Source organism: Proteiniphilum acetatigenes DSM 18083 (genome assembly GCF_000380985.1).
Classification (GTDB): Bacteria; Bacteroidota; Bacteroidia; order Bacteroidales; family Dysgonomonadaceae; genus Proteiniphilum; species Proteiniphilum acetatigenes.
Genome location: NZ_KB905696.1, coordinates 57,672 through 173,014, shown reverse-complemented (window position 1 = coordinate 173,014; position 115,343 = coordinate 57,672). Strand labels below are relative to the sequence as shown.

Genomic DNA, 115,343 nt, shown 5'->3' with positions numbered 1-115,343 from the left:
TGAGAAATTGTCATTAACTCGATAATAAGGTGAAAGAAAAAATTGATACGCACTGGCATTGTCTTTGTTGCTTATTATTCCATATCCTGCTTCCAGTTGCAATCCTATTTTTTTGTCCTGTGCCATTATGGCGGGGGAAGAAAATAGGAATAAAACAGATAAACTTAGTAAAATTGTTTCCCTCATAATTTATTCTTCATTATTAATATATCAATAAAACATACCTTAATTTTTACTTTTGTAATTACCACCATCTGAAAAATCTATAATGCAATGGCACTATAAAAGTATATGCTCTCAAAGCATCGTAATAAATCTGGGCCTCTCCATAAACATCTTTCTGATAATAGCCTGGTGTAGTAGTTGGGGTGGATATTTCCGTGCCGTTTACTAAGAAAAATGAGTGATCATGCGAGGAATAACCGTCTATCGTTTTATTGTCGACAACCCTCAGTCCCTGAGGACCAATATGGGCATAAGTTTTTGTAAGCGCCCAATGGTTATACCACGCTCCAAGAAATCCTTTTTTCCTGAAACAGATATCAAAACCAGCTTTCGTTCTAGCATTATTATCTACAGTCACATCATCCAGAGTAACCCATATGCGCCTATTGTTCATTTGAAATGTTTTGTCTGGTAACAACTGAAATGGTGCACCAGGGAAGAAAACATCTCCTGCTCGAGTATTTGAAGGGGAACCCTCGTCTGATATAATCACGACTTCCTCTGGTGGTGTTAGACCAAGCTCTCTTAACTGTTCATAAGTAGAAATGTTTTTCATGTTGACTGTTTCTCCATCTATAATTATTTCTCCATCACTATTAAGGAATTTAGATAAAGCTGGATCGCTTACGGGAAGGTAAGCAGAATAGTCATCCCCATATTCAGGGAAATAAAGAGAAGCATATTTCTTCTTAAATTCCTCGTAGCCGCCTTCTCTATCATAGTATGACTCTGCATCTCTCATCGCATCTACAAAAATATCATAAAGCGATTTAAAACCATCAATACATAATGTCTTATTTACGTCATTATTGAAAACTTCATCACTACCCTGTCTTGTTGAAACAGATTGATAGGCTTTCAACTTAATACTAAGTCTTGCAATTCACTCTCGCTATTCAGTGTTAATGTATTATTTTTCAATTCTACACTCACACCCATAATCTCCACAAGCCCTTCATTACCGGCTTGTTCCACAATAGCTTCATCTCTATTGCAACTTGTAATAACAAATGCAAATGCTAACCCAATACAAAGGGTACTAGTTAATAAGAGATACTTTTTTGTTTTCATAATCTTAATTTTTTGTTTCCCTCATGCCTTTTTTAGTCAGGAATTCGGGTAAATAAATATTAAAGTAGTATTCTTATTATATGATGCACGAAAGCTAAAAATCCCTCACTCGAAAGTGAAGAATTTTACGCAAAAAAGAAAAGATACGCATTGAAGTCTTTGTTCCGGAGCGATTGCATGGCGCGAAATACGTGGTTCTCCACGGTTTTTACCGATAATCCGGTTTGTTCGGCAATCTCTTTGTAGCTTATTCCGTCGCGTTTTGCCATCAGGAAGATCTCGCGACGGCGCTCCGGTAGTTCGTCTATCATTTTCCAGATACGGGCTTCCATTTCGGCACGTTTCATCTGATCTTCTTCAGCAAACTGTTCGTCGGGGAGTATATCGAGTGAAGTAGTAGGCTTCGCATCACGGATACGGGTCAGGCAGTTATTTCTAACGGCTGTGTACAGATACGATTTCACTGACTGGATCGTTTCTATCTGTTCTTTTTTATCCCAGAGACTCATAAATGTTTCTTGTACCACATCCTCTGCTTCTTCAGGGTTACCCATAAAATGCAAGGCGTGCAGACAAAGCTGACGGTAATAAGTGCAGAAATATCCGGAAAACTTTTTTTCTAAAATCCGCATCGGCAATCAATAATAGAATGAATTGCAAAAGTAGTGAAAATTAAATAACATCTGAAAGCGTAATGCTCAAAATGTAGCCGCTTTTGTGACCGTTTTCGAAAATAAGGACTATCTTTGTAACAAGAAATAATTTGTAAAAAAAGAATAAAAATATGGCAACCATTATCAGCAGCAGACAATTCCGGGACAAGCAAGGCTATTATTTCGGCCTCATAGAAAAAGGAGAGCAGGTTATCCTACGCCGTAAAGGGGTGTCCTACAAACTGACACCAATTGAAAAAGACGACACATTAATGACGGAAGAGGAATTTTACGCCAAAATAGACCGTTCTATTCAACAGGCGAAAGAGGGAAAAACAAAAACAATACACAATAAAGAAGAATTACAGGCCTTTCTGCATTCGTTATGAACTATTTGATTAGCTTTACTGACGAAGCCACCTATGATATCAAGCGGTTGAAACGCAGTGAGCCAAAAGCATACAAAAAAGTGGTGAAGCTGCTTGAAGAGCTGGAGCATCATCCCTATTCCGGAACCGGGCATGTGGAAAGGATGAAACATTACGGAGAAGAAACGTGGTCACGCAGGATTTCCGATAAACATCGGTTGGTTTATCGGGTTTACGATGAAGTGGTACTGGTGCTTGTCCTTTCCGCCTACGGACATTACGGGGATAAATAAAACGAAAAGCTCAGTGCAGAGTATATTCAGGGATCACAATCTCCCATGGCTGTTTTTTAGCTAATTATTATCATTATTTATAAAGACAATTTTTCAAGTTTCACTATAAATTTCTAATTATGAAGAAAGCTTTAATTCTATTGATGGGGATAGGTCTATTCTTTTCCTGTAGTAAAGACACACCAGTTATCGATGAACCTGTAACATCTAAAGAGTACATTGTGTCATTGGGTTTTTCCGGTGAAATAACAGAAATTTCCGAATCACCTTTAAGGTCAACGGAAAGCAATGATTTATACGGCATACAAGTCTATGCTGCACCTACACAGGGCAGTACTGACTACAAGCCTTATGCGTATGGGTTATTTGATAACAAAGCTTCAATGACGGTAAAATTATTGGAGGGATACAAGTATAAATTCGTATGTTCAATGGTTGTAGATGGGAAAAACAGATTGCTTTTTAGCGGTGGTGGTTATTATTTACCATTTTACACAAATGAGGTTACTCCACTAAACAATGCATTTACCTATTCTTCCTCTAAGGAAATGACGTCATTGTCAAGAGGATCGACATTTTTAATAAATCCCCGGTCGATTTTTGATCGTCCAAATCTTGATAGATACCATGGGCAGATTGAAGGCTATACTCCATCTAACAATGGTTCCGTATCTATTAACATGAAGCGTGTAGTATTTGGAGTAAAAGTGGAAGTAGAAGGAGTTACGGATGGACAAGTAAAAATAAGTATCTCTGAAGCACCTGATTTGTATATTGAGTATCCTGCGACTGAAATACAACAGATTTTCACTTTTCAAAACACTTATCCTTATGCTAGCTGGACGAACGATAATTATTCGGAAACCATCACTCTTTCCGTCAATTGGTTAAAAGCTGATGGAGCCGAAGTCCCTATAGCTACACAAGACATAGCTTTTAAACGAAATATGCTTACGACAATACGGGTTAAAGTAAATGACGCACTGGTGGATAACAATTTAACCATAACTACTGAAAGTACTGAAATGGGAGATGGGGGAACGATCGATCTTGAAGGAGATGGGGGAACAGAAACGCCTGTTGACCCTAATCCATAAGACTCAAATATACAGAATAAATTGAGGTGGCGCTGCTTTTTGAGCAGCGCCACCTTTTGTACGTGTAAAATCCGGAGCATGTATAAGTTTACAGGATAAAACTCACTCGGCAAGAGAGGATATTTATTTAATTCGTGCGATATTTTGTTTATTATCAAAAATGTACGCAATGAGGATATTATTATTTTTCACTTCGTAGAAAATTGTAGTTTGTTTGCTCAATACCGCTTTTCGAAGTCTTTTTTGATATTCCGACCGAGGAAAGATAAACGGAAACCGACAAATCAGATCAAGTTGTTTATTTAAATTTTCCTTGAAATCAGTGATTACTTTTTCTGACCAATTCTCATGGAGATAATCGAGAATATCTTCTAAATTACGAATTGATTCTTCCGACCAACGAAGTTTATAAGAGCCCATACCGTTGTTTTACCTCCTCGTGCGGAACGGTTCTTCCTTCGTCAATATCTTTCAATCCCCTTTCGATCCCTGCCTTTTGTTCATCGCTCAGATCATTCCACCAATCATGATCACGTTCGCTATCTTTTACTATTTTTAGATAGCGAATTACCTCTTCATCTTCAAGACGGGCAAGCCATTCGATGAGTTCCAATTTGATCGCGTCGTGTCCCATAGTCAGCGTCTTTAGTTATAAACAATTACTTAACCTCGATGGTTCGATTTCATCAGACTATTTCTGCGCTCGACAATGTTCAAGCGAGCTTGACATTGTTCTCGCTTAACGAAATAGTTCTTTTTTCGCGGCTACTTTGGAAAGCGAGTTCAATGATCCGCATCACATTGAGGGCTTCTTCCGGTTTGACGGCAAGAGGTACTTTACCGTTGATGGCGTCACGCAGGTTGATGAAATAATCGCGGTAATCGCCATGTTCACTTTCCAGTTTTCCCTGTATCTTCACTCCTTTATACTCGGCATTGATAGTACCCCAGATGTTTTCGGGTTCGCGTCCCCAGTCTTTTCCTTCGGGTTTGGCGCCTCCGTCGAGTGTCGCCTCCTGCACGTCAAGTCCATATTTCACAAATGAGCCATTGGTGCCGTGAAGCATGTAGGTAGCTCCGGGAATACGGCAGATCATTCCCGATTTCAGCGTGGCTGTAAAAGTGGGATAGTGGAGGCGTACATCGAAATGGTCGTCGGCTTTTGCCCAGGGGCGCTGCGCATTGATCTCGGCCGTTACCGCTTCCGGCATACCGAAAAACCAGAGTGCCTGATCTATAAGGTGCGAACCCAGATCATAGAAAATCCCTGATCCGGGTAGTGGTTCTTCCCGCCATGCACCTCTCGGGCGGGGTTCGGTACGGTAGCGGTCGAAGTGAGTTTCATAATCAACAATTTCTCCGAGAAGACCGCTATCGAGCAGTTTTTTCACCGTTTTGGTATCACTTGTGAAACGACGGTTGTGATAGACGGTGAGGATTTTTTGCTGCCGCTTGGAGATCTCGATCAGTTCGGCAGCTTCCTTTACATCTACAGTGAATGGTTTTTCCACCACTACATGCTTACCTGCCAGCAGGGCTTCCCGTGCCCAGCGGAAATGGTCGGTATTGGGTGAAGTAACAATAACGAGGTCAATCTCGGGATCGTCGATGATCCCTTTTCCGTCGGGAACCACTGCGGTAATAGGGTATCGTTCTTCAATAAGCGCTTCTCTTTCGGGATCGGATGTGCTGATCTTCGTGAGTTCAAATCCTTCTACTACATCGATAAAAGGAGCATGAAATACCCGGCCGGAAAGTCCGTAACCGATAATACCTGTGCGAATGTTGGTTGACATAGGTTGTTAAGTTAAAAGTTAAAAGTGAAAAATTTGACAATTTAATAATTTAACGATCCCGACAAGTCGGGACAAGTGGTGACAATTTGATGATGAAGCCAATTCAAATTTTTAGCAGAAAACCGACCAGTTTCTCCATAGCCAATGCCCGGTGGCTAATACTGTTCTTTACTTCGTTGCCCAATTCGGCAAAGGTTTTATCATACCCGTCAGGCATGAAAATGGGATCGTATCCGAAACCGGTCGTACCCCGTTTTTCTTCGATGATCTTCCCTTTGATCACTCCATCAAAAAGATGCTCTTTTCCGTCGATGACTAATGCAATCACGGTACGGAATTGTGCTGCCCGATTTTCTGCCCCCTTTAAAACCGAAAGTAACTTATCCATATTATCCGTCGGGTTGCAACCGTTTCCCGCATACCGTGACGAGTAGACACCGGGTGCGCCATCCAGTGCCTCCACTTCCAGGCCGGTATCGTCGGCAAAGCAGTCGTAACCATATTTCTCCCTGACAAATCCGGCCTTGATCAGTGCGTTTTCCTCCAGGGTGCTGCCTGTTTCTTCGATCTCTTCATGGCAGTCGATATCGGCGAGGCTGAGGATACGTAACCGTCCTCCTGTAATTTTCCGGATCTCGTCGAGTTTATGTTGGTTGTTGGTGGCAAAAACTATTTCCCTCATTGTTACTTTCTTATTTTTTGAGCCCTTTCCCTCTCGCGTTGTTTCAGCGCTGCTTCACGCTTCCGCTGTCTCTCTTTTAATTCCTGTTCTCTTTGCCGGATCCTGGCTTCACGTTGCCGCTCCCGCTCTTTTATCAATTGTTCCCTGTTTTTGCGGGACGCCGTTCCCTGCTGTTGCTGTAATGCTTTGGCAGCATTTTCCTCGAGTTTTCGCTTCAGCGATTCGGGTGTTTCCCGTTCAATCTGACGGGCCGGTTCTGTCCGAACAGTTTTCTCCCCGGATGTTATCCGTTCAGTCTGATACACCGGTTGCGGTTGAGAGGATATCTCTTTTTGTTCCGGAATAGTGACCGGAGATGTCTCCAAAGATACAATCTTTTCCGATTCTTTATCCCTTTTTTCTTCAATTTCTACCCTTTCATCTTTTATTATTGATTGGAAAGTCACAGTGGCCGTTGCCATATTTTCTTTATAGAAAGCATTGTATTCATTCAATTTTTTCCCTGATTGTATGAGTCTCGTGTTCTCTTCGGAGATGATGACGGGAGTAGTTTCCATAATGGCAGATAGGAAAAGAGAGTCGGAAAGTATTATCTCTGTGTATCGGGATACCTCTTCAAAAGACTGGAAAGGTTCGATCTGAAGTGCTTCTACCCCCGGCAGATATATATAGGAGAAGTTGAACCTGCGGAGTTTGAAATGAGAAAAATTGAAATCGGCTATTGTGAAGAGAAGTTGGTTTTTATCGACCGAACCAGATGCAAAGGTAAGCAAAAGGTAATGCAGCCCGTTTTTATCGGGACTGAAAGGGATGACTTGCCCGTTCCTACTCTCAGCGGAGCCGATTGGGCGTGATTGCCATAATCCGTTTCGGGATCGCCATTGCCTGTGCAAGGAAGCATTTTCCGCTAAAGTTCTACCTTCTGACAACCGCCCGTGGGTATTTTGGCTGTGCTGTATATTTCCGGCAATTGAATCAGTTGCAACCATAACCGTAGTCATCACCTTTTGTACTGCTTTATTATCGGGTTCGGAAGGGCGAAAAATCTGTGCCAGTGAGTCATTTGCTATAGCTGATTGCCAACGGACAGCGTTTAATGTAAGTTCGGAGGGGGTGCGAAGCCCTTTCACCTCTTCAAAGGCACGGTGGGCTTTGTCCTTTTCCCCGGTCACTGCATAGATTTGCCCAAGCAGGAATTGTAATCTTTTTCTCCTGAGATGGTCGGATTCCTGCGCTATGGTTTTTTGTAATTGAGGGATCGCTTCAGGAAACTCCTTTTTCCGTATCAAAAAATAAGTGTAATGTTCGGCAAACAATCTGTCCAGATCCACGGATAATTTTTTATTTCTTAATGCATAGATTGTTTGTTCTGCTTCGTATGTCCTTTCCGTTTCCGTATATATCCGAAGCATCCATATCTCCGTTTCATCCACCACGTCGGGATCGTGACCGAACTGGCGCAGCATCCCGGAGAAGACCGTCAGTGCCTCGTCATAATCACCATTCTGCAAAAGGGCTTTTCCCCGTAGCATCCATACATTTTTCAGGAATGGATTGAATTCCTCCTGCCGTAGCCATTGCCGGTATTCCTGAGAGTGGGCTTTAGCAGGATCGCGACGCGGCTTTGCCGTGATGGAGTGTTCACGGATGGCTTTTTCGGTTTTTTCGATCACCGGATCGAAAATCCCTCCGGAGGACGATTTTTCTGCATTAGGGAGTGAAGGGTAGAAGGGAAGCAATTCCCCATAGTTTTCATGAAAATTCTCCGTTCTCTCTTTTAAAATCTCGTGGTAAGCCTCTTCGGCATTGAAATAGATATTGTAACGTGTGGTGAGTTCATGATAGGCGCGTGTGGCTGTCGTATTTCTTCTGGTGGTACATCCTGTAAAAAGAGTGATACAGGCCAATATCCATAGTATATGCCCTGTTTTTTCTTTCCTCCTTATTCTTTCTGTTGATAACACTGGTGATCTCCTTTCCGGGTAATTATCTCTTTTAATTAACTCGAAAAATAGAATTTTATTGTCCTACCGTGTGTTTGAAACTAAATGGAATACCAATCCTATTGGAGTAAACAGAATTTTTGTCTCTACGGTATCTCTTGTGGCGCAGTCTTTAATGTTTTACCGGTAATAACTTTTATTGCCTTGGCAATAAAAAACATCATGATAAGCACAAAAATGATAAACGCGCCGGAAGGTACATTCAGATAATAGGAGAGTAACAATCCTGTTACACAACCTGTAAAGCTTAACAGGATTGAGAGAGAAATTATTTTTGAATAGTTCACCGTGAAGAGGTTGGCTGTCATCTGCGGCACTGTGATCAGGGACATCAGCAGTACGATTCCCACCAACCGGATGCTTAATACGATGGTAACGGCAATGAAAAGCATCATCGCATATTCGATAAACTGTGTGGGTAAGCGTCGGGTTTGTGCAAATTCGGTATCGAACGATACCGAAACAATAGCATGATAGAACAGGATAAAGAAAAGCAGGAGGATCAACGATAGGACGAGCAGGGCGGTGATATCACTACGAGTGATGGTAAGGATATTCCCGAAGAGGTACTCCGACAGGTTGGGCGCATAGCCGGGTGTGAGGAAGGTGAGCACTATCCCGATGGCCATCCCCAATGACCAGAAGACGGCAATGGCCGAATCTTCACGTACACCCTGTTTCTGTGATAACCATTGGATGCCGAATGCCGAGAATATGGAGAAAACCATAGCCGACAAAATGGGAGAGAGGCTGAAATAGAACCCTATCCCCAATCCTCCTAACGAGGCGTGGGTTATACCGCCGCTGATGAATACCAATCTTTTGGTGACTACGTAAGTGCCTATGATACCACAGGCAATACTTGCAAAAAAACTGCCTAGCAGAGCATTGCGAAAGAAAGCATAATCCAGGAGTTCAATGATATTCATCCGGTCAGCAGGCGTGCATTTTTTGTGCCCTCAATTCATTGACGAACATCAGCACTTCGTCTTTCAACTGGTCAGGAAGGGAAATATCCCTCATTTGGAGACTCCTGATCCAGCGTGGCTTTTCTTCGTCGAGTACGGAATAAAAGACTTCCCGGAATTCATCTATTTCATTGGCTGCATAGCCGTCAGAATCGCGGTGAGCATACCGGTCGAGCTCTTCATCGTCGAAATATTCCGGTTTCTCTGCAAAAGCAGCTATCAGGCTATCCCGCTCACATGTTTCATGTGCACCGCAACAGCCGCTATCTCCCAGATTTATGGAAGGGGGAGTTGCCTCACGCTCCTTATTGTTCCCTTTCCTGCGTTGCAGGTAGTTGGAGATTGTGAGTGCCACAACGAAAAAGAGTATAATGCCTGTGAAAAGGAGTAAACTTTGCATAATAATTACCTTTCTTCAATTGTAAATCCCGCCTGTTTCAGGTCGTTCCAAAAATCAGGGTAGGATTTGGATACTACTTTAGGATCATTGATAATGAGTGATCCGGACACAATGGCTCCGGGAGCCAGTGACATGGCCATCCGGTGATCGTCATAAGTGTCGATGGCCGGTTCTTTTTCCGGCAGACACCGTTCTCCGTCCCATTCCAGCATCCCGATCCCATTTTCCTTAAGCAGGTAGCCCGACTTCTTCAATTCGTTGATCAGTGCGGCCACCCTGTCAGTTTCCTTTATCTTCAGGCTTTGAATCCCGGAGAAAAGAAACGGTATGCCTTTAAAACAACAAGTGGCGGCAAAAGTTTGTGCCAGATCCGGCTCATTTACAAAATCGTGGAAAAATTTTTTGGTTCCCTTTTTTGTATTTCGGATGATAATGCCTTCCGGGACGAATTCTGTTGTAACCCCCAAATCGCTGAACAGGTTGGTCACGTTGGAATCGCCCTGAAGGCTGTTTCTTCCTAAGCCTTTTAACGTTACTTCCGCCCCGGGGATAAGGGATACCATCTCATACCAGTAAGAGGCGGCAGTCCAGTCCGGTTCCACCACAAACTCTACAGGGTTGTACACCTGCGGTTTCACGACGATGTCGTTACCGTCCCACTTAGTCTGTACCCCGCATTTCTCCATCATGCTGACAGTGAGGTGTATATAGGGCTTCGATACGATTTCATTTTCGATATGCATCACCAGTCCGTTTTCCATTCCGGGTGCTATCATCAGTAAGGCAGATATAAATTGCGAGCTGATATTGCCCGACAGGTAGACTTCGCCTCCTTTTAGCCTTTTACCTTTTATTTTCAAGGGTGGATATCCCTCTTTTTCCAAATAATCAATTTCGGCTCCTAAGGCTATAAGTGTCTCCACCAGCGGATAAATGGGCCTTTCATGCATCCGCTTCGAGCCTTTGATGATCCATTCGCCTTCCATTCCTGCCAGAAAAGCTGTCAGAAAACGCATGGCGGTACCGGCAGCCTTTATATCGAACTGGTTGGATTTGGAATTGAATGCGTCTATGAGCACTTGTGTATCTTCACAGTCCGACAGATTCCTGATCGGGTAAGGACTCAAACTCAAGGCATTCAGAATAAGTGCCCTATTGCTCATACTCTTGGATGCGGGAAGCTGCACGGTTGTGCGCAGGGCATCAGGTGGGTATATTTTATATTGTAACGGCATTTGCGGGTGAAATATTGATACAAAAATAATACTTTAAACCGAAGGTTGAGCGGTTTATTTCCGCTTTTACTTTGTTTTAATTGATTTAAACTTTTTTCTCTTTCAACTACCGCGTTATGCGGCCAACCCGTAGATAAAGATAGCCAGCATGGCAGTAGGGACTACATAGCGTAAAAGGAATATATAGGTTCTGAGAAATCCTATGCCAAATTTGAGCGTCCTTTCATTGGTGAGTTGTGCATATACAAGTCTGCGGTTGAGATGCCATCCTACGAAAAGAGAAATGAAGAAACCGCCTATCGGCAGCATGAATTTGGCAGAAGCAACATCGAGGAAATTGAAAAATGATGAGGAGAACGAGGCGAAGATGCCTAAAATGATTACACCTGCAGTGACCAATAGTGTACTTTTTCTACGTGAAATGTGATATTCTTCGTGGATATATACCGTGACTACCTCCATCAGGGAAATAGTGGATGTAAGGGCTGCGAGTGCCAACAGGCAAAAGAAAAGGGTGCTCCAAATCATAGAACCCGCCATCTGGTTGAACAATTCGGGTAATGTGATAAAGAGTAATCCCGGACCGCCGGCTACCAGTTCGTCGACAATGGTGCCGGGATTGGTTGTCAAAGCGAATGCCGCGGGAAAGATGACCACACCGGCGAGAATAGCCACCAGTGAGTCGAGAACGGAAACCTGTACCGCTGTTTTTACAAGTGGAGTCTTATCATTGAAGTAGGATCCGTAAGTGATCATACAACCCATGCCGAGGGAGAGGGAGAAGAAAGCCTGTCCCATGGCATCGAGGAAGACGGTCGATTTTACATGCGCCAGGTCGGGCTTGAAAAGGAAATTGAGTCCTGCTATAGCACCGTCAAGGGTAACCGAACGGATGGCCAGTATAATAAGTAACAGGAAGAGTAATGGCATTAAAATCTTGGCAGATTGCTCAATCCCTTTCTTCACGCCGGAAAGGATAAAGAATGCAGTGAGAAGTGTAAAGATAATCATCCAGATGATTTGTTTGGCAGGATTACTTTGCAATTCTATGAAGTTGGCCGAAAGATTATCCACCCCAAAGAGATATCCCGAGACCGATTGGAAGATATAGACAAGTGTCCAGCCGCACACTACCATATAAAATCCCATGATGACAAATCCGGTGAGTACACCCAGCCTGCCGACCCATTTCCATTGGGTACCGGGAGCCAGTTTGTGATAAGCACCGGCGGTATTGGCCCGGGAGGCCCTGCCGACCATGAATTCGCTTACCATAAGCGGTATGCCGAAAAACAAGATACAACCAATGTATACCAGGATAAAAATGGCCCCTCCACCATCAGCCGTCTGGCTGGGAAAACGCCAGATATTACCTAAACCTACGGCTGATCCTGCGGCTGCGGCGATTACTCCGATTTTTGATACAAATGTTGCTCGTTTATCAGACATAATATAGTTGTTTTCGTTAATTCTGATGATGGTCTTTTAAATTCTCCATTCTACCCCCTCTTTGGTGTCTTTTATCTCTACACCAATCGCTTTCAGTTCATCGCGGATTTTATCTGATGTACTCCAGTCTTTGTTTTCCCGTGCCGTTTTACGGATGTCGATAATTAAATTCATCAATCCCTCTATCACGTCACTGCCGCCCATGCTTTTTGACTCGTCAAGCAGTCCCAATACCTCGAAAATAAAGGTATGCATTAGTTTTCTCAAAGCCTCCAGGTCGGCCGTGGTGAGGGTTTCTTTTTTGTCGTTAGCCGAATTGATGATACGTACCCCTTCAAACAGATTTGCGATCAGTACAGGACTGTTAAAATCATCGTTCATGGCGGCATAACATTTTTCCTCCAGTGCAGCGATATCTACCGAAGAGGAAGCGGACGGAGATAATTTCTCTAATACCGACAGGCTTTCCATCAGTTTTTTGTATCCTTTTTCTGCTGCTTGCAGTGCTTCGTTGGAGAAATCGAGCGTGCTTCTGTAGTGTGATTGCGCCATGAAGAAGCGTACTGTCATTGGAGAGTATCCTCTTTCCAATAAGGGATGGTCTCCTGTGAACAGTTCTTTGGGTAAGAAGCCGTTCCCGGCTGTTTTGGACATGCGGGCACCGTTCACAGTGAGCATATTGGTGTGCAACCAGTATTTGGCGGGTGCGGTGTGGTTACAAGCTTCTGATTGGGCGATCTCGTTGGTGTGGTGGGTTGCCTGGAGATCCATCCCTCCCCCATGTATATCGAAAGTAGTGCCCAGATACTTTGTACTCATTGCCGAACACTCTATATGCCAGCCGGGGAATCCCCATCCCCAGGGGGAGGGCCACTGCATCAGGGTCTCCGGTTTTGCCTTGATCCAAAGGGCAAAGTCGAGCCTGCCCCGCTTCTCGTCCTGTCCGCCCAGTTCCCGTGTCCCTTCCAGCAGGTCTTCCATCTTTCGGTTAGTGAGTTGGCCGTAATCATGCTCTTTGCTGTATTTCTCCACATCGAAATAGACAGAACCGTTTACCTCATAAGCGAACCCCGCGGCCATGATCTTTTTGATCATCTCTATCTGCTCTATTATATGCCCGGTGGCAGCCGGCTCTATGCTGGGAGGAAGTGTGTTGAAGAGTGCCATTACGTCATGGAAGCCAATAGTGTATTTCTGTACTATCTCCATCGGTTCCAACTGCTCCAGTTTGGCCCTTTTGGCAAATTTATCATCACCCTCATCCCGGTCGCCCTCCAAATGGCCGGCATCGGTGATGTTACGCACATAGCGTACCTTGTATCCGAGATGGAGCAGATACCTGTATATCATATCAAAAGAGATGAAAGTGCGGCAATTCCCGAGATGTATATCGCTGTAGACAGTAGGTCCGCAAACATACATACCCACAAGAGGGGGATGCAGCGGTTCAAATGGTTCTTTTGTCCTACTGAGTGTGTTGTAGATTATCAACCTCTTTTCCTTTTCTTCGCTCATAATGAATGATGTTTTTTTAAGAGAGGCAAAAATACAAATTATAATAGAATAATATGTAAAAGTAAAGTGGGAATGTGGAAAAGAGGAAAAGCGGAAAGGTGCCTGAGTGGTTAGGCGGCTAAGTGGATGAGTGGACTGAAATGAATTGGAAATAGAGAATTGAAAATGGAAAATCGACGGAGTCAAATCTTGAAAAAGAGTCACATTTATGAGGCTGTTTTGTATATTTTTAATATTTTTGCGGCTTCTTTGGATTCACTTGAATTATTAAAACAAAAAGTCTTTATGGTACGAAACATTGTTCTATCCCTTGTTATTTTATGTGCGGCAGGGACTATTCAAGCGCAGAACCTGCAACTGCACTTCGATCCCCGTCATTCATTGTATGGAGATAAGATAGGTGCTCCTGTCAATTATCTTACCGCTACCTTTGAGATGTTTAAACCCGACCAGTGGGGAAGTACTTTCATGTTCGTGGATTTCGATTTCAATTTCGATAAACGTAATCCCGGACTTGCTTATGCTGAGATAGCCCGCGAATTTAAGATTGGTGATTTTCCTTTACTGCCCCATATTGAATACAATGGCGGATTGGGATTAGTAAGAGGGCTGGATGGCGTTGGTTTTTCCATTCCAAGTTCTTATCTGGGTGGATTTGGTTATCCGTTCCAACTGGGTAATTTTTTCATGAGTACTTACGTGGCTTATAAACTGAATGCTTTCCAAGAGTTAAGTCATGATGCACAGTGGACACTTACATGGAACTCTACCCTTGCCGGTGGCAAGCTTTCACTGGCCGGTTTCCTGGATATCTGGAGTGAAAACAAGAATCGTACCGGAGAAGGAGACGAAAAGGGGAAGAAGATGGTTTTGCTAAGCGAACCCCAGATATGGTACAATATTACACCCCAATTTGCTATTGGAAGTGAGGTAGAGGTGAGTTATAATTTTGTTATCGGGGCAAATAGCTTTTATGCTATCCCTACGATAGCTACCAAATGGAATTTTTAATCTAAATCCCATAAAATCATGCTGGAAAAATTATTTAAACTGAAGCAACATAAGACAACTGTACGGACGGAACTCGTGGCGGGAGTCATTACTTTTCTTACCATGTCCTATATCCTGGTGGTGAACCCCAATATCCTAGGAGCGACGGGAATGGACAGGTCAGCACTTTTTACCGCAACAGCACTTGCAACTGTATTAGGTACACTTTTTATGGCGTTTATCCCTAATCTGCCGGTGGCACAGGCACCGGGCATGGGGTTGAACTCCTTTTTCGCATTTTCGGTGGTGATAGGATTGGGATACTCCTGGCAGATGGCCTTGACAGCGGTCTTTATTCAGGGTATTATCTTCGTACTTCTCACCCTGTTCAATATCCGTGAACTGATAGTGAAGAGTATTCCGGGCACTATTAAAAATGCTATCCCTGTGGGTATCGGGCTCTTTATCACTTTGCTCGGCCTGCAAAATGCGGGATTGATTGTGAAGGATGAAAATACTATGGTCACGCTGGGCGTCATGTCTAATCCTCACGTATGGGTAGCTTTGTTAGGACTTATCCTTACTGCGGTACTCTTTTACAAAAAGGTGCACGGAGCTTTTCTTATCGGAATTGCGGCAGCTACTATCTTCGCAGTTGTCCTCGGGCTGGTACACTTTCCTGAAGGAAGCGTGGTTGCGCTTCCACCCGATATTTCGCCCATTTTTGTACAATTCGAATGGACGAATATTTTTACTTTCGATATGCTAATCGTGGTATTCACTTTCCTGTTCGTGAACCTTTTTGATACTATCGGAACATTGTTAGGGGTGGCTTCTAAAATAGGCATTACCGATGAGAACGGCGACTTTCCTCAGCTTAAACGTGCTCTCTTTGCCGATGCACTCGGTACTACCTTTGGCGCTGTACTGGGGACCAGCACAGTTACTTCTTATGTGGAAAGTGCTTCGGGAGTGGCTGTAGGTGGTCGCACGGGGCTGACCGCTCTTTCTACGGCGGCCATGTTTGCCCTGGCGCTATTCTTTGCTCCGCTCTTCCTGATGGTACCGGCTGCAGCTACTGCCCCCGCCTTGATTCTGGTAGGACTGTTTATGATCACTTCCGTAGTGAAGATCAATTTCGACGATATGACCGAAGCATTACCCGCATTTCTCACCATTGTGATGATGCCGTTTGCTTTCAGTATTGCTCAGGGAATTGTCTTCGGTATGCTCTCTTTTGTCTTCCTGAAAGCATTGAGTGGAAAGTTCAGACATATATCAGTCACCATGTGGGTAATCTTCGTGCTGTTTATTGCGAAGATGGTACTCGATGGAATGAACGTGCTTTAACCGGGATCGTTTGTGTATGTCGACTGAAATGACTACTTTTGCGGCCTAAATCAATATAAAATAGTAACAATAAATATCTTATGGCAACAACTGCTGATTTCAGGAACGGAATGTGCATCGATCTGGATGGCCAGTATTATTTTATCGTAGAGTTTCTTCATGTGAAACCGGGTAAGGGTGCAGCTTTTGTCCGTACTAAACTGAAAAATGTAACTACGGGACGAGTGCTCGAAAAGACATTCAACTCAGGTGTAAAGGTGGATGAGGTGCGTATTGAACGTCGCCCGTTCCAGTATCTTTACCGCGATGATATGGGGTATAACTTTATGAATACCGAAACTTTCGAACAGATCCCCATTCCGGAAGAGCAGATCGAAGGAGTGCGGTTCCTGAAAGAGGGTGATGTGGTGGATGTGCAGATCCATGCCGAAAGCGGTACAATCCTTACCGCCGAAATGCCGGTACATGTGGTGCTCGAGGTGACCTATACCGAACCGGGTATCAAGGGTGATACCGCTACAAACACGCTTAAACCCGCCACTGTGGAGACAGGCGCCGAAGTGCGTGTACCTCTGTTTATCGATGCGGGTGAAAAGATCAAAGTAGATACACGCGATGGATCATATGTCGAGCGTGTAAGAGGATAGTTGCAAATAGCATTTAGACGTATGGACTTCGACCGCATATTCGATTTTCTTGTTCGGTTGCAGATAAATAACGACCGCAACTGGTTCCATGAGCATAAATTCGAGTATGATCAAATCCGGGCCGATTTTGAAAACTTTATTAACAGGCTCATTGTGCCGCTTGCTCAACTCGATCCGGATATCGGATCGGTTACGGCCAATGAGTCTGTTTTTCGTATTTATCGCGATACCCGTTTCTCTCACGATAAAACACCTTATAAAACCCATCTCAGTGCCTTTATAGCAAACGGGGGAAAGAAAACCCGGTTTGCAGGCTACTATATCCATATTCAACCGGACGAATCATTCTTTGCCGGTGGTATTTATAGTCCCGACCCGGCTGCTTTGGAATCCATCAGAAACGAGATTTATCATCAGCCCGAGGAGATACGGAGTATTCTTGATAATAGGAAGTTCAAAAAAACTTTCCCCGAACTGTCTGCTGAAGATAGGCTTAAAAATCCGCCCAAGGGTTATCCGAAAGATTTTAAGGAAATCGAACTATTGAAAAATAAACACTTTATTACCCATTATCCTCTTGAAAATGAGTTTTTCCAACAAGAAGGGGGGATTGACCGGCTTGTGGAACTCTGCAAAATACAATATCCCCTTAATGCGTTTTTGAACAGGGCTGTGAAAGGCTGATGAAGCTCTGAAAAATCCAGAATAAGTTGACTTCTCTTCCAATTTGATGGGATCCCACAATATATCCTGTTTGCCTATTCATTTGTTATGAGTATATTAATAAATTATATGTGCGGGATAATTTTGTAACAAAGTTGTTTGTAACAAAGTTGTTTGTAACAAAGTTGTTTGTAGTTATTTTTTACCTATCTTTGTGACAGAAAGGAGATAACTGTATGGGAAATCCGTTTGTTTTTGGTTCGGCTACATCGGGCGAATGGTTTACTGACCGCGAAGCAGATGCTAAGCGCCTGTTGGCGAATTTCACACATGGTGTGAATACGATACTCATTTCACCACGTCGTTGGGGTAAGACCTCACTTGTGAGAAAGGTGAGCGAAGAAGCCTGTTCATCGGATCTGAAAGTTGTCAATATGGATGTGTTCTCCTGTCGCAACGCGGAGGAGTTCTACACCCTTTATGCTACAGAGCTGATCAAGCAAACAGCAAGCAGGTGGGAAGAATGGGTAGAAAACGCGAAACGCTTTTTGTCGGGACTGGTGCCGAAGATCAGTATTGGCGTTGATCCGATGACCGATTTCGCTCTTTCGTTCGATTTCTCCAATCAGCAGCAGAACGAAGAGGTACTGAATCTCCCCCAAAAAATCACAAAAGAGAAAGGCATCCGTATCGTGGTATGCCTGGATGAATTTCAGCAAATCGCCGAATTTGACAATGCGCTTTATTTTCAGCGGAAATTGCGGTCGGCATGGCAGTTGCACCAGGATGTAACCTATTGTCTTTACGGGAGCAAACAGCACTTAATGACTAAACTGTTCTCGAAACAGAGTATGCCGTTTTATAAGTTCGGTGATGTAATCTATCTCCAGAAAATTAATACGTCTGACTGGATATCATTTATCTGTCGCCGGTTTGAAGTTACCGGAAAGCAAATATCGCCCGAACTTGCTGAAAAAGTTTGCCTTACGGTAGAAAACCACTCCTCATATGTGCAGCAGTTGGCTTGGCTTTTATGGGTGCAAACGGATGTGAAGGCATCCGAAACCGGCTTTCAGGCAGCATATGCCGATTTACTGAATCAAAATTCGATGCTTTATTATAAGTATATCGATGGCCTGACCACCTACCAGCTTAATTTTTTGTATGCTGTGGCGGAGGGTGTAACGTCTGAATTTACCAGGAAGGAGAATCTGAAGCGTTACCAGTTAGGGACATCAGCCAATATAAGACGATTGAAAACATCTCTTGAAAACAAGGAGTTGATCTATATTTCGGGTAAAATCGTCAGTTTTAATGATCCTGTTTTTAAGCTGTGGTTCAAAAAAAATGTGAGAAGATTCTGATAAAAATAGTAATATGCAAATTATCCTGTCACCTGCCAAGTTAATGGACTTTTCCGGTAAAGGGGGAGACATAAAATCGTCAAGACCGTTATTCCCGGAAAAGACTAAAGAGTTGATAACTGTATGCCGGCAACTCTCGGAAAGGGAGATCGCGACGGAGATGGAGATCAATGCCAAAATGGCGCATGAAGTATATGAATATTTCCAGACGTTTGATCTCCGGCCTACTCCGAAACAATCGGCCGCACTCGCGTATAACGGTATTGCTTATAAGGGTTTGAATGCCCATGATTTTTCTGTGGAAGATTTCGATTTCGCGCAGCGGCATCTCAATATCATCTCCGGGTTATACGGTATTGTTCGTCCGCTGGATGCAATTAAGCCTTACCGGCTCGAGATGCAGAGAAAAATTATGCCGCGAGGATATAAGACACTCTACGATTTCTGGGAAGATACGGTCAATGGCCATCTCTCGAAAAAACTCCGGAAAGGAGATAAAACCATCATCAATGTAGCATCCAAAGAGTACGCAAAGGTAGTCAGGAAAAACAAGTTGCCGAAAGGTGTGAAAATCATCGACATCCAGTTTCTGCAGCAAGAAAATGATAAATTGAAACAGATTGTGGTGCATTCCAAGAAAGCGCGCGGCCTGATGTCCCGTTTTATCATTAAAAACAGGTTGACAGATCCGGAGGAAGTGAAAGGGTTTGATTACGAAGGTTATTTTTACTATCCGGTCCTTTCGAAAGAGGATACCTGGGTATTCGTACGGTAAGGAATTTAGTAAACTAAAAATGAATTTTTTCAGAAACGATGACAGAGTACAGGTTTATTTGTATTATACCGAGTGACGACAGAAAATCTACAGAGTGAAAAATAAAATTTCAATCTTGAATTTTTATTCAGACTTGCTTTATACGTAAATGACAGACGCCGGATAACAAAAACTATTTGAAGCAGAGGATGGTATTTTCGGAATTTTTCGTATATTTGCTTTGCCGAACACAGAACTATTTCGTTAAGCCGAATGCGCCGAACATGAGTTCACTTATCCTTACGCTACGGCGAGAAGTAGTCTGATTTTTGTGGACCGTTATGAGCAAGTTAAGTATCAAGCAGTGGGCGGAGGAAGATCGTCCCCGTGAAAAATTACTACTGAAAGGTGTTTCAGTACTTTCCGATTCGGAGCTTCTCGCTATCCTTATCGGTTCGGGCAACGATAAGCAAAGTGCAGTAGAACTGGCCCAACATATTTTGTCGAAGGCCGGTAACGATCTGAACAAATTGGCCCGGATGAGCGTATCCGATCTGGTAAATAATTTTCACGGCATTGGAAAAGCAAAAGCAGTAACTGTTTTTGCTGCGCTTGAGTTGGGCAGACGCAGGAAAGCGGTGGAAACTCCACGTCGGAAAAAGATTACTTCCTCGAGGATTGCTTATGAGTACTTTTTTCCTCTGATTTCTGATTTGAATCATGAGGAGACATGGGCATTGCTGACCGACCGTTCCAACAAGGTGCTTAGTACTATTCAGGTGAGCCGCGGCGGTATATCGGGTACGGTAGTAGATATCCGGTTGATCCTGCGGGAGGCGCTGGGGCAGTATGCGTCAGGAATCATTCTCGGGCACAACCATCCCTCGGGGCAATGCAGACCAAGTCCACAGGATACCCTCCTTACCAAAAAACTGAAAGAGGCTGCCCAGTGGATGGATATCTCTCTGCTCGACCATATTATCGTCTGTGGTGATAGTTATTTCAGTTTTGCAGATGAAGGAATTATCTGATGCAATTAAACAATATGCCGGGCAATCGGTTTAATCAAAAAACGAGATTATGAACGAAGAATTACAAGCTTTACAAGATAAAATAGTGGTCATGCTCCGTACGGTATACGACCCTGAGATTCCCGTGAATATTTATGACCTGGGAATGATCTATGATGTGGATATAGATGAGGAGAATAATGTGACCATTGAGATGACCTTCACTTCTCCCAGTTGTCCCGCAGCCGATTTCATACTGATGGATGTGCAATTAAAGGTAGAATCAATCCCTGAAGTGAATAAAGTGGAAATCGACCTCACTTTCGATCCCCCATGGGACCGGTCTATGATGAGTGAAGAAGCATTGTTGGAGCTGGGAATGATGTAATCAGGGTAAAGAGGCTAGTTGAATAAATTGATTGTGAGAAATAAAATCTATTTTCTTGCCGACGCCCATTTAGGCTCCAAATCACATGCCGATTCCATTGAAACGGAACGTAAACTGTGCCGATGGCTCGATCAGGTGAAGCGCGATGCCGCTGTGATCTTTTTGATGGGAGATATCTTCGATTATTGGTATGAGTACCGGTATGTGGTACCCAGAGGGTTTACACGTGTTCTTGGAAAGTTGGCCGAATTGACTGATGACGGAGTGGAAATTCATTTCTTTGTAGGAAATCATGATCTTTGGGTGACTGATTACCTCTCTGAAGAGTGCGGGATGATCCTCCACCTGGAGCCATATATCACGGATATTGAGGGCAGAAAATTTTTCCTTGCCCATGGCGACGGGCTGGGTGATGACTCCCGTTCGTTTCACCTTCTTCGGAAACTGTTTCGCAGTAAATTCCTGCAAAGATGCTTTTCAACCATTCATCCGCGATGGACGATACCACTGGCGCATTCCTGGTCGAACAGCAGTCGCGAGAATGGGGGTGTAGTTCCTTATCTGGGGGAAGACCAGGAGCATCTGATCCGTTTCGCGAAAAATAAGTTGAAAGAGATCCCTGATATCAACTACTTTATATTTGGACACCGTCACGTTTTACTCGACCTACCCATCGCTGAGCAGAGTCGAGTGATCATGCTGGGCGACTGGATCACTCTTTTTTCCTATGCGGAATTCGACGGGGAAAGTGTACAGTTAAAGCAATGGACATAGAGATATATGCGGGTTCCTTTAGAGTTATCGATTTTTCGTTTGGAAATTTCCCTAGCCTCTAAGTTGTTGGAAGAAATCCCATATTACAATACCTGCTGTCACTGATACGTTGAGAGAATGCTTGGTCCCATACTGAGGAATTTCGATGCATCCGTCTGATGCGTCTATTACCTGTTGTGCTACGCCATGTACTTCATGCCCGAAGATCACGGCATATTTTTTTTTGTTATCCAATTCAATTTCTTCCAGTGAGATACTGTGTTCAGCCTGCTCAATGGAGAAGACTGCATATCCCTCTGATTTTAATGTTTCTACAGCCGAAAGAGTTTCTTCGAAATAACGCCATTTTACAGAATCTTCGGCGCCAAGGGCTGTTTTGTGAATCTCTACGTCGGGCGGTGTACCTGTGATGCCGCAGAGCAATATCTCCTCTACCCGGAAGGCGTCCCCCGTACGGAATGCCGACCCTATATTATGCCGGCTGCGTACGTTGTCGAGCACCATTGCCAACGGTATTTTTTTTGCTTCCCGGAACTCCTCGACCGAGATGCGGTTCAGTTCTTCAATCTTTAGTTTTCGTCGTTGCATGTGTATACTTTGTTTTCCCTTAATTTTTGAGAGAAGCTATCTTAACATTTTTGATTGTAGATTGTTCCGACCTGAATAATAAATTTTCTACTTTCAAGCCGGGACGGAAAGAGATCATGGTGCGTTGACCTGCAATCTCCGTGTCGATTTGTGAACCGCCATATTTTTCTTCATATTTGACAATTATACGAACCGTAAACGGTTTATCGGTGCCAATCAGATTTTCGATCGCATAATCGCGCGCATGATTGGGATAGCCTCCTTCACGTAATGTTTTCTCCTCTTCGGAATAGTGGGTGGTATTTCCTTTTCCGTACTGTGCTCTTTTTGCCCGGGGGGTGATTTGTAATTCACAAGTCTTGTCTTCATCGGATCCCGACAATAGCAATCCCATTTTTTCTGATATTGCCTCTCCCGGATTTACATCGAATGTAAGCATGAAAGAAGAGTTGTCGACGGTAAAGGATGATGTTTCTTTCACCTCCCGGGTCAGTGTTTTGGCTTTTTGGGTTGTGGGAATGATTTCTTCCATCCATTTGGTGCCGATTCTTCCGTCAGGATATTGGATCATTTCATGAATATTGAGGGTTCCTCCCCAGTTTACCATAGGAATCCATCCGGCCATCAGGAAACGTCCGTCTGATATCTCCGTAATAGCCGGTACGCACATCCCGTTATAGAAATCCAACCCTTTCTCAACTATACTTTCATAATTGTCTTCCGGTGCACTGGCCGGTTTCGACCATAATCCCGTAAAACCACCGATTATATAATCGAAGTTGCCCCAGCGAAAGAAGAATGTACAATCACCGCCCGGAGGAAATCCGGGATTGACACTCCACCAGCCCCCATCGATAGATTCTGACTCCCATGTGCCTTTGGCTCCATAGTTGGCTAACATACGCAACCGCCCTTCGGGATCGGTATAAACGCTTGGATTTTCACAAGGGTGAAACAATATGTGAGTTTTTTTAAAGTTACTGATACCATCCTCACTGATAGAGTAAGTAGATCCGGCCGGATAACCGGGGATTGTATCATAGAGGAAAGAACCTGTAACGTTATGTGTATTGTAGAAATCCCACAGCAAAGGCAATGTTGTTTGTTCTCGTGGATAAATGCGTGTGGTATGGAGCCCATAGCTGATGCATAACTGGTCGTTGAAAATAAAGGGCGTCCCTGTTCCGAATGTTTCCCATTGTTCCTCAATAGGAGTTGCGGCAAGATGTTCTGTCCATGTCTTGAAATCGGCTGTGGAGATGTGTTCAAAGTAATGAGCTCCTCGTCCGAATTTACTGGCATGTCCACGCCTGTCGTAAAGATAGAATATATGATAGCGTCCTTTATGGTAGAAAGTGGCTACATCGCCTACCCAGGTATTATGTCCGGGAGGAGTCCAGTATTGTATCTCCTGTGAAATGCGGGGACTGTTTAATGCAACTTTCTGAGGTTCGATTCCCGGAAAGAATATTTCCGCTTTGGATACAACAGACGGATCTATCTGCCATGAGTTTGACGTTCCCCATTTGGGATAACCCAATGGGAAATCGTTATCCATTAGTTCGTTGTCGATATAAATAGTCCACTGAGTTCCTGAAAAATGAAGAATAACTTCATGATCGCCTGCCGGCTTTTTCAGCATGGCAAGAGGAAGACCTACCTGCATGTATCGGGCTTCGGTGGGTTCGACCGGTAAATGGAGCAGAAGAGATGCTTCCAGTACAGGAACCGAACCGTCGGGCATTGGATAGGCCGGGTAGTTCTGCTGTTTTCTGTCATTGACATCATGTTGATAAACGGTTAGCTCCAATACGTCAGGAATAGTGAGAATCGATTTTTTCGGGTTTACAAAGGGAAGATTTACCTGCAATTTGATAGTGAAACTGGAACTGTCGTTCGGGACGGTAAGATCTGCTCTGCTATTTTGTACCGAGAGAGTGCTTAATGGCGTATCCTCTGTTATAAAATTCCAGGGAGAAGAGTATAGTTCAAGCTGTACCGATCTCTTTTTCTCCATACAGCTAACTAATAAAATGCTGCTGATAATCATAAGAATAATTACGGGCAGTGTGTGTTGTTTTTTATTCATTATTGTAGGTATATAAATAATTGTTATTGCAATGAATGACAGGCGTAGTGAGAAGCAATTGGCTGGATCTGTTATCAGAGAAACTGACTTGAATTACGGACAACTATTTCTCCTGTCAGCGTTACTGTGATGGGAATTCGGTCATTGTCCTTTAACCTGCGCATGAGTAATTCAATACTGATATTGGCGATCTCTTCACACGGCTGCCTGTATGATGTCAGGGAATGTTTGAGGTGTTTAGAATATTTCATATCATCATAGCCACACATTAATACGTCTGATGATATCTTAATGTCCAGTGCGTCTAATGATGACATTAATACTGCAGCAGTAGAATCATTAGCACATACAATCCCTGTTTTTCCGGGAATAATCTCCATTTGTTTTACGAAATCCAGATCTTCGGGGTTGCCGTTAAATATATTGTGGCTATTAAATTGGTAACCATTCTTTAAAACGACATCTCTTACACCGGACAGGCGAAGAGCGACGGAGTTCGCCGAATCGGGGCGGTGAAAGAAGTGAATTATCTCACATCCTTGTTCTATCAGGTGTTGAGCCATAACACAGCCCGCATTGAAGTTATCAATGCATACCAGGTCGAATTCACTCCGCTCGGGAAACGCCAGAACATCTCTATCGATAAGTATGAGTGGGATATTGGCCTCTTTCACAGCCTTGCAAATCCTGAGGTTTATTTCGTAAGAATCCGGAACCCGTTCTAATGGGGAAAAGAAAATTCCATCTACCTTCTTATTTATATAGCTTTCACAGCATGTTTCAATAAGTGTTTTTCTGATTTCTGCACTACTTGCAGTTGCTCCTTCCCAAAGACAATTGAATCGACCGATATCCGATTGTCTGAGAAGTTGATCATTGATGATGGAAAATATTTCGGACTCACCCGCGCCGGGTAATAGTAAGCCAAAAGTATAAGTAGTATTTGAACATTGATAGACTACAACCGTTCCCAACCCTTTTGTCTTTTTGACAAATCCTTCTTCCTGCAACTGGTTGTATACTTTAGCAATGGTCGGACGAGATACAGAATATTTTTCGGCCAGGGTCTGCTCTGTCGGTAACATTGAACCCGGACGGAAAGCCTCTTTTACTATTTGATCTTTCAAGGTGTTGTAAATAGTTCTGTAACTAATTCTAGATTTCATGATGAGAATTTTAAAATGATATGCAAATGTAATTATTATTTTCATATAATTTGCATATATGAAAAATAAATGTAATTATTTTTTTCTTCTTAAAAATAAATTATGCATGATAAATATGTTTTTTGATTATGATTAGAAATTTGGAATGTTAAATATTGATGGACAAATGTTTACATTTTATAAATGTGATGTAGTTCTTTTTTTCTTTTCATCGACTTTTCTGATTTAGCTATTAAATAATTGATTTTTATTTAATTAATCTATCTTATTGATATCTCTGCCTGCTCTGTTTTTATGTTAATTCTATATGTTCAATAATATCATTTATGAATTAAAATGTAATAAATATGATAGTTTAAAATACTCTAAAATGTAAAATTATTGTTTGTTTGTGTGTGTGAGATATCTATATTTGTGTCCAAAAGATATCGGATGATCAGTAATCTAAATGTAAAATAAAAACTCAAAATGAATGCCTCTTTAAAAAATCCTATTCCAATGAAAAAGCAATTATTCATACCTCTTTTATTTATTACAATCTCTTCGATGGCACAGGTTGTGAAAGATTATAATCCTTCTATCCAGCGGACATCCCATCTGCAATATTTTAAACCTGTGGAGGAACATTTGTTTTCCGGCGATTGTATGCCTTATTATCACGACGGAACTTTCTATCTGTATTGGTTATTAGATGAAGGACATCATGCCGGACTGGATGGATTAGGTGGACATCAATGGGCCTTAAGTACAACCACGGATCTTATCCACTGGAAACATTATCCGGTTGCATTGGGAATAGATAATGAGGAGTGGGAAAAATCGATATGTACAGGCTCGGTTATTGCTGAAGGGGATAAATTCTATGCTTTTTACGCTACACGTGTAAAAGAAGAGGGAAAAGTGCATGAACAATTGAGTTATGCAATCAGTACAGATGGAGGATACCATTACCAGAAACAGGAACCCAACCCGTTTTATTATGCTCCCGAAGAATGTATCAGCCGTGATTTCAGGGATCCGAAAGTTTTTAAAGATATAGATGGTCTTTTTCATCTGTTTGTTTCGGGTAATTTAAAAGAACCCTCATTGGCTGGTTTTGGAGGTTATCTGGTGCATCTGGTCTCAACAGATCTGAAAAACTGGGAAGAGATAGAGTCTCCATTGGGAGGGCAAAGAGGTACGCCTGAATGTGCTGATTATTTTAAGTGGAACGATTGGTATTATCTATTATATAGTATTGGTGGTCATACCTATTATCTGATGTCGAAAGAAGCATACGGACCCTGGATATACCCTGAATCTCAGGCCCTCATTGAATATTTTGGAAGTGTTTATAAAACAGCCGGCTTCAAGGACGGTCGTCGCATTGCTGTAGCCTATTCCCCTTGCCGCAAGGATGATAAAGATAACGGAGACAGAATATGGGGAGGTACTATTTTGTTTCGGGAGCTTTATCAGGAACCGGATGGGACTTTATCTACCCATTTTCTGAAAGAAGTATTGCCGGCAATGGATCCGATATCTACTCCGGTTATAGAGATTGCTTCGCCGGTGAATATCGTATCTGTATCTAATGATTTTATTCAGATGAATGCATCGGGAAATATAGGCGTTGCTTCCCTTGCCGGTTTACCGGAGAATTATCGTATTTCAATGAAAATTGAACCGGATGGAAATTATGAGGAGTTAGGCTTATTTTTACGTGCTATCGATAAGAATAGAAATGGTTACCGATTGGAATTAAATGCTGATAATCATACAGTGTTAATGCATAATACCTCTATTCAGGCCGTGAAAGATTTAGAAAAAACTATCATTTTGGATGTGATCGTGTATGGTGAATTTTTTGATGTGTCTGTAAATAATAAACGATCTGTATTGAACCGTTTGCCTGAGCAAAAAGGTAATAACCTTTTCTTTTATGTGAAAAACGGGAATGCTGTTATCCGGGATATAAAGATTCAGAAGATTAAAGATTAGTGTTAGAGGATTAATAGAGAGTTTGCTTAGGACTCTTATTTGTTCGTATCCTGAAAAAATCGTTGGAGATTGCTTGATAATTGGTTGAAGTCTTCCCCGATAATCGGGTGGATTGTGTTCCTTATCCCTGTTTTTGTCAGTGAGGAATAATAAATGGAGTTGAATGATTTATGAATAAAAAATTAAAACTATGAAAAATCTTAACAGTGGATAATTGAATATTTATGAGGGAAATATTTGACTATATATTTTCCCATATGAGAGATAAAAAGGTGCCTTAAGTTTAATTGATAACTAAATATATATTTTATGAATCAGGTAGCATTTTTAAAGAAAAAAACAATGTGTTGTATGATACTTGTGGCTTCTCTGTTCCCTATTCCGGAGAGTGTATATGCTTCCGGTCGTTCCGGTGAAGTGAATCAGCAGAAAGTAGTAGCAACAGGTATTGTCCTTGATGAAATGGGAGATCCTTTACCTGGCGTCTCTATCGTAGAGAAGGACAAGGAAAGTAATGGAACAATAACGGATATTGATGGCCGTTTCTCTCTGACTGTGGAGGGTACAGGTACATTAGTATTGAGTTTTATCGGTTATAAGACAATAGAAGTTCCGGCATCGAGTGCAAAGGATATTGTCATTCGGCTGAATGAAGATGCCTTGAATCTGGAAGAGGTTGTTGTGACAGGTTATACCACCCAGCGAAAAGCAGACCTGACGGGTGCGGTATCTGTGGTAAAAGTTGATCAGATCCGTTCAAGCACTACCGGAAGTGCCATGCGTGCAATTCAGGGGAGGGTGGCAGGTATGGCAGTATCCGCAAATGGTTCACCCAATCCCGGAGCTACCGTACGTATTCGTGGAGAAGGAACATTGAACAACAACGACCCTTTGTATATAATTGACGGTACACCTACAACCCGCTCCATGGAAGAGCTTGCCACGTTGGATATCGAATCAATTCAGGTCTTGAAAGACGCTTCATCCGCTTCTATTTATGGTTCACGTGCGGCCAACGGGGTTATTATCATAACAACCCGTAAAGGGAAGAGAGGAACTACAGTAGATTTTAAAGCTTCCTATACGGTGACCAGTAGTAAGAAACCGTATGGACTCATGAATACCGAGCAACGGGGTATTGCTCAATATTGGGCAATTAAAAATGATAATCCGAATGTCGACCCTAATCAGGTAGGTATTGGTTATGTGAATGGGCACGGAGGTTTATACCGGTATGAGGATCATCAGGATGCAAATGGAAACTGGGTATTGGATAACGTCTCCTGGAGAGAGTTCCTGGATCCGATAGAACAGACAATGCGTTCGGCTGATACAGACTGGCAAAAAGAAATACTCAGGACCGGACAAATCCAACAATACAATATTACGCTTTCTTCGGGTACCGATAGTGGTAATGCCTTGTTCGCACTGGATCTTTATGATAATAAAGGAACAATTAAAGGTAGTTATTTCAGACGTTTCAATGGTCGGGTCAATACGGACTACAGTTGGTTGGACGGCCGGGTTAGGGTCGGTGAGAATTTTACGATTTCTCAATGGAGAAGCAATCCCAATATAGGTGACGGTAATTTAGGTTCTACCAAGTCGCTGATGTCCATAGTGCCGGTTCATACGGTGGATGGAATAGGTTGGGGAGGACCTATCGGCGGGATGAGTGACCGTCAGAATCCGGTTCGACTGATAGAGGATAATCTACAGAATTGTCAGGATAATTTGCGCTTGTTTGGAAATGGCTATATCAGTATTGAATTATTGAAAGGTTTGACTTTCCGTTCCTCTCTCGGTATAGATTTTGTCGGTCAGACAAGGAGAATAATGGATTTGACATATAAATCCGGTTTCATGAGCGAGAGCCGAAATAAAGTGACTCAGTCGTCCGGTTATAACTTCGACTGGAATAACAGTAACATCCTGCAATATGTATTTGATGTGGATAAACATAATTTTGATGTTATGCTCGGTCAGGAGACTATAGATCATAATTATCAGCACCATTGGGGTAGCCGTCGTGTGTTTGCACTCGAAACGCCTGAGTATATGCAGTTAGATGCCGGTGAAGAGGATCGTGATAACGGGGGTAATTCCAGCCATAATACTTTGATATCCTGGTTTGGTAAAGCCAATTATAATTATGATAACCGTTATCTGGCCTCCTTTACTCTCCGGCGGGATGCTTCCTCTGTCTTTGGAGAAAATAATCGTTGGGCTACATTCCCCGCATTCTCACTGGGATGGACTTTGAATAACGAGGCTTTCCTGAGAGATGCGCTGTCCGGATTTTCTATTTTGAAACTCAGGTATGGTTGGGGACAAAATGGTAATTCACGAATTGATGATTATGCAGCCTATTTAATGTATCAGGCTTTGTATGACTATAATTCCCATGATTGGAACTGGGGTACAGCCTATGATTTCACAGGCCAGGGAGGAAATAACCTGCCTTCGGGTTTTCGCCGGACACAGCGAAACAATCCGAATCTGAAATGGGAGACAACTACTCAACATAATATTGGTGTAGATTTCGGGTTCTTCAATTCAAAATTAGGAGGCTCCCTCGACTATTATATCAAAAAGACAACCGATATTTTGATGAAGCCGGGAACAGTTGCCACGTTGGGTGAGGGAGCTCATATGTGGTTAAACGGTGCCGATATAGATAATAAAGGATTTGAACTGACTCTAAGTTATACGGACAAAATAGGAGAAGTCGGCTTTGATGTCAGTGGAGTTTTCTCACATAATAAGCAGAAGATCGTAAAAGTGCCGGAAGAGGTAATTAACAATTTTGCCGGGAACGGAACAGACCAGAATGTTTTAGGGCGTTCGCGTACTTCTATGTATGGATATATTGCCGATGGTTTATTCCAGTCCCAGGCAGAAGTGGAAGCCCACGCTACTCAGGTAGGTGCTGCTCCCGGACGGATCCGTTATCGTGACATCAATGGCGATGGCAAAATCAACAGCGAAGACCGTACATGGTTAGGTAACCAGGACCCAAAACTGGAGTATGGTATTAATCTGGGGTTGACCTGGAGAGATTTTGACTTCTCTGTATTCTTAAATGGGATATTTGGAAAGAAATTGAATGTAGGTGGTTGGAAATCATGGACCGATATTTATGCATTAAGTACCTCGGGAGAGAACTATGGTACGCGTATACTGGATGCATGGACACCGACCAATACAAATACTACTATTCCGGCTATGTCCATTAATAACTATAACGATGAGGGGCGTTTTTCTACCTATTATGTGGAAAGCGGTTCCTATATGAAGATCCGAAATATGGAATTAGGATATACAGTTCCTAAAGTGTTATTGGAAAAAGCAAAAATAAACAGAGTTCGTTTAGCATTGAGGGCCGATAATGTACTTACCCTGAAAAAGACATGGGGTGATGATCTTTATACGGGGCTTGATCCTGAAACACCGGGGAATAGTTACCCGTTGCCATTCTCAATGACATTTGCTGTAAATATTTCATTTTAAGTAGTAATAAAAAATAAGAAATCATATGAAACGAGCATGATAACTGTTTTTACACAAGAACGTTTTCGATAAGCGAATACATAGGAAAAACTTGTTTTTACTATGTTGAGCGTAGAAAACGACTAACTTCAGTGAACATGACTAAATGCGAGTTCCATATGACACCATTGAAAATAAATAATTTTAGTCATATGAAAACGGTCAAAATAATCAGTTTGGGTTTATTCCTTTCGTTGTTTTCCGCATGTGAATCCATGCTTGAAACAAAACCACAGGGAGTGGTCGCCGATAAAGACCTGAATACCCCGGAGAGGGTAGAACAAATGATAAATGCTGCTTATTCGTTTTGCGGACAGAATCACTTTAACAAGCAGATTGGCATGCCTTATGAAGAAGGTTCAGTAAGAGGGGGAGAAGCTTATAAAGGAGGTTCCGGTACGAACGATAATGAAGAGAGGAACCGATGGGAGACCTTTACTTATCTGCAGCCTACGAATGTAGGTGATCTGGATAACCTATGGTGGGTACATTATGTTGCCGTAGGACGTATTCACGATGCTTTGCGGAAGGTTAAGAATCTTACACCAGAGGAGTACCCCCTTCGGGAGCAGCGTATTGCAGAACTTCGCTTTCTGCGTGGACACATCTATATGTATATGAAACTGTGTTTCAAATTCTTCCCTTATATCGATGAAGATACCCCGGAAGAGATGTATGATAAGGTAAGTAATGATGAACTGACAAATGATGAATTATGGGGAAAACTTATTGACGATTTCCGGTATGCAGCGCAAATACTACCTGAAAGACAGGATGAGGTGGGTCGGCCGACAAAGTTTGCTGCGAAAGCTTATCTGGCCAAGACGTTGATTTTTGCAGCCTATGAACAGGATGATAAGCATAATGTAATCAATGTCAATCGGGATAAGCTGACTGAAGTCGCTTCTTTATGCAAGGATATTATTGACAATTCCGGAAGTTCCCTGGCCCCCGATTTTGCAGAGAATTTTCTTTGTGAATACCAGAACGGAGCGGAATCTATCTGGGCTATTCAGTACACAACAGACACGCCACAGGGACGTTTAAATTCGTGGTTGGTTTCACCGGTAAATTCCGATTATGGATGTTGCGGATTTTTACAGCCTTCTGTCAATATGATGAACCGGCACAAAACGGTGAATGGGGTTCCTGATTTTGAGAATTATAATAAGGGAAGAACATTAGATAATAAGGCGGCTTTCGCTGAAATGCCGATGGATCCGCGTCTGATGCATACTGCCTGTGTACCGGGTATGCCCTGGAAATATGAACCATCTTATATTATGGAAGAAAACTGGGTGCGTACACCGGAAGTTTACGGATATTCGATGAGTCAGAAATTATTGGTTTTACCTACCAGCGATTGTTTTAAAAAGACTAATCCCTTTATGGGTGCTGGTTTAAACTGGGATGTATTGCGTTTGGATGAAGTGATGCTGTGGCGTGCAGAAGTATTGATCCAATTGGAGCAAAATATGGACGAAGCATTGTCTTTGATTAATAAGGTTCGTGAGCGTGCCGCTAACAGTACGGGACGATTGGTATTTGAAGATGGGACACCTACGGGTAAATTTGACGTTCAGCCATATAAACCCGGAGTCAATTGTCCGCCATGGACAAAGGATTTTGCCATGCAGGCACTTCGCTGGGAGCGTCATCTGGAGTTTTCTACCGAAGGGAAATGGTTTTTTGACCTTGTGCGTTGGGGTATTGCCGCAGAATTTATGAATGAATATTTTGAGGTGGAAAAAGAAAGGCGTTCCTACCTGAAGGATGCCAAATTTACGAAGAATCGGGATGAGTATTTTCCCATCCCTCAGCAGCAGATCAGCTATGTGAAGGGATTGTATAAACAAAATGCAGGATGGTAAAACAAAGTGCTCTCAGCGGTTTGGAATAGTTTAATCCAACCGCTGAGAAACTTTCTCTGTACTCATTTAAGCCGGATGACTGCTGCCGATTGGCAGAAAATATCGCTGAAACGGAGACTAATTGATGGACGGATAACGAAAACAAATAAAATAGTCGTATGAAATGAGCATGATAACTGTTCTCACACAAGAATATGATAATATGCGAGTTCCATACGACCATAGTGTAAAAAATTAAATATTATCGTATGAAAAAAGAGAGTATAATCGAAAAAATAATTCCAGTAATGTTTGTCTTTTTTACAATGGGATTTATTGACCTGATCGGAATAGCAACGAATTATGTGAAAAGTGATTTTGCTCTTTCCGATACCGCGGCCAATGCTTTCTCGGTCATGGTATTCTTATGGTTCCTTGTGTTTTCTGTTCCGACAGGAATACTGATGAATAAAATAGGACGTAAAAAAACTGTATTGCTAAGTTTAGTTGTAACCTTTATAGGGCTGTGTATCCCATTTTTGATCTATACCGGTTTTTCGATGTTACTCTGCTTTTCTTTATTGGGATTGGGGAATACTTTGATGCAGGTGTCCCTTAATCCCTTATTGACAAATATCGTTCAGGGAAATAAACTGCCCAGTTATCTTACAATGGGACAGTTTGTGAAAGCAATTGCTTCATTTATTGCACCTGTTATTGCTGCCCAGGCATTGATCTATTACGGGAATTGGAAACTTTTATTTCCTCTTTTTGCTGTTGCCACTCTGATTGCTATGGTTTATCTGTATTTTACAGAGATCAAAGAGCATGTGATAGAGGGAAAACCATCTTCTTTTAAGGAGTGTGTTGGATTGTTGAAAAATAAGGTTATTTTCATTCTCTTCTTAGGTATATTAGTCCATGTAGGCATAGATGTAGGGGTGAATATTACTGCCCCTAAGCTCCTGATAGAAAGAGTCGGCATGGTATTGGCAGATGCCGGATATGCTACCAGTCTTTATTTTTTGTTCAGAACGTTCGGTTGTTTTGCAGGTACTTTTATATTGGCTAAATTTCCTCCACGAAATTTCTTTACAGTAAGCGTTTGTATGATTCTGTTCGGAATCCTGGGGCTTTATTTTAGCTATAATCAGATAACGATCTATATATGTGTTGCTTTGATAGGATTAGGTAACTCTAATATATTCCCGATTATTTTCTCGCGTGCTATGATGTATATGCCAGCCCGGAGCAATGAGATATCAGGACTGATGATCATGGGAATAGCCGGAGGTGCTGTATTTCCACTGCTGATGGGTGTGGCTTCCGATAGTTTGGGAGGGCAAACAGGGGCTGTTATTGTATTGACGGTTTGCGTAGCTTATCTGGTTTTTCTGACGTTCAAATTTAAGTCGATCTATCAGAAAGGGTGAAAATTGAGAGTAGTAATTAAAGAAAGACAATATGTACTTTATTGGAATAGATATAGGAACCAGCTCTATAAGTGGTGTTATATATGATTACGAAAAAAAAGAAATAGAATCGGTCACACTGGAAAACGATGCCACAATCTTGTCAAAAGATGATTGGGAAAAAATTCAGGACCCTGATCGAATTTTACAACTGGTACTGGAAATAGTGGATGGTTTCATTAACCGTTATACAAATATACAAGGGATAGGCGTTACCGGGCAAATGCACGGGATACTCTATATTGATAACGAGGGTAACGCCGTCAGCCCTCTCTTTACCTGGCAAGACAGACGTGCTAACCAATTATATAAGGGTGATAAAACATATTCGGCTTATTTGTCCGGGATAACCGGATATCCGGTAGCTACCGGCTTCGGGCTGGTTACCCATTTTTATAATATGAAGAACAATCTGATTCCCGAAAATACCCAACAGATATGTACTATAATGGATTATACCGTAATGAAATTGTCAGGAAGGAAAAACCCTTTGACAGATTATTCCATCGGCGCCAGTCTCGGTTTCTTCGATTTGGAAAATCTTGTATTCGACAAAGTGGCTTTTGAAAAGATAGGTGTCGATTGCTCCTTGTTACCGCAGTTGAGAGAATCTGCCAGTTATTGTGGAAGTTTTAGAGGAATAATCCCTGTATATTCTGCAATAGGAGATAATCAGGCCGCTTTTCTTGGATCGGTAAAAGATATCCATAAATCTATTCATATAACTGTCGGAACCAGTAGTCAAATATCTGTTTATTGTGACAAGTATATCAGGATACCGACTTTAGATACACGTCCCTTTCCTGGAGGAGGATATATTTTAGTAGGTGCTGCTTTGTGTGGAGGGCAGGCCTTTGCTATGTTAAAGAATTTCTTTATGCAGGTACTTCAATTATTCACGGGAGAAATTCTGTCGGAGTCAGATGTCTATAGGATAATGACCACAGTACCGTATAAGAGAAATGAAGAAGATATGCCCATTGTCTCAACATTGTTTGATGGTACTCGTTTTGCTCCATGGAAAAGAGGAGAGATAGAAAGTATATCACTCACTAATTTCACCCCGGAGAATTTAATTATAGGCTTCCTGAAAGGGATTAGCCGGGAATTATATGACTTTTATTATAACTTACCTGAGGAAATAAAAGGCAACAAAGATACAATAATAGGCTCAGGAAATGCTTTAAAGAAAAATCCCCTGTTGTGCAGAGCTTTTGAGGAACAATTCGGCAGTAATGTAACCTTTTCTCCTTATCAGGAAGAAGCTGCGTTCGGTGCCTGTCTTAGTGCCGTGATGGGAGAAGGATATCCGATCAATAAGTAACAATCTGCATAAAAAATGATTTTTATTTCAGAATTGCCCTGACAACAAACCATATATGATGGAAAAAGGTAGAGATATGTCCGTAATACTTTGCCATGATGCGATAACGCTCTTTCAAAGAAGCTTGTCGGTTGGTCGTGGTCATCCCTTCGTTCAGGTAGTTGATCAGTGTGAGACGGGTGTTGTGGATAGAGGTGGCTTTTTTCATCATGCGGATACACCAGTCAAAATCGGAAGAGAAGCGGTAGGAGAGGTCGTAGGGTTCCGACAGCTCACGCTTTACAATAAAAGCCTGATGGCAGACCAGCATCCCCTGCTTAAAACTTTTCCATGTGAGCCTGTCGGGTGCTTTCAGCCGACGCATATAGAGAAAATTGCCTTTATCGTCTACAATGGCAGTTTCTCCGTAGAGGATATCCGGTGGTTTGTTTGTATCGAATGAATGCATCATTCTTTCTACTGTATCCGGTGCATGAAAAGTGTCTCCCGCATTCAGAAAACAGAGCCAATCGCCGGAAGCCATCCCGATGGCTTTGTTCATGGCGTCGTACAGACCCTGGTCGGGTTCGCTGACCCATCTTAACTTCCCTTGTGCGCTCACCTTCTCCTCTGCATATTTGCGAATCAGTTCCACTGTTCCGTCACCCGATACTCCGTCCACAATCAAATGCTCCAGATGAGGATATGTCTGTTCCTGTACGCTTTCCAACGTTCGTTCCAGCGTTTTCTCAGCATTCCAGGTAACGGTAATAACAGTTAGTTTTATCATTTTCGGGCGTATATGGCAATGTAAGGTGATAATAACTTACCCTTCACAGGAAATAATTTGGCGGCATAACTCAGTATCTTTACCCACTTTCTCCTGTTTCGGTGTTCAGGTTTTGGTTCGAGCCAGAGCATCGGCTTTCCGATATATTCTACCGAAACATCATGAAGGTTGAATGATTGCATGATCTCTTTCAGACCGGATATTTCCATCGATTGGAGATTATGAGCCTCCAGATTCTCTCTATCGAATCGTTTCTGGAGTTTTCCATTTAACCCCAGGAAATTGGGGATAAGTATCAGCAACTGCCCATTCTCCGAGAGTAGTTTGACATGGCGACTAATCACATCCCTTGTGTCTTCGAAATGCTCGATAAAACCGGAGGAGAAAACCACATCATATTTTTTGTCGGAAGAAAATGTGAAAAAATCACTTTCTATACACTGGATAACCCCTTCAGGTAATCCGTTGATCTTCTCTAAATTCCGAATAATATCCTTGTTGATATAAAAATCAACGATCGTTACATCATGTATGCCACGTTGATAGAAACAGGCGGCAAAGATTCCGGGAAAGCCACCGATCTCGATAAAGTTCTCACCTTTCACCAACATCGGTATAAACTTTTCGAATACTACTTTCTTAGGTATACTGTCGTACTGGTAGTTACTCCAGTAGTTATCCCAGTATTCTTTATCGGTTATATTGTTATTCTCCTTCATACAATTAAAAGTTTAGATACAAGAACCAGGAGTCAAGACACAGGACATAATTGTATACTTGTGTATAAACGGTTCATCAGCTTGTTTCGTACTCGTAAATTTCCTTGTATTGTTGTGCGACTTTCACCTGGGTGTATTCTTCCAGCACTTTGTTGCGGGCGTTGACAAAAAGCGTTTCGGAATCGGCTTCAAATAATGTCCAGATCAGTCCATCTGCCAGATCTTGTGCATTTTTGTATTCGGCTACGTATCCGTTCTTCCGGTGATCGATCATTTCCGGAATTCCCCCGGTACGAAAACCTACACAAGGCGTGCCGCAGGCCATCGCCTCCATAATGGTGTTGGGCAAGTTCTCATAGAGAGAGGGAGTGATGAACAGGTCGGATGCATTATAGAGCTCCGGCATCTGTTGGGGAGAAATATATCCCATACTCCTTGTTGGCAGGGAAAGCCTCTTCTCTATCTCCTCTCCCTGGCTCCCGGCGATAAGAAAAAGCAGGTTTTCCGAATGGTGTGCCATCAGCCTGGCTGCCTCCACCAAATAGTCCATCCCTTTGCGCTTGTCGGCTGCTTTCACTGCTGCGAACAGAATAATTTTTTTATCAAGTGGCAAATTCAGTTTTTTACGTATTTCGCTTTTATCCATCGGGCGGTAGGTTTCAGTATCGATAGGATTGGGGATGGAAGTAACCCTGTGTCCCTGTGTAAGAGGGCTCTGCTCGGCCAACTCCCGTAACCAGTGGCTACATGCTGTAAAAGTGATATTGCCGGTTAAGTAGGTAGAATGCTTCCGTTTGAAAATAATATGTGAGAGGTCTTTTCGGGAGGGTCTTTTCAGATAGGGACAATGTCCGCACCCGAAGGTATAGGCGTCACAGGCACCGGCATGGTGGCAGATGCCGGTAAACGGCCACATATCGTGCATTGTCCATACTACTTTTTTCCCGGAGGAGAGGATTTTTCCGATCTCTTTGATGGAGAGCATCCCCTGGTTTATCCAATGTAGATGGATAACGTCAGCCTCTTTGAATACCGGGAGTTCCGTAATGGATACACCCGTATTGGCGATTGAGACATCGAACAGGTTCTTTCTTGACAGGCGATTGTAAAGATAAATAACACCACGCTCCCGATAGAACCGTAGCGTATTCACCTCTTTGCTTCCCGCGGTAAATACCGCCGTATCACTTCCCAGTTTGGTACGCACCACCATTGAAACATCGCATCCGGCAAGGCGCATTGCATGCAATAACCGGGTCGCGGCTATGGCTGCTCCTCCCTGTATGTCGTATGTGCTGATAATAAGTACCTTCATTTCTGAATATTCGATGCAAGAATGCAAAAGTAACGATTTTGGATGATAAGTTATTCTTTGGGTTTCTTCTTAACAGTATGTTTGACCTTCAGTACTGAAAAGTTAAACTCAATTGTGGTTTCCGTCCCTACTGTCTGAGAATCATCGCTTAATATGTCAGAAATCAGTTCTCCGCTTTTTTTTATCATAGACTTTTGTCGCTCTTTATCGGACTGTTCCGATAATTGAGAGATCGTACGGGATAATTCTCTAACTTTGGCAAAAGTTTCAATAATTGCGATGGTGGTTTCCGTTGCTTTTGGTGATTTCAGGATGGTTGCCAACATATATAAACCTTTCTCGGAAAAACATTTTGCGTTGTATTTTGCATGTTTACCGCGTCCGGTATTTTTTAAGGTCGAAATTTTCGACCTTAAAAAATTCATTTCATCATCCGTCAAAGTAATAATATATCCTTCGGGAAATTTACCGGGATTATTCTTTACTGCTTCGTTGATACGCTTTGTCTCTACATTGTACAATTCAGCTACATCACTGTCAAGGATTACTTGTTTTCCCTGGATCGTAAAGATTTTGTTTTCGATTGCTTGTAGTTCCATATTCTTTTTGTGTTTTAATATCCTGTTTGTCGCGTACCGCCATCAATATATCGTATCTGGCATGGCGCGCTGCATGTAATAACCGGCTTGCGGTTATGGTTGCTCCTCCCTGTATATCGTTATCGTATGTACTGATGAGAAGTACCTTCATTTTTACAATTATCAATGTGTAATTAGCAATCGGCCGACCATCAAATCAATGAGTTACTTTGTCGTGCGTAAGGATACAAAAGTAACGATTTTATACTATTTGAAAAAATATGTAAACTTAAATAAGGATAAGGAAGAAAAACTTCTATATCGTGTTTTGCCAAGTGTTTTAACCATAGCCGAGACAGAACGCCGAATGAACAAGACTCCCGGCCAATTTTGAAAATATCTCTATCCCTTATTTTCAGATTAGTGTCCGGTCATTTTTATATGACCAATAATCTCCTCTTTTTCTTTCGTGGAAAACGAACAAGGATAACTTTCCAATATTTTTACAGCTTTCAACCCCTTTTGTTTGTCACGTGCTATGAGAAGTTTGTTTATAGGCTTTAGCAGTTTATGTTTTTCAGTCAAAAGTGTTAACTGGCGTTTCTTTGATATGATTCTATCAGTATCAGGCTCTTTTAAAAGTTTCAAGATCATTTCATAGGCCTCTGATTTTGGAATTCAACCAACCGTTCTACCTCCGTAGTCTTCCACACCGTGCCTTCGAGTGGTTTATTGGGAGAAGAGAATAGTTCATTTTGGTCGCATGAGGCGAAAAGGATTAACAGTGCCGGGATGATCGTGTATATCCGTAATCCTACATAGTTGATATTCATTGTTTTATCGCTTTGATCGTTTATTTAAAAGCAGAATATAAATATTTTTTATAATAGTTAATAATAATACTTTAAAATAAGGTATTTTTTTGAATTATGCAATAGATTATTGGCTAAATAAACTTAAATAATCGATATTTTTTAAGTGTTTTGTTTACAGTGTATTAGGGTCAGATGAGAGAAATCCATTCCTGAAAAGGAAGAAGAGATCATACAGAAAAAGAGATATACACCACAAAAATACTTTTACTGTAGTATAGTTTATCGTGTGGGGTCTAATAGTCTTCGCCTACGTGATACAATCTTACATGACCAGGGAGAAAAAAGACTCATATAAACACTTTGATTGTTTGGCCAAAAGTAGTATTTTTGTGTAAATTGGCAGTGAGCGAAATGCAGAATATATCGGGATTGGAGCAAATATATACAAAAATCGGAGAGGTGGGAAATACTTTGTTGAGCCTTTTCCGTATTATCCTGTTGTCAAGGAGGGTAAAACCGTTTTCCCTGCCGGTGTACAATAACAATAAAGAGCTAGTTGTGCTGGGAAACGGCCCTTCACTCCGCCTGTTATTATCCGAACGGTCATCTTTTCTGGAAGGGAAAGATCTGATGATGGTCAATTTTTCGGCTTCTTCGGATGATTTCGCCAGATTCCGCCCCATGTTTTACCTGCTGATGGATCCTGCTTTTTTTGAAGATGAAGCCACACGGCAGAAACTTTTTGTGCCGATGGTAGATAGAACGGTGTGGGAGATGCATCTCTTCGTTCCGGTAAGTGCACGTAAATATGCTGCCTGGCAGGAGATAGTAAGCCGGTCGCCTTATATCCGTATTCACTGGTTCAACGCTACTCCCGTGGAAGGCGTGGTTAGTTTTCGTCATTTCTGTTACAGAAAACGACTTGGAATGCCCCGTCCGCGTAATGTGTTGGTGGCGTGTCTGATGGTGGCGCTTCAACTGCCTTATGATACGATCTATCTGGCTGGTGCTGATCATTCCTGGATGAAGGAAATCTGGGTGGATGAAAATAATATTGTCAATGAAGACCGGGCACATTTCTATGACCGGAATAGTACGCAACGGGTGGTGTCTTCGCATAGGTTACATGAATTGCTGGACAGCATGGCAGTCGCCTTCCGTTCATACCATGAGGTGGAGGCTTACAGCAGGAAGAGAGGAAAAGAAATCATCAATATAACTCCCGGCTCGTTCATTGATGCTTTTAGGAGGATGTCTGTTGACTGATATGGAAAAAGGAGATACAACAGGGATTATTATCCAGGCACGTATGGGAGCCACCCGTCTGCCCGGTAAGATGGTCAGGCCATTCTATAAAGAGAAAGGCGTACTGGAATTGCTGTTGCAAAGGTTGAAGGAGCATTTTGCCCGTAAACAGGAGGTTGTAATGCTGGTGGCGACTACTGTGAATCCGTCGGATAATCTCATTGAAGAGATTGGGAAAAGGTGTGGTTTTCCTGTATTTCGGGGGAGTGAGGAAGATGTCCTCCGGCGTTTTATTGACGCGGCATCTTATAGCGGAGCAGGAAAGGTAATCCGTATTTGCGCAGACAATCCGTTCCTCGATATGGATGCTGTGGAGATGTTGGCCGGGCGTATCAATGCACAGCATCATGATTATATCGCTTTTTCCACATCGCAGGGGGTGCCAACGATAAAAACACATTGGGGATTCTGGCCGGAAGCGGTGCGTTCCGATGCGCTGAAGCGCGTTGCAGAGGCAACCACAGAAGAACTTTACCGTGAGCATGTCACCAATTACATCTACACGCACCCCGATGGTTTTGATATCGATCTTATTCCTATTCCACGGGAGGTAGAAGAGAACAGCAATATCCGCCTGACACTGGATACGCCGGAAGATTTTGAAATGCAGTGTACAATTTATGCCCGTTGCATGGAAAGGTACGGGAGGATCGATATTCAGTCTGTACTGGAAACATTAGAGGCTTTTCCCGGGTTTTACGAACAGATGAAACAGCAAATCCGTTTGAACATCAAATAAACAGCATGAATCTATTTAATGATTAAAATATCTTGTGTCTTGATTCTTGGCTCTTGTGTCTAAATTTATAATCATATGAACCCACATACCTATATAATCGGGGAGATCGGTCAGAACCATAACGGTTCAGTGGATATTGCCAAACTGATTGTCGATCTGGTGTCCCGTCCGGTGAAAGAAGAGGTTTTCGATATCGACCTGAAGCCGATGGATGCCGTGAAATTGACGAAACGTGATCTGAAAGAGGAACTGTCAGTCTCACAGATGAATCAGCCATATAATTCGCCGCACGCTTTTGGCAGAACCTATGGCGAACACCGGGCGTTCCTCGAGTTGTCGGACGAAGAGCATCACGAAATATATCAACATGCCCGGTCGAGAGGACTCGAATTTGTAGAAACTCTTTGTGCAATAGGTTGCCTCTCATTGCTGAAACTCTTTACACCCGACTATTTGAAAGTAGCCAGCCGCGACCTGACCAATCTTCCACTGCTGGAAGCGATGGCTGAGACAAAAATCCCTATCATCTTGTCGACCGGTATGACAGGAAAGAAAGAGCTGGACGATGCGCTCGATATTATTACCCGGTATCATTCCAGTATATCCATACTGCATTGCGTGTCGCAATATCCAACGCATCCCGATAAATTGAACCTCAATACGATCCGTTATCTGAAGAAACATTACGGTCAGTACCGTATCGGTTTTTCCGACCATACCATCGGTATTGCAGCGGCGGCGGTTGCAGTAGGGATGGGAGCAGAAATAATTGAAAAACATGTATCTATCGACCGCCGTATGAAAGGGACAGACCAGGCCGGGTCGTTAGGTCCTGACGGAGTCAACCGAATGATCCGTGATATTCGTGTGACCGAAAGGTGGTTAGGAAAAGAAGATCTTTTTGTAGAAGAGGAAGTCGCAGAAGCGCGCCGCAAACTCGAACGGTCGTTGGCTGCCAAACGAGACCTGTTGCCGGGAGATGTGATCTCCGAAAGCGACTTGCACCTTCTAAGCCCGGGCGACGGCTACCAGTGGGCAGATAGGGGACTTGTGATCGGGCGTACGGTAACAAAGAAAATACCGAAGGATGAAATTATTTATGGTGATTTTCTGGGTTGACAAATAATGATGAATAGCTCTCTTTGAATGGACTGATGCATATGGATGAAACTGAAATGAAGAAAAATCTCCCGAAACTGGTGATTACGGATATCGATGGGGTATGGACGGATGGCGGTATGTACTATACGGCCGAAGGCGATGTGATGAAAAAATTCTCTGTCCGTGACGGATGGGGAGTGGCGATGCTTCGGAAACACGGTGTCGATACGGTCATAATGACCGGTGAGAATACGGAAATCGTGAAGCAACGGGCACGGAAACTTCGTATCGGGCGTTGTTATATAGGCGTTCAGGATAAACTGCAACTGGCTAAACTTCTTTGCGGAGAACTCCATATTTCTTTGCAGGATATTGCGTTTATCGGTGACGATATCAACGACCTGCCACTGCTGCGTACGGTAGGATTCAGTGCCGCACCGGCTGATGCTTCGGATTATATCCAAAAAGAGGTGAGCTATGTGACAAACAGACAGGGCGGCCGGGGTGCTTTCCGCGAATTTGTGGAAAAGATATTATACGACTGCGGGTTACTTCACTCTACCGTAGAGTCGTTGTTGCCTTTGTGATCGTTCTTCCGGAGATCTTTTACGTTTTTTATCTTGTTTGCGATTGTATTAAATATATCTTGTTGTATAGTCGATCGCAATAATTTGTTGATACCGGTGTAAATAAGAAAGCCGGCAGTAATCTGTAATACCAGTTGCCAATAAGGGTTCTCTGTAATCATTGGAACAAGCATCAACAGGGCGCATACCGATCCGCCGATCACGATATAGGGAAATATATCTTTCAATTGTTGTTTGATACTGTATTGAGTAGCGCGGCTTGTAATAATGAGAGCGATGACATAATGAGCCAATCCTGCAGCAGCCTGTCCTGCCACTAATGCAGGAATACTTATCCGCACGGTCAGTAAGATGGCAAGAAGGATAACTCCATTTTTTATCAGTTCGAAATGAAAAACCGTTTTAGTCCTTCCCTGGGCAATAAGGTAGTTGGTCATAAGCGTAGTGAACACAAAGAAAATACCTTTCACCAGCAGGAGTTGGAATAGTGGAATCGAGGCATCCCACTTTGTTCCGAACAGGACATGGAACAACGGTGTTGCCACAACGATCAATCCCAGAAAGAAAGGAAAAGAGAGATAGGCTGCGGTACGGTTTGTTTTCCCATAAACACGCTGCATCCGTTCGGGATCATCCTGTATGGAAGAGAGTGCAGGGAAGAGCGACTGTCCCAATGCCTGTCCCAGCGCGGTATATCCCATCTTGCTCCAGCGATCTGCCTGGCTATAGTATCCCAGGTCCCTGAGACTGTACCAAATACCGATAATTAGCGGATACAGATTCTGGAACAATGTCCCCGTAAATGAGGCGAGAAACATGTTCTTTCCTGTTGAGTAAAGACTCATGAAAGATGCCTTGTCAAATTGAATACGTGGACGCCAGCTGTTTTGCACCCATAACAGGATGGAGCGTACAGCTGCTAATGCCAGCGCCTGGGCGACCAATGCCCAGGGGCCGTATCCGTTTAAAGCCAATATTACGGCAATGGTACCCGATATCAACAATGGAACAATGTTGGATATGGCAAAGGCCTTCATGTGCATATTGCGCATCAGGATGCTGCTCTGTACCAGTCCGAAAGCCTGAATAATTACAGTAAGGAACATTGTCCGGGAGAGCGGAACCAGCCGTGCGTCTTCGAACCAGACCGCAATAAGCGGTGCCAGAAAAAAGAGGAGCAGATATAAGACTATTGATGCTGATAAATTGAAAAAGAAAATGGTATTGTAATCCCTGTCGGTAATGTTTTTCCGTTGTATAAGTGCCACAGTAAAGCCGCTGTCGATAAAAACACTAAGAAATGCAGAGAAGACTGTGATGATGTGGATCAACCCGAAATCTTCAGGAAAGAGGGTATTGGCCAGGATAATCCCGACAACAGCATATGTTATCTGAGAAAACGTCTTGTCGAAGGTATTCCAGACCAACGCGTTTACTGTCTTTTCTTTCAGTGTCTTCTCCATTTCCGGTGTTATTGGATGATGATCTCCCGGATGTCAGGTCGTTTAAAAATCGGTCTTAGAGGACAATATATTCCGCTGTAATACCTGTAGCGAGACCTGTTTCCCCACCTTGATCCCTTTGCGGCTAAGATGTGTTTCTACCGTTTGGTAGGCCAGTTCCGGATTGTTATTGTCACCGCTGAGGTGACAGAGCCAGATATTCCGGAGGTCGGACGAGTAATTGTTAGCCAGGAACTCGGCTGTTTGACGGTTACTAAGGTGTCCCGATCCGGAGGAGATACGTTGTTTCAATGGATAGGGATAGCGTCCGTTGTTTAGCATCTCTTCATCATAATTACTCTCTATGACGAGGTGATTGGCCTTGCATATATAGTAGGCTACTTCGTCGGTAATGGAGCCTACATCAGTGGCTAGAGTGAATCTATGATTACCGAACTGAATAAAGTACCCGGAATTATCTACGCTATCGTGGGGCACGTTGAAAGCGGTAATTTGGAAATCTTCAATTTGAAATGGTGTCCCTTTTTCAATATATCTGGTGGATCCGTTGAGATTGTTGCGGACAAGGGGATGGTTCATTATAGCCTTGTGTACCTCGCGGGTGGCATAGACCGGGATATACAGCTTCTCTCCCAGGTAACCCACCGATTTGATATGGTCATAGTGGTCGTGTGTGACCAGAATCGCCATGATTGAGGAGAGCTCGACTCCATAATGAGCAAGCCGCTTTTTGATGACACGGGGACCGATACCGGCATCGATCAGGATGCCGTAATGAGAATTTCCCAGATAGTAGCTGTTTCCACAACTACCACTGCTCAGGCTGAAAAAAGAGAATCGTTCCGATGGAAAAAGTTCATACTGCATACTTACTAATGTGCCAATGAGACTAATGTGATTAATGTGACTAATGCGCCAATAAGACTAATGAGAATAGTATGCTAATTGGCCAATTGTTCTTCAATGGCCGATTGAGATAAACGATGAACAGTTTGGTTGTACTGCCCGATCATTTCTTCGATAACTTGCTTTGCGGGGATGATCTCTTTGATGTGTGAGGCGATCTGTCCGATCTCCAGTTCTCCTTCCGATAAATCTCCTTCGAAGATTCCTCTTTTGGAACGTCCCCTGCCTAATAGCTCACGTAGTTCTTCGGACGTGGCGCCCCGGTCTTCCAACTGCTGTACCTGTTGGTAGAACTCATTTTTTATCAATCGTGTGGGACTCACCTTCTTGAGCGATAATATAGTATCACCCTCATTCAAGGAGATGCACCGTTGCTTGAAAGCATTGCTGGCGGAACTCTCCTCCGTCAGTGCAAACCGTGTTCCCACCTGAACCCCCTCAGCTCCCAGGGCAAACGCGGCAGCCATTGCCTGACCGGAAGCAATACCTCCGGCGGCGATCAACGGCAGATCGACCGCATCCCTTACTTGTGGGATCAATGTGAAAGTTGTAGTTTCTTCGCGCCCGTTATGCCCTCCGGCTTCAAACCCTTCGGCCACGATGGCGTCAACACCTGCTTCAGCCGATTTAACTGCAAATCTGGAGCTGGATACCACATGGGCCACTTTTATTCCTTCTGCTTTGAGCGTCGCTGTCCATGTTTTTGGGTTACCGGCGGAGGTGAAAACTACCGGTACCTTCTCCCCGAGCACGATCTGCATGATTTCTTCAATCTGGGGATACATCAACGGGATGTTTACCCCGAAAGGTTTTCTGGTCGCCGCCTTGCACTTTTGGATATGTTCACGTAGTGTGTCGGGATGCATTGATCCCGCTCCAATCAGTCCCAGCCCACCGGCATTGCTTACTGCTGCTGCTAATTTCCAACCGCTGCACCATACCATTCCTGCCTGGATGATAGGATAGCGAATACCAAAAAGAGCCGATATTCGGTTTATATTCATGTTTGAGATATTTAACTACGTTTCACTCCGTTGAACGTTGTTTGTCGTATAAAGTTACAAAGATAGCAACCTCCCGACGATTTTACCTCATTGTCGTAGGACAAAATCAATTTTGCTTATTGGAATCGGTTTTGGAAGAGGTCGTCTATTCCCGTTTATTCCTACCTCTATCCATCCAAATTTCAAATTTCGTTACATTACAGTTTCAATTTTTTTAGTAGCTTTGCATATTCAATGTGACTAATGTGCCGATGTGTCAATATGCCAATAAGAATACTGTAAGTGGTAATTAATAATTGGTAATTAGTAATTGCTAATTTGTAATTGAAAATTATATGAACGTCCTTCTTCTTGGTTCCGGTGGACGCGAGCATGCGTTGGCCTGGAAAATTCAAAAGAGCAGACTCCTGAATAATCTTTATATCGCTCCGGGGAATGCCGGTACAGCATCGTTAGGTGTGAACATCGATATAGATGTGGCGGATTTTGAAGCGATGAAGCGGTTTTCGCTTGATCATGACATAGATATGATCGTCGTCGGGCCCGAGGTTCCTCTGGTGGAGGGTGTGTATGACTACTTCCATGAAGATGAGGATATCTGCCATATTGCTGTGATTGGGCCATCTAAAGAAGGGGCACAGTTAGAAGGAAGTAAGGATTTTGCCAAAAGGTTTATGTCCCGCTATAATATCCCTACCGCACGTTTTAAGACAGTTACCCTGGAGAATGTGATGGAAGGGAATGCTTTTCTCGATTTACTTTCATCGCCTTATGTGCTGAAAGCGGATGGGCTGGCAGCAGGGAAAGGCGTATTGATTGTCAATGATCTGAATGAAGCGAAGCAATCACTCTGGGAGATGCTCAACGGAAAGTTCGGAGCCGCCAGTAAGAGCGTGGTGATAGAGGAATTTCTGTCGGGTATCGAGTGCTCGGTTTTTGTGCTGACCGACGGGAAATCATATAAAATTCTGCCGGTAGCGAAAGATTATAAGCGGATCGGTGAGGGTGATACTGGTCTGAACACCGGAGGAATGGGGGCAGTGTCACCTGTACCTTTTGCCGATGAACTATTTATGGAAAAAGTGCGTAGCCGGATTGTGGAGCCGACTATCGAAGGATTACAAAAAGAAAAAATAGACTACAAAGGGTTTATTTTTCTTGGGCTGATTAATGTAGGAAGGGATCCGAAAGTGATTGAGTACAATGTCCGTTTGGGTGATCCGGAGACGGAAGTAGTGGTGCCGCTGATCAAATCGGATTTTTTGGAATTATTTACTGCCGTAGCTACCGAAACATTAGATGAGAAAACATTGGAGACAGACGACCGTCATGCCGTCACTGTGATGATGGTCTCCGGCGGCTATCCCGAAAGATATGAAAATGGAAAAATCATTGAGGGGTTGAATGATGTGCAGGACAGTATTGTATTCCATGCCGGCACGAAAAAGATAGGGGATAAAGTAATTACTTCGGGAGGGCGCGTACTTTCTGTCACCTCTTACGGGAAAACTATGGATGAAGCATTGGAGACATCTTATAAGAATATAGCGAAGATAAAATTTGAGAATAGTTATTTCAGAAAAGATATAGGCTTCGATCTCAGTATATAACAATCTAAGGCGCTCATGCATTCTGTTGTCAGGTCGTTTCGTGCAGCTTTTGTCGAGGGGCGTTTTGCTCCTCTGCTCGCCGCTTTTGGAATGATCGGTATGCGGTTTGCATTGTTCTATACGCAAGGGTTGCCCCGGATTACTTCCCTCGGGGATAATTATGTTTGGGAGCCAATAGCATATCTTTTTGCCCATCCACAGGTCTCGCTGATTACTTCCACGCTGGCTGTTTTTTTGATCGCCTGGCTCCTCTCCCTGTTAAACAGCAGGTTCAATCTTCTTCGTTCACGTTCCAACCTACCTTTTACTGCACCGTTGTTCTTATTAAGCCTTCATCCCTATTTTTTAGTGATGTCGGGTGATTATATCAGTATCATCTTTGTTCTTCTGGCGTTCTTTCCGCTTCTGGAGTCGTATCAGAAACCTGACTCTTATCTTTGTTCGTTTCGCGCATCCATACTCATCGCAATGGCTTCACTGTTTCAGATCTATGCCTTTGTGTTATTTCCCTTATGGTGGATCGGAGAGCGGTCGATGCGGGGACCTCAGTTTCGTTCGTTTGTTTCGTCCTGGTTCGGTGTTTTCCTTGTGTACGTAACGTTGTTCTCTGTTTATTGGCTACTTGATGATATTCCCCGTTTCGTCAGGCCGTTTCTGCAGTTTGTCTCCTTTTCAATACCCGAAATCCCCCGGTTTTCTATTCTGGAATGGGGTGGAGTATTGTTTGTCGGATTGTTTTTTATATCCAATATGATTTTCAGTATCAGGATATATAGTCGTGATAAGGCGCTCACTCTTTCATTAATGCAGTTTGTGGTCTTCCTGATTGTTTTTCTATTGCTTCTTCAGATGGTGTACTGGCAGGAAACTTTTTTCTTCCTCTTGCTTTCCCTTACATTGACCTCCTATCTGAACGCTTATTTCTACTCAAGAACGATCTTGAAAAACCATATTTATGTGGCATATGCTATACTTTCATTGATGTTGCTACTCTATTTATCACATCTTCTCCCGTCGATAGAGACTCTTTTATAAAACAAAAAACTATTTTCCTCTGTTTATTATATGGTTACGTTGCCGGTGGTATGATGATTGCCGGTATATAAAGTATCTTATTGATGGAGGAGGATATATATGAAAAAGTTGCCATTATTTGGATTCGCGGTACTTCTTCTGGTATGGATTTTCTATGCCTGTGGAAGTGCGCAAACAGCTGTTGAAAAAGAAAAACAGGCTGCTGATGTGCGGAATGCGGTGGAGGTGCCTGACTTTACATTTAAAGCTACCTACGCATATCCCACCGGTTACAAGTCTGTGTACCTTTCACCTTATTACGATGTGAAGGTGTCGCCCGACACTGTGGTGGCCTATCTGCCTTATTACGGCCGTGCCTATCGGGCTCCTATGGATCCACGTGAAGGAGGATACCGTTTCACGAGCACGGATTTTGAGTATCGTGCGGATAAGGGGAATGAGAGAGGGAACTGGAATGTAGAGATCACACTGCATGATCTGGGTCGTCCTGTTACATTCCGATTCGATATCTGGGAGAACGGAACGGCCCGTCTCAGTGTGAATGATGTGGATAGACAACAAATCTCATTTCAGGGAGATTTGGTGCTCAGGAAAGAAGAGTGACTACACTATTTGGATCAAAAACAAAAAATCCACCTTTCTGGTGGATTTTTTGTTTTTGTAAAATGAGAATCTATAATTTCTCTACCAGTGCTGCCGGCAAATAGAAAGTATCGTTCTTATCGATATAGACTGTTACAGACCCTAAGTCGAATGGTTTTCCGTTCAATGTTGCTATTGAGGAGAATGCTTTCACTTCAAGGGTATTTCTTCCTTTTTTTACCCGGAGTACCGGAAAGTCCGGATCTTTCTTGTCAATTGAATAGTTTAATCCCGAAAAGACCTGGTCATGTTTAGCGAATATCTGATCGGACAATTCCTGTAGGGATGTCTCCAGGCCGGTTACTTTCTGTAGGTATTGGTTCAATTCTGTATTCTTTACATGTCCTCTGAGCACATCACCTTGTGGATGGTAAGAGGCAAGAAGCACTTCTTCGCCGGTGTGTCCTCCCGTAGTGAACCCAAAACAGGTCCTGGAATTCAATATGTTTACAATGTTGTGTGCCAGATTATTGCTGGTGCCGACTTTCATATAATCTGCTTCTTTATAATTTTTGGAAGCAAGTAGTGTCTCAAGTTCTTCATCAGTGATATCGATATCGGTATATTGTTTGAATACAGCTTTTATATCGTCGGGTTTCGTGTTGACCAATATCGATTCCAATCCATTGGCGCTCAACTGGTATTTAGAGACTGTGCCGAAAAGTTGCTCTATGGAGAGTTTGTCGTATCCCGGACAATCCCTTGTACCGATGGTGAAACCGCTATTTCCGTGGTCGGCTGCAACCACTACTACCGTGTTCTCGTCTTTTTCGGCAAATGCCATCGCCTTGCCTACTGCTTCGTCAAAAGCAAGATATTCGTTGATTATAGTAGCTGCGTCGTTGGCATGTGCCGCCCAGTCCACCTGACTTCCTTCTACCATCAGGAAAAAACCGTTTTCGTTTTTAGATAACACTTCTAACGCTTTTTCCGTCATCTCTGCAAGCGAAGGTACTTTATCTGGATTCCTGTCGATATTGTAAGGTAAAGCTCGCTCACCGAACAGCGCCCAGACTTTTCCGGTGGCGTTATAGTTAAGTAATGCTTCTTTGTCATTCTGAATGAGGGTAGTTCTGTTATTCGCAAAATGTTTTTTGATGTCATCGGTAAGTATACCGTTCCCACCACCAAACATCACATCTAAATTCTGATAAGCTATTTGTGGAGCAAGCGCCTTGTAGTTGCCTCTGTTATAATGATGTGCAGAGAAATCGGCCGGAGTGGCATGCGGAAACTCGCAGGTAACTACTAATCCTACTGCTTTCTTTTTCTCAATCTTTGATGCTTCGAGGATTGTGGCGGCAGGTTGATAAGTACGTGATGCATCTACGGGAAACAGGTCGTTCTCAGAAACTTCAGGATGAATAGCTACGTTCCCCGATTGTTGTAATACACCGGTTGCGTAAGTAGAACCGGTAGGAGCGGAGTCACCGATCGGGGCGTTAGATGAGAAAGTAGTGACGGTGCCGGTAAAATAAGGGTCGATGTTGAGTTTATCATCCGTACCGTTGTAAAACTTGAACCACCGTGCGGCGGAATAGACTCCTACGGAAGTGCCGTCGGGGATCATCATGATTACATTTTTTACAGGCCTCACTTCCTGTGCAAATATGAGTGAGGCGGCAAGAAACAGATAAAGAAGTGTGCCGAATTTCTTCATAGCAATTGTCATTGTTTTTTGTGAATATGGTTTGGAACCTGTAGAATCGCCGGCCGGTGCGTAAATGCACCGAACAACAGTTCCATTTCATATAGTTGTTTTGTGAATGCCCAAAGGTATAAAAAAATTGTTACCTTTTTATCAAGGTTTACAGAATTAACCATTTTGTAACATCTGTGCAGAGGGATAGTGGTTAGTTCAAGTGAACTTAGTTGTTTTCAAGTTTTATTGCACTACATAGGATGCGCCTCGGATAAGCTCAAACAAGTTTGGCTTTTCACTCGGCTTTCACTATATTTGTATTTTGGAAAAAATAATAGAATGACGAATAGAAAACCCCTGATCCTTGTCACTAATGACGACGGGTATCAGGCGAAAGGGATCGCTTCGCTGACGGAAGCGATGAGAGATTTAGGAGAAGTGATTGTATTTGCGCCCGACTCACACCGTTCTGGCATGTCGAGTGCCATTTCGACCAGCCATCCGCTTCGGGCAAGGTTGTACCGAAAAGAAGAAAATCTGACCGTTTATATGTGTAACGGTACACCTGTCGATTGTGTGAAATTGGCGTTAAACGAGTTTACCGAGCGTAAACCCGACCTGTTGGTTTCGGGAATCAATCACGGGTCCAATGCCGGGATCAGTGTTATTTATTCCGGCACTATGGGAGCAGCCATCGAGGGTTGTGTATTTGATGTGCCCTCTATCGGCTTTTCATTGTGTGATTTCACCCCCGATGCCGATTTCTCTTTCACGATGGAGATTGCCAGGAAACTGGCCGCAACAGTTATTGAACAAGGTCTTCCCAGAGGGATATGCCTGAACGTAAATGTTCCTGCCGGGGAGGTGAAAGGAATCAAGATGACTACACAAACGCATGGGAAGTGGGTGAATGAGTATCATCGATCTAAAGACGGTTCAGGTAGAGATGTTTTTTGGATGACCGGTAATTTCGAAAACTGGGAAGAGGAGAATGACAACAGCGATGAATGGGCTTTGGCAAACGGATATGCTGCAGTTGTGCCGGTAAAGATCGATATGACAGCTTACGACTTTCTTCCCCAGTTGAAGGAATGGAGAGTATAAAATGAAGTATTACCTTATAGCAGGAGAGGCATCGGGCGATTTACATGCGTCCAATCTGATGCAGTCGTTACGGAAACTCGATAAAGAAGCTGACTTTCGCTTCTTTGGAGGGGATCTGATGCAGTCTGCCGGCGGTACGCTGGTAAGGCATTATCGCGATATGGCTTTTATGGGTATTATTCCGGTAGTATTGAATGCACGTACTATTCTGCGGAATCTTGCGTTCTGCAAAAAAGATATTGCTGCTTATCGTCCCGACGCGGTGATCCTGATCGATTATCCCGGCTTTAATCTGAAGATTGCCAAGTATGTAAAAACTAGATTGGATATCCCGGTTTACTATTATATTTCGCCCAAGGTGTGGGCATGGAAAAAGTACCGGGTGAAATCGTTCAAAAAATATGTGGACGAAATGCTGTCGATTCTACCGTTTGAGGTCGATTTTTTCAGAGAACATCAATATGAGGTGCACTATGTAGGAAATCCTACGGTAGATGCTATTGTACAACGAGACCATAAAGAAGAGACCTTTGCTCAGTTTGTAGCGATGAGCGGACTGGATAACAAGCCGGTGATTGCTCTTCTGGCCGGGAGCCGCAAGCAGGAGATCGCTAGTAACCTGCCTCCTATGTTGGAAGCAGTAAAAGGCTATTCCGACGGTTATCAGGTAGTCGTAGCAGGCGCACCGGGTATTGATCCGGCATTCTATAACGACTTTATCGGCTCCTTTCCTCCTGTAAGAGTGCTTTTTAATCAGACTTACCGTATTCTGGCACAATCGGATGCTGCTTTAGTGACGTCGGGGACGGCCACGCTGGAGACAGCGCTGCTCAATGTACCTCAGGTGGTTTGCTACCGGACGCCGATGCCGCGGATCACTTATTGGGTTTTTAAAAATATTCTTCATACACCTTATATTTCCCTGGTGAATCTGATATGCGGTCGTCCTGTTGTCAAAGAACTGTTCGCCCGCTTCTTCACGGTAGATAATATCCGTAATGAGTTGAAACAGATACTCCATGTGCAGACTTACCGGAAGAATATGCTCGACAATTATGAAGAGATGCGACAGATCCTTGGCGGACCGGGTGCTTCGGATCGGGCTGCTGCGATCATTTATGCCAAAAGAACAGTCAATGAGAGTAACAGGTAGAGCTTGCTAACGTTTACCGGAAAATAATTTTACCGAAACTTTATTTTTTCTCCCTTTTTTGTTTTCTTTGCAAGTATCAAGAACCAAGACTTGGGACTTGGGATGTTGGATGTCGGTCCGGTGATATGTAACCCTATTCACTTTTAGTTTTCCCTTTCTCCACTTCTTTACTTCCGACTTCTTAGTTCTAAGTTCTGATTTCTTAGTTCTAAGTTCATAGGTTTTCAATGTTCTGTACATCAAACTAAAAAATAAAAATGAATCAGATGAAGGTAGGTATTCTTACATCCGGTGGTGATGCCCCGGGAATTAATGCGACCATACGTGGCGTAGGAAAAACAGCCATCAATAATTATGGCATGCAGATGATCGGTATTCAGAATGGGTTTTCCGGATTGCTATATAAGGATATCGTGGAACTCACCGATCAGTCTCTTTCTGGAATTCTGAATATGGGAGGGACAATTCTGGGCACTGCACGCGAGAAAGTGTTCCGGAAAATGATTACTTCACCTGACGAGAAAGACAGGGAGCAGATCAAGAATGCTTATAATGAACTGGGACTTGATTGTTTAGTCTGTATAGGTGGAAACGGTACGCAGCGTACTACCTGGATGCTTTCGGAACTGGGACTGAACGTAGTGGGGATACCCAAAACCATTGATAATGACGTATACGGTACAGATGTAACCTTCGGGTTCGATACAGCAGTGAATATTGCTACCGACGCTATTGACAGGCTGCACTCTACCGCCAGTTCACATCGTCGTGTGATGGTGATCGAGTTAATGGGCCACCATGCCGGATGGATTACGCTTCATGCAGGGATGGCAGGAGGGGCTGATATCATCTTATTGCCGGAGCTAGGATACAATATGAAGGTGATTATCGATAAGATCAATCAACGGATGGAGATGGGGAAAGCCTACTCTATTGTAGCTGTAGCCGAAGGAGTGGAGTTGCCTACCAAGGAACGCCCCGCCACCTATTTTGCCCGTGAGATCGAAGCACAGACCGGTTATGAAACCCGCGAGACGGTGCTCGGTTATATCCAGCGGGGTGGATCGCCGTCGCCATACGACAGGAATCTCGGTACATCTCTGGGAGGACATGCCGCAGAACTGATCCATGAAGGAAAATTCGGACGGATGGTAGCCAAAATCGGATCGGAAATAACCGATGTGCCTTTGTCGGAAGTGGCAGGTAAACTCCGTTTAGTTACACCCGATAATCGACTCGTGTTGCAGGGCAAACGAATGGGTATTTCTTTTGGTGTCTGGTAAATATCGATAATACCGATCATTCGTTCTCCGGGGAGGAAGCGGGTGATCCTGTTTTTTTATCTGTTTCCTCAGATTCATTTTTCATTGTTTCAACGAGCGCTTCTTGCAGTTCGTTGCTCTCACGTAGCTTTTTGATCGCTACTTTTGCCGCCATTTGGTGAGATTCTTTCTTTGAGTATCCTTTTCCGGACCCAATTTCTGCCCCTCCTACTTTTACGCGGGAGAAGAACACGGGGTTATTTTGCGCATCATAAGTGGATTCGGTCACTTCAAAGTTGACCTCAATCCTGTTTTTCTGACCCCACTCAATCAACCTGGATTTAAAATCGACTTCACTCTTCAATACCTTGTCGATATTCAGGTGCTGTTTGATCAGTGTTTCAAACACGAATTTCTTGGCTACCCGATATCCCTGATCGAGATAGATAGCGCCAATGAGGGCTTCCAAAGCATCACCATATATATTGGTGTTATGAGCCAGGTTGCGGGTAGATGAGACAATAAGCTTGTCAAGCCCAAGGTCTATGGCCAGTTTGTTGAGCGTTTCCCTTTGTACTATACGTGAACGGGTACTGGTGAGAAATCCTTCCTTTTTGTGTTCGAAATCTTTATAAAGGATATCGGCGACGATGGCATCAAGAATGGCATCTCCCAAAAATTCGAGACGTTCATTATTCACCCATCGTCCCTTCTCCGACCGGATGGACGAAGATCGGTGAGTCATGGCTTCCTTATAGAGATTTATCCTGTCGGGATAGAATCCCAATATGTTATAAAACGAGAGATAAGGCTCTTTCCCTCTGTGTGGGAGAGCCTTTATCCTCTTTATGAGTCTTCTTAACACACTATTTGTTGAATTGCTTGAGAATTACACTTGCGTTGTGTCCCCCAAAGCCAAAAGTGTTAGATAACGCAGCTCTTATCTTCCTTTTTTGAGCTTTGTTGAATGTAAAATTCAGATTGTAATCAATTTCCGGATCGTTATCCCCTTCTTCATGATTGATTGTTGGGGGAACTATCTGATCCCTTATTGCCAGGATAGTGAACATCGCCTCAATAGCACCTGCGCCTCCCAGAAGGTGGCCGGTCATCGATTTGGTAGAACTGATATTCAGGTTGTAGCTGTGTTCACCAAATACATCGAGGATTGCCTTCACTTCCGAGATATCGCCTACAGGAGTGGATGTGCCGTGTACGTTAATGTAATCGATCTCATCCGGGTTCATTTCGGCATCTTCCAAAGCATTCCGCATCACTAACTTGGCACCCAATCCGTCGGGATGGGAAGCAGTGATATGGTGTGCGTCGGCTGACATGCCTCCGCCGACTACTTCTGCATAGATAGTAGCTCCACGTGCCAGTGCATGGCCTAACTCTTCGAGGATGAGCGTCGATCCGCCTTCTCCAATCACGAACCCGTCGCGGCTGGCGCTGAAAGGACGTGATGCTGTTAGCGGGGAGTCGTTGCGGGTAGACAACGCATGCATGGCGTTGAATCCTCCCACTGCCGAGGGACTGATAGTTGCTTCGGCACCACCTGTTACAATGGCATTGGCTTTACCCAGGCGAATAAGATTGAATGCGTCGACAATTGCATTGGTAGAGGAAGCGCAAGCCGACACGGTCGCGTAGTTAGGACCTCTCAGTCCATAAATCATAGAGATATGGCCGGCAGCGATATCCGCTATCATTTTCGGAATGAAAAAGGGATTGAAACGTGGCCCTTTGTCCATGTTGGTATAATAACTCCCAACTTCCTCTTCGAATGTTCTTATTCCTCCGATCCCGGCAGAAAAAATAACCCCGATACGGTCTACATCCTCGTTTTCGAGATTGAGTCCCGAGTCTTCCATCGCTTCTTTGGCTGCGTGGATGGCTAACTGGGCATACCGGTCATATTTTCTGGCTTCTTTACGATCGAACAGATCGCTCGGATCGAAGTCTTTTACTTCGCAGGCAAACTGCGTTTTGAAAAGCGATGCATCAAAATGAGTAATAGGCCCGGCTCCGCTCTTACCCGCCAAAGCATTTTCCCACGTGGTTTTCACGTCGTTTCCAAGGGGGGTAATCGCACCCAGGCCTGTTACTACTACTCTCTTTAACTCCATAAAAATGGATTATTTTGCGTGTTGTTCTACGTAAGAAATTGCGTCACCAACAGTAGAGATTTTCTCAGCCTGATCGTCCGGAATTGAAATATTGAATTCTTTTTCGAATTCCATGATCAATTCAACCGTATCAAGAGAGTCAGCTCCCAAATCATTGGTGAAGCTTGCGGTTTCAGTAACCTCAACTTCTTCAACACCCAATTTATCGACAATAATCGATTTTACTCTTTGTGCTACTTCAGACATAACTTTCGATATTAATTAATAAATAAAAAAATTTATTCTTAAATTTGCGATGCAAAGTAACACAAATTTTCTCTAACTGAGCAAATTTTTGTCTATTAAAATCAAGAAAAGTGCACAAATTATGTTTTTTTGTGCAGGAAACAACCGTTTTATGACTCGTATCGCCCTGTTTGCATCGGGAAGTGGCAGTAATGCGGAGAATATTGTCCGCTATTTTTCCGAAAAAGAAGATATATCAATCCCGCTTATCATCTCCAATAAAAGAGATGCTTATGTTCATGAACGCGCCGGCCGTCTGGGAATTCCTTCCTTTACATTCAGTAAGGCTGAGTTCGATGAAGGATTGGCTATAATAGACCTCCTTCGTACTTCCGGCATCGATTATATTGTATTGGCAGGATTTCTGCTGAAAGTATCGCAGCCGCTGCTGGATGCCTATCCCGGTAGGATCATCAATATCCATCCGGCACTGTTGCCCAAATTTGGCGGTAAGGGGATGTATGGTGACAGGGTACATCAGGCCGTGGTGGAAGCGGGTGAAACGGAGTCGGGCATCACTATTCATTATATAGATGAGAATTACGATGAAGGAGACATAATTTTTCAGGCAACCTGTGAGGTGCTTCCCGGAGACACACCCGAAGAAGTGGCCCGGAAAGTGCATGCATTGGAATATGATCATTTTCCCAAGGTGATAGAAGCAGTGGCAAAAGGACTGTATCCCCGGAATTCTGCTTCTCCTGCCGGAAAAGAACTCTAATTACCGTTCTCCGTGAAAAAAATAAGTAGGGAAAACGATAGGTAGCAAAATAAATCGTATCTTTGTACTACGTTTCACTCTTGCGGCTGTGGCGTAATTGGTAGCCGCGCCAGACTTAGGATCTGGTGCCGAGAGGCGTGGGGGTTCGAGTCCCTTCAGCCGCACAGATAAAAATAATGATTTATTAAGTCCCTGAAAGTAAAATTACTTTTGGGGATTTTTTGTGGTTTACTCCTGTATATCCCTGCTAAAATTGTTATCTTTGAGAGTCAATTAAAAACAATACAAATATCTATATATTCTTATACCAAAAGCATCATGAGTGAAGGATCTAATTTGATAAAAGTAGAATTCGTCTATCTTCCTGTGATCAATTTCGCGTTCCAGCAGAATCGCGTTTCTGTCATTCGTGCTTTCACCATTGAAAATATTTCAGGAAAGCCGTTAAGCAATATTCGTGCGGAACTGACTACCGAACCCGATTTTGCCGAGACAGTACCTTATCTGTTAGAGGAAATTCCTGCAAACCATATAGTCCGGATTGATGATCTGAAACTAAAATTGTCGACTAACTTTTTTATTCAACTCACCGAGCGGATTGCCGGGAATATTTTGTTAACAATTAAACTGGAGGATGAGATTATTTTCAAGGAGGATTATCCTATCGACGTTTTGGCTTTTGATCAGTGGAGCGGGGTTTCCATCCTGCCGGAGATGCTGTCCACTTTTGTCACTCCTAACCACCCTGCTGTTATTCCCATACAGAGGAGGGCGGCTGATATTTTGGAAAAGATGACGGGCAATCCGGCGCTTGACGAATACCAGAGCAGGAATCCCAACCGGGTAAAGAATCAGCTGGCGGCTATCTATAATGCCATTGCGGAACAGGGTATCATATACAGCTCGGTTCCGGCAAGTTTTGAGAAGTATGGACAGCGCGTTAGAATGGTAGATAGTGTGACATCGCGGAAACTGGGGACATGCCTGGATATGGCCTTATTGTATGCTTCTTGTCTGGAAGCGATCGGCATCCACCCCTTGATTGTTGTTACCCGGGGACACGCCTTCGCGGGTGCGTGGCTTATGCCGGACACTTTTCCCGATAGCGTGATTGATGATTGTTCGTTCCTGACAAAAAGAACAGCCGAAGGGGTCAATGAGATTATCCTGGTGGAAACTACCTGTATGAATAAGGGAAATGACGCTACTTTCGACCAGGCGGTAAAGCAGGCACACGATGCTGTCAAGCGAATTGGTGATTTTGTTTTGGCTTTGGATGTGAAACGTTCCCGGTATTCGGGAGTACGGCCTCTGCCGCAACGTGTTTTGAATGGTGAGCATTGGCAGATAAAAGAGAGCGAGAATCAATTCATAGAAAAGGAAATTGTCAATCCGGAAGCGATTAATCCATATGATTTATCCAATCTTTCCACCGATATCCAAGTTACCAAGCAATTGATGTGGGAACGAAAATTATTGGATTTGAGCTTACGAAATAATCTATTGAATACCAGAATAACGAGAAATACACTTCAATTAATTTCAGCCGATTTAGATAAATTTGAAGATGCCTTAGCCGATGGGAGCGAGTTCAGGCTTATGCCGAAACCTACAGACTGGGACAATCCGTTATATGATTTTGGAGTCTATCATTCTCTGGCCTCTTCCGATCCTATTATCGAGTTGATCAAATCGGAAATGGATCAGAAGAGATTAAGGACCTACCTGACAGAATCGGAATTGGATAAGTCATTAAAGCATTTGTACCGTTCCTCCAGATTGTCGATTGAAGAAAATGGAGCCAATACACTCTATATGGCGCTCGGGTTACTTCGCTGGTATGAAACTCCCAATAGTGAACGCCCTCGTTACGCCCCAATATTGCTGCTTCCGGTAGAAATGATTCGCAAATCGGCTGCTAAAGGATATATCATTCGTTCCCGGGAGGAAGATGTCATGTTGAATATTACTTTGCTTGAGATGCTCAGGCAAAATTTCGGTATCAATGTGCCCGGTTTGGAACCTCTTCCACAGGACGAAAGTGGTGTCAATGTACGGCTTATCTATTCCATCATCAGGAATAGCATCAAAAACCTGCCGAGATGGGATGTGGAAGAACAGGCTATTTTGGGTATATTCTCGTTCAACAAATTCATTATGTGGAATGATATTCACAATAATTCGGATAAGTTGTTACGGAATAAATTGGTACAGAGTCTTGTCAACGGAAAAATTGAGTTCGAAATGGATGATACGATGACCAATGCGTCGGATTTGGATAAAACTTTGAGTCCGGCAGACATTGTACTCCCTATAAGTGCCGATTCATCCCAGTTGGAAGCCGTTTATGAAGCAGTCAATAATAAGACCTATATTTTGCATGGACCTCCCGGAACAGGGAAATCGCAGACTATTACCAATATCATAGCGAATGCTTTATATCGGAAGAAAAGAGTATTGTTCGTTGCTGAAAAAATGGCTGCATTATCGGTTGTGCAAAGCCGCCTGGAGGCTATCGGATTGGCACCTTTCTGTCTGGAGCTTCATTCAAATAAAGCGAAGAAAACAGATGTCTTGTCGCAGTTAAAAAGGACGACCGAAATTGTGAAGCATCGTTCTCCTGAGAACTTCGATCGAGATGCCAAACGTTTATTCGAACTACGTAAAAACCTGAATGTATACGTGGAAGCATTGCATAAACAGTATCCGTTTGGTTTATCGTTATACCAGGCTATCACAAATTATTTGCATACAGAGACCGATCACGAGGTGATATTTTCCTTACATCTGTTTCCTGACCTAACAGAAGACAAACTGCTTGAGTGGCAGGATACGGTTGATTTGCTGGTAAGCGTTGGCAATGCTTGCGGACATCCTTATGATCATCCTCTGACCGGGATCAACCTGTCAAGATATACATCTGAAGTGAAAGAGAAAACTTCTGTTGTCTTGCAGGAGGCCATTAAAGTTTTTTCGGGTCTGAAAAAGCAAATAACGCTATTAAATACGCTGACTGGTGATGCTCCTGAAACAAAATATACCCGGGGGCAGTTTGATAGCGCGGCAACGCTTTTTTCTGTTTTACTTCAAATACCCGAGTTGACACCTGCTTTATTGCACGAACATAAACCGAATGAGCTGTTCACGGAATGTAGAGAAGTGATAGGGCATGGAACGGAACGTGACCGATATAAGAAAGAAATTCGACAGCATTTCAGCGAAGATATCCTTACTATCAATGCCAAATCTCTATTGAATGCATGGAATGTCGCCACCAATAAATGGTATATCCCCCGGGTTTTGGGACAAAAGAAGGTGCGTGATCAATTGAAATTATATATTGATGGTGGCACAATTAAGCATATTGATATAAAGAACACACTTACAAACATTATCCAATACCAGCAGGAGCAGAAATTGGTGAATGACTATTCCCAAAAGTTCCAATTGCTGTTCGGGAAGTTTGCCAAGCAGGAAAATGAACAATGGGAGACGATCCTTCAAATAATCAACGATTTTTCTTTATTGGACAATGCTGTGCTTGTTTTTACGAACGATATCGTGAAAGCCAATGAACTGAAGCAAGGTATCGCCAAACAGTTAGTGAGCGGGATAGATACTTTCAGAAAAGTACACGAAAAATCTTTCAATGAATTTAAAGGGTTACTGTTGCAACTCGAGAATGGATTATCCGACTTGTCGAGGGTATTGAATGTGGATGATACTGTGCTAATGAGTAATGATGCATTATGGTTAGACAACGCTTTATCGCAGTTAAATAGTTGGGTTTCTCATATCGACAAGCTAAAAGACTGGTGTCAATGGCTTTCAGCAAAAGAGAGAGCGGTCGGTCTTCAAATTGGGTTTGTCGCTGATGAATACAAGGAGAAGAATATTCCAACGAATCAATTGAAAAACAGTTTTTTGAAAGGATTCTATCATGCAGCGGTTGACTATATTATTGCACAAGAGTCGGGATTGGAACTTTTCAAAGGAGAATTATTCAATGATGTGATTTCAAAGTACAAGGAGTTGAATGATAATTTTGCTGAGATTACCAGGAAAGAATTATATGCCAGATTGGCTGCGAATATCCCCTCTTTTACAATCGAGGCAACCCAAAATTCGGAGGTGGGAATATTGCAACGCAGTATCAGGAATAATGCGCGTGGCATGTCCATCCGCAACCTGTTCGATCAAATTCCTACTTTATTATCACGCATGTGTCCTTGCATGCTGATGAGTCCGATCTCTGTTGCGCAATATATCAATCCCGATGCCGACAAGTTTGATCTGATTATCTTTGACGAAGCTTCTCAAATGCCGACGTATGAGGCTGTGGGTGCTATCGCCAGGGGAAAGAACATGATCATTGTGGGTGATCCCAAGCAAATGCCTCCGACAAGCTTTTTCTCTGTCAATAACATAGATGAGGATAATCTGGATAAAGAAGATCTGGAAAGTATCCTGGACGACAGTCTGGCGCTATCTATCCCCTCCCGCTATCTACTGTGGCATTACCGCAGTAAACATGAAAGCCTGATAGCGTTTAGCAATTCAGAGTATTATGATAATAAACTGCTTACTTTTCCCTCCCCTGATAATATCGAATCGAAAGTCCGCATGGTTCATATAGATGGACTCTATGACATAGGGAGAAGCCGGCAGAATAGAAATGAGGCCGAAGCCGTAGTCAATGAGATCAAACGTCGTTTGTCCGATGAGGAGTTAAGAAAAAAAAGTATTGGAGTAGTTACCTTTAGTGCAGTGCAACAGAATCTTATTGAAGACCTGTTGTCAGATCTGTTTGTTTTCAGATCCGATTTAGAGGCTATTGCTCTGGAATGCAAAGAGCCCCTGTTCATTAAGAATCTCGAAAATGTACAGGGCGATGAACGCGACGTGATTCTATTTTCCGTGGGATATGGCCCGGACGCGGAAGGTCGGGTGAGTATGAACTTCGGGCCATTAAACCGTAATGGAGGGGAGAGGCGTCTGAATGTGGCTGTCTCCCGCGCAAGGTATGAAATGATAATTTTCTCATCACTACGTTCCGACCAGATCGATTTGAATCGCACCTCTGCCATAGGTGTCAAAAGTCTGAAACGTTTTCTCGATTTTGCGGAAAAGGGAGAGCGGCTGAATAGGGAGCGGCAGTTGGCTATAACCAAAGACGCTTCAATTGAATATCTTGTTGCTGAAAGATTGAGGGAAATAGGGTATGAGGTGCATACAAATATCGGGACTTCCGGCTATAAGGTCGATATTGCCGTTGTGGATGAGAATAATCCCGGTAACTATATTTTAGGTATCATTTGTGATGGTGAAAATTATAAAAGGACAAAAACCACCAGGGATAGGGAAGTTGTGCAGAACAGTGTATTGCGTATGTTGGGATGGAATATATGCCGTGTATGGACGCTCGATTGGTGGGAGGATCCTACGAAAGTAATGATCATGATTGAATCTGCCATCGAAAATGCTAAAAAGAGAATCACTGAACCGGTCATAGCCAAAAAACAAGATGAAAAAGTGTTGGTTACGGGTGATGAAGAGGGGCTGATCAAAAATAATTTTGAGGGTCGGGGAGTGATGCCGGAAAAACCAAATACAATGGCGAAAGAGCCGGTTGTGATGAAAGAAGAGTCAATCGTAATGCAGGAAGAGCCAATAAAAACAGAAGAATCCGATATACATGATAGATATGTGTATGCAAATCTTCCAAAAGTACCATTTCCTTCAGAATCATTTCTTTTTCCTCACAATGAGAGTTACATTGTAAGACAGATACAGATAGTTCTTGAAGCGGAAGCGCCCATAAGCCGCTCTCTGTTATGTAAGCGTGTACTTAATTCCTGGGGAATTTCCCGTTTAGGATCCCGAATAGATGCATATTTTAATGAGTTGTTCAATAAAGTTGAATACTACCAGAAAAGAGACGACGAATCTATCTTCTTTTGGAGAAGTGAAGAGCAGATGATTTCATATGATACTTTCAGGCCAGCATCGGAACGTACTGCACTCGATTTACCTCCTGATGAAGTGGCGAATGCGATAAAATATTTACTGGCATCACAGATCAGCCTTCCGACAAAAGATTTGGCACGTATTACAGCACAACTTTTCGGTTTTGCCAGAACAGGTAATAATGTAGATAACGCTATGTATCAGGGTATACGGGAAGCTGTAAGGCGGGGTTATATAAAAGTGGAAAAAGGACGGGCTATTATTTTGTAAATTAGCTGTTTATTGCAGTCGGTAAAAATATTTCCGCTAAAATATAGGAAAATAAAAAATTTAATGCAGGATTAATAAGTAAAAGATGTATTGATGAGCAATAATCAAGGAAATATCATTATCTATCAAGCTGAAAGCGGGCATACCCGTATTGAGGTGAAGATGGAAGACGAAACTGTATGGTTGACGCAAGCGCAAATAGCCATATTGTTTGATGTAGATCGATCGGTGGTTACTAAGCATTTAGGTAATATATTTGAAGAAGGAGAATTAGACAAAGATTCAGTATGTGCAAAATTTGCACATACTGCCGAAGATGGGAAGACATATCAAACCCAGTTTTATAATCTGGATGCTATTATCTCTGTTGGCTATCGTATTAAATCCATTGTTGCCACACACTTCCGGCGTTGGGCCACCGAACGTTTGAAAGAGTATATGATCAAAGGTTTCACGATGGATGATGAACGCCTGAAGCAATTAGGTGGTGGAGGTTATTGGAAAGAACTGCTAGACCGGATCCGGGATATTCGTTCTTCTGAGAAAGTGCTTTATCGCCAGGTGCTCGACCTTTATGCGACAAGTGTGGATTATGATCCTAAATCTGATGTTTCCATTCAATTCTTCAAAATTGTACAAAATAAGCTACACTTCGCGGCACATGGACATACCGCTGCAGAAGTCATCTACGAACGGGCAGATTCTGACAAACCGTTCATGGGGCTGACTACATTCTCTGGAGATCTTCCCACAAGCAAAGATATAACTGTTGCAAAAAATTACCTGACAACTGATGAACTTAAGATATTGAACAATCTTGTTTCCGGGTATTTCGACTTTGCGGAAATTCAAGCTATGCGGCGTAATCCAATGTATATGTCGGACTATGTCAATCAGTTAGATAATATTCTTTCTTCAACCGGAGAAAAGTTATTGACCGATGCTGGTAGTGTCAGTCATCAACAAGCGATGGAGAAAGCAAAAGCTGAGTACAGAAAATATCAGGTGAAAACTGTATCTCCTGTTGAGCAAGCCTATCTGGATACGATTAAGCAATTGGAAAGAAAGGCTAATAAGAAAAAAGATAGAAAAGACGAGTAAGAGTTTCTGACAGTATAAATCACAATTTGTGATCTTAAACCAAAATATTAATATTGACTGATAACGAGTTTCAAAACTTGAAGTCACGATTTGTGACTTCAAGTTGGGGAGCGTTCGTAAACTCTAGAATGCCTTTACAGAATTATTTATAAGGTATAATATATGGATACAAAATAAATCAAAAGAAAAAAGAAGAGGAATTGATCGAGCTGGTCTCTAATTTCTGCCAATCGAATCGTTGCCGAAAGAATACCAACAGATGGTCAAGGAGCCCCGTGCAAGAGGAGAAGATATTTCTTTCCGGACAAATGGATAAAAAGTATGAACAAAAACTATCTGCTAAGAGAATGGAAATTGTCAGATAAGGAATCTCTTGCTGAAAATGCCAACAATATAAATATCTGGAACAATGTAAGGGATTATTTCCCTTACCCATATACGGTTGAGGATGGGGTGCAGTTTATCAATATGGTTTTAAGCAAAGAACCACCCTTTACCGATTTTGCGATTGACGTTGACAGAAAAGCTGTCGGAGGAATTGGAATTGTTTTGAACTCAGATGTAGAACGAATAAGCGCCGAAATCGGCTATTGGTTGGGAGAATGTTACTGGAATAGAGGAATTATGACAAATGTTGTAAAAGAAATGGTTAATTATGCTTTCTCTCATTTCCAGATAAAGAAGTTGTATGCACCTGTTTTCGATTTCAACAAAGCTTCACAACGGGTTCTGGAAAAAGCCGGATTTGAAAGGGAAGCTATTCTGAAACAAGCAGCCATCAAAAACGGTAAAGTCATAGATTTACATTATTACGGATTAATCAGAATATAAAATGAAAATTATATCAGTTCGGGAAAACCCCGAATACAAGGAAAAAGCGGTTCGTTTCTTCCAACAAAGCTGGGTTACGGTATCGCCAATTATCTACGAAGACAGTATAAGCCATAGTATAAATGCGGAAAATTCTCTGCCACAATGGTATTTGCTGCAAAAAGAAGATGAGATTATTGGATGTGCCGGACTAATCACAAACGATTTTATCAGTCGGATGGATTTGTATCCGTGGATTTGCGCAGTGTTTATTTCGGAACAACAAAGAGGAAACAACTATGCGGAACTTCTGATTAACAAAGCAAAAGATGATTCTAAAAGATTCGGATTCAAAAAATTGTACTTATCTACCGGTCATGTCGGTTATTATGAGAAATTTGGGTTCAAGTATATCGGACAGGGATATCACCCTTGGAATGAAGAATCAAGAATATATCAGATAGAATTGTAAAATATGAATCTCGAGATCAACAAAATAACTGAGAGATATCCTTAATCTTTCCGCATCCGTATCGGTTGGGCTGTCGAGTTTACCGATGATCCTTCGGGTAACAGATTAGGATTTGCAGATTATAACCCACAATAAATTCAATTAATCATGGAAGAAAAAATTTGCCAAAGTTGCGGTATGAATATGAAATCCGCAGAAGATTTCGGCACGAATGCCGACGGGACAAGAAATGAAGAGTATTGCCTTTACTGCTATCAGAACGGGACTTTTACCCGTGATGTAACCATGGAAGAGATGGTGGAGACAAACCTGGAGTATCTCGATCACTGGAACAAAGAGACGGGAAATAATTTTACACCCGATGAAGCGCGTCCGATGCTCCGTGAGTTTTTGTCAACGCTAAAACGCTGGAAGAAAGAGTAAATATGAAACTAAAAGACACGTCCATAGAGGAAAGTGTTGTTATGGCCAGGAATGGAATTGATTGACGAAAAGATCGCGGGCAATCCGGAAGAAATAAAATCGGAGCATGAACAGGAATTTGATTATATCACATTGAGATGCAATGAACTGATAAATAGATATCCTGAACAAAAATCATTGTTTGAGCATTACATGGAAAAGCAGCGTGAAGAATATGAGGTTTTAGAGAATAGTGTGGTTTGTTTGACAATGGTGATAAAAGAGAAACACCTTGAGTGACCAGGAACGCTATCGAGCCACAGTCGAAGATATGGAATCTGTGGTATGGCTTGCGGCGGGAATTAATTTTAATACGATAAAATAAAAAATATATTATCTTTGTCCCGTTAAAACGATTGGATGTTTAAATTTAAGAAGGATTCCGTGAAGTAAATAACCTTTGCTATCCTGGCAAGGTTATCCCTTAAGGTTACACTCAGGCATATTCTTGCCGGAGTTATTTTCATATTTATATACTAACTATTTCGTTAAGCGAGAGCAGAAACAAAGCTTGCTTTGGTTATGCCGAGTGTAGAAATAGTCTAAATTTATTGAACATATTTCTGATATGGCGGCAGGTGATATAATCCCTGTTCCGGCATCATCTCATTAAAAATTTAAATATCATGAGTAACGAAAATATTAAAACAATTGAGCTACGCTCCAATGACCTCACGCCCGACGAACCGAGCGAACTCGCTCCGTCTTCACTTAATCGGTCAATTCACGAATTCGATTTCAATTTAATCTGCGAATATTTTTCAAATGTAGAACGTCAAGGACCGGGCAGTCCCGAGATAACACTAAAAGCATTAAGTTTTATCGACAACCTCACGGACGAATCCCGGATTGCCGATATCGGCTGCGGTACGGGTGGGCAAACAATGACATTAGCCATACACGCTCCGGGACGAATCACCGGACTCGACCTGTTCCCTGAATTTATCCATATCTTTAACCGGAATGCCGAGCGACTCAATTTGCAAGACAGGGTCAAGGGAATCATCGGTTCAATGGATGAACTTCCTTTTCAGAAAGAAGAACTAGATCTGATCTGGTCGGAAGGAGCGATTTACAATATAGGTTTTCAACGGGGATTGAATGAATGGCGGGAGTTTCTGAAAACGGGCGGGTATATTGCCGTTTCGGAAGCGTCATGGTTTACCGATGAACGTCCGGCTGAAATCAATGATTTCTGGATGGATGCTTATCCCGAAATAGATATCATTCCGAATAAAGTTGCCCAAATGCAGAAAGCAGGGTATATCCCTGTCAGTACCTTTATCCTGCCAGAAAACTGTTGGACGGAACACTTCTATGCTCCACAAATTGCAGCACAGGAGAAATTCCTTACAAAGTATGCAGGAAATAAAACAGCCGGGGAACTTATCTCAAACCAACGCCACGAGATGCAATTGTACGATAAGTATAAAAGCTTTTATGGCTATGTGTTCTATATCGGAAAGAAAATATGAGAGGCGCCGTAAAGGTAATCCGGCTCTCCGGCTCTATGAGCGGTTAGGTTTTAAGATAATTGACGAGAATGAAGAAGGTTATATCATGTTGCTTTTTTTGAAATAATCCTTCTCATTTTCAGTGATCTTGCATAATGCCTGTTTCGGAGAATTGTGTCCGGAACAGGCATCTGTATATCAGCGTCAGTTATATAAGATAACTCTTATCAGATGTTAGCAAGATCGGAAAGGATATATATAATATTATACTCTATTTTTGCAGAAAATAAATTATCGATATGCAACAGCGAACTTCAACGACAGAAGAATACCAGAGGCAGATAAATATCATTAAGGATTATATCAATAATAATCTGGATAAACCGATTGATTTGTCCGAACTGGCTGAAATAAGCCATTTCTCTCCCTGGCACTTCCATCGGATAACCCGTGCCCTGCTTGGTGAACCTATAGGGAGTTATGTCGTCCGGATAAGATTGGAAACAGCCGCCAAATTACTGCGATATACCGATATGTCCGTTTCCGAAATCGCTTGTAGGGTAGGCTATGATGTCCCTACTTCACTTTCGAAAGCATTCAGGCAACAGTATGGTATTTCACCGATAGATTATAGAACGAATAGAGAATATACAATCATGAAAACAGAAAAGAAAATTTTACAGCTGAGTATAAAAGGGCCTAAAGTAATGGATATCCCTGTAACAAAAGCACTTTACATTAGTTTGACAGGACGTTATGGGAGCCTGGATTTTAGCGGTTCATGGCAGCGTTTATGGCAATTTGTAAAAGAGAAGAAACTGTTTTCTGCGGGTATGGAGCATATTGCCATTTATCACGACGATCCGAAAGTAACAGAAAGCGAAAAACTCAGGACAGACATATGCCTGACCATTAAAAAAGAGGCCAGACCACAGGGAGAAATAGGCGTAAAAGAGATAAAAGGCGGAAAGTTTGCCATGTTTCTTTATAAAGGCTCATACGATCATCTTGACGAGGTATATAATACCATTTATAGTAAGCTTTTACCTGATAACAATCTGAGACTAAGGGATTATCATTGTTTTGAAAAGTACCTCAACCATCCCGGTAAAACGGTCCCGGAAAAGTTGAAAACGGAGATTTATATCCCTGTAGAATAGAACCTGATCGTTTCGATATTTTACAGAGGAAGAATATCTTTATTAAAAAGATGCCTGTTTTTGACATCCATATCCGGAACAGGCATCGTATCTTTGCAGTATGAATGAATTATTGATGCAAATTCATATTCCCATTGACAAATAAATAATAATATGCTGGAATTACCCGAAGTCCTTACCCTGAGTAAGCAAGCGAATAACACATTAAGCGGTAAAACGATCACGCAGATATTTAACGCCACCAAACCGCATAAGTTTACCTTCTATAACGGCGATCCGTTGGAATACGGTAAGTTGCTTATCGGAAAGACGATCCTGTCGTCTGAAGGATACGGCATGTTTGTAGACTTCTATCTTTCGGACAATGTGACGATGAATATCGGTGACGGAGTCATTGCCCGTTACTACAGTCCGGGCGATAAGATCCCGGCCGGTTATCAGTTGCTGTTGGTTTTCGATGATGATTCGTTCCTGGTTTTTAGCGTTGCCATGTATGGATTTATCAATGCCTATCCCGACGGGATTATTGACAATAAATATTACAAACTAAGCAGAGAAAGTATCTCTCCGCTGAGCAAGGATTACACGGAAAAACAATTCGATAAACTCTTTACCGAAGCAAAAAAGACTCTGACCGCCAAGGCCCTGCTCGCCACCGAACAACGAATCCCCGGCGTAGGAAACGGCGTCATACAAGATATTCTTTTTAACGCACAAATTAATCCGAGGCAACAGATCTTAAGGCTGTCTGACAAAAAGAAAGAAACGCTGTTCTTTTCCCTGAAAGATACTTTATCGGAAATGGCTTTCGAAGGCGGGCGCAATACGCAAACCGACCTCTATGGTAACAACGGCGGCTACCGTACAATCCTTTCCTCCAAAACATGGAAAAACCCCTGTCCCCGTTGCGGTAGTATAATTGTAAAAGAAGCCTACTTAGGTGGTTCGGTTTATTATTGCCCCGAATGCCAGAAAATAGAATCATGAATAACGGGAAAAAAACTTAGTTTTCGGTTGTTAAAGGAGACCGTTTATAAAAGTCCTGCAGCAATTGATACGCCCTGATTGTGCTGTCTGGGTTCAGATAGTTGTTTCGGATCTTCCTGTATTTTTCCAGCACTTTCTCCGACCGGTAATAAATGACAGAATCTGTGGTAAATGTAGGTATATGATCTTCCGGATAGGCATAGGTGAAAGATCCCGCTTCTCTTGCATATACCGGTATCTGGAAAAATTTCCGGGGTAGAAGCTTCTTTGATTTGTAAGATTCAAAAGCAGCTTCAACAAAAAAATCGACAGCATAATCCGGATACCCGAACAAATAGCCATATCCTCTGTATCGTTCATAGCGATCCGCATTTTCAATTGTACTGACTACGGTCGAAGGATCGGCTCCGGGTACTAATCCGAATTGGCCGAAAAAACTTTCTTTGGCCCGCAGAAGGCTGTCCAGCGAACTCACCCTGACAACGCTTAACTGCATCAACCGAATGCTGTCCTGTGCCGTTTTATAAGGGATCAGTACAAATTTCAGATCAGGGAAATTTAGCCGGTTAACCGCTTGTTGAATAGTATATAACCGATCTAAATAGCTTCCTTGTTTCTTCCGGTCGACAATATCGGAGCTTGTTTGTTTTACGCTGTCCGTATTGGCCAAAGGAAAACGATACAGTCTCACCGAGCTCATGGGTTTCACATTGCCCAATAGGGTGTATAGCGCCTCATAATCGAGGGCGTATTGCAGAATGGAATCGATGAGTCGTTGTTCCTGAATATGAACAGACATTCCGATACCCACCGGGACTACTTGTTGCTTGCTTTTACAGGACAGAACAAGCGATAAAATAAGTAAAAACGCTAAATAGGAATATTTCTTCATAAAGTTGGTTTAACACCTGTCCCTCCGGGTTGGGAATTAAAAATTCCTTATTTGATAGCCTTGGGGCTTGATTTGATATGCCTGAGGGTTGCCTCGGGAGTATTTATTGACCGGATAACCGGTTAATGGATTTTTTTATTTCGGAAAGGACGGTTTCGTTCGGTTCCGCTGAAACTAGCTGCTGTAACTGTCCGATAATGTATTCCTTGCGGTAGGAATAATTATACCAGCCAAGCGCTTCGGCTGTAGCCGTGCGTAATTCGGGATCATCTGTCCGGTCTGCCAGTACCGAGAGCAAGATGTCCGCTTCATCCGAAGCTGGATGGTTACGGAACCGGGAAATCTCTGATGCTCTTTTGCTGACGCTTATCGATTTATCCGATATGGAAGGGATATCGCTCTTTTTGCTTTGATTGGCCGACCGGATACTCTTCAGCGTATTGTCCAGCATTTCCCTTGTATAGAAAGGCCGATTTTCTGACTGGTTCAGTAATTCTGCTTCCAGTTTATCCAGATTCAGCATCCTGTATGCGGAAGAGATCTTAAAGTTTATACGTTTCGAAGTATTGTCGTTCAATATGGCGCGGGCGACAGCCGGCAATAGTTCTTCCGATCCGTTCTTTCCGATAAAATCAAGGGCATACCGTTTTGTGAGTTCATAGCTGTCTGTTGCGGCTGCAGCCAGTACTTCCACGAATGCGTCGTTATTGAGCCGGGACAACAGCATCAGGGACTGGAGCCGTACAATCATACTGGGAGATTCGAAATAGGATTTTTTCAATAAATCGCTTATACCGGGATCATTATTCTCATACAGCATCTGTAATGCCATTGCCTGTATATCGACATCCGGACTGGCAAGTGCCTTTCTCCAAAAACGGTTATCATTCCGGTGTATGGTCAGTGCGTCATTGATGTCAAAATCACCGGCACTGTTTTTCGCGAACCGGAAAGTAGGATCTCCCAGAATATGTGTTTCCAGAAAATGGGTGTACTTTCCCCATTGTCCTATCCGTAATCCGTGATCGAGCAGCCCCAGGAATTTATCAGGCCACTTGTCCTGGATGGTGTTGACGGTGTTCGCCTGTGTAACAACGGTTTGCCCGTCGTTGAACAGATAGGCGCCGGCAATATACTCATCTTCGTAGAAGGAGCCGTTATAGCAGGCATCGAACATGACAAACCTTGCATTGGGCGATATGGAAAGGATGTCATCCACTGATATTTCGAGGGATGCGTTCATCACTGAATCCTTCTCCATCAAAACGGGATCGAAGGCTTCCTCACACCATGCACGCGGAACATCCAACAGGTTGGTATAATATGCTATGGTCTCTTCTTTGTCTTTCCCTTTTTTTACGGCTGACGATACTTTGCTGCGCAGGTATATTTTTATGTTTTCTATCGACGTATTTGTGTCGCTGCCGCTTTTATATCCGTTGACATATTGCCGGTCGTTGGACCCGTGATGGTGGAATAGCATGATATCCAGGTCCGGACGAAGGATCTCGTTCATCCAGTAGGGTTTCATCGGCCAATAGGAATCGAAATCCATGAACTTCACGTAGCTCTCCGGATTGAACAGGGTGGGAAACTGCTCTTTAAGCGCCAATTGCTCGCCCGACCATGCCACTTTCGATTCGGAATTGTATCCGTATCCGCGAGCAACCGAAAGATTGTCAATGATATTGTTTTTCTCTTTCGTCTTGACATCAACCACTTTTGTCAGATAGTCACGCAATTGGGCGTACTTGTCTTTTTTCCCTTTTTCCAGCGGCTTGATACGCGCCGTATAGATATCCGAACGGATTGTCTGTTTTGAGTCGGGTCGTAACGAATAATAGAAGAAAAGCGGTTTGAGTGAATCCTGCCTGAGAAAATCAAAAGAGAGGTCGAAATCGTCATAGAAACGGTCGGATGCAACGCTGGATTGCTGCCAGTCCCGTTTCTGGTTCATTTTGAAAGCGGAGGTCAGATGCTGGGCGTCCCTTACCATTACAATGGGGATGTCACCTATCAATACGGCGCCTTCGATCGGATTTTTCTTTACATGGTATAACCGTTTCAATTCCTGTTTGATGGAATCGGGATGGAACCATCGGTCAATAATGAGATACGTTTTAAGTCCGTCGGCTTCTATCGATTCGGCATACCGTTTTACCTCGTTTTCCGCCTGCTGGTAACTTGCACTGTCTATGACAATGGCAAAACCGTTTGACGTTTTTTTTGCCTGTAATGCTACCGTAAAAGCGGCTAGCAATATGATCAGTAATCTATACTTCATAAAAAAATATTTTTAAAATGTACATCCGAATGCGGTGGAAACGTTTATCCTGTGGGGTTCGGTGAAGTTCGTTGTTTTCAACGTCGATTTCGTATAATCAATACCGGCTGTCAAGTACACAGTGGTTGGTAATTTTCCAAACAATGTTCGCTTATTGAGTTTAGCTTGTACGCCGCCCGTATAATAGTCCGATGTCAGGTATTCGAGTACGGGATATGACCATATACCGGCGAGGGTTATTCCTTCAAAATCGGCTTTTGAAGAAAGATTTTTTCGATAACCTGCGTTGACCTTTAATCCCAGCAGAAACATCTTTGGCAATCGCAATGTTTTTTCCCCTTTCAATGCAATCGTGATGTTGGAATATTGTTGCAGATACATTTCGGGAAGGAAAGAGCTGTTTTGCTGTTCGAAGATGACCGTTCCTCCAAAGGCATAGGCCGCGAAACCCTCCCTCTCTTTCGTTAATCCGTAATCTGCCGCTGCATGATAAACCCGGTTGCGGTACTGCACCGACTGGTTGAATACCTCCCATACGGTCTGGTTGTTCACATTAGTTACCCTTTGCTGATCGTACCAGATACCTTTAGAAGGAATATAGTCGAATGAGAGTTTGGCAATCTGGGTGATATCATTGCGTTTCAATGAAAAAAGATTCGATATGGAAAAGCGATTCTCCTTGTAATCTCCCGATTTAAAGGGAGCAAAGGTGCTGCCATCTTCCGATTTCTCCACATTATTCCTGTATCCCAATTGGAGGATATTCTCCATGCCTCTCCCTTCCCAGCCCAGTTGGATGTTCCCTCCTAAGACTTTCCCTTTATAGCGGCGTGAATGGCTGTTCCCTGAATCGGGAAAGTAATTACCCAATCCCTGAAACTGGAAAAAGACGAAATTCGATGTGCCGTAATAGGAGTCCATCCCAATTTTTTCAGCATACCCTTCCATGCCGATATCTGCCCCCAACGACCAACGGGAGAAACGGTAGAGGATACCCGGTCGCAACGAGTACCTGACGGCATCGATCAATGTCCTCGGGTCATTTTCGTCCGACGAAGAGCCTCCCTTGTAAGTGGCGGCGATACCCCATGTGAGTCTATCCTTAACGGACGAAGCTACCCCTCCACGGATATCAAATAATTCATTGTTGTAATTACCTCCGATACTGTCTGCCAAAAGGTAGGGATTGCCGGGAGAGGGCATCAATACATTGTTCCACTTTTGCCCGTTCAACGTGGAGATTCCATAAGAGAAATCTCCGAAGAAATGAAGCTGCCCCACCTGCTTGAACCCTTCCACCGATACTTTTCCCCCGTTTATGCTCTTCGGATTGGAGAGGTGTTTATAAGATCCGGAGGTATGGTTGTATCTCAGGCGTATATCCATGGCATCGCCAATACTGGCATAAGCCACCGGGTTCTCTACCTGAAGCCATAGATGGCGTATCGGCAACAGTGAATAGTCAACCGGGTAGACCACACTGTCGTTTGTCCGGGCGTGGCCTGTCACGGTTGAAAACAGGCAGGCAACACCTGTAATGATAATTATTTTGGATATAAACTTCATTAAAGAGAATAGCTGTTATTGATCGACGGTTGTCGGGTGAACAAACGGAGTAGGCGTTTGGTCTTGCAGAAAATCTTCCGTCGAGTTATTCGTATCCTTGTAAATCACTTTTCCGTCGATGATCTGGTTTACTTTTCTACGTATGCTTTTGCCGCTGTATGTTCCTGCAGAAATAAATGTGTATCCTGCATCCAGATCGGAAGGAACTCTTTTATTACGTCTGTTTGGATCGTGGTTCATACATTCAACCGCGTCGATAACGTATTCTTTGGGGATCCTTAAATATTGGACCTGAGACGAAGTCCCCGGCTTCGTGGAAAGATTGGTTTCGTCCGACGCGAAAACGGCAGGATCGATGTTCTCCGGGAACCGGAAGATAACCTTTGCCGGTCCGAAGACAGAATACAAGGCATCAACCAATGATGTCGATGTCGTGTGCAGGATCTCCATGTTGGGAACTCCCGGGGCATCTGCGTCTCTTCCGTTATTTATGTGTCCCACATATAGCTCCCAATCTGCATTGGCCAGGTTTACCGGTGATAGGGGATTTCCCGCAGGATCTGTCTGGTGATCGATACCATCCATCGCGATTACGATGCTTGTGCGCGGAGCCAAAGGGTGATCCGTGCCGGAACCTTTGAAATAAAAGGTATATCCGTATAAAGGCAAGCGATCCTGCAGATTCCCATTTTCATCCACCCAAGGCGAAGCGCTGTTGGAAGCTGCCGGATCTAATGCGCCGAAACCGATATTATCCAGATAGATCACCTCATCGGAGTTATTGTAGATCTCGGTAAAACTATCATGAAAATAACTGGAGCTGAAAGAGCCTTCAACCGGAGATCCCGAATAATAGATCTCTTTAAACACGAGTCCACCTGCGAGAGAACTTGCATGGAGTGTAATGGTGAGTGACTTATCTTCTGCTATGGTCGTGTTCTCCAGCAACCCGTTGAGAGCAAATTCTTCGGTTTCGTGGGCAACGCTGAATGAGTAAATACCCGATACAAGGGAGAATTGTGCTACGCCATCGGTATTGGTTTTAGCGGAAACAGCTGTCCCGGTTTGTGAATTGGTCGCTTTTACCTCGATATCCGAAGCGGAGCCATTGGGATACCCTTCGGGATACTGAACCGTTACATTGACGGTATATCTTACCGCCTCTTCTTCCCCGTCCTCGCAGGAGGAGAAAAGGAACAGTGATATGGCAGAAATAAATAGAAAAGCACTCCATTTCCAATGGAAAGCGCTTCTTTCGCCATGTTGATTGTTGAATATTATTTTTTTCATACGCTGTATAATTTAAATGAATAATTAAAATTTATATTGAATCTCTGCTCCGAAATAAAAATTGGTATTTCGTTGCACGTATTGTGATGTTCTGTTGCTTTGGTGTAAAGGATTCATCTTTAGGAAATTGTTTGCCATAAAGGATAACGTTAAATTGCGTGAAAACTCCTTGGTCAGGCGAAGGTTGAATTGCAATGCAGGAGGAAGGCTTTCTTCCACGTATTCATACGTATATTGGTTGCTTGACCGAAGAAAGGCGTACCGTGAATCCTGCGCATATTCTTCTTTCCATTCATGCTTTTGTCCGCTCTTGTCGAAAAAAGCCAAAGGGTCAATGTAGCGTGATGTTTCCGTATCCCGCAGGGCGGTATGGTCGTATACCCTTTCCCCGTTGTCGTTGTAATAATATACCAGCGAATTCCCTCCTTCGTCGTCCCATCTGTCTCTTTCCTTTGTATTCCAGATGATTTGCGGGGTGAGGGAGACGATCATCTTCAGCTCCGGAATATGGGTGATCATGCGGATGTTGGTATTGATGCGCTGTCGGATCTTTTTGTCTCCCGGCGGCATTATGGTGACATAAGAGACGAGTTCGCCCTGTTCAACCCTGGATCTTTTTACATACGTCGGATTGATATTGTAGGATTCCTGGAACAGCCAGGCTCCGTCAATGACAAATGACGTGCGGATAGACTTTATTTGCCCGATATGTATAATATATTCCAACCCTTTTTTGATGAGAACCTGGTTATTGGTCGGCATGTTGTAGGTGTAAACAGCCGTGTCCATGACAGAAGGAGCCTGTAATCGTTCTCCGTTCTCGTAATAATAGACCTCCCCGTTCTCGAATTCCGGCGTTTTGCCGGCTCCCTCGACTGTAAATTTTCGGTATGGGGCGAAGTAAGGGACGGATGAAAAAGTCATCCCGTTTTTCAGTTTTTCGTGAAAACCTGTTACGGAAACCGATATTTTTCGGATATCGAAAGAGAGCCCGATTTCTTTTTTAGTGCTGCGTGCCGGTTTCAATTCCGGATTCGCCGTATCGATCACTTTGGTAGTTACCACTGCCAGCATATGATCCGTATCATAATAGTTAAAGCTGACATTGTCGAAGTATGCTTTATCGGGGACAATGTAGGATAGTGTGGGCATTTTTGCGGAAACTCCATAGCCGATATTGACGCTCAGGCGGTCAAACAGTCTGTTGTTGTTTTTGTTGAGAACCTCCCAGGAGGTGTTGAGGCGTGGTTCTATGGAAGAATAATTCCCCGGACGGGTGAGCGAGAACCGTATCCCCGCTTGCGCTGTAAGTATTGTTTTTCCTATCGGATGGATTGCTTTATCTTCAATAAAAAGCGCATAGTTTCTCAAAACCGGAAGGTCTTTATCTGCCCTGGGGCGGATACTCGATTCGAGCGTCGACATGGGAGGGGCGGACAGGTCGTACTGTAGTCCTTCTCCGTTGTTCCCGTTCACTGAGATATCGAACCCGGCGACGAGCGAATTGAATGTTTCTCCGAACTGGCGGTTCAGGTTACCTTTGATCTTCACGAAAAAATTATAGGGTTTACCGTCGATGGTGTATTCCGTGTAAAAAATTGCCGGCAGATAGTTTTCTTCGAATATTCCGTCTACATAAGAGGTAGGATAGGGAACAACTCCCGTCGTAAGCGTCTGTAATTGCTTTACATAGTTTTCAGACCAGGAATAATCGCCCGACAAACTGTATTCGAGATTGGTGATCCACGGTTTGCGCAGCATCCATTTACCGTTTATCCCGGCCCGTATACCTTTATTGGATGACCGGATGGCTTCCTGCTTGTTCAACTGCACGTCAGTTTTATTGTCGTCTATCGTCTGGAAATAGGAAATACGCGCATTTATATCCAACGGAGTCGATTTCTCCATAAAGGTGTTGGAGTAAATGGCTGTTCCTGTGAGGCGCTTATAACCACGGTACTTATAGCGAATGTCGTTGTAAGCCTGTGCGTAATCTGCCCCGAGGTTTAGTGTGCCGGACCGGCTAGGCAGACGGAATCCTTTTGACAGGCTTCCCATCTTGGTGTTCGGATCCATATTGGCTTTTACCCTCCAGGGCTGGATGCCCGCTTTCGTTTTAACCAATACTACTCCTGAGGTGAGGTTACCGTATTCCGAAGAAGGTATTCCCCGGATCACTTCCACTTCTTCGATGTTATCGGCAGATATCTCCCTGAGATCGACACCTCTGCCTACTGTATTTGCGGCGACGGAGAGATTGCCTGAGCGGGTAGTATTAAATGTTTGCATGTTGGCATCATTCGACATGGGAGCGCCGTCTACCATCACCAGCGTACCTAACGCGCTGTTCGGATTTTCGGTTATTTCCCTGATCTTTACTTGTCCCGGTGATGCCAGTGTCGGATTCTCAGTCACTTGCCCGGGTAACAACTGAAAGATGTCCGTCAGGCTTTTCGGTTGTATATGCTCGATAGCCGTTGTTTCTATCTTCGATGACGAACCTAATTTACTCTGCGTTGCAGTAACCGTTATTTCCTCCAAAGCCAGGGTTGCCGGTTGCAATTTTTGTTGCCAGTTATGAATATCCGCATCGACCATTCTGGAAATGTGCAGCTCCTGGTAACCCAGCAGCCGGAAATTGAACGTATAGGTCCCTTGTGGAACATTATCAAATGAAAAACGGCCCTCTTTATCCGTAATCGACCAGAGATCCAGATTGGCAATCGAGACAACGGCCATCTCTATCGGGTTTGAATCCGTAGAATCCAGTAAAACACCGTTAATTTGAAAATGATTGCTTTGGGATTTTACGCTCTCTATATGACAAACCATAAGAGCAGCCACTGCGATAAGGACAGTCTTATAAAAAGTATGAATTTTTTTCATATTCACTACGGGAAATATCTAACTACGATTCTTGGAGTTAGAGGGGCTTCCGGGAAATTAAGAGTTCAACCTAAATTCAAACGAGTATTCCTGATAGTTCCACCAAAATATATAAAATGAGGAGCAACCTGAATGATTGGTTGTCGTAACAATTTATTTCCTATATATTAAGTTACAAAGTAATATGATTCCATAACGTTTGTCAATCATCAAAAATGATGATTTTTGATGGAAAAATCATTATAAATGGGGATGACAGAGGAAACAGAAAATGAATTTAAATAAACGCTTCTTCCTAAATTGAGGGAAATCACAATGGATATCCCGCAAAGTTCCCTATCTTTGGAGATAGATTAATACTTACAGTATCTTCCTTACATATTGCAGGATTTTGATTATATTACATTCAGATACAATGAATTGATAAAGAAATATCCCGAACAAAAAACATTGTTTGAAAATTACATAAAAAAGCAGTGTGAAGATTATGAAACTTTATAGAACTGTGTAGTTTGTTTGACAATAATGATAAAAGAGAAAACAGTTTGATGACAAAGAATGCTATTGAACCAAAGTCGAAGATGTGGAACCTATGGCATGGCTGTCATAAGTTAAGTACAGGTTGTAAGTATTGCTATGTATACCGCGGTGACTCAAAGCGGGGCATTGACAGTAGTGTTGTTTCCAGAACAAAGAATTTCGATTTGTCTGTGCAGAAAAAGCGGAATGGAGAATACAAAATCCCCTCGGGAGTGATGGTTTACACTTGTTTTACTTCTGACTTCTTTTTAGAGGATGCCGATCCATGGTGTGCGGAAGCATGGGAAATGATACGTCTTCGAAATGATTTGACATTTATGATGATAACCAAGCGTATCGACCGCTTGCATGAATCATTACCTGAGGACTGGGGCGACGGTTATGATCATGTAACCATTTGTTGTACAGTTGAAAATCAGGACAGAGCGGATTATCGCCTGCCTATCTATAAAGCAGCACCTATAAAACACAAAATCATTATTTGCGAACCGCTTTTGGAACGCATAGATTTATCCTCATACAATATCGGTTCATGGGTTGAGCAAGTGGTCGCCGGAGGAGAATCGGGATACAATGCCCGTACATGTAATTTCGATTGGATCATAGATTTACACAACTTATGTATCGGGCAAAACGTTTCGTTCTGGTTCAAACAAACCGGAGCCAGGTTCGTCAAAGACGGAAAATTATACCATATAGACCGTCGTTTACAACATTCACAGGCTCGCAGGGCGGGGATTAATTTTAATGCGATAAAATGATAGAATAGACTCTCGCCGGTTCGGATAGTAAAAACGGATAGGACTAAATACTAATAAAGGCTTGTTATCGATTAAGATGGCGGGCTTGCTCTTTTTGTATGTCACATCCGGTACAGCCGCCACAATGGGAGGGGTCTCTTTCGGTAAAAAAGAAGCGATAGACTACCCGTGCGAGGATGATCCCTACAGCGATACCGATAATGATAACGATAAAAAGTTGTATATCCATACGATTAAAACAGGATTGTTACTTGAAAAGTTTTTAGATAGACCTAAATTAACAGGCTTCCTACCTGATATACCAGAAATGCTATAAACCAGGCGAGGCCGGTAGAATATAGTACGCTGAACAGTGCCCATCTCCAGGAGTGTGACTCTTCCTTGATGGCTACTACCGAGGCCACGCAGGGGAAGTAGATCAATACAAAAAGCAAAAAGCCGGCTACCACGAGAGGAGTGAAAATGGGTGATCCGTCGGAATAAGATTCTGCTTTCAACCGGTGTTGTAATGACTGCTGATCCTCACTATCGCCGGTATAAAGCACTCCCATAGTGCTGATGACAATCTCTTTAGCCGCCATCCCTGAGAGTAGGCTTACAGATATTTTCCAGTCGAACCCGAGTGGACGCATCACCGGCTCAATAAATCTTCCGATATTTCCGATATAGGAATTTTCCTGATGCGATGTATTGCGGCTATGCTCTATCTCCGTTACCATATCTTCTCTCTCCTCACTACTGATCTCATTTCTGTCATATTGTGCATCGACCATGGCTATTTTGTTGTCGAATGCAGCATCTCTCTCCTCATTCTGAGGAAAATAACCTAAGAACCAGATCACGATAGAGGCTATCAAAATAGGACCTCCCATTTTCCGCAGGTACTGACTTGACCGGTCCCACATATGCGTAAGAATGGACTTGCTGGTCGGCATCCGGTAAGGAGGGAGCTCCATTACGAACGGTGTTTCCTCTTCCTTGAAAGCGGTCTTGCGGAGTAATCTTGCCGTGAATGCTGCAATCAAAATGCCAAAGGCATATAATCCAAGCATTACCAGACTTCCGTATTTAGGTATGAATGCGCTGACGAAAAGAATATAAACCGGTAACCGGGCGCTGCATGACATGAATGGCACAATGAACATGGTGATCATGCGGCTGCTCCTACTCTCAATGGTACGTGTAGCCATAATAGCCGGAACATTACAACCAAATCCCATAATAAGCGGGATAAACGATTTCCCATGCAGGCCAATCCTGTGCATTAACTTGTCCATGATAAAAGCAGCGCGCGCCATATAACCAGAATCTTCCATGAAAGCGATGAAAAGGTACAATATCACAATATTGGGAAGGAAGACAATGACGCCTCCCACACCTCCGATGATGCCGTCTACGATCAATGCTTTCAGAGGACCTTCCGACATATTGTTTCTGATGAGATTACCTAATTGTTCCACCAGCCACTCGATCCATTCCATTGGGTAATTACCCAGGCGGAAGGTTGCTTCGAACATAACCCATAAAAACAAGAAAAAGAGGGGGAAACCGATATATTTATGGGTTACGAAAGTGTCTATAAGTTTTGTTTTATCGGAGAAGAGAGTCTTTTCCGTAAGTGTTTCTTTCAGTCCACCGGCAATGAAGCCATACCTTGCATTGGTGAAGGCTGCCTCTGGGTCTTCTCGCAGCAATTTCTCAATATAAGTACGCTCTTTATCCCTTCGGGTGATGATTTTTTCCTTTTGCTCCAATTTGCGAACCCTCTTCTCGATATCGCTATCTCCTTCAAGCAGCTTGATGCAGATATAACGTAGCGGCATATTCCATTCGGCATAGGCAGCTGATCCGATGCTATTGAATTCCCGCTCCATGATGCTGATGGATTTTTCCAAAACCCTTCCATAGGGAATCTGAACATAATCGTGCTCTTCCTTTTTGTACACATCAATTACTTTCTCGAGCAACTGGGGAATTCCCTCACCCCTCTTGCCTACGGTAGGAACAATAGGAATATCGATTAGTGAGGAGAATGTTTCATAGTCGAATGTACGGCCGCTTCCTTCCAGTTCATCGTACATGTTCAGGGCGATCACCATCGGAACCTGCAGGTCGATCAGTTCTGTGGTGAGATAGAGATTCCGTTCCGGAGCAGATGCCGATACCACGTTCACGATTACATCAGGCTTTTCCTCCAGGATATGTTTCCGGACGAACAACTCTTCAGGGGTATATGCCGACAGCGAATAGGTTCCGGGAAGATCTACCAGTGTAAACTCATATCCGTTGTGACGCAAGGTTCCTTCTTTTGAATCGACGGTCACTCCTCCATAGTTACCCACGTGCTCGTGTGCACCGGATGCCAGATTAAAAATGGTGGTCTTTCCCGAATTGGGATTACCCAGAAGTGCAACTTTTATCCTTTTTTCGGGATGAGATCCGTTATTCTTATAAGGAGGCATCCTGTATTCCGTTTCATCGCCATTATTCTTTTCAGTATCGGTTATAAATTGTTCGTCAGACCGCGATTCTTCTCTGTATAAGGTTTCATTTCGGACATCCCCCGCGAGCATGGATATTTCAATCATTACGGCCTCACTCCGGCGAAGCGATACTTCGTACTCCATGATCTCGTATTTGATAGGATCCTTCAATGGAGCGTTCAGTATCGATTTGACTTCCTCGCCACGCACAAACCCCATTTCGAGGATGCGTTTCCTGAAAGCCCCGCTGCCATTTACTTTTACGATGTATGCTTTTTGTCCGGTTTGTAGTTCTGAAAGACGCATTAATGACTGAATTTTTTGATTTGGCTTGCAAAGATAGGTCTTTTTACCGTTTTTTATTTATGCTGATTTCACCAATGCATTTGGGCTGCAAAGAAACAAATTTTTTCATCTCAATACCATCCCGTAAAATGAGTATATTTTTGTAAGAATATACTATAAAAAGGGGATGCTATTTGTATGTTTTTCACTTTATCTCGTTTTTCAATGCCGTTTTTTCTTTGTATTTTTGCGAACAATAATTATGACCGGACCAATTCATTCACTTTCCGGGTTATTGATAGTGAAAGAAGGGAGGTCCTGCTTACAGATATGTCCAGAATAACAGATTGGAAACGATAAAAATTATATAAATATTAAACGTAGGATTTATGGATTACAGAATTGAGAAGGATACGCTGGGTGAGGTGCAGGTGCCTGCCGACAAGCTATGGGGTGCACAAACCGAGCGGTCGCGTAACAATTTTAAGATTGGAAGCCCCGCTTCCATGCCGTTGGAAATCATTTACGGGTTTGCTTACCTGAAAAAGGGAGCGGCGTATGCCAACCATGAACTGGGTGTATTGTCACAGGAGAAACGCGATTATATCGCGCAGGTGTGCGATGAGATTCTGGAAGGTAAGCTCGATGACCAGTTTCCACTGGTTATCTGGCAGACAGGATCGGGAACGCAGAGTAATATGAACGTGAACGAAGTGATTGCTCATCGTGCCCATCAACTGGCAGGAAAAACAGTAGGAGAGGGAGAAAAAACACTGCAGCCCAATGATGATGTGAACAAGTCGCAGTCATCAAACGACACGTTCCCCACCGGAATGCATATTGCTTGCTACAAGAAGATTGTAGAGGTGACTCTGCCGGGGTTGCGTCAGTTACAGAAAGCACTGGCTGTCAAATCGAAAGAGATGGAAGAGGTGGTGAAGATCGGACGGACACACCTTATGGATGCCACCCCCCTTACGTTGGGACAGGAATTCAGCGGGTATGCCGCTCAACTGGAATATGGTATCAAGGCTATTGAAAACACATTGCCGCACCTGGCTGAACTCGCCCTTGGTGGTACTGCAGTAGGAACGGGATTGAACACACCCAAAAATTATGATGTGACCGTGGCACGTTACATTGCCGAATTTACCGGTCTTCCTTTTGTAACTGCCCCGAACAAATTTGAGGCACTTGCGTCTCATGACGCTGTGGTAGAAACACACGGAGCACTGAAGCAGGTAGCCGTGGCACTCAATAAGATAGCCAACGATATCCGTCTGCTGGCTTCCGGGCCGAGAAGTGGTATCGGCGAGATCATCATCCCGGCTAATGAACCCGGATCGTCGATCATGCCTGGAAAAGTGAATCCTACCCAATGCGAGGCGCTCACCATGGTCTGCGCTCAGGTGATCGGAAACGACATGGCAATTGCCGTAGGTGGAATGCAGGGTCATTTCGAACTGAACGTTTTCAAGCCGGTGATGGCGGCTAACTTCCTGCAGAGTGCACAACTCCTGGGAGATGCTGCCGTATCGTTCGATATCCACTGTGTATCGGGCATTGAACCTAACAAACCCCGTATTAAGGAATTGCTGAACAATTCTTTGATGCTGGTAACTGCTTTGAATACGAAGATCGGTTATTATAAAGCAGCCGAGATAGCAAATGCTGCCCACAAGAATGGAACAACACTCAAAGAAGAGGCCGTTCGACTGGGTTATGTCTCTGCCGAAGATTTCGACAAGTGGGTGCGCCCCGAAGATATGATCAAATCGCTGGATTGATATAGAGGCGATCATCCTTGATCGGATAAAAGAAGAGAGCGTGTTGTAAGCTATTGCTTATGACACGCTCTCTCGCATTATATATAGGAATATCTGCCCTGATGTTTTGTTTACTGCCGTGATATTTCTTTACGGCACAAAACTAACTTTAGTTTAATATTTTTCCGGTTTCGTCTGTTTTTATTTTTACTTCGGAATTGCCTTTTTCAAGTTCCAACAGGTAGTAATTACCCTGGGGAGTCTCTACAAAATCGGCATCATCGATATGATATCCCATGTAGGCAGGATCGTTCACGATGTTTCTGACAGCCTCGGGCAATCCGGAAACTGCTACATCCCATGATGTATACAGCCAATTGATCTTCAGGTCGAAAACAACATCCTTACTCAGATTATTATGAATGATATCTGCTTCGATGGTTTGGTTGTCTTCCCGCTCAATCTTCACGACCTGTGCACCCGGATATTTGTTTTCAATAAAGGCTTTAATATCCTTGCTCTCAGTGTTGGATACAAAGTCGTCCTCACAGCTCAAAAATGGTAATGTTATTATAGCCAGAGCTAACATTATTACGTGCTTTTGTAGTTTCATTGTTTTTATTTTTTAGAAGTTAGAAATTTGAAATCAAATTGGCACATTGACTCCACTTCGTTCCGTCGAACGTTGTTTGGGGCATTAACAAATTAGCACATTCATTTAATCGTCAATATCAATTACATTAAAATTAGCGTCGAATTCCAGTTCCATGCCATTCAATAATTCGATCTCGTGCCGGTTTCGACTCTTTTTCTCTATTTTGGTTATTTTTAAATCGGGATAATTTGTCCTCACATAATCAGCGATTTGCGGAGGCACTACTTCCGAAGGAAGTTCGGTGTACTTGCAATCAATCTCTTTCCATATCCCTTTCCTGTCAAATTCTGCTTTGTTTCCATTGGTGAAAATGACTTCATAGCTTTTTCCCGAAAATTCACGCTCCATTTTAACCAATGCTACGGACTGGTTGGGGAAATATTTTTTGATCATCTGTTGAGACTTGGCCGGCAGTTGATCAAAACTGATAGGTCTGTCGTTGCCGGCTTGGGTTGATACCTGAATAGCAGCCACGCATAGGAATAGAAGAATTAATTTTTTCATTTGTAATTTCTTTTTATTTCAGTGAATACATTGGCAAAGCTATAACTTGATTCTGAAAAGAAAATGAAATTTTTTACCGGGAGATTTCAAAACGATGAAAATTATTCTCAAAAGCATAGCTTATATGTAGCTTTTCCAAATCGCATGTCGATTTGATCAAGGCCAAGCCCAGCCCTGAGGATTCGGGTTTTTTATTCCCCTGGTAGAATCTCTTGAAAATAAGTTGGGAGTCAAGGGCGAATTCCTGTCCGCTATTTTTGATAACAAGTTTCGACGAAGAGATTTCGATAACGATCTTTCCATTTGCGATGTTGTGGACAAAAGCATTTTTGATAATGTTGTTGACCAGTATATCAGCCAACGTTTCATTCATTATTACTTTAAATATACCGGATTCCCTGATTTCAACTTCTATATTCATATGGGCATACACTTCCTGATAGTCGTTGATATTCTTTTTTATGATGGAATTTAACTCAATCTGATGTGTGCCGGGAAACTGCCTGTTTTCTATTTTGGAGAGCAGTAGTAGTGTTTTATTTAACCGGGTGATCTGTTCAAGGGTCTGGAGTGTTTTCGACAACTCTTCCAGTTGGGTTTCGGTGAGGGACTCGTCTTCCATCAGGTTTTCCAGTCGGTTGCGGCATACGGCCAGGGGAGTTTGTATTTCATGGGAGGCGTTCCCGATGAATAGTTTTTGTTCCTCGAAAACTTCCTCACTGCGTTGCATGCTTTTGACGACTGCCTCGTTCAGTCTCTTGAATTCGGTGATGCCCGTATCATTGTTTAAAGGAGTGTTTTCTTTTCCTATCTTGTATCTGTTGAGCCATGCAAGTAATTTATGCAGAGGACGGTTACTCTGGTGATATATCCAGACATTGATCAGGAGGATGCAAAATAAAAGTCCGAAATACAGAAAGATCATCCAGTAAAGGATAGCCTCCTTGAGATCTTTTTTTTCAATGGTGGGTATAGCGACAACCAATTCGTAGTATTTTCCGTTTTCATCCCTGTAAACGGTAGTGAGTATACGAGCCGGCTCTGTTTCCCTTTTGAGTGGTATATATATCATGGAATCGATATAATGAATATGGGGTTTGCTTTGTGCCTCCCCGGCTGTTATTTCTTTCAGGTAATATTGGTTATTTGAGTTGTTACTTTCAGAAGGCATTTCTTCTCCTGCAAGCTGACGCATGATGATCTGTTCGGAGTAATCTTCCAGTGAGTCGTCGGTTTCATCGTTTATTTCATCGATCATCCTCATATAAAAGAAGACGGCCCATATAGCCAGGACAATACTGAGTATAATGCTCAAACGGATGATGATATGGTAGATCAGTTTCATTAGCGATTATTCAATAATTAGTTTGTAGCCGATACCGTATACGACTTTTATTTCTATGCTTGCCCCGTATTCTTTCAGTTTCTTCCTCAGGTTTTTGATCTGTGCATAAATGAAATCGAAATTATCGACCTGATCGATATGATCGCCCCATACCGCTTCTGCGAGCGTGTGCTTATTGATCAGCCGGTTGCTGCGATTTGCAAAATAGAAAAGTATGTCGTATTCCTTGCGGTTAAGATCCATATCCTTGTCTCCAACTATAACCTTGAATCCATCAGGATAAATTTTCACATTGCCTATCTCAATGGCCATGTTGCCGTCCTGTTGTTTCCGTCGTATAACACTCCTGATCCGGGCTATCAGTTCGGCCAGATGAAAGGGTTTAGCCAGATAGTCATCTGCGCCCAGTTCCAGCCCTCCAATTTTATCTTCCAGTGCGTCATTAGCCGAGATAATGATCACACTGTCCGGTTTTTGCATTTTCTTTAAAGCTTCCAGTATCAATAACCCGTTACCATCGGGAAGCATAATATCCAACAGGATACAATCGTATTCGTAATCTTCGATCTTCCGAAGGGCCGATTGATAGGTTGAAGCACATTCCACCACATATCTTTCTCTTTCCAGGGTTCGCCTGATCAACTCCTGCAGGGAGGGTTCGTCTTCTACTATCAATATCTTCATATGACCATTTATATTTAGAGTCAAGAACCAAGATCCAAGATATAAAACCTGGAACTTGGGAGCAAAGAACGGCATAATTTCTGAATTAAATCTGAAAAATCTTTTTAAGTCGTATCAATGATTTTTTTGTATTTGTCTGAAGGTAATAGATCATAAAATCAGGTGGTTAATATAATCAGACAAGCGAATAGTCCAATCAGTATTATAGCTAAAAGGATACAAATAATAATCTCGAGCCACTTTTCACTGGCTTGATTCTTCTTTTTCATGCGATTAGTTTACCTTTCTCATCCATACTTTATTGATTTTTTATCAGTGTATGGAAGTTATAATGATTCCGTTCCTTTAAAGAAGTGATATATGTATTTTCTTCTATTTATCTGAATGACGGACTGATTTGTGTGGTTTCCTTATACTTGCAAGACACACTCTACGAACCCCAGATATCCTTAATTCCATATTCAGCGAAGATAGATTCTATTAACTCCTTTTCGTGTACCTTCAGGGAGTACACACCCCGTATACGATATCCGAGCCCCTGCGATGTTCGAATACCAAGCGCCTGCATTAATTTAGCCTTAACTTCAGCCAAATCTTTTACCTGTACTTGCCCGAGGCCTTTCTGAAACGAATTTCTTTCCATTTTTTATGTATTAGTTAAGGAAATAGCGTTTTCCTGCTATTTCAAAAGTGAAATAAAAACGTTTACTTTGTAATAATTTATTTCGTTTTGCAAATATCAATAATATTATTGATATAAACAAATAAAATGATTGCTTTTTTCTATGGAAAATGAAACTATTTTTGACAGAATTGCTCAAATTATTGAAATTGAGTGTAATGGGGTACCTGCACAATTTGCGAAAAAAATCGGATCAAAAGATCAAACTGTCAGGAATATTGTTGTAAATAGAAGAAGCTATCCCGGATATGAGATGTTATTAAAAATCATCCAATCAATTGATTGGTTAAATCCGGATTGGTTGATCACCGGCAGAGGAGAAATGAGAAAGGGACATGATAAAAGCAATCAAGTGATCACAGAACCGGAGGCTCATTATGAAACTGATATCAACCGGCAATTAATCAATATTATCGATTCACAGCAACGCACCATTGAGAATTTAACCAGTTATAAAAAAACCGACAAATAACTTTTTCATCTTTATAGAATATAGGATGCGCCTTGGCACTGCTCAAACAAGTTTGGCACTGCTGTCGGCTTTCACTATCTTTGTGCCTCAAAACGGTGGAAAAATGGCGAAAAAAAGAAAACAACTACCCTTACTGGAAAATATATTGATTACTGATGTGGCAGCCGAGGGTAAGGCGATTGCCAAAGTGGACGGCAGGGCTGTTTTCATCCCTTTTGCTGTGCCCGGAGATGTGGTGGATATTCAGTTGACACGGAAAAAGAATAGTTTTGCCGAGGGTAGGGTAATACGTTTCGAGAAATATTCCGAAAACAGGACTGAGCCGTTTTGTATTCATTTTGGGGTGTGCGGTGGATGCAAGTGGCAGATGTTGCCTTATGAAAGGCAGTTGAAGCATAAACAGCAGCAGGTGACGGATAACCTTGAGCGGATAGGAAAGATCGATCTGCCCGACTTTAACCCCATTCTGGGTGCACCTCATGCAACCTTTTACAGGAATAAACTGGAATTCACCTTTTCCAATAAGAAATGGTTGACCGAAGCACAAGTCGCCAGCAACGAAACGTTCGACAATATGAATGCACTGGGTTTTCATATTCCCGGTATGTTCGATAAAGTGTTGAATATCGATAAATGCTGGCTTCAGGATGACCTCTCTAACCAGATAAGGAATGCAGTCCGGGAGTTTTGCCTGGAGAACGGCTACACCTTTTTCGACCTTCGCAACCAGGTAGGACTGATGCGTACGCTCATCATCCGCAACAGTTCCATTGGAGAATGGATGGTGATTGTGGTATTTTATGAAGATGATCCGGAGAAAAGGGAGAAACTGATGAATTTTATTGCCGGAGAATTTCCGCAAATCACTTCATTACTCTATATCGTCAACCAAAAAGCCAACGATACGATCACCGATCAGGAAGTGATTGTCTGGCGTGGTCGCGATTATATTTACGAAGAGATGGAAGGGCTTAAATTCAAAATCGGTCCCAAATCGTTTTTCCAGACCAATAGCGAACAGGCATATAATCTTTATAAAGTAGCGCGTGATTTTGCACAATTGTCAGGAAAGGAGACGGTCTACGACCTTTACACCGGTACCGGCAGCATTGCCAATTTCGTGGCGCGGAATGCCAAAAAGGTGGTGGGGATAGAATATGTGCCGGAAGCCATCTACGATGCACATGAGAACTCCCGCCTGAACGGAATCGGGAATACACTCTTTTTTGCAGGTGATATGAAAGATGTACTCACCGCCGATTTTATTTCTGAGCATGGGTGTCCCGATGTGATTATCACCGATCCGCCCCGTGCAGGTATGCATAACGACGTAATTGATGCGATCCTTTTGGCTGAACCGGTGCGGATTGTGTATGTAAGTTGTAATCCTGCTACACAGGCACGCGATCTGAGTTTGCTCGACGGAAAGTACAGGATTACCCGTGTGCAACCCGTCGATATGTTCCCCCACACGCATCATGTGGAAAATGTGGTGTTGCTGGAAAAAAGATAAATTTTGTACAGTCCGGCGGCAATAGATAACAGGAAGTTATCGGCTGACTGCCTCTACACTATACCCCAATTTCCTTAATCCTTCAATCAGTCCGTCATCTCCCGGCAGGTGCAGGCAGCCGACAGCAATAAATGAGGATTTTTCTTCCATAATAGAGGGTAATTTCTCTAACCACTTCCTGTTGCGGTCGCCGTTCAGCACATTTTTCTCCTCCTCCGTAGAAGGACAGGGATCGTTGGGTATTTCCTTTTCGTAGAGTTTTCGCAGGGACTGGATATCCTGAGCATGGTAAGCGACCTGCATTTCATCCATCTGTTCTTTCAACAGTTCCGGATGTTTTATCATACAGGTCAGCATTTCTGCCTGACGCTCCAATGATTGTGAATTCAGCAGGACGTAGATCTGGTCTTCAGCGGTTTCAAGCCCCACTACAGGCCGTGAGCGCTTCAGTGCCTCTTCCTGAAAGTAATAATCTATGTTTTGTGCCGAAGCTACGGAAGGATAATATCGCTGGTAGAGTGAGATGGAGATCAGATTGGATAACATTGCCGGTTTCAGTTGTCCCAACTGGTCGAGACCTACTCCTACCACAGCGTGGAGCATACTGTCCAGCAGCGCTGCATCCTCAGTAGAGAGCAATGTCCCGTAGGTAACTTCCGGTGGAAGCATGCCTTCACCCATGATTTTCATCTGCATCTCCGACATGTCACTCATATCGAGTTCACCTACCGTCTGCTCCGTTTCTTCGAAAGCGGCCTCAATTCCGGGGATACTGTCCAGGAAAGAGACTGGCACAAGATGATGTGAGCCGAAGATGTAGGAGGGTTTCTGCAAACCGTTCCCCGATATTTTCCATAACAGGGAATTTCCCTTCTCAGTGGATGCTCCGGTGGAACAGGAGAGTAATAAAAATATCGCTGTTATAGCGATAAAGGCTTTTTTATAGTTCATATTTTTTTCTTTGTAATGTCTATGGAATCCCCATAATTAAAAAATCAGGTTGGATTGATTATTAATAATTTAGTGAAGTTTACTGTACTTTTGCGAAACCGGCATCAGGGGAATTCCCGAAACGTTCTTTTCCTATTCCCAGGAAATCGAATAAAAACCAGAAGATTGTGAAAGAAGGTATCACATCGGTGACTGGTAACAACTCTTCAACGAAAGTGATCAGTGAGGTGTATTTTCCTCTTTTTTCTCCGAACATTTTATAACTGATAGAGGCGGCTATGGGCGCCCAAACGACGTCCAGGAATGGGCCGACAACAGGAATGGCCAGGGATGCCATACCCACGGCATCCAGTAATACGCATTTGATCAGCTTTTTATACTTATTGTCCATAAGAGTTTGTTTTATACATCGTGCAATAAAAGTAGATAAAATTTTGGTGTTAGAGTCTTTTTTCAGTAAAAGGTTTATCCAATTACGTAAAATCCGGATTTTTTTTAGTGTAGGGATCATATAGGTGATAAAAAATAGCCGGAAACGATATTCGGCTATTGTAAGGTTAAACTAAAAAAGAGAATACAGTTTTTATGGCCTTGGTGTAATTGTTTGTTCTATTGTTTTTTGTTAATTATTAGGAAAATATTGTCAGATATATTCGATAAATTGACAGGGAGTTTCCAATTGTATTTTTTATTCCAGAGCAGGAGCAACAGGGATTAAACGGCTGATATAACCAGCTATATGTGCTCTGGGAGCATCATTCAAAACAAAGCCTCCCAATGAAACCGAAGGGGACTGTGCTAAAACCATCTGGTCTTTTTTGTCGATAATTCCATCTACTATTGTGTGGGTAGCTACCAGCATAGATTCGACAACTAAGGGAAATATACCTTCATTTTCTGTCAGTTCACCGGAGGAATAGAAGCCCTTTTTCAGTCCGTTTATTTTCCATTGCGTGGAAAAAACATCGTAATTCATCCATTTTCTCGTGAAATTTACCAATAAAACGTCCATTTGTATTTTCTGTATCTCTGTTCCGGGCTGAACAGGTACGGGTTTCCATTTCCCGTCATTCCCCAGTATATTCCATGTAAGGGATTGCACGCCGTTGATGGTCAAAAATTCCATGCTTCCGTTCTCCTCCCTGTCATTTTTTTGCAGGTCTATATCCAGATGTATCAGGTTTGCCTTGTCCGATAGTAGGTCATACCAATTGTAAGGATCTGTCTCGACCAGATACCAATCGTCGGGAAAGCCGGCTCTACCTGACTTTTTGGATAGTGTAAAATTTTCCCGTGCTTGAGTAAGTACACGCTGTGTATAACTGTCTTCCTTCGATTGGGGCATGGCGGCATGCAGTAAACTGTTCCATACATTCGTAAGGGAATTGCCACTATCCTCAAAAAAAGGTGTTACCGATGGAATCCGGTTTGCCAAAGCAGACAAAAGAATAGCCGGCCCATAGTCGCCTTCTGGGTTGTATGAGGATATTGGTTCCCGGTACCGTTTCAAATCCAGTGTCTCGGGGAAAGGGTTGAGTTGTACGATTTTATGGACCCTAGCCGTCCGCGCCGACCGTAATAATGGCCTTTTCTGTTCCAACTTCTCAGACAAAGCCGTCGCGAATGCTATTGATATGGATGGCATATATTATTTTCCTGGTTTTTAAAGAGAAAACAGCATAAAACCTCATACGGGCTTTATGCTGCCTGATTATCCTTATACTTCCTGTGGTGAGAATGGAACCACACGGCTTACCCATGCGATAATCTGCATACCGGGTACTTTGATTGTTCCATTTTGAAAATCTGAATTGAGCTTTTCTTCAGTCTTCCCATATCCGTACGAGCCGCCGATGCTGAATGGGCCGAACCCTACAGAAGCTCTTCCGGTTACCGCTTGCTTAATAAATTCCGCATCCTCGTGTGAGAATTCGGCCCTTATTTTGATATCCTTGGCTATGATGAATGCCACGGGATACATCGGCAAATAGCCTGCCTTATTGGAAGTGTCTATTTTACCGTTCGAGATGCCGCCTTTCGTCTTTACTAAATTGGTGGACCAGGAAGGTAGTCTGAATAGGGACTCGTTGAACCACGGACGCATGATATTTACTTTGGCAATTTTGCAGGAAATCGAGAGGCTATCCGTGTCGGTACTGCTATTCTTATGTTCAAAATTACCCTCTGCCGAGGCTCTGACCCTCCATAGCCCATAATTTACAGTTGTGTCCACACCGAATCTGTGTTCCGTACTTTTTGACCTTTGTTTGGTATTTCCCCCGCTGATTTCGAGTTCTGTAAAATTCAGGTTCTTATCGTCCGTCCAGTTTGCCGGTGAAGGATAGGAAAACAGCCATTTGTTAACTAACCCCAGGGAAGAGGCGATCCATCTGTCATCTTTTACCGCTTCCTGTGCTTTGGTAAGAGCCACACGAATTCCGTCATTTACGGTTGTCTCCATAATCTGGAGAGCCTGTTCAACATATTTGCCGTTCCCGGCAGTAATATTTTGTAAAGCCCTTTTTATATCATTAGCCAGCTTCGGTTCACTTGCCTGCCACTCGCGATCGGCATTTTTCTTCCCTTTTTCCAACTTCGCCAGATATTTATTGTATTCATCACGATATTTCCCCGTAGCATTTACGTAATCATCTATATTCTTTTGATATGTAATATAGTCTTGAGAATCTGTCACGCTTGTTGTTTCCTCACCTGTGAAGGGATTCACCTCCTTGATTACCGGATGCAGATAGTTATATGCCTTTTCATACATATCCTTTGCCTTTTCATCGGGTTGTGTGTTGGCATTTGCACTATTGACAATATTGGCAAATGTTTCGGATAGCGGGCTGTTCGAATTTTCCCATTCCAGTGTGAGTGGCGAAATCTGATCGACCATCCGTGCAAACTCTTCGGATGTTTTCTGATCGCCCAAAGGATTGGACGGTGTTCTCGGGTTAGCAAACGATTTCACATCCACCGCGGCGTTTTTTGAAAAATGGATAAATGTCTCATCTTCCGTAAACGGGTTTTTACCTCCTTGCGGTTGGTAGGTGACCGCATCAAAAAGGCGGTCATAGATTGCTTCGAGCAGTTGCTTTTCTTGTTCTTGTGTCATAATGGATAAACTTTAAATTATTAAAAATATTGAGGGCATAGTTGGCTTTTAAGCCGGTTTCAGAAGTTAATATACGCTTGTTTTTAAATTAAAGTAATAGCTTTTCCCTGCTTCAAACCCTTTTGGCATAAATGAAAGCTGATTGTTGAACGATAATCCGAAGTAGGTTCCAAGCCTATCTTGTGAGTAATTAGTGCCTGTCTCAGTTTGAGTTACAATTTGAGTTTCAAACGTTAACCTGTGGTTTGCCAAATCGGAGGGTACGCCTGTTGGTGAAATCGGCACAAAGAAATCTATTTCCCTATGGGTTCCTTTATCTACAAAGGATAGATCACCGAAAACATGCAGATTGGTTTGTTTGGATGGCTCAATGGGGGTGAGCGAATCGTCATCCATTTCTTCCAGGTAAGCCTCCACCGGGAAGAAGGGGAAAGTATTGGATGGAAGTGGATGAATGAGACCGGCGTAATCCAATGCTCGTAGTGTCAAGCCACTCAAGTAGCCTTCTATGGGAGCCTCTTCATTCTCTATGATATGGAATCGCGCTACTGACGAAAGGTGTTTGAACCGGAGGTTGATAGCGCCGCCGCTCTCTTCTCCAATTTCAATATCTTCCGCTTTCGCTTTCATAAACATATAATCTTTCAGGTGTGCAGAGGATGCCTTCCATTTCCATTTTGATAATTTCGATAGATGGTTTTTCGTATGCCGGAGTGTATTGTTCTCCGGCAGGATTGCATTGATTTGTTTCCATTGTTTTTTAGTTAAATAGTGGAATTAATTATTGTTATAGTTTACGCTTATTTCATCTTTTGGGAATCTCCGGACGGCTCGCGCTGTTTTCCCCTAAATTGGCTTTGGAAATCGAGGGGTGAAGGAAACTCAAAGCGACTAACTTTAATGAATGATTTTTTAGTGGCACAAATATATTTCGGAGACCCCAAAAGCCATGCGACAATTCGTCCGGAAAATGCGACAATTGATATGTGCCTGTATATAAACTGTATATGTCTGTGTTTTTCAGGTAATCAAATTGCTGAACAATATAATTGACATTGTAACTTTATGCGATTGCTGCTTTGCGATAGTCTTTGGGAGACATATTGTATCTGGACTGGAACTGGCGTTGGAAAGTGCGTACTGTCCCGAAACCCACCTTTTCGGAGATCTCTTCTATGGTCAGATCCGAACCTTCAAGCAAGGGGATGGCATCCTTCAGCCGAAGAAAATTTAAATATTCAGGGAATGACATGCCAAAACAATACTGGAAAGCGTCTATGAACAGATCCTTATTACTGCCTAAACGTTTACTCAGGTGATCACGGGTTATGGTCGGGTCCCGGTATGCCTTTTCTTTAAGCAGCACATCACGGATAGCCATGCAGAGTTGATCTTTCCGTGTTTCAGGGCAAAGGTGGTTATCGGTATCTTCTATCCCGAAGCTGGTCTTATTGAGTAATTCTGTTTCTGCCCTCTCATGTTGGGTCTGGAGCTCTTTTATCTGTTTTACCAAAGCTTTATTTTTCTTTGTGATCTGACGGTTATAATAGATCCATATACCGAGTGTAATGATTAATAGGATATATCCGGCAAGAGCGAAATACATAAAGTTGCGTACTCTTTCTTTTTCTGCTATGTGCTTATCCACCTCATATTGGGTGCGAAGTTCGTCAAGTTGCCTGTCATATGAGATACAACGCAGTGAGTCGATGTATTCCACTGTTTCTTCGGTTTCGGCCCAGGTCAAAGGCGCGTTTTCCATACGTGATAAAATCCTTACTTTGGTAAACCGCGCATAAGTATAAGTGGGATCTGTTTCAATGGCTTTGTTGATATATGCCAATGCCTTTGAATAATCGCCCCTTGCCTCCCATATATGCGAATGCAGATAGGTGATGTTTCCCAGTGATACGGCATCGCGCCCATGCAGGCTGTCTATCCGGTTGCAATAAGCCTCTGCTTTGTCATATTCACCTTTGGAGTTGTAGGCAAAAGCATATAGCGTCCATAAATTCATCTTATCAGTATTGTGGTCTTTGTGCTTATCTTCCGTGCTAAGTTTTTCCAGAAGCTCTTCAGTCTGTCCGGCCATATCAAAAAACTCATCGAAACGTCCGGTGGCCTGCAACATATTGCATAATTCGGCATACATCCCTCTCCTGCAATAACTGAGGATCTGTTGTTTATAAGCTATATACATTGCATCTGTAAGTGCATGTTCTTTGAGAAATGCCAGTGTGTTATCTATATTTTTATCTACTTCATCAAAATGATTCATACGTAAATTGGCAATCAGGTTATTAAGCATAATATCCCCCTGCTGCTTAGTGGCGTTTTGATTACGTGCTTCCGTTGCATATTCGGTTGACAGAGCAAAAAAATCCTCCAATGAAGCATCGTCGAACAGGTTATCCATATAAATTGTATGTAGCCTGTCGTAAGCATTCAATTTTTCTTCTCCCGTTAGCGAAGGAATAACATTAAGTAATGAATCCTTAGTGTGTGTCAATCCCTCCTGTGTGAAAGCCGGAAAAGACAACAGTCGGAAAAATAAAAAAAGAGATATAAATGCCCTGTAATTGCACCTCATTCTATTGCGGATATAACATTTATGCAATATATGTTAATCTGTGATTATAGATTTCCCCTATATGTATTTGATCGTGTCTATGGCAAATTTATTTATTTTACAGGAAATGTTTTTTTATTCCTTGTTATTTTTCAGTATACACCCAGAAAAATAACAAAATAAGTGACGAAAAGGGAGAGTTATGATTCTTTTGACTTTTGCTGTCTGTATTCTGTAGGGGTTAATCCTGTAATCTTTTGAAATTGTTGATGGAAGTTCGCCCGGTGATTAAACCCGACCAGTTCGCGCACTTTCTCGAGTGATATTTCGGGATTGTCTCTGAGTATGGATTGTGCTTCACTGATACGCAGCCCTGAGCGCCATGTGCGAAAATCGGTCTGCATATAGGTCCTGAAATAATATTGCAGGAAATTATGGTTTATACCCAGTGATTCGGCTATTTCTTCGACGCTGATATCTTTCTCCGTAAATTTCTTGTCTGCCACCCATTGTGCTAAAATACTCCTGAACTGTTCACTTTTTTCCGTCAGGTGAGCGGATGTCACATCATTATCTGCCTCTTTAGGCTTTTCCATATCTTCACTTCGGGTTATAACAGGAATTGCGAATTGAAAATCTATCTGGTAATTATACATCCTACCCACCATATAGATGTAGTAAATGGTATAGATAATGGAAAATAAGGCATGAAAATAAAGATTCATAAACAAGGATACCAGGGCAAGTATCCCGATCCCCAAAGCACTATAAAAACAAACGCCGGCCCAGTGTAAACGGGCACGCTCGTCTTCTTCGTAGTATTCCTCCAGCGAATCCAAACATGCTTTGTATTTTAACCTGAATGTATGGGCATAACAGGAAATCTGAAGGAAATAACCTGCCACCGCAATATACAGGAGTATAAGGAATGTTGAATGGGGAAGTAACGATAAAGCAAGTAATAAAAGGATACCTGCTAAAGTAATAATACCTAATTGCACTAATATCACTTTTCGTTTGATAAAAAGCGGTTGTATTAAAGCCAATATGGTATAGGTGAAGAACAGGGCCTGATAAGACGCAATAATCAGGGTAGAGGAAGCCCGCAGGATTTTATCTTCCGCCTCTTGTTGCGTGAAAAAACTGACGAAACCGGATATGCCCAGTACAAAGTAGGAAAGAGACAGGAAATTTCTTGCAGAACGAAAATTGTTAAGCCTTTTATCTGATGGGATATGTATGCCTGATAACATTGCGGCTAATACCACGATGACGGAAGAGGTCGCAAATGATAATATATAGTAGAATGCCACAGGTTCAAATAAATTCATATGCAGAGATATTTGTCATACAAAAATATTTAATTCTGTGAATAGGTGATGCTGTTTTTTAAATTTATGATAAAATGGATGATAAATCATGAGATGAGAGTGGTGCATCAGTTGGGACTAAATCTAATCCGTATCGGAAGTAGTATCGAGTGGAGTATAAGCCCTCTTGGCCAACTCTTTGTCCATTGTATAGATACCAAAACCGTTATCGCCGATCAAGCTTAACCCATCAATCATACCCTGGGCCGTTTCTTCCTCTTCTACCTGTTCGTTTACGAACCATTGCAGCATATTCTCGGTAGCGAAATCATTCTCCTTCCTCGACATGAATACCAGATTATTGATAAGTGAAGTGACAACCCTCTCATGTCCCAAGGTAACTTCGAATGCATGGAGTAACGAATTCCACGAGGTGTCTACCTTGTCGATGGGTTGTAATTCCACCCTGTTTCCTTTGGATATAAGATAATTCATCAACTTATGGGCATGATCCTGCTCTTCCTTGAATTGTACCTTGAACCAGTTGGCGAAACCCGGGAGACCTTTGTGCGCAAAATGTACCGACATGGAAAGATAGAGATAAGCCGACCAGAGTTCGGCATTAATCTGTTTGTTGATTGCAACTTCTAATTCTTTACTTACCATAGTTCTTCTTGTTTATCATATTAATATCTGCTGATGTTAAAACGTTTTTCAGATTAAAATGTTTAAAAGTGCATAGTTTCAGAAGGTATCCTTCATATTTCAAAAATTAACCCTACTTCAGAAATTAAATTAATTGCTATCTTTGCAAATTGATTGCGTTCATGATTGAAAAGATGCTTCCGGTACTTTTTTAAGTGGGGGCTTATTCTTTAAATTTTTTTCAGATGAATCTTTTAAGGGAAAAAATGATGAAATATGATGCTCCGCAGCGTGCAAAGGCAGCGGGTATCTACCCCTATTTCCGGGCTATTGAGAGTGACCAGGATACCGAGGTCGTCATCAACGGAAAAAAAGTGTTGATGTTCGGCTCAAATGCCTATCTGGGGTTGACCAATCATCCGAAAGTGAAAGAGGCGGCCGTTGCCGCAACCAAAAAATATGGTACCGGAATGGCCGGCTCCCGCTTCCTGAATGGTACACTCGATATTCACCTGGAGTTGGAACGGAAATTAGCCAACTTTATGAATAAGGACGAGGCTATTGTTTTTTCAACCGGTTTCACCGTTAACGAAGGCGTATTGGGATGTCTGACAGGAAGGGATGATTTTATTATCTGGGATGAAAGAGACCATGCTTCCATTATAGAGGGACTTCGCACTTCCTATTCGACAAAGTTTAAATTCCGCCATAACGATATGGCGCATTTGGAGAAACAGTTGAAACGTTGTCACCAGGGAAAGGTGAAGTTGATTGTTGTGGATGGTGTCTTCAGCATGGAGGGAGACCTGGCTAATCTGTCTGAGATTGTGAAGTTGGCGAAGAAATACAATGCCAATATTATGGTCGATGAGGCTCACAGTCTGGGTGTTCTCGGCCGGAAATACAGCGGGCGGGGAGTGTGCGATCATTTCGGTTTGCTGAATGATGTGGATCTGGTAATGGGTACCTTCAGTAAATCACTCGCATCAATAGGCGGATTTGTTGCCGGTGATTATCCTGTTATCAACTACCTGCGTCACAACGCCCGTACAAACATATTTAGTGCAAGTATTACTCCCGGAGCTACTGCTGCCGCATCCGCCGCCCTGGATATATTGAAGGCGGAGCCCGAACGGGTGAAAACATTATGGGAACTGACTCATTATGCCATCAAACAATTTGAAGAGAGAGGTTTTGAACTGGGCCCGACCGCAACACCCATTATGCCGCTTTATGTGCGTGACAATGACAAGACTTTCCTTGTTACCAAGCTTCTGTTTGAAGAAGGTATCTTTGTCAATCCGGTAGTTTCACCGGCAGTCTCTGCCGGCGATACCCTGATTCGCTATTCGTTGATGGCAACACATACCAAAGAGCAGATCGATTACTCTATTGAACATATTACCAAGATATTTAAAAAACTGAGTATCTTGCCGTAGTAATTACTCTGCTGATAATATCTTATTTATACCGGGGGTGAACGATTCTTTTCTGTATAAGTTCATGCCATGTATTGACTGTTTCCCGGACTTAAGTAGATATGTCATTAAAATTAACATCCTCTATCGGATTAATTCGCAAAAAAATATCTACTTTTGTATGCAATAAAAAAATAAAGGTAAAATCTTATGTCATTTATTGCAGATAAAATCATCATGGAAGGGTTGACTTTTGACGACCTTCTGTTAGTCCCCGCTTACTCGGAGGTACTCCCCAAGAATGTAGATCTTTCTACTCAGTTTTCCAGAAATATATCGCTTAATATTCCTATGGTGTCGGCTGCTATGGATACGGTGACCGAAACCACGATGGCTATCGCTATTGCCCGCGAAGGAGGGATCGGTGTGATCCATAAGAATATGAGCATTGCGGAGCAGGCCAAACAGGTACGTGCCGTGAAACGTGCCGAAAACGGAATGATCCTGAACCCTATCAGTATTACTCCCGATAAGAAAGTGTCTGATGCACTGGCCATGATGGCCGAGTTCAAAATCGGCGGGATTCCTGTAGTGGACAGAGACAATAAACTGGAAGGTATCGTCACGAACCGGGATCTCCGTTTTGAGAAGTCGATGGAGAAGCAGATCAGTGAAGTGATGACAAAGGAGAATCTGGTCACTACCCGCCAGACGACTAACCTGGAGGATGCCGCGGAGATTCTTCAGCAATATAAAATCGAAAAATTACCCGTGGTTGACTCCAATAATAAGTTGGTCGGTCTGATCACCTATAAAGATATCACAAAAGCAAAGGATAAGCCGTTTGCCTGCAAAGATGAACAGGGGCGTCTACGTGTGGCAGCAGGAATTGGTGTGACGCACGACTCTATCGAAAGGGCGACAGCCCTTATTGAGGCAGGTGTGGATGCGATCGTGATCGATACTGCACATGGCCATTCTAAAGGGGTGGCAGATATGCTTAGACTGGTAAAGAAGACCTTCCCCGAAATCGATGTGGTGGTGGGTAATATTGCTACCGGAGATGCTGCCAGATTTCTGGTCGATGCCGGTGCCGATGCTGTAAAGGTGGGAATAGGCCCAGGATCGATATGTACCACTCGAGTAATTGCCGGAGTAGGGGTACCCCAGTTGTCGGCTATCTATGAAGTGGCTACCGCACTGAAAGGTACAGGTGTCCCTGTGATTGCTGACGGAGGATTGCGCTATTCGGGAGATATTGTAAAAGCGTTGGCGGCAGGAGGTTCTTCGGTGATGATGGGTTCATTGCTTGCCGGTACGGAAGAATCGCCGGGCGAGACGATTATCTTTAATGGCCGTAAATTCAAATCATATCGTGGAATGGGATCACTCTCTGCTATGCAGCAGGGTTCGAAAGACCGTTATTTCCAGGATGTGGAGGATGATATCAAGAAACTTGTTCCGGAAGGAATTGAAGCCCGTGTACCGTTCAAAGGAACACTGCAGGAGGTGGTCTATCAGATGGTGGGTGGACTTCGTTCCGGTATGGGTTATTGCGGAGCGGCGAATATTAAGAAACTGCATGAGGCGAAATTTACCCGTATTTCTGCTGCCGGATATGTTGAAAGTCATCCCCATGGAGTGATGATCACGCGTGAAGCGCCCAATTACAGTAAGGGTAGTGAGTGACCTCTCCGGATGTTAGCTATTAGCATACGTTGATTAGCAGATTTATTGATTTACTGATTAGTAGATTGATAAATCTGCTGATTATTAATTATCACATTATCTAATTATCGCATTAACATGTTAACCTTTTCTTCTCCTTAAACGCATATACTTTTCGAATTACACTCAGATTAAAAAAATTAATCAAAAATTTGTTGTATCTCTGCAACGTTTTGCTTTCAACGAACGTCATTATAATAAACAGGGAAATTTTATGTCGGAACAGCGATTAATACTTGCTTGCAGGCAGGGAAAATTGTGGGCGAGAAAAGAGGTGTACGAACAGTACGCTCCGTCCATGATGGCTCTATGCAGGCGCTATGTCTCCGATGTGGAAGATGCCAAAGACGTGTTACAGGAAGGGTTTCTGAAGATTTTTATTGAGATAGGACAATATTCGGGAAGAGGTTCTTTCGGGGGATGGATAAGGAAAATTTTTGTGAATACTTCACTTGATTATATGCGGAAGAAGAGTCGCCTGAAGCAAAAGGAACTGTTAACGGATGTTGAGATAGAATGTTCCGGAAGCGTTCCCGATATGGCAGATATCACAGCTGACGATTTAATTCGTTGTATCGACGAGCTTCCCGATACCCATCGAACGGTTTTTAATCTCTTTGCAGTGGAAGGTTTTAGCCATCGGGAAATTGCCGCGTTGCTGAATATACCCGAAAGTACGTCACGGTCGTTCTTTTTCAGGGCAAGGCAATTGCTACAAAAGAAAGTCATAAAGTTAATGGATCACAAATAACAGGTAGCAAAGATGCAGTCAGATGATAAATACATAGACAAGCCGGATGACTTTTCGAGGAAGGTCGGGGTGAAGCTGCGCGAGCATCAGATGCCTGTTGATTCAGGCGTGTGGGACTCGTTGACGGAGAGATTCCCGTCATCCAAAAAACCTGTTTTTATCTATTGGTCATGGGCGGCTGCAGGTATAGCAGCCATGGCATTGGTGTTGTTGTTTTTGTTTAATCCTTTGGTCGACGAACCGTTGCTTACAGAGCATTCACAACCAAAAAAACAAATACAACAAGAGGCAGTCGTTCCGGAAGTTATATCAGATGAAACAGATAACCGGACAGATAAAGAGTTGGATCTGAGACAAAAGCCGACAGAAACTACGGGGTTGGCAGAAGCTTCAAAACCGATAGAAAGGGAGAAATCAACAGAAATTACAAAGCCGGAAGAGGTCATGATTCCCGAAAGAACTACAAAGCCCGATGTAACTGGGGTGTTGGCTGCAACTGTAAAATTGGAGGAATTTTCGGCACCGGAAAGAATGCCATATCCGGGAGAGATTGTGAAAATAGATACGGTAGGTTTTCCGGAACAAGAACCTCCGGTGGAAGAGCTTCTGAGGGAAGAATTCCTGGCGGAAAATGATCTTTCCTCTCCAGTTCAGAAACAACAGGGAGTTCGGTCGCTGATCGCTGCATTGGGTAGCGGAGGTACACCTCTGGATTTCTCACTAGGAAGTTATGATGCGGATTATCCGCAATACGACCATCATTTTCCGGGCGGCGAGTTTAATGATGGAAATGGATTGGGTTCAGGTGCTGATTATAATGTGCTTAATCCCGGCGATTATACTGAGGTTGTGCATCGTCTTCCCGTTTCCATCAGCCTGACGGCTGATTTTCCAGTTGCAAAGGATATGAGTCTGGAAACCGGATTGTCATACACTTACCTGTTTTCACGTTACAGACGCAACGACGATTTCATCTATAGAGGCACGTTACGACAACATTATATAGGCATACCGGTAAACCTGAGATATACCGTGTGGCAGAATGATGCGTGGAATGTGTATCTGTTGGGTGGTGGAAGCGTCGAAAAGGGGCTACGGTCTGTATACAAACAGGAGATTGAGCACAATGGCGGCATTGTATACCACACCAACCTGTATAGCCGCATCAAAGGATTCCAGTTCTCTGCCCAGGGTGGAGTCGGTTTCAGCTATCGGTTGCAGGGTAACCTGAGTCTGTTTGGCGAGCCGAGAATTGTATATTATTTTAAAAATAACCAACCAATGAGTGCCCGCACGGAAAATCCGTTGATATTCGGCTTGAATATGGGGATAAGATTACGGTTTAAGTGAATAATGAATAGTTAAGAGTGAAGAATTTCCTGGTTTTTAGTTTTAATTCTTCATTTTTAATTTTTAATTTAAAAAATAGTTTGATCATGAAAAAACTGAGTTTTTTGCTATTGATGACCGGTCTGTTTGCTTTGCCGGGGTGTAGGGATTATGTAGATGAATACGTAACCTACACAGTGAATGAACCTGTTTTTATGTCGGCCTCCGAGTTCAGAAGTGCAGTAGATGTAGAGCAGCCTAAACCTATTGAAAAACAGGGGAAAATCGCTTTCTATAACGATTACCTCTATATTTCGCAACCTGAAAAGGGAATTCATATCATCGATAATCGCGATCCGTCGAATCCGCGGAACGTTGCTTTTATTGAATTATTGGGAAATGCAGATATGCACGTTCGTAATAATGTGCTGTATGCCGATTCATATATCGATTTGGTATGGTTCGATATCAACGATCCGGCCAAACCGGTATTCAAAGGACGGAAGGAAGAGGTGTTCCCGCAGGCGTTACCTCCCACCGAAAATGGATTCGGTATTGATTACGAAAAAGTGATGGATCGGAATAACGGAATTGTTGTCGGATGGAGGACCGTTGAAAGAAAAGAGCTTGTCCGCACTTATAAACCCCGCTGGTGGAGTTGGGGTGGGTTGACCGAAAATATGGTCTACAACGATGCCGCTTCGTATGGAGGAGGTAGTGTAGGAGCAGTCGGTTCCATGTCGCGGTTTGCTATTTATCAGGATAATCTCTATACGGTGATAAACAACCAGCTTGGTATTTTCGATCTCTCGGAAGTGACACCTGAGAAAGTGGCTGAGGATGTACCTGTGGGATTTAATGTGGAAACTATCTTCAGTTATAAAAATTGTCTGTTTATGGGTACTCCCACGGGTATGATCATTTATTCGGTAGAAGATCCGTTAAAACCCGAATACCAGTCTATGATTACCCACGTGTTCGGTTGCGACCCGGTAGTGGTGGAGAACGATATCGCTTATGTAACTATCCGTTCGGGGACTTTCTGCGGACAAAATGCCAACTCATTGATTATTGTGGATGTGAGCAACGTACAGCAACCCAAACACATTGTGACCTACAATATGGAAAACCCTAAGGGCCTGGGAATAGACAATGGAACGCTTTTTGTTTGTGACGAGGGCCTGAAAATATTCAATGCAGAAGACCCGAGCACCATTATGCACAAGGATAACATATTGGCGCATTTCAAAGAGATAAACGGGCTTGATGTGATTCCATTCAATAATGTATTGATGATGATAGCCGAAGACGGGATATACCAGTACGATTATACCGATGTTCAGAGTATAAGGCAATTGAGCCGTTTACCGATCGGTAAATAAAACTTCCCTGTTTGCTCAATTTCCTGCTGCCGTTGGAGAAATTCAGCGGCAGCTTTTTTATAGGTGAAAGGAAGGAAATCTCTATTCTACAGTTCCTTCCTGCATGGGAACAAAGATAAAATCCCCGTGCTCCGATTCCTTGAATTCAGTGTCGCTTACACGGCGAATCACGGTCATCTTTTGTCCGCCCCTTCCTCCCAGTGGAACGACCATCCATCCTCCTACGCGCAATTGTTGCAACAGTTTTTCCGGAATCTTCTCAGGCGCAGCCGTGATCAGTATCTTGTCGAAAGGTGCATGCTCTGGTAATCCTTCGAAGCCGTCACCAAAAAAGAGGTTCGGATAATATCCCAGTTTATTCAGTATCTCTTTGGCGGTCTGATACAAATTGTAATATCTCTCTATACTGTAAACCTCCGCCTCCATTTCACATAATATTGCCGCCTGATATCCGCTGCCGGTACCTATCTCCAACACTTTTTCGCCCGCTTGCAGTTGCAGTAGTTCGGTCTGATAGGCCACCGTAAAGGGTTGAGAGATGGTCTGTCCGCTTTCGATCGGTAACGGACGGTCCTGATAAGCATATGCCGAGAGTTGTTCATCGATAAAGGAATGCCTCGGAACGTTACTGATAGCCGCTAAGACACGTTCATCAGAAATGCCTTTTTTTCTTAATTCTTTGGAAAGTTTTTTGGCTTCGTTGTGCTGCCGGGAGAGATCTGTCATATGGATATCTGATTTTTTTTGCTGTTTTTTTGTATTGTTCGATGCACAGGTGATCATCCCTGTACAGCAAAGGACGATAATGAATACCGGAATGAGATGTTGCTGCTTTCCTCTTCTCATAATATGCGAATTCTTATGTGATAAAAGCAAAGATAATGATATTCTGTGTCTTATCTAAATTTTTCGTTGTATTATTTTCAGTTCAATAAAAAGTCGTATATTTCGCACAATTTTAGAAACGGTAATTAAAATGCAAAAAACGGTTTTTTTATTTTTTATGCTCTTTTCAACGTTATCTGTTATGCCTCAGAATAGTGATATGGACTCTGTGATTAAACTCTTAAAGGAGAAATACGCTCCTGATAGTCGTGTAGAGGTATTTAACATTGTGGCAACACAAAGAAAGGATACAATTGTTCTTAAAGGTGAAACGACCAGTATGCCTGCTTATGAGGAATTGATCCTGCAGGCCGGTAGTATGTCAGATCATATGAAAGACAGTATCCGTCTTTTACCCGATAAGGAACTGGGTGATACAATATGGGGCATAATTTATAATTCTGTCGGGACGCTTCGTGCCGAACCCCGCTATGGTTCCGAGCTGGTGTCACAGGGACTGCTGGGCATGCCGGTAAAGATATTGGAAAAGCGTGGAGGATGGTGCCGCATTCAGACCCCGGATAAATATATCGGTTGGATCAACGGATCGGTAAAGGCGATGACACTGTCGGAACTGCAGCAATATCTGCAGCAACCGAAGGTTATTGTTACATCCGTTTTTGCTCACTCACTACAAAGGCCGGATAGCGATTTTTTCCCTGTTTCCGACCTGGTGGTTGGCAATATGCTGGTTGTAAAAGGTGAAAAAGAGGGATTTTATCATGTAGTATATCCTGACGGGCGTGAAGCTTATGTCCGGAAATCGGATGCCATAGAAACAACTGACTGGTTGAAAAGTATAGACCTGACCGGCGAAAGTATTGTGAATACCGCATACCGGTTTATGGGAGTGCCTTACCTTTGGGGAGGGACTTCTTCCAAGGGCCTGGACTGTAGTGGATTTACCAGGACAGTCTATTTTATGCACGGTATTATTCTACCCCGGGATGCCTCCCAGCAGGTTCATTGCGGTAAGCTGATAGACTCCTCCGGAGATTTCAATAATACCTTGCCGGGAGACTTGTTGTTTTTCGGATCGAAAGCGACTGATGATAGTCCGAAAGAGCGTGTAGTACATGTCGGCATATATATTGGTAATAACCGGTTTATCCATGCTTCCGATTATGTCCATATCAACAGCCTGGATCCTGCTGATACGCTGTATGATGAATTTAACGCGAACCGTTACCTGCGCACCAAACGGATTATTGGTGAAGTGGGTACACCGGGGATTGAAGATATTTTTGAAAATGAATTTTATAAGCAATGAAACAGAACAGACGTCAATTTATACGTTCATCGGCGTTGGCGACGATGGCATTGGCGACACCATTATTTCCCGCGATTGCATCCGTGAAAAAACTATCTAAAATTTCCACTGATAAAATGAAACTATCCTGGACTCCGTACGACTTGCAGTTGAATCATACTTTTACCATTTCCGGGTTTTCACGTACCACTACACCCATAATATTGACTAAAATAGAATACGACGGCCTGGAAGGGTATGGCGAAGCGTCATTACCGCCTTATCTGGGTGAAACACAGGCCTCGGTGATCGAATTTCTGAAGAAAGTGGATCTTTCTGCCTTTACTCCCTATGGGCATATCGAAGAAATCATGTCGTATGTCGATGGCATTGCTGTAGGGAATACTGCGGCGAAAGCAGCTGTGGACATCGCCTTGCATGATCTGGTAGGGAAAATCGAAGGGGCGCCGTGGTATAAGATACGTGGATTGGACAAATATGATGTGCCGGATACCACTTTTACCATTGGTATCGATACCGATGAAGTGGTACGTGAAAAGACGCGTGAAGCGCTTGGTCGGTTCAATATCCTGAAGGTGAAGGTGGGTGGTCCGGACGATAAGAGGATGATCGAAGCCATCCGCTCTGAAACCGATCTGCCGTTGGCGGTGGATGCCAATCAGGGATGGAAAGACCGCCGTCAGGCACTCGATATGATTTTCTGGATGAAAGAGAGAGGGGTAGTGATGGTAGAACAACCCATGCCGAAGCAGGATCTGGACAATATTGCACGTCTCACCGAAGAAAGTCCCCTTCCTGTTTTTGCCGATGAGTCGATACAGCGACTCTCCGATGTGGAGCGCCTGAAAGGCGTCTTTTCCGGGATCAATATCAAGTTGATGAAGTGTACCGGCATGCTTGAAGCGTGGAAGATGCGGAAACTGGCCTATTCGCTGGGAATGAAAGTAATGATAGGGTGTATGACGGAAACCTCCTGCGCCATATCGGCTGCATCACAGCTCTACTCGGGAATGGATTTTGCAGACCTCGATGGTGCGCTCCTGATCGGGAATGATTGTTTTGATGGAGCAAAACTCGAAAACGGCAAAATCATACCTTCTGACCAGCCCGGTATCGGGGTAAAACTCTCAGGAGACCTCCGCTTTTCAAGGAAAGGATAGCCTTTTTTCACTGAGTAGGACTTTTTCTTCCGTAATCTGTCGGGTTGTATTATTTTTGCAACTCAAAAGATGGTTTTATCCTGCGCCGATCTATCACACACGTAACCTTGTTTGTACTTTTTCTTCTATTCCCGGTTTTATCCCCGGCCAATTTGTCATATGATCTTGCCGACTGTTCCTCAACACCCGGTACCGTCATTTATACCCCGATGGTCGATTCGCTCCTGAACCTGATAAAGACTGCGTCAGGCATGGTATGGTCATTTAAAATTGGCGGAAAATACATGGTTCAGTAAACTGCCGCTTTTTGGGGTGATTGTTTTTAGTTGGTTGATCGCCTTTTTCGAATACTGTTTTCAGGTGCCGGCAAACCGTATCGGATTTGACGGGAACGGGGGGAGTTTCTCTCTTCTGCAACTGAAAGTGACACAGGAAGTGATTACCTTGGTCGTATTTGTCGTTTTCTCCTTCCTCGCCTTCGAGACCCAATTGAAATGGAATCATCTTGTTGGATTTGTGTTTCTGGTACTCGCAGTCTATTTTATTTTTAAGGGGTAAGGGATCGATCTTTTTATTGCCAATTTCCGGGGGATCGAATAATCATACTCCAGTATCACCTTCAGCGTATTATTTTGAATTCTTTCCCTGGCAATATTGAGGGCTTTTAGCCTTTCTTTCTTAATGGAAAGATGCCATCTGGAAGGGAAAATATTTACTGAAAATCGATTGTTTGGCGCCCTTTCTCCAAATTCTTTCACATCATCTACATATTTGTACGCCCATGTCTTCCATTTATCTCCCAAAATGGTCATTATAGTCCCGAAAGCAACAAAAGAAGAAAGCATTAAGATGATTGATAGAATAATCAATAGTAAAGAGTTCTCAAATGATGCTAAAATAAAGACTGCTGTTGCCATAATTAACATCATAGCTATGAGCGCTGGATACACTACTGTGTTACGTGCCTTTCTTATTGCTTGAGAAACGGTGATATATTTTTGCATTGCAATTAATCTTTCAAACAACCTATAGGTACCACATAAACACCATCTTCCCTGCGGTAAGCATATTGGCCCGCTCCTGTAAGAACCATCAAAAATGAAGGAGACTTCATTTTAGCGGTATCTATTTTATCAGCCAATTGCTTGAGTGTATTAGCCCCGGCCTCTATTAAACTGTCGCCACCCAGTTTTACCTCTATCAGCCCAAAGTTGCCATTGCGCAGATGCAGCACAGCATCACACTCCAGCCCGTTCTTGTCCCGATAGTGATATACTTGTCCGTCAAGTGCAGCGGCATATACACGAAGATCACGTATGGCCATGGTTTCAAAAAGCAAACCGAAGGTATGCAGATCTGCGATTAAATCTTCGGACCCAAGTCCGAGTGCGGCGGCGGCCACTGACGGATCTACAAAATAACGGGTGTCTGAGGTGCGTATGGCAGTTTTAGACCTGAGGTTAGGACTCCATGCAGGCATATCTTCAATGACGAATATTTTCTTAAGAGCTATGATATATGAGGCAATGGTATCTTCACTCATACTTCCATTCCTGTTATTCTCCAGGTCTTTATATATTGTACTGATGGATACTTGCTGTCCTTGATGGCGAGCGTAAGAGCGTAACAACCTTCTGGTAAATTCAGGACTTCTGTTTACATTGTCTACACGGGAGATATCGCTGTTGGCAACTGCTTCCACGTAGTTTATAGCCTGTCGTAAAGCAGCATTTGGGGTTAAACTGAGAGATCCCGGCCAACCACCACGACATATCAGGTAAGCTAATTCCTTTAAGGATATGTCAGGTGCAATAGCCGCTGTCATATTTCCTTGAAACAAAGCATGCAGGCTGATACTTCCATTTGACTCCCCGGATTCCCACAAACTCATAGGTCTCATTGTCAGCCAAGCAAATCTGCCAGTCCCGGAATGGGTCAATTCCGACATGTCTGGCGGAACGCTTGATCCTGTAAAAATAAATTGTCCCGGCAATCGTCTGCGACTCACCTCAAATCGTGCTGCATCCCATAGTTTCGGGGCTAATTGCCATTCATCAATCAGTCTGGGTGTATCTCCCTGAAAAAGAATCTCCGGGTCTGTCTCTGCCAGCAGCAAATTGGCCTGACGTGTCCTTGGCTCATCCAAATATAACACACTTTTTGCTTGCTGCTCTGCCGTAGTAGTTTTTCCACACCATTTCGGACCTTGAATCAGGACCACCCCCGCTGCTGCAAGTTGTTCCTGCAGCATTTTGTCTGCTATTCTCGGTATATAAGTCAATGATGTATCCATATTCCTTTTCGTGTTAGATCATACTGAATACCGGATACAAATATAATCTTCTTTTCTCTGTTTACAAATACTTTATATATCTTATTCCCCAATATGGCCGATTTTTATTCACCAACCTGGCTGTCCTCCATTCACCAGCCTGGCTGTTTTTTATTCCTCAATTTGGCCGGAATATATCAGGAATTTGATGCCCCGGCCTCTTACTTTACCAACTCCTCAAACAATCGCTCGAACGTTTTATCCAGATCGCCGGTTTTTCCGGGATGCGGGCGTGATGACTGGATGATGGAACTGCGTACAGCCGTTAACCAGCGAAAACGTTCGGGGATATCCAGTTGTGCTATGGGGCCACACTTTGGATTACCTTGTGCAATCTGTTTATGTGTCTCAAGGTTTTCAACCACATCATCATATTCTGCCTCCGAATGCATCAGTCTGAATTTTTCGGGGCAGAGATGGTACTCGAACCGGATATATTTCTCCCGCTTGCAGAAAAGAATAAGTCCGACGTTGAAGAATTCTTCCCGCTCTATCCTTGGTACCAGTCGAATAACGGCATAATGATACAGTTTATCCTCTTGCATCTTTGGCGGTATTTAGAAAGTTTCGGGAATGTTGCAATCGTGTTTTTAAAAAGTCGAGATAGACATTTCGGATCTCATCAGGCGTCTCCTGCGTATGGTTCCATACCAGCCATTCATCGGGGATAAGTGCAGTGATTTCCCCCAACAGGTCATGCGAGAGTATATCATGTGCGAAATCGTCTGCCTCATCGAGCATTGACGCCTGGGACAGCAATACGTGATCTTTTATATGAGGGAACGGGTTGAGGGCATGCCTTTCAAAATCGTTCCAGGAGTGGTGGAAATAGAACGATGCCCCGTTGTCGATCACCCACAACTCGCGGTGCCACCACAACAGGTTCGTATTGTTGAAAGTGCGGTCGATATTGGTAGTAAAAGCATCGAACCACACAATTTTTGAAGCCAGGAAAGGATCAATCTTTACGGAAGGGTCGTAAGCGATTGCCCCCGAGAGGTAGTGTAGCCCGAGGTTGAGCCCTTCGCTTCCTTTCAGCAGATCCTGGATCTCCTCATCACCTTCGCTACGGCCGAAATCATCATCGAGGGTGGCGAAAACCAGCTCAGGAATTTGTAAGCCCAATGCAGAGGCTATTTTTCCACCCAGCAGTTCCGAGACCAACATTTTGGTACCGTGTCCCGCACCGCGGAATTTCAGTACATACTTGAACCCGTCGTCCGCCTCTGCCAATGCCGGTAGTGATCCACCTTCACGCAAAGGCAGAATATAACGGACAACCTTTACAGTGCGTAATGATATATCTTTTCCCATCGCGCACAAAGATACGATAATCTCATTGAATTTCTTCAGATTCAATCAGGATACATCCTTTGCCGTACATTTCATGTAATGCTTTTTCGTCATCGCCGGGTTGTGCATTTACGGCGCCGATGGCATCGGTGATCACATAGGTATGGAACCCTTGTGTGACCGCATCGATGGCAGAAGCTTTCACGCAATAATCTGTGGCGAGACCACAAAGATAAAGGTGCTGGATATTGTTTTCGTGAAGAAAATCGGTAAGCGATGTATTGGTTGCCTCAAAAGCGGAATAGCCGTCGTCTTTATTGTCCGTCCCTTTTAACAGTCTCAGATCTATTTTTGCGATATTCAGATCAGGGTGGAACCCGGCTCCATGTGTTCCCGCGACACAATGTACCGGCCACTTCTCAAAATGCACTGAATCGGCCGGATGCCAGTCCTGCGATGAGATCACGATATCAAACTGATCCATGATCCGGTTGATTACAGGTATTATCTTATCACCATCCTTTACAGCCAGGGCGCCTCCGGGACAGAAATCGTTCTGGACATCCACTATAAGTAACGCTTTTTTCATAGGACTCATTATTTCCACTTCTTTGTATATAACAATGAAGAATCATTCATGTTCGATTTACGGATAAATCGAGAATCCGGCAGACAACTGAAAGTTACGGGTTCGCAATTTATACGGATTATTTTCTCCGTACCGATAAAAGGAAAAAACGAAGCCTAGGTCGAGTTTCAACCAATCCACTTTGTCAAATCCTAATTGGAAGAAAGTCGCCGGTTCATAAAGAAATAAATATCTTTTTTGTAGACTGTTTAACCCGAAAAGTTCTTGAGCATCCTGTGGATAATTATCGTAAATATTGCTGTATTTCAAGAATGAGAATTGTGGAACGGCGCTCATTTTAAAGTTCCTGTGAAAATTAAAATTAAAGTAAGGTTTCAGATAAAATTTATGATAATTACCATTAAAATGGAACACTCTGTTATCGTTAATCGTATGACTGGTATTGGTGAAGACGGATTCTGAACGGCCGAAATTGACTCCCACGATCGGGTTGAAAATAACTCTTTTCCGCTCGCTGAATGGGAACAGGACTCCAATACCGATATCCAAAGCCTTTCGGGTATAATTGATTTCGGAAGTAGAAGCTGTTTGCAATACATCGTTATCCTTGAATGCATCTTTTTCTTTCCTGTATAAACCACCCAATGTTGCCATGAACTGGTCTGAGAACGCATAAGCTGTTCTTACATCGAAACCGGTAGTATAAGATTCCCTGGTTTTGTCCG

General features: G+C 43.0%; 107 protein-coding genes and 1 tRNA gene (2 of these 108 cut by a window edge). 50 read left to right on the top strand and 58 right to left on the bottom strand.

Annotation, left to right across the window (positions count from 1 at the left end):
- The 4 genes from F597_RS0109140 to F597_RS0109125 form a co-directional block, all read right to left on the bottom strand.
- Nucleotides 1-186, bottom strand: partial view of an outer membrane beta-barrel protein gene (locus F597_RS0109140; RefSeq protein WP_019539431.1) — the 5' portion only. The gene continues 414 nt to the left of window position 1, outside the view; only the first 186 of its 600 coding nucleotides appear in the window; it begins with the start codon at nucleotides 184-186; the stop codon falls past the left edge of the window.
- Nucleotides 187-244: 58 nt separating this feature from the next.
- The gene (locus F597_RS0109135; protein ID WP_019539430.1) at nucleotides 245-1,087 is read right to left on the bottom strand and encodes a DUF4848 domain-containing protein; all 843 of its coding nucleotides are present in this window, start codon (nucleotides 1,085-1,087) and stop codon (nucleotides 245-247) included.
- Nucleotides 1,084-1,296: a hypothetical protein gene (locus F597_RS0109130; protein WP_019539429.1), complete on the bottom strand. Its 213-nt coding sequence runs from the start codon at nucleotides 1,294-1,296 to the stop codon at nucleotides 1,084-1,086. The genes F597_RS0109135 and F597_RS0109130 overlap by 4 nt, the downstream gene beginning before the upstream one ends.
- Before the next feature lie 125 nt (nucleotides 1,297-1,421).
- Nucleotides 1,422-1,928, bottom strand: a complete 507-nt coding sequence (locus tag F597_RS0109125) for an RNA polymerase sigma-70 factor (protein ID WP_019539428.1) — start codon at nucleotides 1,926-1,928, stop codon at nucleotides 1,422-1,424.
- 152 nt (nucleotides 1,929-2,080) lie between these two features.
- On the opposite strand from F597_RS0109125, the gene F597_RS0109120 reads away from it, so the two are divergent.
- The 3 genes from F597_RS0109120 (at nucleotide 2,081) to F597_RS0109110 (ending at nucleotide 3,707) form a co-directional block, all read left to right on the top strand.
- The gene (locus tag F597_RS0109120) at nucleotides 2,081-2,338 is read left to right on the top strand and encodes a hypothetical protein (protein WP_019539427.1); all 258 of its coding nucleotides are present in this window, start codon (nucleotides 2,081-2,083) and stop codon (nucleotides 2,336-2,338) included.
- Nucleotides 2,335-2,610 (top strand): Txe/YoeB family addiction module toxin, encoded by a 276-nt coding sequence (locus F597_RS0109115; protein ID WP_019539426.1) that lies wholly within the window; start codon nucleotides 2,335-2,337, stop codon nucleotides 2,608-2,610. Before F597_RS0109120 ends, F597_RS0109115 begins: the two co-directional genes overlap by 4 nt.
- Before the next feature lie 119 nt (nucleotides 2,611-2,729).
- A complete protein-coding gene (locus F597_RS0109110) occupies nucleotides 2,730-3,707 on the top strand; it encodes a hypothetical protein (protein WP_019539425.1) in 978 nt (325 codons plus the stop codon).
- Between the two features lie 123 nt (nucleotides 3,708-3,830).
- Here F597_RS0109110 and F597_RS23105 read toward each other — a convergent pair whose 3' ends face one another.
- The 10 genes from F597_RS23105 to cysS all read right to left on the bottom strand — a co-directional run bounded on the left by F597_RS23105 (nucleotide 3,831) and on the right by cysS (nucleotide 13,755).
- Nucleotides 3,831-4,127, bottom strand: coding sequence for a type II toxin-antitoxin system RelE/ParE family toxin (locus tag F597_RS23105; RefSeq protein WP_019539424.1), 297 nt, complete (start codon nucleotides 4,125-4,127; stop codon nucleotides 3,831-3,833).
- The gene (locus F597_RS0109100; RefSeq protein WP_019539423.1) at nucleotides 4,114-4,341 is read right to left on the bottom strand and encodes a hypothetical protein; all 228 of its coding nucleotides are present in this window, start codon (nucleotides 4,339-4,341) and stop codon (nucleotides 4,114-4,116) included. The genes F597_RS23105 and F597_RS0109100 overlap by 14 nt, the downstream gene beginning before the upstream one ends.
- Before the next feature lie 79 nt (nucleotides 4,342-4,420).
- Nucleotides 4,421-5,503, bottom strand: coding sequence for an oxidoreductase (locus tag F597_RS0109095; protein WP_019539422.1), 1,083 nt, complete (start codon nucleotides 5,501-5,503; stop codon nucleotides 4,421-4,423).
- 103 nt (nucleotides 5,504-5,606) lie between these two features.
- Nucleotides 5,607-6,185: a non-canonical purine NTP diphosphatase gene (locus tag F597_RS0109090; RefSeq protein WP_019539421.1), complete on the bottom strand. Its 579-nt coding sequence runs from the start codon at nucleotides 6,183-6,185 to the stop codon at nucleotides 5,607-5,609.
- Between the two features lie 2 nt (nucleotides 6,186-6,187).
- Complete coding sequence (locus tag F597_RS0109085; RefSeq protein ID WP_157279067.1) at nucleotides 6,188-8,149, bottom strand: tetratricopeptide repeat protein; 1,962 nt, start codon at nucleotides 8,147-8,149, stop codon at nucleotides 6,188-6,190.
- A gap of 125 nt (nucleotides 8,150-8,274) precedes the next feature.
- Entirely contained in the window at nucleotides 8,275-9,108 is an 834-nt protein-coding gene (locus tag F597_RS0109080; RefSeq protein WP_044060206.1) for a metal ABC transporter permease, read from the bottom strand.
- Between the two features lie 13 nt (nucleotides 9,109-9,121).
- A complete protein-coding gene (locus F597_RS0109075) occupies nucleotides 9,122-9,556 on the bottom strand; it encodes a hypothetical protein (protein WP_019539418.1) in 435 nt (144 codons plus the stop codon).
- 5 nt (nucleotides 9,557-9,561) lie between these two features.
- On the bottom strand, nucleotides 9,562-10,791 hold the full coding sequence (locus F597_RS0109070) for a 3-phosphoshikimate 1-carboxyvinyltransferase (protein ID WP_019539417.1): 1,230 nt from the start codon (nucleotides 10,789-10,791) through the stop codon (nucleotides 9,562-9,564).
- A gap of 114 nt (nucleotides 10,792-10,905) precedes the next feature.
- The gene (locus F597_RS0109065) at nucleotides 10,906-12,243 is read right to left on the bottom strand and encodes a sodium-dependent transporter (protein ID WP_087880400.1); all 1,338 of its coding nucleotides are present in this window, start codon (nucleotides 12,241-12,243) and stop codon (nucleotides 10,906-10,908) included.
- Nucleotides 12,244-12,276: 33 nt separating this feature from the next.
- Nucleotides 12,277-13,755, bottom strand: coding sequence for a cysteine--tRNA ligase (gene cysS, locus F597_RS0109060; RefSeq protein WP_019539415.1), 1,479 nt, complete (start codon nucleotides 13,753-13,755; stop codon nucleotides 12,277-12,279).
- Nucleotides 13,756-14,040: 285 nt separating this feature from the next.
- On the opposite strand from cysS, the gene F597_RS0109055 reads away from it, so the two are divergent.
- The 9 genes from F597_RS0109055 (at nucleotide 14,041) to F597_RS0109015 (ending at nucleotide 21,695) form a co-directional block, all read left to right on the top strand.
- Nucleotides 14,041-14,766 (top strand): DUF5020 family protein, encoded by a 726-nt coding sequence (locus F597_RS0109055; protein ID WP_026327308.1) that lies wholly within the window; start codon nucleotides 14,041-14,043, stop codon nucleotides 14,764-14,766.
- Between the two features lie 18 nt (nucleotides 14,767-14,784).
- Nucleotides 14,785-16,095: an NCS2 family permease gene (locus F597_RS0109050; RefSeq protein ID WP_019539413.1), complete on the top strand. Its 1,311-nt coding sequence runs from the start codon at nucleotides 14,785-14,787 to the stop codon at nucleotides 16,093-16,095.
- A gap of 80 nt (nucleotides 16,096-16,175) precedes the next feature.
- Nucleotides 16,176-16,742, top strand: a complete 567-nt coding sequence (efp, locus tag F597_RS0109045) for an elongation factor P (protein ID WP_019539412.1) — start codon at nucleotides 16,176-16,178, stop codon at nucleotides 16,740-16,742.
- 21 nt (nucleotides 16,743-16,763) lie between these two features.
- Nucleotides 16,764-17,426, top strand: a complete 663-nt coding sequence (locus F597_RS0109040; RefSeq protein ID WP_019539411.1) for a DUF2461 domain-containing protein — start codon at nucleotides 16,764-16,766, stop codon at nucleotides 17,424-17,426.
- Nucleotides 17,427-17,641: 215 nt separating this feature from the next.
- Nucleotides 17,642-18,769: an AAA family ATPase gene (locus F597_RS0109035; RefSeq protein ID WP_019539410.1), complete on the top strand. Its 1,128-nt coding sequence runs from the start codon at nucleotides 17,642-17,644 to the stop codon at nucleotides 18,767-18,769.
- Nucleotides 18,770-18,782: 13 nt separating this feature from the next.
- The gene (locus tag F597_RS0109030; protein WP_019539409.1) at nucleotides 18,783-19,544 is read left to right on the top strand and encodes a YaaA family protein; all 762 of its coding nucleotides are present in this window, start codon (nucleotides 18,783-18,785) and stop codon (nucleotides 19,542-19,544) included.
- 320 nt (nucleotides 19,545-19,864) lie between these two features.
- Entirely contained in the window at nucleotides 19,865-20,554 is a 690-nt protein-coding gene (radC, locus tag F597_RS0109025; protein WP_019539408.1) for a RadC family protein, read from the top strand.
- A gap of 49 nt (nucleotides 20,555-20,603) precedes the next feature.
- Nucleotides 20,604-20,921 (top strand): metal-sulfur cluster assembly factor, encoded by a 318-nt coding sequence (locus F597_RS0109020; protein ID WP_019539407.1) that lies wholly within the window; start codon nucleotides 20,604-20,606, stop codon nucleotides 20,919-20,921.
- Between the two features lie 27 nt (nucleotides 20,922-20,948).
- Entirely contained in the window at nucleotides 20,949-21,695 is a 747-nt protein-coding gene (locus F597_RS0109015; RefSeq protein WP_019539406.1) for a UDP-2,3-diacylglucosamine diphosphatase, read from the top strand.
- 51 nt (nucleotides 21,696-21,746) lie between these two features.
- Here F597_RS0109015 and F597_RS0109010 read toward each other — a convergent pair whose 3' ends face one another.
- From F597_RS0109010 to F597_RS0109000, 3 genes are all read right to left on the bottom strand, one after another.
- Nucleotides 21,747-22,283 (bottom strand): RNA methyltransferase, encoded by a 537-nt coding sequence (locus F597_RS0109010; protein WP_019539405.1) that lies wholly within the window; start codon nucleotides 22,281-22,283, stop codon nucleotides 21,747-21,749.
- A 19-nt stretch (nucleotides 22,284-22,302) separates the two neighbouring features.
- The gene (locus tag F597_RS0109005) at nucleotides 22,303-24,300 is read right to left on the bottom strand and encodes a glycoside hydrolase family protein (RefSeq protein ID WP_139224212.1); all 1,998 of its coding nucleotides are present in this window, start codon (nucleotides 24,298-24,300) and stop codon (nucleotides 22,303-22,305) included.
- Nucleotides 24,301-24,446: 146 nt separating this feature from the next.
- A complete protein-coding gene (locus F597_RS0109000; RefSeq protein WP_044060204.1) occupies nucleotides 24,447-25,538 on the bottom strand; it encodes a GntR family transcriptional regulator in 1,092 nt (363 codons plus the stop codon).
- 498 nt (nucleotides 25,539-26,036) lie between these two features.
- Here F597_RS0109000 and F597_RS0108995 point away from each other — a divergent pair, with 498 nt between their 5' ends.
- The 5 genes from F597_RS0108995 to F597_RS0108975 all read left to right on the top strand — a co-directional run bounded on the left by F597_RS0108995 (nucleotide 26,037) and on the right by F597_RS0108975 (nucleotide 35,713).
- The gene (locus tag F597_RS0108995) at nucleotides 26,037-27,518 is read left to right on the top strand and encodes a glycoside hydrolase family protein (RefSeq protein ID WP_139224211.1); all 1,482 of its coding nucleotides are present in this window, start codon (nucleotides 26,037-26,039) and stop codon (nucleotides 27,516-27,518) included.
- A 351-nt stretch (nucleotides 27,519-27,869) separates the two neighbouring features.
- Complete coding sequence (locus tag F597_RS0108990; RefSeq protein WP_019539401.1) at nucleotides 27,870-31,028, top strand: SusC/RagA family TonB-linked outer membrane protein; 3,159 nt, start codon at nucleotides 27,870-27,872, stop codon at nucleotides 31,026-31,028.
- A 191-nt stretch (nucleotides 31,029-31,219) separates the two neighbouring features.
- Nucleotides 31,220-32,938 (top strand): RagB/SusD family nutrient uptake outer membrane protein, encoded by a 1,719-nt coding sequence (locus F597_RS0108985; protein ID WP_019539400.1) that lies wholly within the window; start codon nucleotides 31,220-31,222, stop codon nucleotides 32,936-32,938.
- A 248-nt stretch (nucleotides 32,939-33,186) separates the two neighbouring features.
- Nucleotides 33,187-34,350, top strand: coding sequence for an MFS transporter (locus tag F597_RS0108980; RefSeq protein ID WP_019539399.1), 1,164 nt, complete (start codon nucleotides 33,187-33,189; stop codon nucleotides 34,348-34,350).
- 31 nt (nucleotides 34,351-34,381) lie between these two features.
- A complete protein-coding gene (locus F597_RS0108975) occupies nucleotides 34,382-35,713 on the top strand; it encodes a sedoheptulokinase (protein WP_019539398.1) in 1,332 nt (443 codons plus the stop codon).
- A 22-nt stretch (nucleotides 35,714-35,735) separates the two neighbouring features.
- On the opposite strand, the gene F597_RS0108970 is transcribed toward F597_RS0108975, so the two are convergent.
- From F597_RS0108970 to F597_RS0108945, 7 genes are all read right to left on the bottom strand, one after another.
- Entirely contained in the window at nucleotides 35,736-36,482 is a 747-nt protein-coding gene (locus tag F597_RS0108970; protein WP_019539397.1) for a glycosyltransferase family 2 protein, read from the bottom strand.
- A complete protein-coding gene (locus tag F597_RS20465; RefSeq protein WP_019539396.1) occupies nucleotides 36,479-37,201 on the bottom strand; it encodes a class I SAM-dependent methyltransferase in 723 nt (240 codons plus the stop codon). Before F597_RS20465 ends, F597_RS0108970 begins: the two co-directional genes overlap by 4 nt.
- A gap of 76 nt (nucleotides 37,202-37,277) precedes the next feature.
- A complete protein-coding gene (locus tag F597_RS0108960) occupies nucleotides 37,278-38,516 on the bottom strand; it encodes a glycosyltransferase family 4 protein (RefSeq protein ID WP_044060173.1) in 1,239 nt (412 codons plus the stop codon).
- A 50-nt stretch (nucleotides 38,517-38,566) separates the two neighbouring features.
- Nucleotides 38,567-39,115 carry an ORF6N domain-containing protein gene (locus F597_RS0108955; protein ID WP_019539394.1) on the bottom strand — a complete coding sequence of 183 codons (549 nt, stop codon included), beginning with the start codon at nucleotides 39,113-39,115 and terminating at the stop codon, nucleotides 38,567-38,569.
- A complete protein-coding gene (locus F597_RS22355; protein ID WP_139224209.1) occupies nucleotides 39,054-39,266 on the bottom strand; it encodes a hypothetical protein in 213 nt (70 codons plus the stop codon). The genes F597_RS0108955 and F597_RS22355 overlap by 62 nt, the downstream gene beginning before the upstream one ends.
- A 248-nt stretch (nucleotides 39,267-39,514) precedes the next feature.
- The gene (locus F597_RS0108950) at nucleotides 39,515-39,748 is read right to left on the bottom strand and encodes a hypothetical protein (protein WP_019539393.1); all 234 of its coding nucleotides are present in this window, start codon (nucleotides 39,746-39,748) and stop codon (nucleotides 39,515-39,517) included.
- Nucleotides 39,745-39,927 carry a hypothetical protein gene (locus tag F597_RS0108945; RefSeq protein WP_019539392.1) on the bottom strand — a complete coding sequence of 61 codons (183 nt, stop codon included), beginning with the start codon at nucleotides 39,925-39,927 and terminating at the stop codon, nucleotides 39,745-39,747. Before F597_RS0108945 ends, F597_RS0108950 begins: the two co-directional genes overlap by 4 nt.
- A 369-nt stretch (nucleotides 39,928-40,296) precedes the next feature.
- Between F597_RS0108945 and F597_RS0108940 the strand changes: the two genes are divergently transcribed.
- From F597_RS0108940 to F597_RS0108925, 4 genes are all read left to right on the top strand, one after another.
- Nucleotides 40,297-41,175, top strand: coding sequence for a hypothetical protein (locus tag F597_RS0108940; RefSeq protein WP_139224208.1), 879 nt, complete (start codon nucleotides 40,297-40,299; stop codon nucleotides 41,173-41,175).
- 1 nt (nucleotide 41,176) lies between these two features.
- Nucleotides 41,177-41,953 (top strand): cytidylyltransferase domain-containing protein, encoded by a 777-nt coding sequence (locus tag F597_RS0108935; RefSeq protein WP_044060202.1) that lies wholly within the window; start codon nucleotides 41,177-41,179, stop codon nucleotides 41,951-41,953.
- A gap of 75 nt (nucleotides 41,954-42,028) precedes the next feature.
- Complete coding sequence (locus F597_RS0108930; RefSeq protein WP_019539389.1) at nucleotides 42,029-43,072, top strand: N-acetylneuraminate synthase family protein; 1,044 nt, start codon at nucleotides 42,029-42,031, stop codon at nucleotides 43,070-43,072.
- 56 nt (nucleotides 43,073-43,128) lie between these two features.
- On the top strand, nucleotides 43,129-43,641 hold the full coding sequence (locus tag F597_RS0108925) for a KdsC family phosphatase (protein WP_026327303.1): 513 nt from the start codon (nucleotides 43,129-43,131) through the stop codon (nucleotides 43,639-43,641).
- Here F597_RS0108925 and F597_RS0108920 read toward each other — a convergent pair.
- The 3 genes from F597_RS0108920 to F597_RS0108910 all read right to left on the bottom strand — a co-directional run bounded on the left by F597_RS0108920 (nucleotide 43,608) and on the right by F597_RS0108910 (nucleotide 47,014).
- Nucleotides 43,608-45,104, bottom strand: coding sequence for a lipopolysaccharide biosynthesis protein (locus F597_RS0108920; RefSeq protein WP_019539387.1), 1,497 nt, complete (start codon nucleotides 45,102-45,104; stop codon nucleotides 43,608-43,610). The two genes, F597_RS0108925 and F597_RS0108920, sit on opposite strands and share 34 nt — an antisense overlap.
- Before the next feature lie 42 nt (nucleotides 45,105-45,146).
- A complete protein-coding gene (locus tag F597_RS0108915) occupies nucleotides 45,147-45,971 on the bottom strand; it encodes an MBL fold metallo-hydrolase (RefSeq protein WP_019539386.1) in 825 nt (274 codons plus the stop codon).
- A gap of 74 nt (nucleotides 45,972-46,045) precedes the next feature.
- Nucleotides 46,046-47,014 carry an NAD(P)H-dependent flavin oxidoreductase gene (locus F597_RS0108910; RefSeq protein ID WP_019539385.1) on the bottom strand — a complete coding sequence of 323 codons (969 nt, stop codon included), beginning with the start codon at nucleotides 47,012-47,014 and terminating at the stop codon, nucleotides 46,046-46,048.
- Between the two features lie 335 nt (nucleotides 47,015-47,349).
- Between F597_RS0108910 and purD the strand changes: the two genes are divergently transcribed.
- The 3 genes from purD (at nucleotide 47,350) to F597_RS20460 (ending at nucleotide 50,262) form a co-directional block, all read left to right on the top strand.
- Nucleotides 47,350-48,624, top strand: a complete 1,275-nt coding sequence (gene purD / locus F597_RS0108905; protein ID WP_019539384.1) for a phosphoribosylamine--glycine ligase — start codon at nucleotides 47,350-47,352, stop codon at nucleotides 48,622-48,624.
- 15 nt (nucleotides 48,625-48,639) lie between these two features.
- Entirely contained in the window at nucleotides 48,640-49,659 is a 1,020-nt protein-coding gene (locus F597_RS0108900; RefSeq protein WP_019539383.1) for a hypothetical protein, read from the top strand.
- 99 nt (nucleotides 49,660-49,758) lie between these two features.
- Nucleotides 49,759-50,262: a DUF4251 domain-containing protein gene (locus F597_RS20460; protein ID WP_081624351.1), complete on the top strand. Its 504-nt coding sequence runs from the start codon at nucleotides 49,759-49,761 to the stop codon at nucleotides 50,260-50,262.
- Between the two features lie 70 nt (nucleotides 50,263-50,332).
- Here the strand turns inward: F597_RS20460 and F597_RS0108890 are convergent, their stop codons facing one another.
- Entirely contained in the window at nucleotides 50,333-51,961 is a 1,629-nt protein-coding gene (locus tag F597_RS0108890; protein WP_026327300.1) for an alkaline phosphatase, read from the bottom strand.
- A gap of 321 nt (nucleotides 51,962-52,282) precedes the next feature.
- Between F597_RS0108890 and surE the strand changes: the two genes are divergently transcribed.
- The 3 genes from surE to F597_RS0108865 all read left to right on the top strand — a co-directional run bounded on the left by surE (nucleotide 52,283) and on the right by F597_RS0108865 (nucleotide 55,483).
- Nucleotides 52,283-53,047 carry a 5'/3'-nucleotidase SurE gene (surE, locus tag F597_RS0108880; protein WP_019539379.1) on the top strand — a complete coding sequence of 255 codons (765 nt, stop codon included), beginning with the start codon at nucleotides 52,283-52,285 and terminating at the stop codon, nucleotides 53,045-53,047.
- Between the two features lies 1 nt (nucleotide 53,048).
- A complete protein-coding gene (gene lpxB, locus F597_RS0108875) occupies nucleotides 53,049-54,200 on the top strand; it encodes a lipid-A-disaccharide synthase (protein WP_019539378.1) in 1,152 nt (383 codons plus the stop codon).
- 266 nt (nucleotides 54,201-54,466) lie between these two features.
- Nucleotides 54,467-55,483: an ATP-dependent 6-phosphofructokinase gene (locus F597_RS0108865; RefSeq protein ID WP_026327298.1), complete on the top strand. Its 1,017-nt coding sequence runs from the start codon at nucleotides 54,467-54,469 to the stop codon at nucleotides 55,481-55,483.
- Nucleotides 55,484-55,499: 16 nt separating this feature from the next.
- Here the strand turns inward: F597_RS0108865 and rnc are convergent, their stop codons facing one another.
- From rnc to F597_RS0108850, 3 genes are read right to left on the bottom strand one after another with little or no spacing between them, the layout of a single operon-like run.
- Nucleotides 55,500-56,327: a ribonuclease III gene (gene rnc, locus F597_RS20455; RefSeq protein WP_044060171.1), complete on the bottom strand. Its 828-nt coding sequence runs from the start codon at nucleotides 56,325-56,327 to the stop codon at nucleotides 55,500-55,502.
- A 1-nt stretch (nucleotide 56,328) separates the two neighbouring features.
- Nucleotides 56,329-57,591, bottom strand: coding sequence for a beta-ketoacyl-ACP synthase II (gene fabF / locus F597_RS0108855; protein WP_019539374.1), 1,263 nt, complete (start codon nucleotides 57,589-57,591; stop codon nucleotides 56,329-56,331).
- Between the two features lie 9 nt (nucleotides 57,592-57,600).
- Nucleotides 57,601-57,837, bottom strand: a complete 237-nt coding sequence (locus tag F597_RS0108850) for an acyl carrier protein (protein WP_019539373.1) — start codon at nucleotides 57,835-57,837, stop codon at nucleotides 57,601-57,603.
- Between the two features lie 100 nt (nucleotides 57,838-57,937).
- Between F597_RS0108850 and purN the strand changes: the two genes are divergently transcribed.
- From purN to F597_RS0108790, 11 genes are all read left to right on the top strand, one after another.
- Nucleotides 57,938-58,597 carry a phosphoribosylglycinamide formyltransferase gene (gene purN, locus F597_RS0108845; protein WP_425413893.1) on the top strand — a complete coding sequence of 220 codons (660 nt, stop codon included), beginning with the start codon at nucleotides 57,938-57,940 and terminating at the stop codon, nucleotides 58,595-58,597.
- 82 nt (nucleotides 58,598-58,679) lie between these two features.
- A tRNA-Leu gene (locus F597_RS0108840) sits at nucleotides 58,680-58,761 on the top strand.
- A 154-nt stretch (nucleotides 58,762-58,915) separates the two neighbouring features.
- Nucleotides 58,916-64,834, top strand: a complete 5,919-nt coding sequence (locus F597_RS0108835; protein WP_019539371.1) for a DUF3320 domain-containing protein — start codon at nucleotides 58,916-58,918, stop codon at nucleotides 64,832-64,834.
- 90 nt (nucleotides 64,835-64,924) lie between these two features.
- A complete protein-coding gene (locus tag F597_RS0108830) occupies nucleotides 64,925-65,935 on the top strand; it encodes a virulence RhuM family protein (protein WP_221406100.1) in 1,011 nt (336 codons plus the stop codon).
- A 321-nt stretch (nucleotides 65,936-66,256) separates the two neighbouring features.
- The gene (locus F597_RS0108825) at nucleotides 66,257-66,766 is read left to right on the top strand and encodes a GNAT family N-acetyltransferase (RefSeq protein WP_019539369.1); all 510 of its coding nucleotides are present in this window, start codon (nucleotides 66,257-66,259) and stop codon (nucleotides 66,764-66,766) included.
- 1 nt (nucleotide 66,767) lies between these two features.
- A complete protein-coding gene (locus tag F597_RS0108820) occupies nucleotides 66,768-67,217 on the top strand; it encodes a GNAT family N-acetyltransferase (RefSeq protein ID WP_019539368.1) in 450 nt (149 codons plus the stop codon).
- A 147-nt stretch (nucleotides 67,218-67,364) separates the two neighbouring features.
- Nucleotides 67,365-67,640: a zinc ribbon domain-containing protein gene (locus F597_RS0108815; RefSeq protein ID WP_026327297.1), complete on the top strand. Its 276-nt coding sequence runs from the start codon at nucleotides 67,365-67,367 to the stop codon at nucleotides 67,638-67,640.
- Nucleotides 67,641-67,691: 51 nt separating this feature from the next.
- A complete protein-coding gene (locus F597_RS0108810; protein WP_019539366.1) occupies nucleotides 67,692-67,919 on the top strand; it encodes a hypothetical protein in 228 nt (75 codons plus the stop codon).
- 386 nt (nucleotides 67,920-68,305) lie between these two features.
- Nucleotides 68,306-69,154: a class I SAM-dependent methyltransferase gene (locus F597_RS0108805; protein ID WP_019539365.1), complete on the top strand. Its 849-nt coding sequence runs from the start codon at nucleotides 68,306-68,308 to the stop codon at nucleotides 69,152-69,154.
- A 278-nt stretch (nucleotides 69,155-69,432) separates the two neighbouring features.
- On the top strand, nucleotides 69,433-70,293 hold the full coding sequence (locus tag F597_RS0108795; RefSeq protein ID WP_019539363.1) for an AraC family transcriptional regulator: 861 nt from the start codon (nucleotides 69,433-69,435) through the stop codon (nucleotides 70,291-70,293).
- Between the two features lie 153 nt (nucleotides 70,294-70,446).
- On the top strand, nucleotides 70,447-71,280 hold the full coding sequence (locus tag F597_RS0108790; protein ID WP_019539362.1) for a zinc finger domain-containing protein: 834 nt from the start codon (nucleotides 70,447-70,449) through the stop codon (nucleotides 71,278-71,280).
- Between the two features lie 16 nt (nucleotides 71,281-71,296).
- Here the strand turns inward: F597_RS0108790 and F597_RS0108785 are convergent, their stop codons facing one another.
- The 5 genes from F597_RS0108785 to F597_RS0108765 all read right to left on the bottom strand — a co-directional run bounded on the left by F597_RS0108785 (nucleotide 71,297) and on the right by F597_RS0108765 (nucleotide 80,198).
- Complete coding sequence (locus tag F597_RS0108785) at nucleotides 71,297-72,172, bottom strand: hypothetical protein (RefSeq protein WP_019539361.1); 876 nt, start codon at nucleotides 72,170-72,172, stop codon at nucleotides 71,297-71,299.
- 103 nt (nucleotides 72,173-72,275) lie between these two features.
- The gene (locus F597_RS0108780) at nucleotides 72,276-74,456 is read right to left on the bottom strand and encodes a HEAT repeat domain-containing protein (protein WP_019539360.1); all 2,181 of its coding nucleotides are present in this window, start codon (nucleotides 74,454-74,456) and stop codon (nucleotides 72,276-72,278) included.
- Nucleotides 74,457-74,468: 12 nt separating this feature from the next.
- Nucleotides 74,469-76,022, bottom strand: a complete 1,554-nt coding sequence (locus tag F597_RS0108775; protein ID WP_019539359.1) for a DUF6850 family outer membrane beta-barrel protein — start codon at nucleotides 76,020-76,022, stop codon at nucleotides 74,469-74,471.
- Between the two features lie 15 nt (nucleotides 76,023-76,037).
- Nucleotides 76,038-77,312, bottom strand: coding sequence for a DUF4876 domain-containing protein (locus F597_RS0108770; protein WP_019539358.1), 1,275 nt, complete (start codon nucleotides 77,310-77,312; stop codon nucleotides 76,038-76,040).
- Between the two features lie 24 nt (nucleotides 77,313-77,336).
- The gene (locus F597_RS0108765) at nucleotides 77,337-80,198 is read right to left on the bottom strand and encodes a TonB-dependent receptor (RefSeq protein ID WP_019539357.1); all 2,862 of its coding nucleotides are present in this window, start codon (nucleotides 80,196-80,198) and stop codon (nucleotides 77,337-77,339) included.
- Between the two features lie 548 nt (nucleotides 80,199-80,746).
- Between F597_RS0108765 and F597_RS0108755 the strand changes: the two genes are divergently transcribed.
- The gene (locus tag F597_RS0108755) at nucleotides 80,747-81,499 is read left to right on the top strand and encodes a DUF5131 family protein (RefSeq protein ID WP_026327293.1); all 753 of its coding nucleotides are present in this window, start codon (nucleotides 80,747-80,749) and stop codon (nucleotides 81,497-81,499) included.
- 64 nt (nucleotides 81,500-81,563) lie between these two features.
- Here the strand turns inward: F597_RS0108755 and F597_RS22350 are convergent, their stop codons facing one another.
- Complete coding sequence (locus tag F597_RS22350; protein ID WP_139224201.1) at nucleotides 81,564-81,728, bottom strand: FeoB-associated Cys-rich membrane protein; 165 nt, start codon at nucleotides 81,726-81,728, stop codon at nucleotides 81,564-81,566.
- A gap of 43 nt (nucleotides 81,729-81,771) precedes the next feature.
- The gene (gene feoB, locus F597_RS0108750; RefSeq protein ID WP_019539354.1) at nucleotides 81,772-84,288 is read right to left on the bottom strand and encodes a ferrous iron transport protein B; all 2,517 of its coding nucleotides are present in this window, start codon (nucleotides 84,286-84,288) and stop codon (nucleotides 81,772-81,774) included.
- Nucleotides 84,289-84,656: 368 nt separating this feature from the next.
- Here feoB and fumC point away from each other — a divergent pair, with 368 nt between their 5' ends.
- Nucleotides 84,657-86,054 (top strand): class II fumarate hydratase, encoded by a 1,398-nt coding sequence (gene fumC / locus F597_RS0108745; RefSeq protein WP_019539353.1) that lies wholly within the window; start codon nucleotides 84,657-84,659, stop codon nucleotides 86,052-86,054.
- A 148-nt stretch (nucleotides 86,055-86,202) separates the two neighbouring features.
- Here fumC and F597_RS20450 read toward each other — a convergent pair whose 3' ends face one another.
- From F597_RS20450 to F597_RS0108725, 4 genes are all read right to left on the bottom strand, one after another.
- Entirely contained in the window at nucleotides 86,203-86,646 is a 444-nt protein-coding gene (locus F597_RS20450) for a PepSY-like domain-containing protein (protein WP_081624350.1), read from the bottom strand.
- A 105-nt stretch (nucleotides 86,647-86,751) separates the two neighbouring features.
- Entirely contained in the window at nucleotides 86,752-87,192 is a 441-nt protein-coding gene (locus F597_RS0108735) for a PepSY-like domain-containing protein (RefSeq protein ID WP_026327292.1), read from the bottom strand.
- A gap of 73 nt (nucleotides 87,193-87,265) precedes the next feature.
- Complete coding sequence (locus F597_RS0108730) at nucleotides 87,266-88,537, bottom strand: sensor histidine kinase (RefSeq protein WP_019539350.1); 1,272 nt, start codon at nucleotides 88,535-88,537, stop codon at nucleotides 87,266-87,268.
- Nucleotides 88,538-88,543: 6 nt separating this feature from the next.
- Complete coding sequence (locus F597_RS0108725; protein WP_026327291.1) at nucleotides 88,544-89,221, bottom strand: response regulator transcription factor; 678 nt, start codon at nucleotides 89,219-89,221, stop codon at nucleotides 88,544-88,546.
- A gap of 785 nt (nucleotides 89,222-90,006) precedes the next feature.
- Here F597_RS0108725 and F597_RS21600 point away from each other — a divergent pair.
- A complete protein-coding gene (locus tag F597_RS21600) occupies nucleotides 90,007-90,375 on the top strand; it encodes a hypothetical protein (RefSeq protein WP_019539347.1) in 369 nt (122 codons plus the stop codon).
- Nucleotides 90,376-90,478: 103 nt separating this feature from the next.
- Nucleotides 90,479-91,888, top strand: a complete 1,410-nt coding sequence (gene rlmD, locus F597_RS0108705) for a 23S rRNA (uracil(1939)-C(5))-methyltransferase RlmD (RefSeq protein ID WP_026327290.1) — start codon at nucleotides 90,479-90,481, stop codon at nucleotides 91,886-91,888.
- Between the two features lie 36 nt (nucleotides 91,889-91,924).
- On the opposite strand, the gene F597_RS0108700 is transcribed toward rlmD, so the two are convergent.
- From F597_RS0108700 to F597_RS0108660, 9 genes are all read right to left on the bottom strand, one after another.
- A complete protein-coding gene (locus F597_RS0108700; RefSeq protein WP_019539345.1) occupies nucleotides 91,925-92,839 on the bottom strand; it encodes a TraB/GumN family protein in 915 nt (304 codons plus the stop codon).
- A gap of 79 nt (nucleotides 92,840-92,918) precedes the next feature.
- Nucleotides 92,919-93,230, bottom strand: coding sequence for a hypothetical protein (locus F597_RS20440; RefSeq protein ID WP_044060190.1), 312 nt, complete (start codon nucleotides 93,228-93,230; stop codon nucleotides 92,919-92,921).
- A gap of 297 nt (nucleotides 93,231-93,527) precedes the next feature.
- Entirely contained in the window at nucleotides 93,528-94,484 is a 957-nt protein-coding gene (locus F597_RS0108690; RefSeq protein WP_019539343.1) for a hypothetical protein, read from the bottom strand.
- A gap of 72 nt (nucleotides 94,485-94,556) precedes the next feature.
- Nucleotides 94,557-95,957 carry a hypothetical protein gene (locus F597_RS0108685; protein WP_019539342.1) on the bottom strand — a complete coding sequence of 467 codons (1,401 nt, stop codon included), beginning with the start codon at nucleotides 95,955-95,957 and terminating at the stop codon, nucleotides 94,557-94,559.
- A 66-nt stretch (nucleotides 95,958-96,023) separates the two neighbouring features.
- Nucleotides 96,024-96,587, bottom strand: coding sequence for a hypothetical protein (locus tag F597_RS0108680; RefSeq protein WP_019539341.1), 564 nt, complete (start codon nucleotides 96,585-96,587; stop codon nucleotides 96,024-96,026).
- On the bottom strand, nucleotides 96,562-96,711 hold the full coding sequence (locus F597_RS22345; RefSeq protein ID WP_019539340.1) for a hypothetical protein: 150 nt from the start codon (nucleotides 96,709-96,711) through the stop codon (nucleotides 96,562-96,564). The genes F597_RS0108680 and F597_RS22345 overlap by 26 nt, the downstream gene beginning before the upstream one ends.
- Nucleotides 96,712-97,020: 309 nt before the next feature.
- Complete coding sequence (locus F597_RS0108670) at nucleotides 97,021-98,547, bottom strand: helix-turn-helix domain-containing protein (protein WP_019539339.1); 1,527 nt, start codon at nucleotides 98,545-98,547, stop codon at nucleotides 97,021-97,023.
- Between the two features lie 179 nt (nucleotides 98,548-98,726).
- The gene (locus tag F597_RS0108665; protein ID WP_019539338.1) at nucleotides 98,727-99,857 is read right to left on the bottom strand and encodes a helix-turn-helix domain-containing protein; all 1,131 of its coding nucleotides are present in this window, start codon (nucleotides 99,855-99,857) and stop codon (nucleotides 98,727-98,729) included.
- Nucleotides 99,858-99,980: 123 nt separating this feature from the next.
- Entirely contained in the window at nucleotides 99,981-100,502 is a 522-nt protein-coding gene (locus F597_RS0108660) for a ferritin (RefSeq protein WP_019539337.1), read from the bottom strand.
- A 224-nt stretch (nucleotides 100,503-100,726) separates the two neighbouring features.
- On the opposite strand from F597_RS0108660, the gene spt reads away from it, so the two are divergent.
- The 5 genes from spt to F597_RS0108630 all read left to right on the top strand — a co-directional run bounded on the left by spt (nucleotide 100,727) and on the right by F597_RS0108630 (nucleotide 107,089).
- The gene (gene spt / locus F597_RS0108655) at nucleotides 100,727-101,920 is read left to right on the top strand and encodes a serine palmitoyltransferase (protein ID WP_026327289.1); all 1,194 of its coding nucleotides are present in this window, start codon (nucleotides 100,727-100,729) and stop codon (nucleotides 101,918-101,920) included.
- A gap of 189 nt (nucleotides 101,921-102,109) precedes the next feature.
- The gene (guaB, locus tag F597_RS0108650; protein ID WP_019539335.1) at nucleotides 102,110-103,588 is read left to right on the top strand and encodes an IMP dehydrogenase; all 1,479 of its coding nucleotides are present in this window, start codon (nucleotides 102,110-102,112) and stop codon (nucleotides 103,586-103,588) included.
- A gap of 253 nt (nucleotides 103,589-103,841) precedes the next feature.
- The gene (locus tag F597_RS0108645) at nucleotides 103,842-104,378 is read left to right on the top strand and encodes an RNA polymerase sigma factor (RefSeq protein ID WP_019539334.1); all 537 of its coding nucleotides are present in this window, start codon (nucleotides 103,842-103,844) and stop codon (nucleotides 104,376-104,378) included.
- A 12-nt stretch (nucleotides 104,379-104,390) separates the two neighbouring features.
- On the top strand, nucleotides 104,391-105,728 hold the full coding sequence (locus F597_RS21595) for an outer membrane beta-barrel protein (protein WP_019539333.1): 1,338 nt from the start codon (nucleotides 104,391-104,393) through the stop codon (nucleotides 105,726-105,728).
- Between the two features lie 86 nt (nucleotides 105,729-105,814).
- Entirely contained in the window at nucleotides 105,815-107,089 is a 1,275-nt protein-coding gene (locus tag F597_RS0108630) for an LVIVD repeat-containing protein (RefSeq protein ID WP_019539331.1), read from the top strand.
- Between the two features lie 81 nt (nucleotides 107,090-107,170).
- On the opposite strand, the gene F597_RS0108625 is transcribed toward F597_RS0108630, so the two are convergent.
- Nucleotides 107,171-107,935, bottom strand: a complete 765-nt coding sequence (locus tag F597_RS0108625; RefSeq protein WP_245542013.1) for a protein-L-isoaspartate(D-aspartate) O-methyltransferase — start codon at nucleotides 107,933-107,935, stop codon at nucleotides 107,171-107,173.
- Nucleotides 107,936-108,203: 268 nt separating this feature from the next.
- On the opposite strand from F597_RS0108625, the gene F597_RS0108620 reads away from it, so the two are divergent.
- The 3 genes from F597_RS0108620 to F597_RS20430 all read left to right on the top strand — a co-directional run bounded on the left by F597_RS0108620 (nucleotide 108,204) and on the right by F597_RS20430 (nucleotide 110,962).
- A complete protein-coding gene (locus tag F597_RS0108620; RefSeq protein ID WP_169337970.1) occupies nucleotides 108,204-109,244 on the top strand; it encodes a C40 family peptidase in 1,041 nt (346 codons plus the stop codon).
- The gene (locus tag F597_RS0108615; protein WP_019539328.1) at nucleotides 109,241-110,404 is read left to right on the top strand and encodes a dipeptide epimerase; all 1,164 of its coding nucleotides are present in this window, start codon (nucleotides 109,241-109,243) and stop codon (nucleotides 110,402-110,404) included. Before F597_RS0108620 ends, F597_RS0108615 begins: the two co-directional genes overlap by 4 nt.
- A gap of 240 nt (nucleotides 110,405-110,644) precedes the next feature.
- Nucleotides 110,645-110,962: a DMT family protein gene (locus F597_RS20430; RefSeq protein ID WP_044060170.1), complete on the top strand. Its 318-nt coding sequence runs from the start codon at nucleotides 110,645-110,647 to the stop codon at nucleotides 110,960-110,962.
- Here F597_RS20430 and F597_RS0108605 read toward each other — a convergent pair.
- The 6 genes from F597_RS0108605 to F597_RS0108575 form a co-directional block, all read right to left on the bottom strand.
- Nucleotides 110,941-111,408, bottom strand: a complete 468-nt coding sequence (locus F597_RS0108605; RefSeq protein WP_019539326.1) for a hypothetical protein — start codon at nucleotides 111,406-111,408, stop codon at nucleotides 110,941-110,943. The two genes, F597_RS20430 and F597_RS0108605, sit on opposite strands and share 22 nt — an antisense overlap.
- Nucleotides 111,409-111,413: 5 nt before the next feature.
- Nucleotides 111,414-112,697 carry an ATP-binding protein gene (locus tag F597_RS0108595; protein WP_019539325.1) on the bottom strand — a complete coding sequence of 428 codons (1,284 nt, stop codon included), beginning with the start codon at nucleotides 112,695-112,697 and terminating at the stop codon, nucleotides 111,414-111,416.
- A 200-nt stretch (nucleotides 112,698-112,897) separates the two neighbouring features.
- Nucleotides 112,898-113,281, bottom strand: coding sequence for a DUF3037 domain-containing protein (locus F597_RS0108590; protein ID WP_019539324.1), 384 nt, complete (start codon nucleotides 113,279-113,281; stop codon nucleotides 112,898-112,900).
- The gene (locus tag F597_RS0108585) at nucleotides 113,268-114,038 is read right to left on the bottom strand and encodes a HipA family kinase (RefSeq protein WP_221406101.1); all 771 of its coding nucleotides are present in this window, start codon (nucleotides 114,036-114,038) and stop codon (nucleotides 113,268-113,270) included. The genes F597_RS0108590 and F597_RS0108585 overlap by 14 nt, the downstream gene beginning before the upstream one ends.
- Before the next feature lie 34 nt (nucleotides 114,039-114,072).
- A complete protein-coding gene (locus F597_RS0108580; RefSeq protein ID WP_019539322.1) occupies nucleotides 114,073-114,618 on the bottom strand; it encodes a nicotinamidase in 546 nt (181 codons plus the stop codon).
- Between the two features lie 57 nt (nucleotides 114,619-114,675).
- Nucleotides 114,676-115,343, bottom strand: the 3' portion of a protein-coding gene (locus F597_RS0108575; protein WP_157279062.1) for a hypothetical protein. It continues 202 nt past the right edge of the window; the window shows 668 of its 870 coding nt (coding positions 203-870); its start codon lies beyond the right edge, outside the window — the gene reads right to left on this strand; its stop codon occupies nucleotides 114,676-114,678.

Excerpts from the sequence above, each read along its gene's own strand:
- F597_RS0108685 (WP_019539342.1), bottom strand. The coding sequence starts at position 95,957 with ATGACACAAGAACAAGAAAAGCAACTGCTCGAAGCAATCTATGACCGC.
- F597_RS0108815 (WP_026327297.1), top strand. The coding sequence starts at position 67,365 with ATGGAAGAAAAAATTTGCCAAAGTTGCGGTATGAATATGAAATCCGCA.
- F597_RS0108700 (WP_019539345.1), bottom strand. The coding sequence starts at position 92,839 with ATGAACTATAAAAAAGCCTTTATCGCTATAACAGCGATATTTTTATTA.
- spt (WP_026327289.1), top strand. The coding sequence starts at position 100,727 with ATGAATCTTTTAAGGGAAAAAATGATGAAATATGATGCTCCGCAGCGT.
- F597_RS22345 (WP_019539340.1), bottom strand. The coding sequence starts at position 96,711 with ATGGAAACAAATCAATGCAATCCTGCCGGAGAACAATACACTCCGGCA.
- radC (WP_019539408.1), top strand. The coding sequence starts at position 19,865 with ATGAGCAAGTTAAGTATCAAGCAGTGGGCGGAGGAAGATCGTCCCCGT.
- F597_RS0109050 (WP_019539413.1), top strand. The coding sequence starts at position 14,785 with ATGCTGGAAAAATTATTTAAACTGAAGCAACATAAGACAACTGTACGG.
- F597_RS0108920 (WP_019539387.1), bottom strand. The coding sequence starts at position 45,104 with ATGGAGAAGACACTGAAAGAAAAGACAGTAAACGCGTTGGTCTGGAAT.
- F597_RS0109040 (WP_019539411.1), top strand. The coding sequence starts at position 16,764 with ATGGACTTCGACCGCATATTCGATTTTCTTGTTCGGTTGCAGATAAAT.
- rlmD (WP_026327290.1), top strand. The coding sequence starts at position 90,479 with ATGGCGAAAAAAAGAAAACAACTACCCTTACTGGAAAATATATTGATT.
- F597_RS0109070 (WP_019539417.1), bottom strand. The coding sequence starts at position 10,791 with ATGCCGTTACAATATAAAATATACCCACCTGATGCCCTGCGCACAACC.
- F597_RS0109120 (WP_019539427.1), top strand. The coding sequence starts at position 2,081 with ATGGCAACCATTATCAGCAGCAGACAATTCCGGGACAAGCAAGGCTAT.
- F597_RS0109005 (WP_139224212.1), bottom strand. The coding sequence starts at position 24,300 with ATGGAGAAAAAGAGATCGGTACAGCTTGAACTATACTCTTCTCCCTGG.
- purD (WP_019539384.1), top strand. The coding sequence starts at position 47,350 with ATGAACGTCCTTCTTCTTGGTTCCGGTGGACGCGAGCATGCGTTGGCC.
- F597_RS23105 (WP_019539424.1), bottom strand. The coding sequence starts at position 4,127 with ATGGGCTCTTATAAACTTCGTTGGTCGGAAGAATCAATTCGTAATTTA.
- F597_RS0108825 (WP_019539369.1), top strand. The coding sequence starts at position 66,257 with ATGAACAAAAACTATCTGCTAAGAGAATGGAAATTGTCAGATAAGGAA.
- F597_RS0108970 (WP_019539397.1), bottom strand. The coding sequence starts at position 36,482 with ATGATAAAACTAACTGTTATTACCGTTACCTGGAATGCTGAGAAAACG.
- cysS (WP_019539415.1), bottom strand. The coding sequence starts at position 13,755 with ATGAGCGAAGAAAAGGAAAAGAGGTTGATAATCTACAACACACTCAGT.
- F597_RS0108580 (WP_019539322.1), bottom strand. The coding sequence starts at position 114,618 with ATGAAAAAAGCGTTACTTATAGTGGATGTCCAGAACGATTTCTGTCCC.
- F597_RS0109100 (WP_019539423.1), bottom strand. The coding sequence starts at position 4,341 with ATGGGACACGACGCGATCAAATTGGAACTCATCGAATGGCTTGCCCGT.
- F597_RS0108725 (WP_026327291.1), bottom strand. The coding sequence starts at position 89,221 with ATGAAGATATTGATAGTAGAAGACGAACCCTCCCTGCAGGAGTTGATC.
- F597_RS20465 (WP_019539396.1), bottom strand. The coding sequence starts at position 37,201 with ATGAAGGAGAATAACAATATAACCGATAAAGAATACTGGGATAACTAC.
- F597_RS0109125 (WP_019539428.1), bottom strand. The coding sequence starts at position 1,928 with ATGCGGATTTTAGAAAAAAAGTTTTCCGGATATTTCTGCACTTATTAC.
- F597_RS0108805 (WP_019539365.1), top strand. The coding sequence starts at position 68,306 with ATGAGTAACGAAAATATTAAAACAATTGAGCTACGCTCCAATGACCTC.
- F597_RS0108995 (WP_139224211.1), top strand. The coding sequence starts at position 26,037 with ATGAAAAAGCAATTATTCATACCTCTTTTATTTATTACAATCTCTTCG.
- F597_RS0108590 (WP_019539324.1), bottom strand. The coding sequence starts at position 113,281 with ATGCAAGAGGATAAACTGTATCATTATGCCGTTATTCGACTGGTACCA.
- F597_RS0108605 (WP_019539326.1), bottom strand. The coding sequence starts at position 111,408 with ATGCAAAAATATATCACCGTTTCTCAAGCAATAAGAAAGGCACGTAAC.
- F597_RS0109030 (WP_019539409.1), top strand. The coding sequence starts at position 18,783 with ATGCAAATTATCCTGTCACCTGCCAAGTTAATGGACTTTTCCGGTAAA.
- F597_RS0109115 (WP_019539426.1), top strand. The coding sequence starts at position 2,335 with ATGAACTATTTGATTAGCTTTACTGACGAAGCCACCTATGATATCAAG.
- F597_RS0108730 (WP_019539350.1), bottom strand. The coding sequence starts at position 88,537 with ATGAAACTGATCTACCATATCATCATCCGTTTGAGCATTATACTCAGT.
- F597_RS20460 (WP_081624351.1), top strand. The coding sequence starts at position 49,759 with ATGAAAAAGTTGCCATTATTTGGATTCGCGGTACTTCTTCTGGTATGG.
- F597_RS0108795 (WP_019539363.1), top strand. The coding sequence starts at position 69,433 with ATGCAACAGCGAACTTCAACGACAGAAGAATACCAGAGGCAGATAAAT.
- F597_RS0108790 (WP_019539362.1), top strand. The coding sequence starts at position 70,447 with ATGCTGGAATTACCCGAAGTCCTTACCCTGAGTAAGCAAGCGAATAAC.
- F597_RS0109035 (WP_019539410.1), top strand. The coding sequence starts at position 17,642 with ATGGGAAATCCGTTTGTTTTTGGTTCGGCTACATCGGGCGAATGGTTT.
- F597_RS0108910 (WP_019539385.1), bottom strand. The coding sequence starts at position 47,014 with ATGAATATAAACCGAATATCGGCTCTTTTTGGTATTCGCTATCCTATC.
- F597_RS0108765 (WP_019539357.1), bottom strand. The coding sequence starts at position 80,198 with ATGAAAAAAATTCATACTTTTTATAAGACTGTCCTTATCGCAGTGGCT.
- F597_RS0108770 (WP_019539358.1), bottom strand. The coding sequence starts at position 77,312 with ATGAAAAAAATAATATTCAACAATCAACATGGCGAAAGAAGCGCTTTC.
- F597_RS0109020 (WP_019539407.1), top strand. The coding sequence starts at position 20,604 with ATGAACGAAGAATTACAAGCTTTACAAGATAAAATAGTGGTCATGCTC.
- F597_RS0109130 (WP_019539429.1), bottom strand. The coding sequence starts at position 1,296 with ATGAAAACAAAAAAGTATCTCTTATTAACTAGTACCCTTTGTATTGGG.
- F597_RS0108595 (WP_019539325.1), bottom strand. The coding sequence starts at position 112,697 with ATGGATACATCATTGACTTATATACCGAGAATAGCAGACAAAATGCTG.
- feoB (WP_019539354.1), bottom strand. The coding sequence starts at position 84,288 with ATGCGTCTTTCAGAACTACAAACCGGACAAAAAGCATACATCGTAAAA.
- F597_RS0108865 (WP_026327298.1), top strand. The coding sequence starts at position 54,467 with ATGAAGGTAGGTATTCTTACATCCGGTGGTGATGCCCCGGGAATTAAT.
- F597_RS0108930 (WP_019539389.1), top strand. The coding sequence starts at position 42,029 with ATGAACCCACATACCTATATAATCGGGGAGATCGGTCAGAACCATAAC.
- F597_RS22350 (WP_139224201.1), bottom strand. The coding sequence starts at position 81,728 with ATGGATATACAACTTTTTATCGTTATCATTATCGGTATCGCTGTAGGG.
- F597_RS0109055 (WP_026327308.1), top strand. The coding sequence starts at position 14,041 with ATGGTACGAAACATTGTTCTATCCCTTGTTATTTTATGTGCGGCAGGG.
- F597_RS0109075 (WP_019539418.1), bottom strand. The coding sequence starts at position 9,556 with ATGCAAAGTTTACTCCTTTTCACAGGCATTATACTCTTTTTCGTTGTG.
- F597_RS0108785 (WP_019539361.1), bottom strand. The coding sequence starts at position 72,172 with ATGAAGAAATATTCCTATTTAGCGTTTTTACTTATTTTATCGCTTGTT.
- F597_RS0108950 (WP_019539393.1), bottom strand. The coding sequence starts at position 39,748 with ATGATCTTGAAACTTTTAAAAGAGCCTGATACTGATAGAATCATATCA.
- F597_RS21600 (WP_019539347.1), top strand. The coding sequence starts at position 90,007 with ATGGAAAATGAAACTATTTTTGACAGAATTGCTCAAATTATTGAAATT.
- F597_RS0108775 (WP_019539359.1), bottom strand. The coding sequence starts at position 76,022 with ATGAAGTTTATATCCAAAATAATTATCATTACAGGTGTTGCCTGCCTG.
- F597_RS0108850 (WP_019539373.1), bottom strand. The coding sequence starts at position 57,837 with ATGTCTGAAGTAGCACAAAGAGTAAAATCGATTATTGTCGATAAATTG.
- F597_RS0108645 (WP_019539334.1), top strand. The coding sequence starts at position 103,842 with ATGTCGGAACAGCGATTAATACTTGCTTGCAGGCAGGGAAAATTGTGG.
- F597_RS0108945 (WP_019539392.1), bottom strand. The coding sequence starts at position 39,927 with ATGAATATCAACTATGTAGGATTACGGATATACACGATCATCCCGGCA.
- F597_RS0108625 (WP_245542013.1), bottom strand. The coding sequence starts at position 107,935 with ATGAGAAGAGGAAAGCAGCAACATCTCATTCCGGTATTCATTATCGTC.
- F597_RS0108680 (WP_019539341.1), bottom strand. The coding sequence starts at position 96,587 with ATGAAAGCGAAAGCGGAAGATATTGAAATTGGAGAAGAGAGCGGCGGC.
- F597_RS0108960 (WP_044060173.1), bottom strand. The coding sequence starts at position 38,516 with ATGAAGGTACTTATTATCAGCACATACGACATACAGGGAGGAGCAGCC.
- F597_RS0108820 (WP_019539368.1), top strand. The coding sequence starts at position 66,768 with ATGAAAATTATATCAGTTCGGGAAAACCCCGAATACAAGGAAAAAGCG.
- F597_RS0109090 (WP_019539421.1), bottom strand. The coding sequence starts at position 6,185 with ATGAGGGAAATAGTTTTTGCCACCAACAACCAACATAAACTCGACGAG.
- F597_RS0108735 (WP_026327292.1), bottom strand. The coding sequence starts at position 87,192 with ATGAAAAAATTAATTCTTCTATTCCTATGCGTGGCTGCTATTCAGGTA.
- F597_RS20440 (WP_044060190.1), bottom strand. The coding sequence starts at position 93,230 with ATGGACAATAAGTATAAAAAGCTGATCAAATGCGTATTACTGGATGCC.
- F597_RS0108690 (WP_019539343.1), bottom strand. The coding sequence starts at position 94,484 with ATGCCATCCATATCAATAGCATTCGCGACGGCTTTGTCTGAGAAGTTG.
- lpxB (WP_019539378.1), top strand. The coding sequence starts at position 53,049 with ATGAAGTATTACCTTATAGCAGGAGAGGCATCGGGCGATTTACATGCG.
- F597_RS0108780 (WP_019539360.1), bottom strand. The coding sequence starts at position 74,456 with ATGAAGTATAGATTACTGATCATATTGCTAGCCGCTTTTACGGTAGCA.
- F597_RS0108925 (WP_026327303.1), top strand. The coding sequence starts at position 43,129 with ATGAAGAAAAATCTCCCGAAACTGGTGATTACGGATATCGATGGGGTA.
- F597_RS20450 (WP_081624350.1), bottom strand. The coding sequence starts at position 86,646 with ATGAAACTACAAAAGCACGTAATAATGTTAGCTCTGGCTATAATAACA.
- surE (WP_019539379.1), top strand. The coding sequence starts at position 52,283 with ATGACGAATAGAAAACCCCTGATCCTTGTCACTAATGACGACGGGTAT.
- F597_RS0108985 (WP_019539400.1), top strand. The coding sequence starts at position 31,220 with ATGAAAACGGTCAAAATAATCAGTTTGGGTTTATTCCTTTCGTTGTTT.
- F597_RS0108990 (WP_019539401.1), top strand. The coding sequence starts at position 27,870 with ATGATACTTGTGGCTTCTCTGTTCCCTATTCCGGAGAGTGTATATGCT.
- F597_RS0109010 (WP_019539405.1), bottom strand. The coding sequence starts at position 22,283 with ATGCAACGACGAAAACTAAAGATTGAAGAACTGAACCGCATCTCGGTC.
- F597_RS0108900 (WP_019539383.1), top strand. The coding sequence starts at position 48,640 with ATGCATTCTGTTGTCAGGTCGTTTCGTGCAGCTTTTGTCGAGGGGCGT.
- F597_RS0109110 (WP_019539425.1), top strand. The coding sequence starts at position 2,730 with ATGAAGAAAGCTTTAATTCTATTGATGGGGATAGGTCTATTCTTTTCC.
- F597_RS0108980 (WP_019539399.1), top strand. The coding sequence starts at position 33,187 with ATGAAAAAAGAGAGTATAATCGAAAAAATAATTCCAGTAATGTTTGTC.
- F597_RS0109000 (WP_044060204.1), bottom strand. The coding sequence starts at position 25,538 with ATGAAATCTAGAATTAGTTACAGAACTATTTACAACACCTTGAAAGAT.
- F597_RS0108615 (WP_019539328.1), top strand. The coding sequence starts at position 109,241 with ATGAAACAGAACAGACGTCAATTTATACGTTCATCGGCGTTGGCGACG.
- F597_RS0108660 (WP_019539337.1), bottom strand. The coding sequence starts at position 100,502 with ATGGTAAGTAAAGAATTAGAAGTTGCAATCAACAAACAGATTAATGCC.
- F597_RS22355 (WP_139224209.1), bottom strand. The coding sequence starts at position 39,266 with ATGAAGGTACTTCTCATCAGTACATACGATAACGATATACAGGGAGGA.
- F597_RS0109095 (WP_019539422.1), bottom strand. The coding sequence starts at position 5,503 with ATGTCAACCAACATTCGCACAGGTATTATCGGTTACGGACTTTCCGGC.
- F597_RS0108630 (WP_019539331.1), top strand. The coding sequence starts at position 105,815 with ATGAAAAAACTGAGTTTTTTGCTATTGATGACCGGTCTGTTTGCTTTG.
- fabF (WP_019539374.1), bottom strand. The coding sequence starts at position 57,591 with ATGGAGTTAAAGAGAGTAGTAGTAACAGGCCTGGGTGCGATTACCCCC.
- F597_RS0108955 (WP_019539394.1), bottom strand. The coding sequence starts at position 39,115 with ATGGAACTACAAGCAATCGAAAACAAAATCTTTACGATCCAGGGAAAA.
- F597_RS0108935 (WP_044060202.1), top strand. The coding sequence starts at position 41,177 with ATGGAAAAAGGAGATACAACAGGGATTATTATCCAGGCACGTATGGGA.
- efp (WP_019539412.1), top strand. The coding sequence starts at position 16,176 with ATGGCAACAACTGCTGATTTCAGGAACGGAATGTGCATCGATCTGGAT.
- F597_RS21595 (WP_019539333.1), top strand. The coding sequence starts at position 104,391 with ATGCAGTCAGATGATAAATACATAGACAAGCCGGATGACTTTTCGAGG.
- F597_RS0108975 (WP_019539398.1), top strand. The coding sequence starts at position 34,382 with ATGTACTTTATTGGAATAGATATAGGAACCAGCTCTATAAGTGGTGTT.
- F597_RS0108835 (WP_019539371.1), top strand. The coding sequence starts at position 58,916 with ATGAGTGAAGGATCTAATTTGATAAAAGTAGAATTCGTCTATCTTCCT.
- F597_RS0108890 (WP_026327300.1), bottom strand. The coding sequence starts at position 51,961 with ATGAAGAAATTCGGCACACTTCTTTATCTGTTTCTTGCCGCCTCACTC.
- F597_RS0108810 (WP_019539366.1), top strand. The coding sequence starts at position 67,692 with ATGGAATTGATTGACGAAAAGATCGCGGGCAATCCGGAAGAAATAAAA.
- F597_RS0108670 (WP_019539339.1), bottom strand. The coding sequence starts at position 98,547 with ATGAGGTGCAATTACAGGGCATTTATATCTCTTTTTTTATTTTTCCGA.
- F597_RS0108755 (WP_026327293.1), top strand. The coding sequence starts at position 80,747 with ATGACAAAGAATGCTATTGAACCAAAGTCGAAGATGTGGAACCTATGG.
- F597_RS0108665 (WP_019539338.1), bottom strand. The coding sequence starts at position 99,857 with ATGAATTTATTTGAACCTGTGGCATTCTACTATATATTATCATTTGCG.
- F597_RS0108915 (WP_019539386.1), bottom strand. The coding sequence starts at position 45,971 with ATGCAGTATGAACTTTTTCCATCGGAACGATTCTCTTTTTTCAGCCTG.
- guaB (WP_019539335.1), top strand. The coding sequence starts at position 102,110 with ATGTCATTTATTGCAGATAAAATCATCATGGAAGGGTTGACTTTTGAC.
- fumC (WP_019539353.1), top strand. The coding sequence starts at position 84,657 with ATGGATTACAGAATTGAGAAGGATACGCTGGGTGAGGTGCAGGTGCCT.